We start from the raw sequence: 115,343 nt of genomic DNA, 5'->3' as shown, positions 1-115,343 counted from the left end.
GATCCACCATCGTCTGCTTTATTGTAGATTTCTAATTTTGCTTCAATTTTCTTTACATCATCTGCAGACATGAAAGATTTAACTTTATCAAATTCTTCCATAGTAGCTTTTACTTTTGGATCAAGCGTCGCTTTAGTAGTCTCTGTTGCCTTTCCAAGATCATCAAATGATTTTGTAGTTGTCGCATATGTTGTTTTGTTAACTTTATCAGTTCCGATAGATAAAGTATCAAGTTTTAATTCTTTAGTGGATACATTAGATAAGTTAATGTTAATTTGTTTACTTGTATCAGCGTTATCTAATGTCTGAATTGCGATTTCTGTATTTGAACCATCTAATAATTTTTTGTCATTAAACTCAGTGTTTGTAGAAATATAATCGATTTGCTCTTTTAATGCGTCAAATTCTTTGTTTAATGCAGCTTGGTTTTCATTAGTATTTGTACCATTTGCAGATTGGTTTGCAAGGTCACGCATACGAAGTAAGATGTTAGATACTGAGTTCATTGCTGAATCAGCTGTACGGATTAATGAAATACCGTCTTGTGTGTTGTTAGCAGCAACACCTAATCCACTTTCACGAGCACGCATACGAGTTGCGATTGCAAGACCTGCTGCATCGTCAGAAGCGTTGTTGATACGTTTACCGCTTGATAAACGGTCCATAGCGTTGCTCATTTTTGCTTGGTTTTGGCGCATGTACTCTTGAGTACGCATGCTGTTAATGTTTGTATTAATTCTCATGTTAAGAAACCCCCATTTTTTTATATTGACTTTTCTGCAAATTGAAAAACGGTAATATGCGAAAAAATCAATTTCGAGATTTATTGTAATCCTTGCTACAACGGGTGTCAACTAAAAATTCGAATTAATAAATATAAAAAAATAACAGTTTAACAATATATTCTTTTTTTTATTACATAATTATTAAAAGGATTATTGCAAACTTTAAAAAAAAACTCTAATATTAGATTATCTTTGTTTACCGAAAAGGTGATATTATGATAGTTGGAAATATAGTAAAAGAAGTGCTTGCATATAAGAAAGGGCAAATTCAGCAAAAGCTAAGTAGTCCACAAGCATTCGTTAGTAGTCGTTTTCAAGAGAAGTTACAGAGTGAGCCTGCGAAGGAGACGAAGGCTACTACGCAGCCGGCAAACATAGAAGATATGAGTCAGCCGGTACAATCTACGAAAATAGAAGCGGTTGTTAATAAGCCGGTAGAAACTATTAATAAAGTAGATGAAGCGAGTAAGCCTGAAGAAAAGGCTGAAACGAAGAAAGCAGATGAAGTGCAAGTTGCGCAAAAAGAGTTTGAACGACGTTTCCCAGAAACGAAAAATGAGGCTGCTGATACGTGGGAATTAACGAAGAAGTATAATATTCAAAAAATACGTTCTTCTAATGAAGGGAAGTATGAGGATATTATTGATCGTGTAAGTCGTACATATGGAATTCCAAAAACGTTAATTCAAAAAATGATTGAAGTAGAGTCTAATTTTAATCCGAAAACGGTGTCACACGCAGGTGCGATGGGACTTATGCAGCTTATGCCAGCGAATGTGAAGGAGATGGGTGTGAAGAATCCCTTTTCACCAGCTGAAAGTATTGAAGGTGGCGTGAAAGAGTTAAGCGGTTATTTAAAGAAAAATAACGGCGACTTAGTATTGGCACTTGCTTCTTATAATGCTGGTCCTGGCAATGTGAGAAAGTACGGAGGCGTACCGCCATTTAAAGAAACGCAAGGATATATTAAAAAAATATTAAATATCGACGTTTCAAAATAAGAAGTTTCATATAGAGAGAACATGAAATTTTCGTGAACATGATATGGGAGTTGGCTAGATTTGAAATTACAAGATGATATTCCGTTAACAATTTATTTTGAAATCGGAAATACGAAAAAGAAAATTGAAGATCTGCTTCATATTACGAAAGGTACATTGTATCGTCTTGAAAATTCAACGAAAAATACGGTGCGTCTTATGCTTGAGAATGAAGAGATTGGAACCGGAAAGATTTTGACGAAGAATGGGAAGATGTACGTTGAAATCGTTGAATTGAAAAGGTAGGGAAGGGGATTGTCATGAGTGGCGAAAAATTAAGCCAAGAGCAAATTGATGCCCTGCTGAAGGCGGTAAATGAAGGCGAGGAAATGCCAGCTTTCGCACAAGAAGCAGGAAAGCAAGAGAAATTTCAAGAGTATGATTTTAATAGACCAGAGAAGTTCGGTGTTGAGCATTTACGTAGTTTGCAAGCGATTGCTTCTACGTTTGGAAAACAGACGTCACAGACGTTATCAGCGCGCATGCGTATTCCAATTGAACTAGAGCCTTCAACAGTTGAGCAAGTTCCATTTACGAGTGAGTATGTGGAGAAAATGCCGAAAGATTATTATTTATATTGCGTGATTGATCTCGGTTTACCAGAGCTTGGAGAAATTGTTATTGAGATTGATTTAGCATTCGTTATTTATATTCATGAATGTTGGCTTGGCGGAGATAGTAAGCGTAACTTTACGATGCGCAGACCGTTAACAGCGTTTGAGTTTTTAACGCTTGATAATATATTCTTGCTTCTTTGTAAAAATTTAGAGCAATCATTTGAAAGTGTTGTTGCGATTGAACCAAAATTTGTAACGACGGAAACAGATCCGAATGCATTAAAGATTACGACAGCGAGCGATATAATTTCATTACTTAACGTAAATATGAAAACAGATTTCTGGAATACGACGGTGCGTATCGGGATTCCGTTCTTATCTGTTGAAGAAATTATGGATAAGTTAACGTCTGAAAATATTGTCGAACATTCTTCGGACAAACGTAGGAAGTATACGTCTGAAGTGGAAGTGAAAGTAAATCAAGTGTACAAACCTGTTCACGTTGCAATTGGTGAGCAGAAAATGACAATGAGTGAGATTGAACAAATTGAAGAAGGCGATATTATTCCGCTTCATACGAAAGTTTCGGATGAATTACTTGGTTATGTAGATGGAAAGCATAAATTTAATTGTTTTATTGGAAAAGATGGAACGCGTAAGGCGCTCCTATTTAAAAGTTTTGTAGAGTAGGAGGATCCATATGAAGCATGAAGTATCTCCCGTGTCATTAATGGGATTAGAAGATTTTGCAGGAAAGCGGAATGAAGCAGGTAAAGCACATATTGATACTGTTTCAGATATTTCGATTGAACTTGGTGTAAAGCTTGGAAAGTCATCTATTACACTTGGTGATGTAAAGCAGTTAAAAGTTGGCGATGTTCTTGAAGTAGAGAAAAACTTAGGACATAAAGTAGATGTGTATTTAAGTAATATGAAAGTCGGCATCGGTGAAGCAATCGTAATGGACGAGAAATTCGGTATTATCATTTCTGAAATTGAAGCTGACAAGAAACAGGCGGCGCTTATGAAAGCGCAAAGTCAAATGCAAGATAAAGAGTAGAGGAGGAGTCATATGTCGTATATGACGACCTTATTTCAAGTCGTTTTACTGTTTGGTGCGCTCGGTTATGGTACATATTATATGACAAAAAAGACGCGCAAACAGCAGTTTTTTAAGCAGGGTGAAAATGGCCATATTCAAGTAAAAGACGGCGTGTATTTAAATCATCAAACGAGTGCCTTTTTATTTGAAGTGGACGGAAAGCAAGTGTTCACTGTTATTAGTAATAACGGTGTACAGTCTGTGCAATTAACCGGAACAGGAAATCAGTTTCAACAAGCACTAGAAGACGCGGTGAAGACTGAAACGAAAAAAGTAGAGGATCCATCATGAGAATAAAGAAACAGTTATTATTATTAGCCGTTATTTTCGTATTTTCTATCGTTTTTTCAATTATTTTTGTAAATCCAGCGTATGCGGCCCCGAACGGTTTTATTAATTTCGAAAATGGAAAAGAGTTTACGAGTAATTCAAGTGTACAACTATTTGCGCTCGTTACCCTTTTATCATTATCTTCTTCTATCGTTCTATTATTTACACATTTTACTTATTTTATGATCGTTCTTGGGATTACACGTCAAGGACTTGGGGTAATGAATTTACCACCAAACCAAGTGCTTGTTGGACTTGCATTATTTTTATCACTCTTTACGATGCAGCCTGTACTCGGGCAACTGAAGAGCGATGTGTGGGATCCGATGACGAAAGAGAAAATAACAGTAAGTCAAGCTGCGGAAACGACAGCTCCTATTATGAAAGAATATATGTCAAAGCATACGTATAAGCATGATTTGAAAATGATGCTGAAAGTACGCGGAGAAGAGTTGCCGAAAGATTTGAAAGATCTTTCCTTATTTACACTCGTACCATCCTTTACGTTAACGCAAATTCAAAAAGGTTTACTAACAGGGATGTTCATTTATTTAGCGTTTGTATTTATAGATTTGATTATTAGTACACTTTTAATGTACCTCGGGATGATGATGGTACCGCCGATGATTTTAAGTTTACCGTTTAAAATACTCGTTTTCGTATATTTAGGTGGATATACAAAAATTGTCGATATTATGTTTAAGACGGTCGCCTGAAGCGCTTGATGCTATGTGATAGGAGTCATATAAATGAATACGTCACCAATTATAGATATTTTCCAAACCTTTTTTTATAAAGGGGTTATGATTTTAATGCCGATTGCCGTTGTAAGTCTGATTGTCGTTATTATTATCGCGGTTATTATGGCGATGATGCAAATTCAAGAGCAAACGCTGACGTTTTTACCGAAAATGGCGAGTATTGTGCTCGTTATTATCATTTTAGGTCCGTGGATGTTCCAAGAGTTAACGATGCTTATTTTAGATTTATTTGATAAAATCCCATCGCTATTGCGTTCGTACTAAGATAGGTGAACTGAAATGAATATGGAATTATGGGCGGCGACGTTTTTTGCGTTTTGTCGCATTACTTCATTTTTATATTTTTTACCGTTTTTCTCAGGCCGATCCATTCCAGCGATGGCAAAGGTTACATTTGGACTTGCTCTTTCAATTACAGTGGCCGATCAAGTGGATGTCTCTCACATCAAGACAGTTTGGGACGTTGCAGCTTATGCAGCAACGCAAATTGTAATTGGTTTATCACTTTCAAAAATTGTAGAGATGCTGTGGAACATTCCGAAAATGGCAGGGCATATTTTAGACTTTGATATCGGTTTATCACAAGCAAGTTTGTTTGATGTAAATGCGGGCTCACAGTCTACTTTACTATCAACCATTTTTGATATATTTTTTCTCATTATTTTTATTTCACTTGGCGGCATTAACTATTTCGTTGCCACGATTTTAAAGTCGTTTCAATATACAGAGGCGATTTCAAAATTGTTGACGACTAGTTTTTTAGATAGTCTACTCGCAACGTTATTATTTGCGATCACATCAGCGGTTGAAATTGCTCTGCCGCTTATGGGAAGTTTATTCATCATTAACTTTGTTCTTATTTTAATTGCAAAAAATGCTCCACAATTAAACGTTTTTATGAATGCATACGTAATTAAAATTACATGTGGTATTTTGTTTATTGCGATGAGTGTACCGATGCTCGGTTATGTGTTTAAAAATATGACGGATGTATTACTTGAAGAGTATACGAAACTATTTAACTTTTTCTTAACGAAGTAGGGGGACGCGCATGGCAAAGGATAATAAAACAGAAAAGGCCACCCCGCAGAAGCGTAAAAAATCGCGTGAAGAAGGGAATATTGCCCGAAGTAAAGATTTAAATAATTTATTTTCCATTCTCGTATTAGCAGTTGTCGTTTACTTTTTCGGAGATTGGCTAGGGTTTGAGATTGCGAATTCCGTAGCGGTGCTGTTTGATCAAATTGGAAAAAATACAGATTCAACCGAGTATTTTTATTTAATGGGGATTTTATTACTGAAAGTATCGGCTCCGATATTAATACTCGTATATGCTTTTCATTTATTCAATTATATGATTCAAGTCGGCTTCCTATTTTCTTCTAAAGTCATTAAACCGAAAGCGTCACGTATTAATCCGAAAAACTATTTTACGAGATTGTTTAGTCGTAAAAGTTTAGTAGATATTTTGAAATCACTGTTTTATATGGGATTAATCGGTTACGTTTCGTACGTTCTCTTTAAAAAGAATTTAGAGAAAATCGTCAGTATGATTGGATTTAACTGGACAGCGTCACTTACTGAAATTATTAGCCAAATTAAATTTATCTTTTTAGCCATTTTAATTATTTTAATCGTTCTTTCTATTATTGATTTCATTTATCAAAAATGGGAGTACGAACAAGATATTAAGATGAAAAAAGAAGAAGTGAAACAAGAGCATAAAGATAATGAAGGGGACCCGCAAGTAAAGGGGAAACGAAAAAACTTTATGCATGCGATCTTGCAAGGGACAATCGCGAAGAAGATGGATGGTGCAACGTTTATTGTGAACAACCCGACGCATATTTCAGTGGTGCTTCGGTACAATAAACAAGTTGATGCGGCGCCTATTGTCGTTGCAAAAGGGGAAGATGAGCTCGCATTATATATACGAACGCTTGCCCGTGAACATGAAATACCAATGGTGGAAAACCGTCCGCTTGCTCGTTCTTTATATTATCAAGTCGAGGAAGATGAGACAATTCCTGAAGATTTATACGTAGCTGTAATTGAAGTTATGCGCTATTTAATTCAGACGAATGAACTTGAAGTATAATAGCGCGTTTGGAGGAGATCTCTTTGTTTAAGATAGATTCTGCAAGAACCTATTTTTCTATCTTTTTAGCAGCGTCATTCGTTGTGGCGCTCTTAATTCCACTTCCACCATTTATACTTGATATCGTTATCGTTTTTCTGCTAAGTATGTCAGTACTTATTTATATGCGAGCGACAAGTATTAACGAGTGGGATGAATTAAAGTCATTTCCGACGATGTTGTTATTAATCGGGATTTTCCGCGTATCGATTAACGTTTCGACGACGCGAGCGATTTTAACAGACGGAAATGCCGGTCATGTTATTGAAGAGTTTGGCCAGTTCGTAATTGGCGGGAACTTATTAATTGGTATCGTTATTTTTATAGTTTTAATCATATTCCAGTTTATCGTTGCAAACGGTGCGTCTCGTACAGCTGAAGTAGCAGCTCGTTTTACACTTGATTCTTTACCAGGGAAACAAATGTCTATCGATGCTGATTTAAACCAGCGTATTATTTCAGAAAAAGATGCACAAGCAAAACGAAAAAAATTAAATATGGAAACAGAGTTTTACGGGGCGATGGATGGTGCCGGAAAGTTCATTAAAGGGGACGTTATTTTCGGGATTGTCATTTTATTCGTAAACATTATTTTCGGTTTAATTGTCGGAATGATGCAGCAAGGAATGAGCTTTGCAGATGCAGCTCTTCATTATACACAGTTGACTGTCGGTGACGGAATCGTAAACCAAATCGGTTCGTTAATGCTTGCAATTTCAACAGGTATTATCGTAACGCGTGTATTTGACGGCTCACCTGATACGGTAACAGAAGGTATCTTTAAAGAGTTATTAGCGCATGAAGTCGTTGTATATGCACTTGGTGGTTTATTTATCGCAATGGGTATTTTTACTCCGCTACCGTTTCTACCATTCGCACTCGTTGGTGGAACGATTATTTTCTTAGGCATTCGTAATAAAAATCGAATAAAGAAAGAAAAAGAAGACGAGCTTCAAAAAGAATTAGAAATGATTCAAGGCGAAGATGAGCAACTGCAACAAGTGGAAGATTCATTCGGAGTATTTACGGATAAATATCCGATTATTGTAGAACTCGGTTTAGATTTAGCAGCACTTGTAAAGCAGAAAATTAACGGGGAAACAGCTCGTGATAAAGTTGTTCTTATGAGGAAGTCGATTATTACTGACCTCGGTATTAATGTTCCTGGAATTAACTTTAAAGATAACACGAGCTTTAGACCACGCGGACGTTACATTATTCGAATTAAAGGTGCGAAGGCAGCTGAGGGTGTTTTAAAATCAGGTTATTTATTAGCATTGAAAACACCGAACGTAATGGCTGATTTAGATGCAGAGCCAGCGAAAGATCCGATTTTCGGTGAAGATGGGTATTGGATTTTAGAGCATATGGTGCAAGATGCACAAATGAAAGGCTATCAAGTGTTAGAGCCACTTAGCATATTAATTACACATTTAGATGTTGTCGTTAGACGTAATCTTCATGAATTAATTCAGCGTCAACATGTAAAAGACTTAATTAACTCGCTTGAAAATGATAATGGCGTTCTATTAGAAGAGATTAAGAAGAAAGAAATTGATTTATCACTCGTTCAAAATGTTATTAAACAACTTCTAAAAGAAGGTATTTCTATTCGTGATTTACCAACAATTATTGAAGGTATTATTGACGGAAAAGAAGTGTATCAAAATCACGTTGACGGTGTGACATCATTTGTTCGTGAATGTATTTCAAAAGTTATTTGTGAAAATGCGAAAAATCCGGACGGAAAAATATATGCAGCGCTCTTCTCTGATTCAATTGAGTTAGATGCGGATGTTGTGAATAATTCATATCAAGGTTACTTATTAAACTGGGATTTAGATTTAGAAACACGTGTCGTTGAGCAAGTGCAACGCGTCTTTAAGCAAGCACGTTTAATGGGAAGAGAACCAGTGTTATTAACACGTAGAAAAGATTTTAGATTTGCGATTGTAAGACTGCTAGAACGTTATCAAGTGGAAGCACAAGTACTTTGTATTAGCGAATTAGCACCAGAAATTGTTGTGGATCAAATTGCCTATATTGAATAGTAGGGGGTGAAGTAATGGAAAGTACAGAAAAGAAAGAAGCGTTAATGCGAATAAAAGCAGCTTCGAAAAATGAATTGTATCGAAAGTTATTTGACCAATATGGTACAGATTATTATTACGTTGTCGATGAAAGTGTAAAACGAAATATACCGTTTTTCTGGAAAAAGGATTATGAAATGTTAGTTGCTTTTCCAGAAGAAAAACAGGAAGAAGTGAATGAAGGTACAGCTCAATTTCATGAACAGTTAATGGATGTTGTGAATGATCCTTCAGAACAAATTGTGAAGGCGAATGGAATTCAATCAGTACTGCACAATTTAGAAAACGTAACGACTTCTATGTCATACGCGGCAATGCAAACAGGAAATAGTGAAGAATGGGCAAGAAAAAAAGAAAAACTATTAAAGCTGTTTGAAAAAGGAATTGTCGTGGTGAAACAGACGAAAGAAACGGAAGTACCGAAAAAGAAAAAAGTTGTGAAACAAGTCGTTCCGGTAAAGAAAGAAGAAGTAGTTCCAAAGAAAGAAAATCAAGAATCTGTACCGTTTATTATTCAAAAAGTAATTCGGATGCTAGAACAAAACGATGTAGAACAATATTTCATTTATGCATATGCTGAAAAGTTAAAAATAAAGTTTGAAAATGCAACGATGATTACGGAAGAAGAAGTTATTAGGTACATATTGGAAGATATGAAATCTCATTTCAATACGGAAAACGTCTTTGAAAAAGAAGTACAAACAATTGCATTAATCGGTCCAACTGGTGTTGGTAAAACGACGACGCTTGCGAAAATGGCATGGCAATTTCACGGTAAGAACAAAACAGTTGGTTTTATAACGACAGATCATTCACGCATAGGGACAGTGCAGCAATTGCAAGATAACGTAAAGACAATTGGATCGGAAGTAATTGCTGTGCGTGATGAAGCTGCCATGACAAGAGCGCTTACGTATTTTAAAGAAGAAGCGCGCGTCGATTATATTTTAATTGATACAGCCGGAAAAAATTATCGTACGACAGAAACAGTGGAAGAAATGATTGAAACGATGGGACAAGTAGAACCAGATTATATTTGTTTAACGTTATCAGCTTCGATGAAAAGTAAAGATATGATTGAAATCATTACAAACTTTAAAGATATTCATATAGATGGTATTGTGTTTACAAAATTTGATGAAACAGCAAGTAGTGGTGAATTGTTGAAAATTCCAGCAGTATCATCAGCTCCTATTGTATTAATGACAGACGGCCAAGACATAAGGAAAAATATACATATCGCTACAGCTGAACATTTAGCGAAACAAATGTTACAAACATCGTAGAAAAGAGGTGAAGAATAAGGCGCTTGCCTTATTCAAACGAATATGAACGGTCTTTATATAGGTTCTATGGGTATGATGAACTACATGCAGCGAATTAATGTTCATTCGAATAACGTTGCAAATGCTCAAACGACAGGATTTAAAGCAGAAAATATGACGTCTAAAGTATTTGATGTACAAGACACATATCGCCGCGGAGATGGGGCGGTAACAAATATCGGTTCGGTCGATTATGCTGTAGTACCAGCTGCAACACATGTGAATTTAGTACAAGGAAATATACAAATGACAAATAGCGCTACAGATTTCTTTTTAGATGACGGCGCAGCCGGCACAACATCATTTTTCGTTACTTCTAAAAATGATGAAACGTTTTTAACGAGAGATGGTAGTTTCACATTAAATAGTGATCGTTATTTACAAACATCTTCAGGTGCTTTCGTAATGGGAGAGAATAATGAGCGTATTCGTATTCCAGAAGGAGCAAAGGTTGCTGTACAAGCAGACGGTACATTATATGATGAAGTCACACAAAATAATATTGCTCGTTTGCAAACAAAAACAGTAGATGCAGAAACGAATGCACGTCTCGTGCAACGTGAAAACAAAAGCTTTACACTAGCAGAAGGAAACATTGCTAATTTACCGAACGGAACAGGAATAGTAAAAAATCATATGCTAGAAAATTCAAATGTAGATATGACGAAAGAGATGGCAGATCTTATGACGGATCAAAAGATGATTCAAGCATCACAGCGCGTTATGACGTCATTTGATAAAATTTATGAAAAAGAAGCGAATGAAATATTGAGATAAAGGACTTCCAAAAGTGGGAGTCTTTTTTGTTATTGCTTTTATTACAGTTACATCATAAAATGATAATGATTATCAATATCATTTTATCTATTTTCATAAGAATAGAATTTCATAATGACAGCAACATTTGTTTAACTAAGTGAATTAAAAACAAGGGGATGGTGTATATATGTCTACAAAGAATCAACTTTGCATTGGATTATGTTTAATTTCTAGAAAGAAAGAAGAATTGAATGAGTTTAATTCCGGAATTGATGAACAAGTAGAGTTGGCACTACAGGCAGAAAAGGCTAAGTTAGATTTTGTTTTTAAAGCCGATTATTTAGTGGCGCACCCAGATTTAATTGCTCGTAATAAAGGGAGTGTCATTTTAGACCCGACGTTACTGTTTACTGCTATTGCTTATGCGACAGAAAAAATTGGAGTCGTTACAACTGCTTCAACTTCGTTTTATCCACCATATATATTAGCAAGGCAATTACAATCGTTACACTGGATTAGTAACGGCCGAGTAGGGTGGAATATTGTTACATCCATTGACGGTGCTGAAAACTTTGGTGAGGAAGGGATGCCATCATCTGAGGAACGATACGCGAAAGCGGCAGAATGTACAGAGTTAGTAAGAAAACTTTGGAGGAGTCACCCTAATGAAGTATTGAAAGTAGATAATCCTGATGTTATTAGAGAGATGGTAAAGCCTATTGAGCATAATGGTGAGTACTTTAAGGTAAAAGGTCCACTTAATATTCCGCAGCATATATCAGGAGAAATGCCATTATTTCAAGCCGGTGCTTCAGAGTCTGGTCGGAATTTTGCTGCTTCTGTTGCTGATGCAATTTTTGCCGCAACGCCAGATGTAGAGTCAGGTATTGAACTTCGTCAAGATTTAAGAAGAAGAGCAGAAAAACATGGCCGAAAGCAAGATGCTATACGCGTATTACCTGGATTATATTTCTTTATAGGTGATACATATGAAGAGGCGTTAGAAATGCATAGGCAAGCTCATCAACATCTCACAAAAGAGAAGAGATATACGTTACTTGAAATGGTTCTCGGATTAGATGCGAGAGGGATTCCGCTAGAAAGTAAAATTACGGAAGAGATGCTGCCGAGTCGGGATCAAACTGTACGTAGTAAAACTCATGCCGAGTTATTACGGAACTTCATTATTAAAAATGAACCAACAGTTGAACAAATACTAGAACGACCAGAAGTTGTTGGATCGGCTCATTGGGTTGCGGTTGGTACACCACAGGACGTTGCGAAGCAAATTATGGATAGGTTTGAGGCAGGGGCGTTAGATGGATTTATTGCTATTCCAGGAGGACCTCCAAAGTCACTAAATCTATTCTTTAGTGAAGTCATCCCTTTATTTGTGAAGGCGGGTGTATTTAGGGAAGAGTATACAGGTTCTACTTTACGGGAGCATTTGGCGGGGAACATATTAAATACTTTACAGTTAAAATAATAGCATGTAGAAAAAAGCCTTATTGTAAAAGGCTTTTTTTGTTTGAAATTAAAAATTCTGAAATATAAGTTGACTGTATGAATGTTATTTTTTATATTAGTAGGTATAACTATAACTACTAAAGAGGTGAGAGTATGACAACGGCATTATATTTAGAAGATGCATACAAAACGAGTTGCGAAACAGAAGTGATAAAAGTAGAAGGGAATAAAGTATTTCTAAAAGAAACAGTTTTTTATCCAACTGGTGGAGGGCAGGAATGTGATACGGGTGTCATTGTACAAGATGGGTCTGTATTTGAAGTTGAAAAAGTAAAGAGGGAGCAGGGAGAAATAGTTCACTATATAAAAGATGAAGCTCAAGTAAAATTAGGTCCAGTTAAATTAGAGATTAATTGGGAAAGACGTCATAATTTAATGCGTCATCACTCTTTACTGCATCTTATCGGAGCTGTTGTTTATGAAAAGTATGGAGCACTATGCACCGGAAACCAAATTTATCCTGATAAAGCCCGTATCGATTTTAATGAGTTACAAGAGTTATCGAGCGTGGAAGTAGAAGAAATTGTTGAGGAAGTGAATAAACTTATTGAGCAAAATAAAGAAATTTCCACTCGCTATATGAGCCGCGAAGAAGCAGAAAATGCTGTAGGAATGATTAAAACAGCAATAAATCTCCTGCCAACTACTATCCAAGAAATCCGCATTGTTACAATTGAAAATTTAGACGAACAAGCTTGTGGAGGCACACATGTGATAAATACGAGTGAAATAGGAACACTTGTTATTGATAAAGTAAAAAGTAAAGGGAAGCAAAATCGTCGTTTTGAAGTAAGAGCGATTTAGATTGTGAGGGGTTACCGATGGATGAAATTATAAAGGAATTACAAAAGTTAGGATTTTCCCAGTATGAATGTAAAGCGTATATTGGATTGTTAAAACACTCCCCAGTAACAGGCTATGAAGTGAGTAAACAAACAGGAGTACCTCGTTCTATGATTTACGAGGTACTCGGTAAGTTAATGGATAAAGGAGCGGTGCATATTGTACCTTCTGAACCAGTTAAATATGTACCAGTACCAGCTACCGAATTAATGAATCGAATGCGAAAAGACTTTGAAAAGTCCTTTGAATTTTTAGATGAGAAACTAAATTGTTTAGAACAAGAGCGACAAATAGATGTAATTTCGCATATTCGCTCAAATGATCGTGTTTTAAAAGAAATATGCAATATAATTAATAGGGCAAAGGAAGAATTATGGATTTCTGTATGGGAAGATCAAGTGCATGAAATTGAGCCATACATTCATCAAAAGGAAGAGGAAGGCGTACATATATTTTCAATCTTATTTGGAGCTCCAGAAACAAAAATAGGAGCCACGTTTCATCATAATTATATGACGCCCCACGTTGTTGAAAAGAGAATGGGTGGTCATTTAACTGTTATTGCTCGTGATGGAGAGGAAGTATTAATTGCGAACTTCTCAAATGATAGCACTTCATGGGCTGTTACAACGTATGACCCAGCGCTAGTTCTCGTTGCTACAGAGTATGTGCGCCACGATATTATGGTTGAGGAAATCACAAAGGAATTTGGAGCTGATAAGTTAGATACGTTATGGCGTGAAAATATAGATTTAGTTCATGTCGTAACAGGAAAACGAACTTTAGAAGGAATGGAGGATGATAGAGATGAGTAAAGCTCAGGCACATGTAGCTTTGCAGAGCGATGATACATTTCAGCAAGGAGTAAAAGATTGTTTACCAACTGTATTTGGTTACTTGAGCATCGGTATAGCAGCTGGTGTAATTGCAAAAACAGCAGGTTTTTCTATCATTGAAATTGCATTTATGTCCACTTTAATTTATGCAGGTTCTGCCCAATTTATATTAGCTGGTATGTATGCAGCCGGTGCTCCTGCTTCCGCAATTATTTTTACTGTATTTTTTGTTAATTTACGCCATTTATTAATGAGTGCTGCCCTCGCGCCGTACTTTACGAAACTACCTCTATTAAAAAACGTCATTATCGGTTCGCAAATTACAGATGAAACTTTCGGCGTTGCAGTGCAGCATGCAGCGCAAAAAGGATATTTAGGTGAAAGATGGATGATTGGGCTTAACGTAACAGCGTATTTAAATTGGATACTTGCTACCATTATTGGTGGGCTATTTGGTGAGTGGATACCAAATCCACATACATACGGGATGGATTATGCATTACCAGCGATGTTTATCGGATTATTTGTTCTTCAGCTCATAAGTAGTAAACCAAAACTAGTAATTCATTTAAGTGTTGCAATTGTATCGATTATTATCGCATACGTTTCACACCTATTTATGCCAGATAGTATAGCGGTTATTATCGCAACATTACTAGCTGCGACGATTGGAGTGGTGATTGAAAAATGGAAATGAGATTAGATGTATTATTACTTTTACTAGCAGCAGGAGCTGTTACACTCGTGCCACGTATTTTACCTCTACTCGTATTTAGCAAACTACAAATTCCTGACTGGGGTTTAAAATGGTTAAATTACATACCAATTGCGATATTAGCAGCGCTTTTAGCACAAGTTTTATTTATGCATGAGACGATGCAGTGGGATTATCTTATTGCAGCAATCCCAACATTTCTTGTTGCAATATATACTCGTAGTTTATTAGGTACAGTATTAACGGGAGTGGTTGTGATTATTTTGTTACGTTTCTTTTTCTAAAAAGGATTACGCTCATATAATAGCGAAAAGTGTAATAACATGAAAAATATAGGGGTGGTGTTATGATACTTTTAACGATAGGAGCAATTTTGTTAACGTTGTTTATTTTCTTTATTATCGGCTTTATTACGTTTATGATGTTTGTTGATAAGGCGACACCTCAAATATATTATACACCTTGTGAATCAGTGACAGTGAAAGCTAAAGGTAAAGATAGAAGGAAGAAAAGTTGAAAGTTGGCTTTTCTTCCTTCTTCTATTACATCCCCGAAAGAACTAACAACAATAACCAAAATAGAAAACTAATAAAGGAAAGAAAACCAATACATATCGAGAACACACGATTATTTCTCCATTCGTGCCAAAAAGCGATAAATCCTAAAATACAAAGGAAAAACCAAATGGGCAGGAATATGAACTCGCTAACTTTCTCGGGGAGTAACGAATAAAAAGTTGTTACATATAAAATCCAATTTGTAAAAAATAAAATGCAAATGATAATAGATTGTAAGTAGGAGCGGTTGAAAAATAGTCCTTTTTTTACGGTTTTAAAAATGATAGTTAGCGCTGAGATAAAGGCAATGAGTATGAAAACAAGTAAGAGTAATGTCAGCGTCATTCGAGTCTCCTTTATAAGATTGTTTTTATCACGCATGGGCAGTAAGACCCACACCTTAAAACTCAACGTAAGAAAAGAGATTAGGTGGGGGATGCCCCCCACTGATTGAAGTTTCACTTTACAAGAAATGAATCTATTAAATTGTATGCTTGTTTTGTAGAGTGCCTGTTATATTTTTCAGTGTACGGATTTAGAAATCCATGTTCACCGTGTAGTTGTTTTATTTCTAATAAAGGATTATTTTGTTGCTGCAATGTTTGAATTAAAGAGGATACTGAAAAACTAGCTTCTTTTTCAGGAAATATAAGTAGTGTAGCGCATGTAGGCTTTATGTGAACATAGTCGCGTATACGAGAACCGTAACATCCGATAATAAAATCTATTTTCGGATTGTTACTACATAGCCATGAGATGGTAGCTCCAACACTAAAGCCGATAAGTCCAATATGTGTATAACTACTAGAAAGATGAGAAATGAATTCTTCAATTTGCTTTTTTCCATAATCAAATCCAATATGATTTACAAAATGTTCATATGCTTTTTCTTCATCACGATAATGAAATGCATGTTGCGATTGTAGAAGGTTAGGACAGAATACGTCTATATGAGATGAAGTAAAGTGGTTGGTAACGTGATGCATATGGTCGTTCACACCATATATTTCATGAACAATAACGAGAGCTACTTTTTTCTTCATAGTTATATTGTGCCTCTTTGAAACTTAAATTCTTTCTCAACAAGGCAGATACGCAGGTGGAAGTTTTCATACCATTGCTCACGACCTCTTTTTTTCGCTTCTTTATGTAAGGCGTTCTTTTTCCAATTTTCAATCGCATCAAGTGATTCCCAATAAGAAATTGTTATTCCGAGTCCAGAATTACCTCGTGCACTTTCTACACTTAAAAATCCAGGTTGTTGCTTTGCAAGTTCCTCCATTTTTCCGGCAACGGTATTATAGTCTGTTGTATCATTTGATAAATTAGAAGTGAATATAACTGCATAATAAGGCTTGTTTTTTTCTAAATTAGATGCCATTATTTTTCCTCCTTAATGTATAGTACGAATAATTAATCCATAGTTTGTATTTTAGCAGGTCATAAAAAGAAAAGAAGTAGAAAATTCTTATTTTTTCAGCTCATGTAAAATAAAAGATTGAAGAAATTTATAATAAGTAATCTGAAATAAGAAAAATGCCACTTCAAAAGAGAAGTGGCATTTCTTATATTTCCTCTAAGCTATTAACTGGAACAGTTAATTCGCGTCCTGGGTTTTTTACTTCATATATGCGGGCGGTTTCATTGCTTTCATCGACGTGTTGAATCATAACAGGCATGCCTTGAAAACTGACATTGGCTTGTTCCGCTGACACAGAAAGCTCTATTGCACGTTGTATATTCATTTATATTCCTCCCATCATTATTATCTTTGCTAAAAAAGAGGAATAATATACCATTTAGAGACATTCTTAAAGTTTTTGTATTATTTGTAATGTTTCTTTAATAAATGAAGAAAAGATGGAATCAGGATAACCATCTATCGTTTGAACTGCTTCTTTTGCTTCTTTCAGAGCAGCTGGTTTATCTTGAAGTTCTATATGACACAGGGCACGATATGAGCCAGCTGTTAATAACCATGACTGATCAAGTGGATGACTCATATAATCTGGAATATTAGCACGTTTTAATGTTTCCAAAGCTTCCTCGTAACGTTTTAAACCATACAGAGATTTTCCTTTTTCAAGATAATACAATCCATCTTCTTGAAAAATCGGTACATCTTTTAGTTTTTCTCGGAATTGTTCTAAATGTTCTAATGCAATTGTATATTCATTTGTAACGGTATTGTAGTAATAAGCTTTTAATATATCTATATTTGCAGCGGATAAAGTATCTTCTGTAAAAATGGCAAATTGCTCCGATTTTTTTATGTAATATAAATATCGTTCTTTATCGGTTGTAATGATTTTTTGATAAGATAAAATACGGTAAAATTCATCTGTTTTATAATACACTTGATGTTTTTTTGAAAATGCAAGTGCATCTAAAATGATTTTTTCACATTTTTCATAATTACCATATGCGAGTAAAATAATTGCTTCTTTTAAATATAATTGTATATGTGTAATAAGATCCATTTCTAAATTCTTCGTTTTATATTCATCGCGAATTTTGGTAATCAACTGTAAACATTCTTTATATTTTTTCCGTTTGTAGAGCATATAGTAAAACAGTAATTTCGTTTCGGTACTTTCACGATACAAAGTATATTTTTCAAATATAGAAACAGCTGTTTCAACGTAATATTCAATATTATAATCGTTCATAATGGCCGCTCCAGTTATGAATTGTTTATATAAACGTGCTGTGTTTAAAGTAAGGGATAGTTCTTTTTGAACGATAGGTAGTAAAGTCTTGTATACTTCATCGCATTTATTTGATTTTATTAATGGCTCCATTTTTTGAATGAGTTCCACAATTTCTTCTTCATCTTCTTCTAATAAAAAGCTAGTTTCACATTCAAGTTTTTCCGCAATATATTGTAATGTTTTCATAGAAGGTGTAGCTTTTCCATTTTCAATTTGACTAAGCATACTTTTTGTCAGTTCCGAACCTGCCAGTGCTGTTTGCGTAAGCTTTTTATCTTTTCGTAATGCTTTAATTTTTTCACCGAGAGTTGCCATATTATTGCTCCTTTATATTTAAAAAGTTTAATTGTATTTAACTTTTTGTTGTGAAAATTGGAAAGTTGATTATATAATAAGTTTAACACAATTTAACTTTTAAGGGGAGAGAGTCAAAAATGGGAGATATAAGTATAGGACAACATGATTCAAGAATGAAGATTGCAACTAGAAATATCATTTTAATGATGATTGGAAAAATGACGTCTTTATTAGGCGCAGGTATTTATACGTTCGCAATGGGGTTATATGTATTAAAGACTACTGGTTCAGGGATGGGGTTTGCAATTACGCTCGTTTGCGGATCACTTCCAAGGATGATCTGTGGCCCAATTGCTGGTGCTGTAGCAGACCGTGTGAATCGAAAATGGCTTGTCATTGGTACTGATTTATTAAGTAGTTTAACGATGCTTAGTATGTTTATTCTTGCTACTATATTTGGGCCATCACTTCTTTTTATTTATATTTCAGCAGCATTATTATCAATTTGTGCAAGTTTTTATTCTGTTGCATTAACTTCGTCTATTCCGAGTTTAGTAGATGAAGGACGTATTCAAAAAGCGAGTGCTTTAAATCAAACGGCAGCTTCTTTATCAAATATTTTAGGACCGATTATTGGCGGAGTTGTATATGGTTTCTTTTCAATTAAATCGTTTTTCCTATTAAATAGCATTACGTTCTTTTTAGCGGTTATTTTGCAATTATTTATCGTATTTGATTTATATAAAAAAGAAGTGGCTGAAAGTACAGAGCATTTCTTGACGAGTATAAAAGAAGGTTTTTTATATGTAAAAAGACAACGTGAAATATATGGTTTAATGAAAATAGCATTGTGGGTAAACTTTTTTGCGTGTGGTCTAACAGTTGCACTTCCGTACATTATCGTCCATACATTACATTTATCTTCAAGGCAACTCGGTACTGTAGAGGGAATGTTAGCAGTCGGGATGCTAATGGGAGCGATTGCTTTATCAGTGCGTAAAGAAGTGAATAATCCATTTCGTTCTATTTATACTGGACTGTTTTTGTTTGCAGGTTTAAGTTTATGTACAGTCTTTCCGTTGTTAGTTGTCATTCCAAAAGTAGCAAGTTTTATTTACTATATTGCTTTTATGATGTTAACTGGTATAGCAATTATGATTGTAAACATTCCAATGCAAGTACATATGCAAAAAACGACAGATCCCAGCTACCTAGGGCGTGTGTTTGGCCTACTTGAAACAATTGCGACTGCAATCGCACCGCTTGGTATGATTGTATATGGACTACTATTAGATATGTTGCCAACTAGCATTGTTATGATGACAATAGGTGGAGGGTTATTGTTAGTTGTATTAGTTGGAGTAAAGCAACATATGGCGAAAAAACAAGTAGATGTGTCCGCTTAAAAATAAGAAAATAATAAAAATTTGACTTATCATTATAAAAATGACTAAATTAGTATTTTAGTTTTTGAAACTCTTTTTCATGTATGTTAAAGTAAAGTGAGCTTGCAAAGAAAAGGAGACAACAGCATGAAAAAATTAAGTTTTGTTATGCTTTTTCTATTAGTCGTAATGGCTGGATGTAGCAATTATGACACATATATTGAAACAGGTATGCAATCATTGAAAGATGAAAAGTATAGTGATGCAACAATGTGGTTCGAAAAAGCAGAAAAAGAGAAAGCAGGAAATGAAGCGAAATCATATAAAGAAGTTGCTGAGAGAATGGATCACGGAGCAACAGCATTAAAAGACGGTAAGTATTTAGAAGCGAAAGACATTGCAAATGAAGTGTTACAAAAGAAAAAAGATGATGAACTTGAAAAAGCTGTAACATCAAATGCAGAGAATATGCTTCAAAAAGCAAAAGATGTGGAAGAGAAAGTAAATGAAAGAGTGGCAAAGCGTAGAAAGGTAGAAGAAGAAGGAATCGATAAAATTATTAAAGCTGTCGATAGTATAGATGAAGTGAAAGAAAAAGAGAAGAAAGTATCAGAAGCATTAGATAAGGCTGAAGAGGCGCAAGCAAAAATTGAGGCAAAGAAAAATAAATAGATTTATAGTTTGAAAGGCTGTCGTGCATAATGACAGCCTTTTAATTTTTTGTTGCAAATGAAGTGATGCTCTGTAGTAAAAAAGAAATGATTTTAGAATTCCATCTGTCCTCATGATGAATCGTATAAATGTTACGCTGAAATTCAAATTCAGGGATTGGTATATAGCATAGCTCATTTCGTTGTATTTCTTGCTCGATAGCAAGTTTAGAAATAAAGGCAATTCCATTACCATATTTTAAAATTTGTTTCATCGTTTCTAATGAGTCTAATTCAATTTCAGATTGGAATGTAATGTTGTGCGCCAACGTCCATTGTGTAAGTAAATCTCTCGTTGTAGATGGATTACGATGCAATAGTATGCGTTCCTTTTCGATATTTTGTAACGATACATTGTCTTTCTTTGAAAAATAATGTTCTTTGGAAAAGGCAAGAACAAGTGTATCGGGCATTATATTCGTTTGTTTTAAAAGTGGTTCATCAAATGGAGCAGCGGAAATTATCCCAAGATCGATTTCGTGATTTTGTAGCATCATTCGAATTTCAGGGGCTGTTTTCACTAGTAGCGTTATTTTTATATTGGGAAATTCACATTGAAATTGATGAACGACTTCTGGCAAAAGATAAGTCGCTGGTACATAACTAGCGCCGATTGTTATAGCACCTTTATGAAAATCTTTAAACTCTTGCGTGACACGTCTAGCTTCTTTCATAAGTGCATCTATTTTACAAGCATAATGGTGCAAAGCCTCACCAGCCTCTGTTAAGAAATACCTTCCAGAACGTAATTCGAATAGAGATACACCGAGTTCTTCTTCTAAGCTTTTTATATGAAATGTAATAGTTGGTTGTTTAACGCCAAGTTTTTCTGCAACGATTGTAAGCTTTTTGTATTTCTTAATAAGTACTATAATTTCTAATTTTAAGAGATTCATTATGAATTGCCGCCTTTTTTATTTTAACTATAGAAAAAATCTATAGAAATAAATAGTTTATTAGAAGTTTTTTAATTTAATCTTTACAGTACATTAACATTCAGTATAAATCTTCCATATAGAATGAAAGCAGGTTAAGAATGAGGGGAGAGAGGTGAAGCAATGGATATTACAATTAGTGGATTAGAAAAGACATTTGGAAAAATACAGGCGTTAAAGCCGTTGCAGATTGTAATGAAACAAGGGGAATTCACTACACTTTTAGGACCTTCGGGATGTGGGAAAACGACTTTACTTAGAATGATAGCAGGGCTTGAAGAACCGGATAAGGGAGAAATATATTTTGGAGACCAGTGCATGTATTCTGCTGCAAAAAAGATAAAGACATCTCCTCATGAACGGAATATCGGTATGGTATTTCAAGATTTTGCTTTATGGCCGCACATGACTGTTTTTGAAAATGTTGCATTTGGTTTAAGAGCTACAAAGCAAACGAATCAATTGCGAGAAAAAGTAGAAGATGCGATAAAGCGAGTTCGCCTGCAAGGTATGGAGAAAAGGTATCCACACGAACTTTCTGGTGGACAGCAACAACGTGTCGCATTCGCTAGAGCAATTGTAACAAAACCTCATTTTATTTTGTTTGATGAACCGCTAAGTGCACTCGATGCAATTTTGCGAGAAGAAATGAGAATAGAGCTTATGGATATCGTTCATTCCATTGATTTAACTGCACTGTATGTCACTCACGACCAAACAGAAGCAATGTCAATGTCAGACCAAATTATTGTCATGAAACAAGGAGAAGTATTACAAAAAGGAACACCGGAAGATATTTATGTGAAACCGTCTCATGAATTTGTTGCCAAATTTGTTGGTAAGGCGAATTGGCTTGTAGAGGGTAAAAAAATGGTTCGTCCAGAGCATGTGAGCTGGACGAAAAATGAAGTGTGCGAAATGTATACAGGTGAAATTAAGCACGTTACATATGTAGGAGAACGGTATGAAATAAAAGTAAACATGGGGGCACTCGGAATATGGACAGCTTATCACAATAGTAAATTAAGCATCGGTAAACCAGTATCGTTATATGTGCCAAAAAAATGTATTCATCATATAGGGGGAGAATCATATGAAGAAATTCAGTTCGCTTAAGTCTTTATTTGTATGTACTTTATTATTTTCGGCTGTAGTAACAGGGTGTAGTTCAAAGACAGGCAATGCAGATGCAAAAAGTAAAAATACGACTGAAAAGAAAATTGTTGTATATAGTGCAGGGCCAAAAGGGTTAGCAGAAAAAATTCAAAAAGACTTTGAAAAGAAAACTGGTATAAAGGTGGAAATGTTTCAAGGGACAACTGGTAAAATTTTAGCGAGAATGGAAGCTGAAAAGAAAAATCCAGTCGTTGATGTAGTCGTACTTGCATCATTACCAGCGATGGAAGGATTAAAGAAAGAGGGTCAAACGTTAGCTTATAAAGAAGCGAAACAAGCTGATAAGCTGCGTTCTGAATGGTCAGATGATAAAGGACATTATTTCGGGTATAGTGCTTCAGCATTAGGGATTGTGTACAATACAAAAAATGTGAAGACAGCGCCTGAAGATTGGAGCGATATAACGAAAGGGGAATGGAAAGGAAAAGTGAATCTTCCAGATCCAGCACTTTCAGGTTCAGCTTTAGACTTTGTAACTGGATATGTGAAAAAGAATGGAAAAGATGGATGGAATTTATTTGAACAACTTAAGAAAAATGAAGTTACAGTAGCAGGAGCAAATCAGGAAGCGTTAGACCCAGTTGTAACAGGTGCGAAAGATATGGTAATTGCGGGTGTTGATTATATGACGTACAGCGCAAAAGCAAAGGGTGAACCTGTTGATATCGTATATCCAAAAAGCGGAACAGTTATTAGTCCACGCGCAGCGGGGATTATGAAGGATAGTAAAAATGTAGAAGGCGCAAAAGAGTTTATTGATTATTTATTATCCGATGATGTACAAAAACAAGTTTCTAAAGCGTATTTATTGCCTGGTAGAACAGATATAAAAGCTGAAAATAGACCAAATGTAGAAGAGATTCCAGTATTAAATATTGATTGGAAAACAGTTGAGAAAGAGCAAGATGAAATAGGAAAACAATTTAAGAAAGTATTTCAATAAGATGGTGATTCCATGGTAAATCGATTCGTATCAGTAAGACAAGTTGGAATGACGGTAGCGTTATTGCTTGTGGCGATGTTAATCGTCATACCCCTTTTTCTTATTTTATTTTCTAGTATATATGAAAATAGCAGTTGGAACTTTTTAAAGCCTTTTGAAGTGATGCAGAGTGGTGGATTAGCTGGGATTTTTCTGAATTCGCTGCTTCTAGGTGTACTCGTTGTAATAGGAGCTACAATATTTGCATTTCCATTGGCGTTTATTATGAGCAAAACAGATGTAGGAAAGTATAGTAAGTTAGATATTGTTTTTATGATTCCATTTATGACACCGCCGTATATTGGATCAATGGGCTGGATTTTGTTCATGCAACCTAACGGCTATTTTGAACAATTTTTTCCGATGCTAAAGACAGTTTCATCATCGTTTTTTAGTTTAGGAGGTATGGTCTTAATTATGAGTCTGCATTTATTCCCATTCCTTTATTTCATGCTGAAAAACACGTTACTTCAGATTGGGAGTAGTAAAGAAGAAGCTGCAGCAGTTCATGGCGGAAGTTTTTTCTATCGTTTAAGAAAAATAATATTGCCGTTATTAGTATCAAGTTATGTAATGGGTGCTTTACTCATTTTCGTAAAGACGATTGCTGAATTTGGAACACCGGCTACATTCGGACGTAGAATAGGATTCCACGTGTTAACATCAGAAATCCATAAATTTATTTCGAGTTGGCCAATTGATTTTAGTAGTGCAACAGCATTATCTTCTTTATTACTTAGTGCTTGTATGCTTATTTGGTATATGCAAAATGTATTGAATCGAAAGTATTCATATGCAATGGTTAGTGGAAAAGGTGTGAAATCTAAAAGATATACTTTGTCTATATTTACGCGCGTTGTAGCATGGATGTATGTAATTGGTTTATTAATAGTATCAATTGGAATTCCATACTTTTCTATACTTATTGCTTCTTTGTCAAAATTAAGAGGCGGCGGTTTACATGTAAATAACTTTACAACAAGCCATTATGAGGCATTGTTTACAATAGGATCTCCGGGATTAGAGGCTTTATGGAATAGTTTTCTTTTTTCACTCGTAACAGCGATTATCGCGGTAATGATTGGAGTCTTTTTGGCACTTATGATTCGAAAGGGGAAAAAAACCTCTGAAAAATGGCTTGATATGTGCGGTATGTTACCGAATATGGTACCAGGAATCGTTATGGTTGTAGGTCTTATTCTATTTTGGAATTCACCATATATGCCTATGTCAATTTACAATACACCAATCATGGTTATCGTAACGTATGTTGTTCTGTTTTTACCTTACACGGTGCAATATGTAAAATCATCACTCGGACAAATTGATGATTCTCTCATGCAGGCAGGAAGTGTTTTTTCTGGAAATTATATTTATATTTTTAGAAAAATAATAATGCCTCTTATTATCCCAGGCATTCTTGCTGGATGGGCGATGACATTTACAATTTCGATAAGAGAGTTAGTAGCATCGCTTCTCGTATTACCTCCATCAGTAGAAACGTCAGCAACGTTTATTTTTGCTCAATTTGAACAGGGTGAAGTATCTATAGGCATGGCGATGGCCGTTGTTTCTGTTGGACTTACAACAATGTGCTTATTACTGCTGCAACATATGGAGCAAAAACGAAAAGGGGTAGCATGATGAGAGTAGAAGTATGGGGAGGAGCTGGAGAGTACGGTCGCTCCTGCTATTTTGTAAAAAATAAAGAGACGAAAATAGTATTTGATTGTGGTATTAATCGATCTTATGAGGATAGTTATCCAAAAATAGAGAGAGAAGCTGTTCCATTTCTAGATGCGGTATTTTTATCACATATTCATGAAGATCATACGATGGGTTTACCTTTATTAGCGAAGTATGGCTATAAGAAAAAAATTTGGACGACTCGTTATACGAAGGAGCAACTGCCGTTATATTATGAAAAATGGAGAAACTATAATGTGATGCAAGGGTGGGATTTACCTTATAGCGACCAACACATAAAAGATTTAAATTATGTATGTATTGATGAGATTAGCAATCCAAATGAATGGGTACAAATTACTCCTACATTGCGGTTTCAATGGGGATATAGTGGGCATGTATTGGGAGCTGTTTGGTTTTTAGTTGATATGTATAATACATACGTATTTTATTCAGGCGACTATTCAGCAGAGTCTAATATACTACGAGCTAATTTACCTGAGAAATTGGGCCACAATATAAAAGTCGCAATTGTGGATGCCGCTTATCACACAGATGATGTTTCGCAAAATGAACGTGTAAACGAACTATGTGCAGAAATTGAACGAGTTATGCAAAATAAAGGAATAGCATTATTACCGCTGCCACAACTTGGTAGGGCGCAAGATATAGTATTGTATTTATATGAACGATATAAAGAATTTCCTCTTATAGTAGATAAAGAAATCTTGGCTGGATTTGAAGAGATGTTCGCATATAAAGATTGGATAAAAAATAATAAAGAACTTAAATGGGTTATGAAGAGTCTAAAAAGAAACATAATAGTGATGGATAATGACATTAGTCTGCAAAATAGTTACGGAATAGTTGTAATGAGTGATGCGAATATGCAAACGAGACGAGCACAGTTATACTATGAACAGCTTCGGAATGAAAAGCGGAATGCCGTTATTTTTACTGGGCACATTGCGAAAGGGAGTTTTGCAGAAAGAGTTATGAAAGAACCTGTAAGGAGTACATGTAGGGTGAAGCGAGTTCCGTATAAAGTTCACCAAAGTATAAGAGACGTTAAAGAGATGTTAAATACATTATTACCAGAACATACGGTGCTAGTACACGCTTTGAAAGAGGATACAGATCGATTACAACAAAAGCTAAGTACAGCAGGATATGAAAATGTATATTCACTTGCAATGGAACGTATAGAAGTCATTTAAAATACAAAGGGGATAGGTATATGAAAAAAGTATTTGTATTCGTAAGCATTTTCTTTTGTTGTTTCCTTTATAACGTTAAGGAAGGGTCTACTGCTAGTCCAATGAAACCTAGTTTTGAAGTGAAGTTATTATTAAAGCCAGAACAAGTATTAGGTTATAACAAAGAGATGAAGCAAGAGGTGCTAGAACATTTCCAGGCTGGTACAAAATATGAAAGAATACAAGTGCAATTTTTAGATACTGCGAATAAAAGTTTAAGTGATGAAGGTTGGTTTGCTAGAATTCGAAAGAAAGAATTTAGTAAAGATTTTGAACTAACATATAAAAAAAGATATCCTATTCAAAATGGTGTAATTCAAGATGCACTAGAAGTAGCTAAAAAAGAAGGATTCGATAGTAATACGGATAGTTATGAGGCGGAAATAGATTGGGGATTTGAGAAGAAAACATTAAGCATTTCAAATAAGAAAAGTTACAGTGCTAAAGGATATGGGATACTTGATTTACCAAATGAACAAGCTGCTCAAAACATGTTAATAGAAAAATTACCAGGGAAAATGAACAAATGGTTGTATACAAATTGGGGAGAAGAGATGTTAAAGAATTCCCGTATTTACGGTCCTGTATTAATGAAACGATATACAGGAGAGTTTGAAAACATAAAAGCAAATATTGAAATTTGGCCATTAAGTAATACCGGAAAATTAGAAGATGACTTCGTAATAGAAGTGTCATTTAAAACAAATGAAGAAAGTATTGCGACAAAACAAAGGGAATTATTAATGGGGAGTTTAGAGAAAAAAGACTGGTTGTTACCGAAAGATAGTTTAAAGACAGAGCTTATTTTTCAGTAAATGAGAAAAAAGGAATCCATATTTCGTGGATTCCTTTTTATATATGAGTATTAAGCTAAATCATGTACAGAGATAATAAAGTTGTTTAATTTACAATAAAGTCATTTAAAAAATAATATAGTTGTTTAAAAATCCTTCTTCTACTAACGAGGCAGGTTAGTGGAAGAAATAGCAAGTGGGTTTAACTAGGAGAAGTGTCGATGACATTAAAGAAGACACCGAGGTGTCTTCTGTTTTTTAAATTAAAAATATCGATAAATTAGGATTTATTTACTTAACATTATACTTATTTTCGGAACGAGGCATCTAATCGGTGAGTATATACAAACCAAGTAATGCTTGCTGTTAATAATGTTGACGAAATTAAAGCTGTAAGAACACTATATGTTTGCCAAATAAGTATCGTTGACCAATCGAGGGCAAAAAACATTATACACTGGGCAATCGTAGCGATTAGGAAAATAATTGTTACGATTGTTCTCTTTTTTGTCATTGGCTGCTGCTCATTCGTTTTCCTTTTTCTTAATCCTAAGAAAAATAACAGAACGGCTAATAGGCAAAGAATAATTGTGGTAGACGACAAAATGATGTCCAAAAGCTGTGTGCCGCTTATCTCATATGACTGAGTTAGATTGCCGTTTAATATATTTTTAACTTTTAGTACCAGGTTTATATTGGTATTTGCGCCGTTGCTCAGTAAGCAGATGGCTGTTCTTTCATTTGGCAGTATGGCTACTTTGGTACTAAAATTTGGATTACCCCCAGTGTGTTCTATAAACGTTTGTTCGGCGTTTACCGACCAACCTGCCGCATAATACATATCATTGACAGCCGAAACAGACATATCACCCCTATGTGATTTTTCGATAGCCCTGTGAAATATTTCGGGTATGTCCTGCACAATACCCATCTGTATGCCCATCCAACGCGCCATATCTTTTGTATTAGAAATGATATAGCCGGCAGGTTTATTCCCAGCATAATCCGGAGCGTTAAATGGAGTTGTTATAAAAAAGGAAGAACGGTAGCCCTGTGCTAACTGTCCAGTGGCTTGAGCATCTTCTTTATAAACATACGTCTGGTGAAGACCTAAGGGTATAAATACCTGCTCCTTCATAAAGTCTTCATAGCTTTGTCGTGATACAATCTCAATAACCAAACCCAATACGTCATAATTAACGGTTCCATAGTTATATTGTTCACCGGGAGAGAACGCCAATTCTGCATCTACCAGCGTTTCCACGGTCTTTTGCAACATATCAGGCGTATTACCTTGTGGAATATTTTGAAGATGTCTAATATTTGTTAGGCCGCTGGTATGGTGAAGAAAGTTATTTAGTGTAAGGTTTTGCATATCAACAGGTTTACCTTGATACTTTAACGTAAACCAAGGTAAATATTTTTGGATAGGGTCAGTCATTGATAGCAGCCCTTGCTCTTCCAATAGCAAAATCCCCATACCAGTAAAAGCTTTACTCACCGAGGCCAACTCATAGAGTGTATTTTCACTTGCAGACAGTCCCTTTTCAAGATCTGCATACCCAGAAGAAAAGTAGAACACTTCACCATCAGCAAGTATTGAGAGTGACATTCCAGGCACACCTGACGTACGACAGGCATCATCTAGCAATGCTTGTATTGCCACAGATTTCGAATCTGACAACGCATAACTTTGTGTTGCGAATCCTGAGAATAATATAAATATCGTTAATACAAAAACAATAGTCTTGTTCATACACTCTCCTTTCTGAAGAATTATAAGGGTATAAATAACTTATTTTTATAACTATAAACTAAATTCTGATTTATATTTCTATTTATCTATATAATATCAAATAATTGTGAAGAGTTACACTTAAACTAACGGGGGCGTTAGTTTAATAAGAAGTAAACAACTTTATTATTCATTTTTTAAGCATTACATAAGCAGATGGATATAATTTGAAACAACTTTAAAGAGCCTTGCTGCATATAGAATGTAGTAAGGCTCTTATCTTTTTTAGTCAAAATTCAATAACTTTATTATCACTATACAAATCAGCTGATACGAACATATCACTGTTTTGAAGATTTTTAGAGCGTAAACTATAAGCAACTACCTTCTTTTTATATTGTTTTACAACATCAACATGCTCTTCATGACTGTAAATATAAAATGTGAAATCTTTTTTACCACGTTTTGCATTGATAATTAAAGGAGTGCCTTCATTATGGGGTGGTGCATAATAGCGATCTAAAAATAAACCTTCGTTAAAATCATGAATAATTTTTGATTTCTTTTCGCCTTCTACGTTATTTCCGTGAATTGTAATAGTCACATTCTCTTCGTCAAGTTGTGGATGTGTTTCGTACTTGCTAATAATGGATTCAATAACAGTGTTAGGAAGGCTAGAAACGATAATTTTAAATGCTCCAAATACAACTAACATCACAATAAACCAAGTCGTCATAGTATATCATCCCCTTTATTCTATTTAATAATATAACTCATATGGTAATAGTACATATGGTGAAGTTTTGTATAATTTGTGAAAAATATGCCATTTTTACGAACGAAATGTTAGAAAAATCAATTTTGTTACAAAAAGTTGAAATTGAAGTATTTTAAAAGAAAAAGGTTTATAATAAAAATATAACTAATAACCACATTACTAATTATAAGGAAGTGTAACTATGAGTACTGTAGCAATCGTATATGGTATTATTCTTTCCACAATTATTGTTTTGTTTTTCGTTGGGGTCTCACGTTATATTCATAAATGGAAAGAAGGCGTTGCGAAATTAAATCACATTGAAGAAGAACTTAGTGATTTAATGTTACATCATGGTAAGTAAAATTTTTCAACTAAACAATGTGAAGAATATCACAAAACATGCTCTCATCATGAAAGCATGTTTTTTTGTTGTTTAAGAAAAGAAGTGTTTTTTGTATAAATAATCTAATTATTACTTAAAAAGGGAAATTTATTTAGTATAATATATAATATGTTTATTTTAGGGGGAGTATCATGAGGGGATTAAAAGTTGTTGGAATTATAGCTGGAATTACTATAGTAGGCTGTATAGCTTTCTTTTCAGTGAAGGAATATGTCAATTCCAAAGAAGACTCTAATTATGTGCTAAATTACATAAAAGAACATAAGGATGATAAAACAACTTCTTTAATTGTTAAAAGAAATGGTGAAACATTGACATCAATAAATGAAAAAGAAAAACTACCGCTAGCAAGTATGTCGAAAATCGTTATAGCAATTGAATATGCTAAGCAAGTAGCTGAAGGGAAAATAAGAAAAGACGAGCAAATTTCATTGAAAGAATTAGAAAAATACTATGTGAAAAATACTGATGGTGGTGCACACCCTGCATGGCTAGATGATGTAAAAGTTAAAGAGTTAGTGAAGGGTGGTCAAACTTCTTTAGAAGAAGTAGTGAAAGGAATGATCCATTATAGTTCGAATGCGAATACATCATATTTATTGGACAAGCTTGGAGCAGCGCGGATAAATGAAAGTTTGAAAGAGTTAGGCTTAAATAGTCACGATGAATTTTATCCAACGTATACAGGGGCATTATATATGAGGGGCTATGTTGAAAAAGAACTGCATATTCCTCAAAATAAAGCATTGGACAAGCTACGTAATATGTCTAATGATGAATATGTTAAGCATGTATGGCAAATACATGAATGGATGAAAGACGAGAAAGAATGGACAAAACGCGAGATATCGTTAAAAGCCGATATGGACTTTCAACGTATTTGGTCAGATCGGTTTATAGGTGCAAATGCGAAGGATTACATGAGTTTACTGGAAAAGATAAATAGCAGAAATTATTTTACACCACAAATGCAAGGTGAGATTGAGAATATATTTAAAGGAACCGTAGGAGAGGGTATGTTCGAATTTGCTGGACAGAAAGGTGGTTCTACGGCATTTGTATTAACAAATAGTTTCTATGGTACTGATAAAAAAGGGAATAAGATTGAGATTGTCTTTATGATGAACAATTTGAGTGAAAAAGCATTTGAAAAACTTCTAAGTAATATGGATTACTTTATTCGAGATATTGCCATAAGTGAGGAATTCAGAAATAAATTATAATGAAATAATTTTATTATGTAAACAAAAGAGCGCTTATGCAAAGTGCTCTTTTTTAATACAGGATTTTCCAATCTTGTTATTGAATATAAATTGAAAATAAGAAAGAAGGTTGAAAAATGACAACAATCTATTTCGTTCGCCATGCCCATTCTACCTATACAAAAGAAGAACGGGAGCGACCTTTATCTGAAAAAGGGTACTTAGATGCAGAGAATGTAACACGCTTATTAAAAGATAAACATATTGATGTTGTGATTTCTAGCCCGTATAAAAGAGCAATCCAAACTGTACAAGGAATTGCGAATACATATAAATTATTAATACAAACAGAAGAAGATTTGCGTGAAAGATTATTGAGCACAGAACCGGTATCAAATTTTAATGATGCTATGCAGAATGTGTGGGAAGATTGGAGTTTTGCATACGAAGGCGGAGAATCGAATGATGTCGCACAAAGGCGCGCTGTAATATGTATGCAAAATATATTAAAACAATATGAAGGTAAGAATATTGTAATAGGTACGCATGGAAATATTATGGTATTACTCATGAATTATTTTAATTCGAAATATGATTTAGAGTTTTGGAAAACACTTCATATGCCTGATGTGTATCAATTAAATTTTGATAAAAATCGTTTCATTTCTGCTGAAAGAATAGAGAAAACAGGTCATCGGTTAAATATTTTGTAAAAGTTTATCAAAAAAAGAGGAAAGAGAGAAGTTATTGTAGAAGTATGACTTTGTAACATAAAAAATATATGTTAAAGGAGGCTGTTTACATGTTTGAGAAAGAGAAAGAAGGGCTTATTGAAGTTCAAAACGTATATGAAATTGCACCAGAAGATGGAACAATTATTGGTATGGCAACGGAAGAAGAAATGGAAATTGCTGCTGAACTAGAGTTACAGTACTATGCCCATTCTCGTTTGTTAGAAGCAAATATTCAGTTAGACGGTTCCTCCTACAAAGAGTTACTTCAGGAGTTCCAGGAGTACGAAAGAAAATCAATGAGCTTTTGGCGAGCGATACATAAACGTTTAGCTGTGCCATGGGCGTGGGTACTACGTATTGATGTTGCGAATGGCCCTATATATGTAAGTAATGGAAGTTCATATTACGAAGAAATCGATGATGAAGAAGATTATGAATAGATAAGTAAGGAAGCAGCTTTAGTTGCTTCCTTTTTTTATTTGTAAGAAATGAATCGCCTCAATAATAATATCTGGTCGATCATTTTCTATACCGTGACTAGCATGTTCGGCAAGAATATATTGGTTGTTAGTTGAGAGGTGTAATTGTTCGTGAATTAGTTCTTGCCACATTGCTTCAAGTTGTGTTGCTTCCTCTTTTGGCATGCCGCCATTAGTCAATTGAGTAATAGAATATTGAGGATCTCTACCGATAACGATTAATGATATTTCTAATGTTTTACATAGCTCTTTTAGTGAGAGAGCACAGTTTTTCCACTCCGATAGTTCAGAAGCTGTCGCTTTATATAATGAAGGCGAGGTAGAGAATTCAATTTGCTGTTTTGATTGATCGGTGAGAATAGGTTTTAGTTCATTATAAAGTGTGTCTACATCCATTTTGGAATATATATTATATTTTTGAAACCAAACATCATCAGAATCAGTTTGATCAGAAATTGGTAAATGAAGTTCATCTAAACGGTGTAAGTTCATCGAAGTAGAATCAACTAAAATAAGTGCTTGCAGCTTATCTTCATGTAACATCGCAAAATGTTGTGCACATAATCCTCCATAGGAATGACCGATTAGAATAAATGGTTCTTGAATAGCTAGTTTGTTTAGTAACATATGTAGCTCTTTTGTAACTTGCCTTATTGTACGCGGCTGATTGCCTAAATCACTTTTTCCGTAACCTGGGCGATGGTATGAAACAACTGTAAAATGCTCTGAAAGCTTTTCTATAATAGGAAACCAATCATAAAATGAGCAAGTCATTCCAGTTTGAATGACTACAGTTTGTTTACCATCTCCTTTTATATGTACTTCTATATTTTGCCTCATTATTTCTACAAATTTATGAATGTTAATTCCTCCTAAGCTTGAAATAATTTTTGACAAGCAAAAACGATACACCAAACACCTATACCAAGTAGGACAGATGTACTAAGTGTAAATGAATTTTTTAAACCAATATAGACAATAAATAATAGTAGTGCTGATGCGGGGAATCCATATAATACCCCTAAAGCAAATTGACTCAATTCTTGTTTATTTCCGCCTTCGAATGAAATCCAAAATAAACTAAGTAAACTCACGAGAGGAAGGGCAGCAATAAAGCCACCTATCGTACTGTAATGTTTAGCGACTTCAGTGATAATGCCGATAATAAGTGCCGAAACGATTACTTTAACGAGGAAATGCATATTTTGCCTCCTTCGCTAATAACGAAAATGCTTTTTCAATTAATTGTTGTTCTTCTTTTGATAACTGTAATTCTAATATTTTTATCTTTTCTTTATCTAGTAAAGTATGTTTTTCTAATACTTCAATTCCTTCAATTGTTAATGTAAGATTTACAACTCTTTCATCTTTTTTATTTCGCTCTTTAATGATGAAGCCCTTTTGAATAAGGCGCTTTATGTGTTCAGACGCTGTGTTATGAGAAAGACTAAGCTCAGTAGCGACTTTTCCAATTGTTATACCTTTCTCACGAGAAACGATTTGTAAAATACGAATTGCTTGGTGGGAAAGGTTGTCCTCGTATTCGTATCGTAAGTGATAATAAATGCTCTCCCAATGTTGATTAATGTTGTTCATAATAATAAATCCCCTTTTTTATATCGTATAGTAAGATATATTCGTTGTTTTAGAAATAAAATCCTTTTATTTGGATAAAAAATGTTGAAAAAGTTTATTTTTATTGAAATATAAGGTAATCTATGTGTAAAGGTATACATTTAGCAAGAGAGAGGATGATAGCTGTGAATACATTCAAATGGATTAGTCATGAACAGATGTATGTAGATGAAATACATGTTGAAAAATGTGGTCCTCTTTCAGTCGGCGTATATGGGGGAAATCAAGAGAGTGATGCATATGAACGAGGAGATGCGGTGCTGGCTTGGTGGGATCCTGAATTACAATTTGAATTTGTTATGATTTTTGATACACATCACAAAACAAAAAATATAGATTATATAATAGAAGCGATTTCGGAAAGAAAAGAAAAACTAAAAGAGTTATTCTCATATCCAATACATTTAGCTTTCCATCATACACATATGTACCTATTAGCGTTATTTACAGATGAGTTATTTATTAAAAAGTGTGATCAAGATGATGAGGAACTCGCTTGCTTAATTTGTTTACGAAAAGGCGAATTTTTATATTGGTTATCAGTTGGTGATTGTTTCGCGTATTTATTCCATTCTGAGAAAACGAAAAATGGAAAAGGACGATTAAATAAACGGAAAAATTACGAATATATTGGCAGGAAAAATATTTTTGCAGCAAATACACCTTGCTTTACGTCAGGTGTAAGAGGATTAGAAAAAGGAATGAATCACATTGTAATGGCAACGGACGGTATTTTAGAGTGTGACAAACGAAGGTTTGATGATGATCAATCTTTAGTAGAAATATTACACGACGGAAATAGCTTGCAGATTGAGCCCGTATTAACAAATGTACTGCAGTGGAAAGGTAGAGACTGTGCCACGATTATTGGATGGTCTATTGATACTGATAATAAACAATGTACTAATTAATATAAAAGGAGTTCAAGGTTTTTATCCTTGAACTCCTTTTTGTTAAGCAATATGGATGTGATATGTTTTCAACCATTCATTTACTTGTAGCATATACTCCATGGCACTTCTTGCCTCAAAATTGTTAATCTCTTTATTACTTTGATCAGCAATTGAAAGTAAGATGGAATGGTTAATAAGTGAGAAAATAGGATTGTTTTTATTGTTACACATATCAAGTGTTAAATTACGGATTGTTTGTAAGTAGAGTGGATCTTGTGAAGTTGGATAAGCGCTTTTTCTTCTATTGCGTACATCGTCAGGTAAAGCTGGTTGTAGTGCTCTACGTAAAATGCCTTTTTCAATATTATCAATACTTTTTATGTTGAAAGGAACATTCCATAAATATTCAACTAATCTATAATCACAAAACGGTACACGAACTTCAAATCCAACAGCCATACTCATGCGATCTTTACGGTCAAGTAAGAAAGGAAGGAATCGTGTTAAAAATAAATAAAACATTTGACGTTGTTTCGCGGATTTTTTACTTTCGCCTTCAAGAGTAGGTACTTCAAGTATCGCCTCTTGGAATCGTGTATCAATATAGTCTTCTAGATTACATTGGTTACTTACTTCATTTAGTAGAAGAGGAGATGTATTTTTCCAATTTTTTAGCCAAGGAAACTTATCTACATATAGTAGTTCTTCTTGATGAAACCAAGGATATCCACCGAATACTTCATCAGCCGATTCGCCGGATAAAGCTACGGTCGCATCTTTTTTCATTTCGCAAAATAGTAAATATAGTGAAGTTTCCATTTCACCAGCACTCGGTAAATCTTTTGCATGAAGGGGAACGAATAATTGATTTGCTAATTCTTCAGCATTCACAATAATATCATGATGCGCTGTCCCGACATATTCAGAAACGCGTTTTACCCAAGGTGCGTCTAAACCAGTGCGAGCAAATGTCAGTTCGAAATCTTTTGCGCTATTTACAAAGTCAACAGAATACGTATGAAGTGTTTTATTTTCAGCAGCAAATTCTTTACCCGCAAGTGCAGTAATACCGCTAGAGTCTAATCCGCCTGATAACATACAAACGAGAGGAACATCGGCAATTAATTGTCTTTTTACTGTATCTTGTAAAATAGATAAAATATGCGAAGATGTATCTTCTATAGAGTCTGTATGGAACTTACTTTCTAAATTCCAATACTTCGTAACTCCTTTTTTATGACGTGTAAATGTTATAGAATGTCCAGCACGTACTTCTTGAATATGTTTAAAGACGCCACATCCTGGAGTGCGAAATAAGCCTAATCCAAATATTTCATTTATTCCATCCGCATCAATTTCAGCAGGGACAGATGGATGCGCTAATAATGCTTTAATTTCAGAGCCGAAAATAATACTGCCATTTCTTTCTGTAAAAAAGAGTGGTTTTACACCTAAATGATCTCGTGCTAAAAACAATTGTTGCTTCTGATCATCCCATAAGGCAAAAGCGAAAATTCCGTTTAAATGTCGTACGCAGTCTTCTTTCCATTCTAAATAAGCATGTAGTAATACTTCTGTATCTGAATGGGTTTCAAATGCATGCCCACATTTTTGAAGCTGCTCTCTAAGTTCACGGAAATTATAAATTTCTCCATTATAAGTAAGAGCATACGTATAATCACCAGCACGAAATGTTTTTGGCTGCGTTCCTCCTTTAGGATCTATTACGATTAATCGGCGGTGTGCAAAAGCTGCGCGAGGTGAAAACCAAAATCCTTCAGCATCCGGACCACGATGCTGAATACTATTTGCCATCTTTTTTAAAATAACATGTTGATTTGAAAGGTCTTCTTTCCAATCTACCCAACCTGTAATTCCACACATACATATCTCATCTCCTAATTTAAAATAGTAGATTAACGAAATAAAATGTACACCAAGTTAAAGAATGACTATATAAATAGTGTACTACATGAACCAAATTGTAGACTTGAGAAAATTTTCTTTGAACGCATAGTTATGTGAGACAATGGCTAAGGAAAAGTATTCCATTACATACAAAAAATAAAAAAGATGAGAGAAAAAATTTTCTCAGACGTTATATAGGGTGTAAAAGCTTTTACAAAACAATAAGGGGAATCGCTACATGAAATCAAATGAGAAAAATTTTATAAAAAGATTACAACGGCAAAAAGAAGACGCGTTAGAATTTGTTGTCGATACATACTTACCACTCATAAAGGGAATCACGCATAAAGTTCTACTTCCCATTCAAAATGATGGACTCATAGAGGAATGTATAAACGATATATTTCTTTCCATTTGGAATAACGCAAATAAATTTCATGGAGAGCCGAGCGATTTTAAAAAGTGGATTGCAGCGATTGCGAAGTTTAAAGCAATTGATTATTACCGGAAATCGACTAAAACAGTAGAAATCATTTCAGATGAGTTTCATATCAGTACAGAAAAATCAGCAGAAGACGAATTAATCGTTATGGAAGATAGGGAAGAATTATTGAAGCTCATTAATCAATTAGAACCGCTAGATCAAAAGGTGTTCATTATGAAATATTTACTTGGTATGAAGACAGAGGAAATAGGTGACAAGTTAGGATTAACTCGGGCAGCAATTGATAATCGAGTGTACCGGGGGAAAAAGAAACTACAACAAAATGCTACGAATATTAGTTTTGGAGGTAGTGCAATATGAAAGACATTTATGAACTATTAAATGATATTGATATAGACGAAAAAGAACTAGAAGAAATTGAGGCTTCTGAAATTGAAAAAGAAAAAGTAAAACGAAATGTAAAACAATCGATACGTACGAAGAAAAAGATGAAAAGTTGGAAAAAAGGTGTCGCTGCTGCATCTATTTTAGTAGGATTATCAGTTGCAACACTCGGTATCGGATTTCCTACATATGCTGGGGGATTGCCAATTGTAGGTGACATATTCCGATTTTTAGATAATGGTAGAACAGGGTTATATGAAAATTATAAAGAATTTTCGACTGAGTTGAATATGACGAGAGAGAGTAATGGAGTTAAGGTTACAATTAATGATGTAATTTCTGATGGCAGAACATTATCTATAACGTATTCACTGGAAAGTGAGCAGGACTTAGGGGAGGATCCTATCATATTAGGTGGATTGGATATAATGGACGCTCATGGTAGTTCAGGCAGTGGTAAAATGACTAAAGTTACTGAAAAAAAGTATGTAGGTATGGTAACAACGACGCATCATGATAGCAATAAAAAGGACAAAGTAAACTTTAGATGGAATATAGAGAGAATAGAGATGCCAGATAGGAAAAAATCAATACAAGGTAATTGGAATTTCGCCTTAACTGTAAAATCAGTGGATAGTAAAGAGAGAACAATTGGTGGGAGTTCGGAAAAAGAAGGTATAAAAGCAAATATGGAAAAGGTCGCAATATCGCCAGTTTCATTTATTCTTTATTACAATCAAGAGGTTTCTAAGGGCACGAGGAAAGAATGGGATAGTGTAGATGTTGAATTGACGGTTAAGGATGATTTAGGGAATATTTATTCGGGTGAAGGAAATGGGGGAAGTGGCAACGATCCTTACAATATCCATTGGAGTGCCACCTTCCAAAAACTAAACGAAAATGCAACAAAGCTTATCGTTACACCTCGCGTGCACTTGCGAGTACATACACCTGAAAATCATGGTGGAGTAGAGTATGTGAATGGGAAAGAGAAGAAAATAGAAGTGCCGAAAAAAGAAGCGAAGAGTAAAGATATTGTGTTAGATGATATTGTCATTGATTTAAAGAAATAAAAGAGAGACTGCCTAAAACCATTTAGGCAGTCTTTTTTTCGTTAAGAACTAGTAACGAGCAATGCATGCGGATGCTGCGTTTTATATTCATCTTTCCACGGAATATTTAGTTGTTCCCACGATTCGCCGCTATCATTGGATTGAAAGACGCCATTGTTATTTAACGTGTAAAACGTATGTGGTTCAGCCTTGTTTGTCGCAAACATCGAAATGACTGTACCGATTGCAGATGGTAGTCCTTGTTGTACTTGCTGGAACGGAGTATCTTTCGTTTTTCGATAAATATAAGATTCATAAGGGATACGGTGATGAGCCAGATCAGCACTTGGCGCGGCAGAAACTAGAATCGTATTACAATCAGCTGGATCAATTGCCATGCTGTATAAATAATGATGTTCAAGTCCTTCACTACATGAGATCCAGCTGTTTCCATTGTTATAACTTTCAAGATAAGCACGATCAGGTCCGCCCATAAATCCGTCACCACATGATGCATAAAGACGATTTGGTGCTTCAGGGTGCATAAGTAATTGATGAGCATCGATAGGAGCACCGAATTTTTTATCAATCCATGTATGCCCTTTATCATTACTTTGAATAACAGCACCAGCTTCGATTGAAACGTGTATTGTATTAGGGTTGTTTGGATCAACTGTAATCCAGCGTACGTGATGGGTAAAAGGTCTAGGCGGGAAAGCCCACGTATAAGAAGATAATAATGATTTCATATTTTTAAGTTCAGTCCACGTTTCACCACCATTTTCAGAGCGAAATAAAGCGCTCGGTTCTGTGCCGACATAAACGACCCCATATCCGTTCACTTGTTCATTTGAGCTTATTGTTATGGAAGTGATAGAGGAGTGTAAAATACCATCTTCTTTAGGGAAATCAAAGTAACGATAAGAATCTCCAATTGGTCTCCATGAATCCCCGCTATCGTCACTTAACCATAGACCTCGTCCAAATGTTCCGCAATATACACGGTTTGGGTGGAACGGATCAACAGCGATACAGGTAGGTTGCATATTTTGTAAGTGGTAAGTCGTTTCATAGTTATCATATTGTTCTTTCACTACAACAAGTTCACGTTCCATACAGAGAAATAAACGTTTCATTTAAGTAACCTCCTTAAAATTCTTTCATTAGTAAACAATATGAAAATAAAAAAGAAGTAGTCTTGTTTTATTTGAGAAAAAGGGATTGTCTAAAAAATAGCGAAGTGTGTATACAGAGGAAGCGGGCGTTTACAATCAGTCGATTCGGGATAAAGATGGGGAGTTTGTTTCATACTAACATACAGATATTGTACTTAAAGGAGTATAAGTATGGGACATTCGCATGATCATGGTCATTCAAAAAATAAAAAGGCGTTACTAATTGCCTTCCTACTAACAACAAGTTTTATGATTGCAGAAGTTATTGGTGGATTTGTAACAAATAGCTTAGCACTACTATCTGACGCGGGGCATATGCTAAGTGATGCAGTATCTTTAGCTTTAAGTTTACTTGCGTTTAAGCTCGGAGAAAAAACAGCAACAACTGTGAAAACATATGGATATAAGCGAGTCGAAATGTTAGCAGCATTATGTAACGGTGTCGTTCTTATTGTCATTTCGGTATACATTTTTATTGAAGCAATCCGTCGTTTTAAAGAACCAGTTGAGATTGCTAGTAATGGGATGCTCATTATTGCAGTCCTTGGTCTGCTTATTAATATTTTATCAGCTTGGATATTAATGAGAGGCGGAGATGTGAAAGGTAATTTGAATTTAAGAAGTGCTTTCTTACACGTACTAGGCGATCTATTGGGTTCCGTCGGAGCGATTATTGCTGCGTTACTTATTAAATTTTTCGGATGGACTGCTGCAGATGCGATTGCTAGTATTCTTGTGTCTATTTTAGTCATTATTAGTGGATGGCGTGTAACACGTGATACGGTTCATATATTAATGGAAGGTGCACCACAGCACATAAATGTTGAAGAGGTAAAAAGTACGTTATTAAATATTCCGATTGTCAAAGAAGTTCATGATTTGCACATATGGTCTGTTACATCAGATTTTCAAGTATTAACATGTCATCTTATTATTAAAGGGAATGAAACGCAAAGTGTATTAAAAGAGGCTACGTATGTATTAAAGGAGAAATTTCATGTAGAACATGTCACCATTCAAGTAGAAATAGATGGTGAATTTCATCATGATGAGACAACTTGCAAAGTATGAAAGAAAAAGGATAAGAAAAAGTGTCATAACATTTTTCGCACGGCATACATATATATAATGTGGCCACAAATACTTTGCAAGGTAAATATTTCATGAAATTACTTTACTTATAAAGAGTCATCTTTTATAATCAAAAGTGGTAATTGATAAAGATTATCATTTTCAATGATCGTAGAAAGGAGTTTTTTAAAAGATGAGTAGTCAACTCCGTTTTGCTGTTGAAAATCGTAAGAGGCATTTAATTGATGAGTTAATTGGAGCAGGTGTGTTTAAGATTCGCGACCGACAATTATACGAGCTGTCTTTAGAGGAATTGGAAAAAGAGTACGAAGATATGGAAGGTTATGCAAATATTCAGGCGTAGCTATATAGATTAGTAAAAGGAGAGCTGGTTACGATTTTGTGTAACCAGCTCTCTTTTTATTTCGTAGAAATTATTTTTTGTATTTCTTTCATGGGACGGAGCCAGTTTTGAGTCATTATTTGTTCCATTTGTTTTTCGTCCTGCTTCTGCAATGCTTGAATGATAGAGTGATGTTCTTCAATAGATTGACTTGCTGGAACAAAGTTTTGGAAAAACAAATATTCAAGACGTAAAACGTGAAGTTGCATATTTTCTAGAAAGGGTTCAATATATTGATTTTTAGCAATAGAAGAAATTGTATTGTGGAATTGTATATCTAATTCTAAAGCTTGTTTTGCGTTTTTTTTCTCTATAGAGTGCTGAAAATGATCATTTATTTCAGAAAGTAGTTGAATATCAGCGTCTGTAATGTTTTGAAGAGCTTGCTTTCCTATAATAGAGTGAAGACCAGCCATCGTTTCATAAATGATAGATACGTCGTCTAACTTAATAGGAGCAATTTTTGTTTTTTGCCCTGGTACCATCTCCACTAATCCAGAAAGCTCTAATATTTGAAGTGCTTCCCTTACAGGTGTTCTGCTTACTCCTAGTGCCTCAGCCAATTCCCCATCATTAATTTTTTCATTGGGCTTCAGTACACCTTCAATAATCCAATTCTGTAGTTGATTTAAAACGAGTGATTTTGCTGAAATTCTTCCTGGTTTTTTATAATTTTGAGGGACAGGCATAGTGAATTCAATCCTTTCATTGTATATTTTCCTTTTTCGCATGAACAAGCTTTAATTTTTGTTTCCCTTCATCCGGCTTTTGGCTTAAGATGAGCACCATTACAATGACACAAAAAGCGCCTAATAACTGAAAAGATTGAAATGGCACGTGCAATATAAGTACAGAAGAAATAATAGCTGCGAGTGGTTCTGTGCAACCAAATAATGTTGTTTCTTTCGGAGTCAGGTATCGTATGCTGTCTAAGTATAAATAAAAGGCAATAAGTGTCCCGAAAATGACGACAAATGTGATGAGCGGTAGGGTACTTAGTTTTGCATATTTCATAGTTGATAATAAAATGAATTCGTTTGTAGAAATAAAGTGTACAATCGTTACACCAATACCCCCAATAATCATGCCCCATCCAACGATAACGGAGGAAGACCATTTTTCTAACAATTCCTTTGAATATAAACTATAAAAAGCGAGAGATAATCCAGATAAAACACCCCAAATAATAGCTGGTGTAGAAACAGCCAAGTTATGAACAGACCCGTTTGTTAGTAAGAGAAAAGTGCCTACTAATGAAAGGGTAATTGAAATGAAATCAATTTTTGATGGACGAACGTTCCATTTGAAAAGTAAGTATACAGTGATGAATATAGGAGCTAAATATTGTAATAATGTTGCCACGGCAGCATTTCCTTCTTTAATTGAAGCGAAATACGTATACTGTACAGCAAGCATACCGAATAGACCAAACAAAATCATTTTAATAGCATCAGAATTTTGTTTCCAAATGCCAAATATCTCTTTTTTTCTCGTTCCGAATGAGGAAATAATGAGCAAAATAATTCCAGATATAAGTAAACGGATCGTAACTAACCATTCGGTTGAAACATTGTCATATTGAAAAAGTTGTTGTGCAGCTGTACCAGACAAGCCCCATAAACAAGCACCGATTATGACCATTATAATTCCTTTCAATCGATTTGAATCCATATGATCTAAAATTCTCCTTTCTAAAAATATAAATTGAATACAATATGCAATATATCACAGAATGACTCGTTAATAAACTGAAATTTCTAATTTGCTTTTTTATGTATAGTAAAATATTGTAGAGGAGGGGGAGTATATGTTAGCTGGATTTTTAGTTTGTTTATTTGTTGGGTTACTTATCATTTTATTAGTGTATCAAATACATGTGAAAAAGAGGTTGTTTTTGTTAGCAGGATATCAAGAAGAAACGTTTGTTGGAGATAAAAATAAATTAGCGAAGCTTTCAGGAGCATTTTCTTATATAGTCGGAGTTGCTACTATAATATTACCGCTTAGCTTAGAAAAAATAGGTGATGTAGTTGGTATCATATATGCTATATTAATTGTTTTAGGTACAGTTGTATTTATAATTAAAGCAAACCTATTAAATAAGAGTGCTATAAAATAAAAAGGCTTCATTCTACTGAAGCCTTTTATTAATTATTATGAAGTATAAGTAAAAGCCGGAATAGGATCAATAAATGTATTCCACTTTTGTCCCATTTCCTTTTCTGTTAATAGACAATCATCTAATGATTGTTCAATCACAGAACGATTCATATCAATACCGATAAATACGAGCTCAGTTATTCGATCTCCATATCGCTCGTCCCAGTTTTTTAATACTTCTGGTTCTTCTGCAATCATTTGATTTCTTTCAGTTTCAGGTAATGCGGCTATCCATTCACCGGCTCCTTGAATTGTAATAGAGGAACCTGCTTGAGATAGAAGCCCTATCATATTATTACGAGATGCGAGCCAGAAGAATCCTTTCGCTCTTACAACATCTAAAGGCCATTTTTCTAGCCAATTCATAAGGCGCTCGGGATGGAAAGGATATTTGCGACGGTAAACAAAGGAATTGATACTGTATTCTTCCGTTTCCGGTGTATGATGTTCACTATTTAATTCTTGTATCCAGCCGGCCGATTGACTAGCTTCTTCATAATTAAATAGATTTGTGTTTAAAATTTCTTGTAATGGTACTTTGCTAAACGAAGCTTCAAGAATTTTTGCATAAGGATTTAATTTTTTTAGTAAATGATGAAGCTCTATCACATCTTCTTTTTCTAGCAAATCTATTTTATTAAGAATAATTACGTTTGCAAACTCAATTTGATCTATTAATAAATCAATAACTTCCCGGGTATCATTCTCATCGATTGCTTGTTTTCGGTCTAATAAACTTTCTCCGTCTGCAAAATCATCCCAAAACCTATTTGCATCTACAACTGTAACCATCGTATCGAGGCGACAATTTCTCGTTAAATCAATGTTAAGAACTTCGTCTGTATAAGTAAATGTTTGAGCAACTGGAATAGGCTCACTTATACCAGAAGATTCAATAATAATATAGTCAATATCACCATTTTCAACAAGACGATTCACTTCTATCATTAAATCTTCTCGTAGTGTACAACAAATACAGCCATTTTGAATTTCTACTAGTTTTTCCTCCGTACGTGAAAAACCACCCTTTTTTATAAGAGATGCATCAATGTTTACTTCGCTCATATCATTAACGATAACAGCTACTTTTAAGTTATTCTTATTCGTCAAAATGTGATGTAGTAAGGTAGTTTTTCCAGATCCTAAAAAACCACTTAATACAGTGATAGGTACTTTTTTCATGAAATGATCTCTCCTTTAAATCGTAATGATTACGTTTTATATTAAACGATAGGAAAAGAAAAATCAATAATAAATCATAATGATTACGATTTAAGAATAGAAATAGACTATAAAATTTGTGCTGTAGTATGAAGCATTTGGACAAGCACATGTTTACATATAAATAAAATGGAGGCGAGAAGCTTGGTCTTTAATAGAGTTTCAAAAGAATTAGTAGGCATAGCTCTTATCGCTATGTTTCTCTTTTTATTATTTTTTGTAGATTTTACAAGTCTAGCAAATTTGCACAAAAATATGCCACAGGAATGGTTGAATGTGAATACAGTATTTTTAAGTATCATTTTTGAAGCAATACCCTTTATTTTATTAGGGGTAATTGTTTCTTCATTTATTCAAGTGTTTGTGACGGAAGATATGATTCAAAAAGTAATGCCGAAATCTCCAATTGTTGCAATGATTCCGGCAGTATTTGTGGGAGTTCTTTTTCCAATGTGTGAATGTGTCATTATACCAATTGTAAGAAGGCTCATTCAAAAAGGGCTACCACTTCATGTAGGCATTGTTATTTTATTGAGTGCACCCATTATGAATCCAGTTGTTCTTTTATCTACTGTATATGCGTTTCCCAAAAATGATTACGTTGTATATGCACGCTTTGGGATAACAATTTTAGTTGCTCTATTCATAGGGCTAATTGTGTATTACTGCTATCGCGAAAGAAATGTTTTAAAAGACGTAGAGGTTTCAGTTCAAATAAGCAAAAAAAAGAGTTGGAAAGATGTTATGAATCACATTGTAGATGAGTTTTTTGATACTGGTAAATATTTATTGATAGGTGCTTTTTTAGCAAGTGTATTTCAGACGTTTTTTGATCGGAATATACTGGATGCAGTAGCACATAACGAAGTAATTGCCCCTTTTATTATGATGGGATTTGGTTATGTTTTATCAATTTGCTCTGCAGCCGATGCTTTTATAGCTGCATCTTTTGGACATGTTTTCTCGGTAAAGGCACTTCTCGCATTTCTTGTGTTTGGGCCTATGCTTGATATGAAAAATACGTTAATGCTATTTGCGTATTTTCAAAAGAAATTTGTATTCTTTTTGATGGGAATTGTCATTGTATCTGTGTATACCATCCTGCAAATCATAATGTTATAGGAGGTGAGAAAGAATGGAGAAAGAGGAGCAGAAGGCGTATCATCGCTATATACGTGGCATTATTTTAATTGGTTTAGCAATGCTCTTATTTAAACTACTTGTAACAGGAAATATTTATAATTTTATCGCTCCAAAAATGATCAAATTTACGTATATAGCTTTTGTAGTAATTTTAATTTTTGGTATTGTACAAGTTTGGGGAGATGGAAGAGAAAAACAGCATGATTGTAATTGTTGTAAACATCATACAACATCAAAATCAGGGATAAAAAGTTTCTTTGTATATGTTTTATTTGTTGTTCCGATAGTTAGTGCTTTTCTCTTTGGAAGTGTAACAATTGATGGAAGTTTAGCAGGAAAAAGGGGTATGAATCAAAGTGTACAGGCGAGAAGTCTGGAAAGAAACGAAAAAGAGGGGAAACAGGTTAAGTTTGATGAGCGAGAAGTATTAGTTGATTCAGAAGAAACATCAAATTTAGCAACGACTTATAAAACGGAAGAGCAAGTAGTAAAAAGTATGTTAGGACAGCGTAAACTACAAGTAAAGGATAAGGATTATGTTCAAACAATGAATGTAATTGGTCAAAATGTTAATTGGTTTAAAGGGAAAGAAATTACATTTTTAGGGTTTATATATAAGGATAAAGATGTGACGGGTAATAAAGCAGTAGTGGCTCGATATGGCATAACTTGTTGTATTGCGGATGCATCAGTCTGGGGGATGATTGTTACCGGGAAAAATATTGAAAAAATTCCAGAAGAAACATGGGTGAAAATAACAGGATTATTAGATGAAACGACATATAAAGGAACAGTCTTTCCACTTGTAAAAGTAAACAAAATCGAGAAAATTAATAAGCCAACTGACCCATATGTATATGATGCTTTACCTCAATAGAAAAGAATAAATTCTTCATATTTTCATGAAATAGAATCATAATCAAGGCGATAAAAAAATAAAGATAAGAGTAATTTGGTTTGTTAAAAATATGTGCAGAAGGAGTTATGCGATGAACTGGGTTACTCATAAACCATCATTTGAATTTGAAACATTTAGTCCTATTATTCGGTCACAATCTGCGTGGAGTGGACATTTAGATTTTGCATATGACTTAGTACGATTTGAAAAACCAGAAACTTTAGTTGAGTTAGGTACACATTTAGGAGCTTCCTTTTTTAGTTTTTGTCAGGGAGTAAAAGATGGAGGGTTATCGACTAAATGCTTTGCAGTAGATACTTGGGCTGGAGATGGGCATACAGGTCCATATGGAGAAGGGGTTTTTCAAATAGTAGAAAAAGTAGTGAGCGATAACTACCTTAATATAGGAAATTTAATTCGATCTACTTTTGATGATGCTGTAGACCGGTTTCAAGATGAAACGGTAAATCTTTTGCATATTGATGGCTATCATACGTATGAAGCTGTTTCTCACGATTATAATACATGGCTACCGAAAGTCGCGAAAAACGGTATTGTATTATTTCATGATATTGAAGTTAGAAGTAGTGATTTCGGCGTATATAAGTTTTGGGATGAGGTAAAAGCGAAGTACCCTCATTTTCAATTTGCGCATTCATATGGACTGGGAGTGTTATTTCCGAAGGGTTGTAGTGATAAGTTTGAGGAAATACTTAAAAATAAAGAAGAAATACAAAATATGTATAAATAAAGGTAGGGCATGCATCATTTTAATGATGTGTGCCCTATTTTTGTGTGGGAAATTATGGTGTGAATTAAAAATTGAAGATAGTTGTAAAAAGTTTTGTTGCAGCAAATATTAAAAAAGTTAGTATGGGATTTTTCTTTGTAAATAAAGTGAAGCTTTAATACGTTCATATCAATTCGGAATTTTACAGTAGTTAATTTCTTACCTAAGTGCTTTGCACTTACTGAATTTTAAGGCGGAGGTCTTATTGGCTGAAAATATCGGGATAAATAAAAATACAACATTTTTTATATTTTTCATTGCGAAAAACGTAATCTACTTTTACAATAGAAAGGGTTGTGAATATATTATACTGGAAAAATAAATCGAAATAATATGAAAATTTTGTTTTGTCTTCGCTAATTGTATATTACATACATGTAAGACGACATACGTCATGTTATCGACTTGTAAGGAGAGAAAAAAATGAAAAGTGTAAGATTACCATCGATGCTAGAAATCATAGTTCTTTTATTACTATTTCTTGCTGTTGTCTTTTCCTTCCAAACGATTTTTGATCTCCCAATTCAATTAGCGCTATTTATTTCATGGTTTTTAGTAATTGCGCTTGGATTAAGATTAGGATTTCGTTATCAAGAATTGCAAGATGCAATTACGAAAGGGATTTCTAACGGATTAGAAGCAATACTGATTTTAGTTGCAGTAGGTGCTTTAATTGGAACATGGATTGCTGGTGGGGTAGTACCAACATTAATCTATTATGGATTAGAATTTATTCACCCTAGCATATTCCTATTAGCAACATTAATTATTTGTTCTATAACTTCTATCGCAACAGGAACGTCTTGGGGAACAGTGGGAACAGCAGGTATTGCTATGATGGCGATTGGTGAAGGACTTGGTTTACCACTTCCGCTTGTTGCTGGTGCAGTTCTTTCAGGAGCTTATTTCGGCGACAAATTATCACCACTTTCTGATAGCACAGTTCTTGCAGCTTCTATGGCGAAAGTAGATGTTATTGCTCACGTTCGAGCTATGCTCGTATTAGATGTTCCGGCTTATATTATTACTAGTATTATGTTTACTGTAGCTGGTTGGATGTATGGCGGCGATAATGTAGATTTGAATCGAGTAGAATTTTTAAAAGAAGCTTTATTAAAGCAATTTGATATTAAAATATGGATGCTTGTTCCGGCGGTCATTGTTATCGTTCTATTAGCGATGAAGAAACCGTCTATGCCAACAATTGCAATGGGAGCTTTAATTGGTGCAATTTGGGCAACTCTTTTCCAAGGGATGAACTTTGGAGAGGCGATTGGAACAGCTTATAACGGATTCTCAATTCAATCTGGTGTTGAGTTTGTTGACAAGTTATTAAACCGTGGTGGAATTAACGGCATGCTTGGCTCAGTAGCCGTTATTATTTTCGGTTTAGGATTTGGTGGATTACTTGAAAAATTAGGTGTTTTAAAAGTAATCGTATCAAAATTTGAGAAGAAATTAAATTCTGCAGGTAATGTAACATTGTCTACATTAATCGTGGCATTCTTAGCTAATATATTTGGTTGTGCGATGTATGTATCACTAATTTTAACACCAAAAATTATGGAAGATAGCTATGATAAATTAAAAATAGACCGTCGTGTATTAGCGCGTAACTCAGAAGTAGGTGGAACGTTAACTTCAGGTATGGTTCCATGGTCTGATAATGGTATTTTTATGGCTGGTATTTTAGGTGTAGCAACGTTCTCATATGTTCCGTTTATGTGGTTAAGTTTCGTATCGTTAATTTTAGCAGTTATTTATGGATATACAGGCAAATTCATCTGGTATGTAGATGATGCAGATAAAGGAAAGCAAGCATCATAAAATAAAAATCACCTTCTACAATATGTAGAAGGTGATTTTTTTATTTTTTAATAGCATTTGCTGAAGTTATTTCATTCTCATATTTAGCAATTTTTTGTTGTATCTTTTTTAAGTTTTTTTCAGTGTCTTGAATGAGCTGTAAGACATTGGTCTCCTGTTGTTTCATTAATTCTAACCTTTGAAGGATGGTAGATTCTCCTTCCATAGACCAGTCGATAAATTGTTTTATTTTTTGAATTGGCATACCCGTGTTTTTTAAACACAAAATCATCTCTAAATATTTCAGTGCTTCTTCATCAAAAACTCGATCTCCTTTTTCGTTTCTTTGCAGAAAAGGAAACAGTCCTTGTTTATCGTAATAACGTATTTGAGAAATAGTTAAGTGTTGCATTTTGGCGACTTGCCCAATTGTATAATACATATCATTCATCCTTTTATTACCAAGGTATAATGCCATCTTTGTTAAGTATTTTACCATTATAGTTTGTTTCATTTAATGCATATTTAATAATAATTTTAGCACTTTCAGTGGTTGTATGGCCACCGGGGGAATTTCCATTAAGATCCGTAGTTGTAAAACCAGGAGTTACTCCAAATACTTCTGGACCGTTAGTGGCAAATTCTTTACTAAAAGCTAATGTTAAAGCATTAATAGCTGTTTTGGAAGAATTATATCCTAGTGTATTAATTGGATGTGTTTCACCATTAGCAAACATTGTTAGTGAGGCCATGTCAGTTGTTACATTTATGATTTTACTGTTGCTTGATTTCTTTAATAATGGTAAAAAGGCTTGCATCATTTGGAAAGTTCCAAAAAAGTTAACTTCAAATCCTTGGCGTAAAGTTTCAATATTTAATTCACTAGGTAGCGTATTGAAGTCTAGCGCTATGCCTGCGTTATTAATTAATAAATGTAAGTGGTCAGTCGTTTCGTAAATTTTCTTTGTTGCTTCTTGAATGGATTGTGAATTTGAAATATCTACTTGAATATAGGAAACGTTTGAAACATTTAAAGATTCTAAGGCTTGTTGTCCAAGTTGTTCATTACGAGCACCTAAAAATACGTGATAATCTTTTTCTGCTAATTGACGAACAAGTTCATATCCAATTCCTTTATTCGCACCTGTTATAAAAGCATATTTTTTCATATTGAATTCCTCCAGTAGTGTTATAGTAGGTTACAATGGAAAGGATACAGCCTAAACTTAAGTTTAGGTCAAGAGGAATTTTTTAAAATAAATATAGAATATCTATATATAAGAGTGAGAATTCTTATCATTTAAGAGAAAGTCTGTTATTATAAGAGATGTAGGTATTATATTTTCAAGGGGATGAAAACATGGAGTACAGAATTGAAAGAGATACATTAGGAGAAATAAAAGTTCCAGCTGATAAATTATGGGCAGCACAAACACAGCGTAGTAAAGAAAACTTTCCAATTGGAACAGAGCAAATGCCGCTTGAAATTGTAAAAGCATTTGCAATTTTAAAGAAGAGTGCAGCGCTTAGCAATCAAAAATTAGGAAAGCTATCAGAAGAAAAAGCAGAAGCAATTGTAGAAGCTGCGGATGAAGTGATTGCAGGGAAATGGAATGAACATTTTCCGCTTGTCGTATGGCAAACAGGTAGTGGTACACAGTCAAACATGAATGTGAATGAAGTAATTGCAAATCGTGGGAATCAAATTTTGAAAGAGAAGGGATCTGACGTACATATTCATCCGAATGATGATGTGAACATGTCACAAAGTTCAAATGATACATTTCCAACGGCGCTTCATGTAGCTTGTGTAATCGCAGTAGAAAATCACGTATTATCAGCAATTACGAAATTAAAAGAAACTTTAGCAGAAAAAGTAACTGCATTTGAACATATTATAAAAATTGGTCGTACACATTTACAAGATGCAACGCCGTTAACTTTAGGGCAAGAAATTAGCGGATGGCACCGTATGCTTGAAAAAACAGAGCGTATGATTGCAGAGAGCAATACATATATGAAAGAGTTAGCAATTGGTGGAACTGCGGTTGGAACAGGTATTAATGCTCATCCTAAATTTGGTGAGATGGTATCAGAGGAAATTAGTCAATTTACAGGTAAACAATTTGTTTCTGCACCAAATAAGTTCCATGCATTAACGAGCCATGATGAAGTTGTATATACTCACGGTGCATTAAAAGCATTAGCTGCGGATCTAATGAAGATTGCTAACGATGTACGTTGGCTTGCAAGTGGTCCACGTAGTGGTCTTGGAGAAATTATTATTCCAGCAAATGAACCAGGGAGCTCTATTATGCCTGGTAAAGTAAATCCAACGCAAAGTGAAGCATTAACGATGGTTGTAGCGCAAGTGATGGGGAATGATGCAACAATCGGATTTGCTGCGAGCCAAGGTAACTTTGAGTTAAATGTATTTAAACCTGTTATTGCTTATAACTTCTTACAATCAGCTCACTTATTAGCGGATGCAATTGTTTCGTTTAATGACAATTGTGCAGTTGGTATTGAAGCAGATGAAGAAGTAATTAATGAAAATGTGAATCGTTCACTAATGCTTGTAACAGCGCTAAACCCACATATCGGATATGAAAATGCAGCGAAAATTGCGAAGCATGCTCATAAAGAAGGATTAACTTTAAAAGAAGCAGCGTTGCAATCTGGACTACTAACAGAAGAGCAATTTGATGAAATTGTAGATCCAAAGAAAATGATTGCTCCAAAAGAGTAATAGAAAAAGCCAAGATTCTTAGTATAGAATCTTGGCTTTTTTGATGTTCATTTTTAAGTTTCATCTACTTGCAATAATGCAAGCTTCAAAATATATTATTTGTTAGCAGGCGTATTCATTACTTTCATCTGTGGGCAGTTCTCTTTTAAGAGTGAAATGAATTTTTCTTCTTCTTGTGGTACGAAAGTGGTCACTGAGTCAAATAAATTATAATTAATTTCTAATTGTTGCCTAGTCCATTTTTTTGAACGAAGTTTTTTGCCAGAGTACTTAATATGGCGAATGTCTTTAAATGGGATTTCAGTACGAAGTATGAAACCGTGTTTTACAACAAGAGATGATTCCGTTACGTTGTAGTGAGAGAAATAGAATGAAGAAAGATTCACGATATTTAGAAGCATCATGAGAGTGAAAAAAATAGAATTTTCATTTTGGAAGAATAACGAAACGAAAAAAATAATTATAAATAATGTAATGAAAATGACGTGGAATGGATTTTTTTTCGCTTTAAACTTCAAGTTAGTCACCTCGGTATACTTGTTCTTTAACTAAATTAAATCATAACATTGTGATAAAACGTGCGAATATGCAGAATTGCATATTCGCACGTTTTATTATTCATGTAAAATTTCTTGATGGGATAAATTCAAAAGAAGTTTTGTAATAGTGGAGTGGCATGAAGTGACTTACAAGAATAGAAAGATAGCGTTAGTCATAATTAGTTGTATGATGATTATGAGTAGTTGTGCTAATAAATTTGTTGAAGATAGAAATCGAAAGCATACATTTGTACAAGCAAGTAAGGTTTTAGTAGAGACTGTAAATAGAATATATAAAAAGTAAAGGATGTTTTCTTATACGAAAACATCTTTTTTGTAGTTAAAATTGAATACTGAAGTTTTGGAATGAGTGAATACCAGTTCCATATTCACTAATCGCATATGTATTCTGTGCAATTTGTTTAACGGTAAACTAAGGGTCTTGAAGAATATTTATGTTCTATTTCACATCCTATAAAATGAATTTGTATAAACATATTCGCTTTTCGTTGTATTAAACCCTTTTGTTAGATGTTTTTATAAAAGTTTATAAAATGGGTAAACGAAACATTGAAATGTTTGTTTGCGTTGTGATAAGATGGTGAAGTGATAATAAACGTTATGCTGATTTGTTTGGTTTTAAATAAACATTTTAAAGGAGTGTTTAGTATGAGTGATATTTCAGAGAAGTTTTGGGATGCGTCAATAGAGGAATTAAAGAAAGGGTATGTGTTTGATGAAGAAAAAGAGGAGTACATTTGCTTAGCTTGTGGTGAAACATTTATTAAAGGTGTTATTTATCAAGATAATCAAATTTTGTATGAAGCAGAGAAGTTCGTCCAATTGCATATTCAAAATGAGCATACGTCTATGTTTGATTATTTGTTAAATATGGATAAGAAATTTACTGGTTTAACGGATTTACAAAAGAAAATGGTTCAGTTTTTCCATATGGGACTGAATGATAAAGAAATTGTAAAAGAAATGGATGGCGGAAGTACATCAACAATTCGTAATCATCGATTTACACTGCGAGAGAAAATGAAGCAAGCAAAAGTATTTTTAGCGCTAATGGAATTATCAGAAGAAAAATCAAAAGTACAAACGAAATTTGTGCCAATTCATAGAACAGCAACGATGGTGGATGATCGATACAATATTACGGAAGAAGAAAATGATGAAGTATTAAAAGCTCATTTTACAGAAGGATTAGATGGACCTCTCTCTAAATTTCCGAAGAAACAAAAGCGTAAATTAATTATATTGCGCCATTTAGTGAAGAAGTTTGATAGTAATAAAAAGTATACTGAAAAAGAAGTAAATACAGTGATAGAAAATGTATACCCTGATTTTGTAACATTAAGAAGATATTTAATCGAATATGGATTTTTAGATCGAACAGCCGATGGAAGTCAATATTGGGTGAAGTTATAATTATACGAAAAGAAAATGAATAGAGGCACAGTATTATAACAACTATACAAAGAGATAGAGATTGAAAATAGATGTTTAATAAAAGGAGAAATGAAATTTGAAACCACCTGCAGATAACAATAAAGAAGGTGCGGAGTCACATAAGTTGGAAAGTGAGAGTAAACCGATTTGGAAATCGATGTCGATGTTTTTAGTACCGTTATTATTAAGTAATGTACTACAATCAGTTGGACAATTATTTGGTATGGTAGTAGTAGGAAGGTGGCTTGGAGTTAATGATTTAGCGGCTATATCAGCATTCTTCCCATTATTTTTCTTGCTCGTTTCATTTGTAATTGGTATCGGTTCAGGAAGCTCTATTTTAATTGGTCAGGCGTTTGGTGCTAAAAACGAAGATCGTTTAAAAGCTATCGTTGGTACGACGTTGACGTTTACCTTTATTATTGGAGTTGTGTTGGCGATAATAGGCAGTATTTTTGCGATGGATATTATGCGTCTAATGGGAACGCCAGAAAATATTATTGAAATAAGTGTACATTATGCACGGATTTTATTTATATCGATGCCAGTATTATTTTTATATTTCGCATATACAACATTTATGAGAGGTACAGGAGATTCTAAAACGCCATTTTACTTTTTAATTGTAAGTACAGCGCTAAATATGATTTTATTACCAGTTCTTATTTTTGGATGGTTAGGAGCTCCGAAATTAGATGTGTATGGAGCGGCCTATGCATCTGTTATATCTACAGTTATTACGTTTATTGTCATGCTTGTGTATTTAAAGAAGAAAAATCACCCATTACAACTAGATGGCACGGTTAGAAAATACCTTCGAATGGATGGGGAGTTATTAAAGCTATTGCTAAGGCTCGGTATACCAGCAAGTATAAATATGATATTAGTATCATTATCTGAGATTGCCGTAATCGCATTTGTAAATCGTTACGGTTCGGATGCAACAGCTGCTTACGGCGTTGTGAATCAAGTTGCAAGTTATGTACAAATGCCAGCAGTTAGCCTTGGTATTACAGTTTCCATTTTTGCGGCACAATCGATTGGTGCGAATCAATTTGATCGATTGCAGAAAGTTGTGAAGGCTGGAATTATTATGAACTACGTCATCGGTGGTGTGTTAATATCTCTTATTTACTTATTCTCAAGAGACATCTTATCACTATTTTTAACGAGTCAAACTACAATTGAAATTGCTCATAGCTTAGTTATGATTACGTTATGGAGTTATTTAATTTTCGGTCATGCACAAATTATTAGTGCGACAATGCGAGCGAGCGGTACAGTACTTTGGCCAACTGTTATTGGAGTTGTTTCAATTTGGCTTGTAGAAGTACCCGTAGCATATTATCTTTCTTACCATACAAGTCTTGGAATAGAAGGCATTTGGATCGGGTATCCAGCAGCATTTATTGTCAGCTTAATATTACAGTATGCATATTATAAGCTTTCATGGCAAAAGAAACGAATTACACGATTAGTTAGTTAAATAGAAAAATGTCCCTAAGTTATTAGACTTAGGGACATTTTTTCGTAAGTTCAGGTTTATAAATAGCTTTTTAAAGTTATATCAAAATGTTGTCTAATGAGTGTTTTATCACTCATATAAAACTCCCACGCTTTTTCCGGTTCACCGATAATCTCAAAGGATTCTTCTGTAATATATAAAGCGCAATTATCCTCGAGTGCAATTCCTTCTATATTCCCTTGATGATTTTGTAAAAAGGAATGGAAGGCGTTCATTCTGTTTAATTGATTATAATGTGGACAAAATCTTTTATTAACAATCCCCCATCCGTTACTTTCTATATAACCAGAACCTTCATAATCTGATCGGATACTAGACGTGAACCAACACATAGCACCAGCGCTATAACCAGCAATAAGTGTTCCTTGTTGCAGAGCCAATAATAATTTTTCATCGAGTCTATGTTCTTTCCATTGCGTAAGCATGTGAATATAGTTCCCGCCACCTAGATAAATTAAATCGGCTGAATGAATCATCTCGTCTATTTCATACTTAGAAGGTGAATCTGTTGTAGTACGTAAAATTTGTACTTCGCAATGTAATTGTTTTTCAAACGTGTCTAAAAATAATTTTATATAGCTTTCATCATCATGACTAGCCGTTGGAATAAACAATATTTTTGGGTACTGTTTATTTGTTAATTCTATAAGGCGTTCATTAATAGGCAAGTGATTTGAATCTTGTAAATCACCGCCACCAATGACAGCTAATTTCATAGTAAAGCACCACCTAATCATTTTTGTTATATAAAAATTCGATAGAAGAGAGTTACATTCCTTCCGTAATGTAATCAATAATTAGAAAATATAGCTTAAGTATATCGGAATAGTAAAGAAACTACTGACTATATATACCAATGCATTAGAAACCATTCATTGATATATAATATTTCATACTAATGTTTCAAAATATGGAAAAAATATGTTTAAATAGATATAATGACGCATTCATTCATATTGAATTCATACTTATATTTTAAAAGGGTATCGGAAATAATAGCGATTTTCTAAAACAGTTTTTACTTTTAATAGGAAGTTTTATTACAATATGGTAAAATTATTTCAATATATTTATTTAATATGAAATACAAAGAAGGAGCGTGAAAAAAGTGGATTTTCGATTTGAATTTACAACGAAGCTGAAAGAATACTTAGACGATGAGAAGGATGAAAAAATAATAAAAGATGGACATAGAGATGTAATTTTTCACTATTTATATGCGTTAGAGACTGAAATTGGCGTTGTTAAAAATCCTAATTTTACTTTTTTTGCATCGGGAAGACGTTCACATATAGTGTTAGAAAACGTTGAATTTAAAACAGAAGTGAATGTGAAAAGTAATATAATCGAAATTGTAAAAATAGTGGATAATGTAGTTATTCCGTTAGATACTATCGTAGCGAAAGATCGGGAATTATTTGCCCTTGGGCGTAATGAGAAGTTTAGTGTACAAATATTAGAGCAGTACCTTTTTGATACATTTGGAGAAAAATTAGGTTTAAAATGAATGGAATAGCCTATGTATTTATAGGTAGTTAATTTTCGTATATATCATTTACGTTTGACCTTTCATTTAATTTATACTACAATTCGTAGTGTGAAAGGAGTTGTACAATGTTTACTCAAAACTATAAGTTAAATGAGCACGGGTTAAATCATTTCTTTGGACCGCTTGAAGCAAAAATTATGGAGATTGTTTGGTCTAGCGATGGTATTACGATTAAAGAAGTGCAGCAGAAATTAAGTGAAGAATCACCTGTGAATTTTAACACTGTTATGACAGTTATGAACAGGTTAGTAGAGAAATTACACTTAGAAAAACAGACTGTGAAAAGAAGTGGCATATATCGTGCTGTACAAACGAAAGAAGAATTCTTATCCAATCAAACGAAGAAAATGACACAGGAATTGATGGGGGAATTTGGAGATTTAGTTGTAAATCATATGTTAGATGAGTTAGAGCAGGCTGATCCGACTTTAATAAAAAAGTTAGAAGACAAATTGAGTCAGTTAAAAAAAGAGGATTAATGAAATGAAATGGCAAATGCGTAAAATCGTATTGTTAGCAGTAATTGTTAGTACCCTCTTTTTCAGCTTGTTACTGTATTACGTTACATATCCATTTCTGTTTCAAAATAAGATGTTCCTTCTTTCAAAATTTTGCTTGTTCCAGTTAGAAAAACATATGAAAGAATTATCGCTGATTCGTATAATAATCGCTGGATTATTATTACTTACTGTATTAATCGTGTGCAAAAGAATTTGGCGACAATTTTTCTATAGTAAAAAATTACAAAAAGTACTTATCCCTTTCATCCGAAAAGGAAAACAAATATATATATTGCCGACTACGGAAGTTGCGGCATTTACAATTGGGCTATTTCGTCCGAAAGTTGTCATGTCAGAAGGGATGCTTCAAACATTTTCAGATGAAGAAATGGATGCAATTATTTTCCATGAAGAATATCATCAAAAGAATTGGGATCCGCTAAAATTATTTTGTTTTACGCTATTAGCAGAAGGAATGATGTACATACCAATATTAAAAGGGTTGTTACAGCGATATCATACGTATCAGGAACTAGCTGCTGATAAATATGCGATGCAAAAAATGGAATCCTCACTTGAGTTAGGTAGCGCGTTATTAAAATTAATTAAAATAAAGACAATGGAAAATCGATGTGTTACAGCTTTATTTGCAAAAACAGCAATAAATTTACGAATCGAGCAAGTGTTAAATGAAAAGGTTGTTAAGCTTACTATTCCGTTACATACGAATTCGGTATATGTAACAGTAGGTTTATTCTGTATGTCGGTTGTACTTATTGTCGGAGAGTGCATATAGCCTCTTTTTTTTAGAATAAACACTACTCGTTGTAGTGTTTCAGGGGGAATAAAATGAATGCAGCAGATTTAACAATTTGGCTTGTGGCTGGGGCGGGAGTATTGTCATTTATATCACCGTGCTCTTTACCGCTATATCCATCTTATTTATCTTATATTACAGGTGTGTCTATTCAAGATTTAAAAGAAAATCGTGGGATTATGCAAAAATCAGCGATTATACATACAGTATTTTTTATGATCGGATTTTCGGTTATATTTTACGCGTTAGCTTTATCGGTAAGTTGGATTGGAATAACATTTTCATCTAACCAAAAATTGATTCAACAAATTGGTGGGATTTTTATTGTTTTAATGGGGCTATTTATGACGGGGTTGTTTCAGCCTAAGTGGCTTATGGCAGAGAAAAAGGTGCAGTATAAAAGTAAATCGACTGGATTTATTCGCTCGATTTTAGTCGGTATGACATATGCAGCGGGTTGGACGCCATGTGTTGGACCGATATTTTCAGCTGTACTCATGCTTGGCGCGACGAATCCTGAAGGGGCACTTCTTTATATTACAGCGTATACTCTTGGGTTTGCGGTTCCATTTTTCGTGATGGCATTCTTTATTGGGAAGGTAAAATGGATTGTTACATATGCCAATGTCATGATGAAAATTGGCGGTGGAATGATGATTGTAACGGGTATTTTATTGTATACAAATCAAATGACGAAAATTACAGCATTCTTTATTCGTCTATTCGGTGGATTTACAGGTTTTTAAAAATGAGGAGGAAGAAAAGTGAAGAAACTAATTGCTATTATACTAGTAGGTGCTCTCGTTTGGGCGGGGGTTAACTTTTATAATTCAAAGAAAGAAGAAAAGGAAAGAAAAGCAAAGCAAGCAGAGTTACAGGAGAAAGAAGTATTACCACAAGTCGGTTTTAAAGCACCTAGCATCACATTAAAAGGATTAGACGGAAAGTTGCAGTCGTTAAATGATGCTAAGGGAAAACCGTATATTATTAATTTTTGGGCATCATGGTGTGGACCGTGTGAAATGGAGGCACCTGATTTAGTTCATATGTATGATAAATATAAAAAGGATGTTGAAATTTTTGCGGTGAATGCAACTGTTAGTGACCCAGTACAAGAAGCAAGCGCATTTGCTAATCGCTATGGGTTTGAGTTTCCTGTTCTATTAGATATGGACGGAGTAGCTGGACTAGATTATAAAGTATTCTCTTTACCGACGACATTTTTTGTTAATAAAGATGGAATTATAGTAGATCATGTACGAGGTGTATTACCACCAGATCAATTAGAAAAGAAATTTAAGAAATTGATTGAGAATTAAAAGGAGATTTCGTGACGATGGAGTGGATCGTGAGGTTACAACCCATATCTCTTATAATTGGAAGTCTATTTGGATTTGTGTTGATGAAACGAAAGATGAGGCATCAAAATGTATCATATGAAAAAATGATGGATGCCGTAACAAATGCTTTTCTTATCATCGTATTTGTATGGAAGTTTGCACCATCAATTTTAAATCCTGTATGGGCCTTTGGGGTGCCAGTGCAAGCAATATTAGCTGTTGGAAGTATGCAACATATTGTAGTAGGATGCGTGATTGCGAGTGTATACATTGTTTGGAAAAGTAAAAAGGAGCAATTTTCGCTTCGTATTTTACTTGATGCATTGCCTTTTGGTCTGTGTGTGAGTATTATCTTTTATTTTCTATTACATCATGAAGTAGGTGCACAAACGACACTACCATGGGGAATGAAAATATATGAATCTAAACTTTTATATCACCCTATATTCGTATACGAGATCATCCTTGCTCTTTGTATAATGGGCTTGTTATGGATGAAAAATGAAAGGCTCGGAAATGGAAAGAATATAAGTGTTTTTCTAATTATTGAGGGGTTTGCTCAAATCATTATTTCGCTTGTTAGTGAACATAATTCGGTTCTGTTTGGTCTATCAGCACAGCAAATAATGAGCTTTTGTATTATTAGTTTAGGGATTTTGCTGGTACCGAAAAAATAAAAAATAGCCATGTACGAATATTCCCGTACATGGCTATTTTTTATTACATATATTAAAAAATCGGCGGCGCAGCAAATAATGAGCTTTTGTATTATTAGTTTAGGGATTTTGCTGGTACCGAAAAAATAAAAAATAGCCATGTACGAAGTACATGGCTATTTTTTATTACATATATTAAAAAATCGGCGGAGTAACAGAAAATAAGACTATCGCGTTTTTTTCAAAATGATTCACCCATTTATGCTTTAAATAAGCAGGTATCTTTACACTGTCGCCAGTTTCTAATACGTATTCTTCCTCATTTAAATATAATGTGATTTTCCCATCTAAGACAAATGCTAATTCTTCTCCTTTATGTTCTAGCACATTTTCTGATGAAGCTGTATTAGGCGGGACGGTCATAATTGCTGTTGCTAAATTTCCAGTGAAATCAGGTGAAAGCATTTCATATGATAAATTATCAATAATCATTTTCTTTCGTTTATGGGAACGTACAATTAAATCGTCTGTATTTGTATCTTCAAGTAAAAAGCTAAATGTTGGCACATCAAGAGCTTTAGCAAGCACTTTTAATGTTTGGATAGAAGGGTTAGCGGACCCGCGCTCAATTTGACTTAACATTGATGGTGTAATATCGGCCATCTTTGCTAGTTCTTTACTAGTTAAACCTTTTTCTTTTCTTTGTTTTTCAATTTTTTTACCAATATCTATATTTTCCATAATGAAAATCTCCTTAATAATTATTAAATTATATTTAAATAAATTAAATTAAAATTAACTTAATTGGATTGTTTGTGTTAAACTATATTAAAATTAATTTAATTATAATTTATTGTATGGTGAGCTACAAGGATATAAGGAGGAAACAAAATGAAAGAAATAGGGGCATTACAAGCAGAATACCCGTTAGTGAATAAACTTATTGCAACAGAAGAAGTATTTTGGATAAATCCAAACATAGAAAAGTATGAAACAGCAATAAAAGATACACCATTGAATGAAGAGAATGTAAAAGATGCAGAAGAGAGATTAAAGCGTTTTGCACCATATATTGCGAAAGTTTTTCCTGAAACGAAAGGGACGAACGGCATAATCGAATCACCTTTAGTGAAAATACCTTCTATGAAAGAAGCTTTAGAGACAAATTACAAGCAACCTATTTTAGGAGAATTATTATTAAAATGTGATAGTCATCTTCCGATATCAGGATCAATTAAAGCTAGGGGCGGCATTTATGAAGTGTTGAAACATGCTGAACAACTAGCTTTGCAGCACGGTATGTTAATAGAAGAAGATGATTATTCCATTTTAGATAGTGATACATGTAGAGAGTTTTTCTCGAAATATTCAATTGCAGTAGGTTCTACAGGGAATTTAGGACTTAGTATAGGGATTATGAGTGCGAATCTAGGTTTTAATGTAACTGTTCATATGTCAGCAGACGCAAAAGAATGGAAAAAAGATTTATTAAGAAGTAAAGGTGTAAACGTTATTGAGTATGAAGCTGATTATAGTAAAGCAGTAGAAGAGGGGCGTCAGCAAGCAGATGCCGATCCTAGCTGTTATTTTGTAGATGATGAAAACTCCCATGATTTATTTTTAGGATACGCAGTAGCAGCATCACGATTACAAAAGCAATTAGAAGAGTTAGAGATTGTAGTAGATGAAGAGCATCCTTTATTCGTTTACCTTCCGTGCGGGGTAGGAGGCGGACCTGGCGGCGTCGCATTTGGTTTAAAGTTATTGTATAAAGACAACGTGCACTGCTTCTTTGCGGAGCCTACGCACTCTCCATGCATGTTACTCGGTTTAATGACAGGACTTCATGATAAAATTGCTGTTCAAGATATCGGGATTGATAATGTAACAGACGCGGACGGACTAGCGGTAGGAAGGCCATCTGGATTTGTCGGTAAAACGATGGAACCATTTTTGAGTGGGAATTACACAGTAAGCGATGAAGAGTTATATAGATTGTTAAAAGAACTAGCTGATACGGAGAATATTTATTTAGAGCCTTCTGCACTAGCAGGTATGATAGGGCCAGTGAAAGTATGCAAAGAAGGTGAGTATTTACAAAAGCAACAGGTAACAGAGAAGGTGAAAAAAGGTACTCATATTGTGTGGGGAACGGGTGGAAGTATGGTTCCAAAAGATGTAATGAATGAGTATTATAGGAAAGGTTTGGAATTAACGGTATAAGAAAAATGAGGCTAGTTGTAGCCTCATTTTTTCATGTACATAAAAATCTTTGTTATTTTCACAATAGTTCTTTATAGTATATATAAAGGATAACAAATATTGAATAAATACAACAAAAAAGCTTTATTTTACATAATAAGAGGATGTGTATACGATGTCATTACAGACTAAATATATAGCGGGTATTTCGCTTGGGGTTATGGGTGTCGGCTTTGCGGCTTCTATCCCTTTTCAAGGAACGGTAGCTGGAGAGATTATACAAGGTGGATTTGAAGCTGGATTGGTTGGTGGACTTGCGGATTGGTTCGCGGTTACAGCTTTATTCCGTCATCCGATGGGAATACCAATTCCGCATACAGCTTTGTTACCTAAAAACCGTAAACGGGTAACGAAAGGACTCATTCATACGTTAGAAAATGAATGGCTGACGAAAGAAAGTATTACGAATAAAGTAAAAGAGATGCAGTTAGCACAAATGGTACTGCAAATTGCTGAGAGAGAAATGCAGTCTGATGCTGTGAAAAAGGGGATTGTAACGATTGCAGAGAAAGCAATTGTTACAATAGATACAGAAAAGTTAGCTGTTATTATTGAAAAAGAATTAAAAACATATTTGCATACAATTAATACAAGTAACATTTTACAAGTGCTTGTTGATCAATTAGTTGTGCAAGAATATGATGAAAAGACACTTGATTACATATTGGTGAAGGTAAAAGATTGGACAGCGCAAGATGAAGCTCGTTACCAGCTCGGTAGCTTAGGTATGAAGGCGATGGAAAATATAAAAGTAGATGGATTCTTGCAGTTTACTTTGAAATCATTTATGAATATTGTAGATGAAGATAAAATTGGCGGCATTTTGCAGAAGTTTATCATTAGTAATATTAACAGCTTACAAGAGGCTGATAATAGCACAAGACAACTTATATTAGCGAAGATTCGTCAAGAAATTATCAATGTAAAAGAAAATGAAGCCTTATTACAGGAATTAGAAAATTGGAAAGAAAAGTGGATTGCGAATTGGAATGCTACTGACAAAATAAAAGAGATGCTAGAGCAAGTACAACAAAGAGCAGTTGCTTTTGTAAATAATGAAGAATTTGCTGATAAATATGTTATTCCATTTTTACAAAAACAAATGAACAAAATAAAAGAAGATGAACAAACTGTTCAAAAAATAGAGGAGTGGTTACAAAAGCAAGTTGTTACACTTGTGGAAAAGAACCATTCGAAAATCGGTAAGCTTGTACAAGAAAATCTTGATAAGTTAGATGATAAAACGTTAATCGAAATGATTGAAAATAATGTCGGTAAAGATTTACAGTGGATCCGAGTAAACGGGGCGGTTTGCGGATTTATGATTGGATTAGTGTTAGAAGGAATTAAAGCGATTATATGAGAAAAACCTTCCGCAATTGCGGAAGGTTTTTTATTTTTCGAGAACACTCATATTCAAATTATAAGCTTTCTCAATATTTAACTTGTACGTCCCATTTCCAGTTTTAATCGAATTTTTATACCAATGTTCTTGGTTGTTTAATTCTGGATGTTCTTCTGAAGAAGTATTTTCGTTTTTCGTTAAATCTTCTACTTGTTCCCAAGGTGTGCTTCCATGTGTTTCTTTTTGATTTGTTACTGCTGTTAAAGATACATCACTCTCTTGTGCAAGATGGACAGACACTCTTGAGCTTTCCTGTACAAACCAATTATTTTGTAATTGACCTGGATAAAGAGATAGTTCGTTATTTGAAGCACGGATTTCCACATTTTTATTTTGCGGAAGAACAAGCGTTGGTTTCACCTGTGGTGCTGAATTAAATAACGTATGCTGAACAGGTAATGATTTTAAAGTGATATACATCGTTTCTCCAGCCGTTTGAACTGAAAGGAAATCATCTTGTTTTAAATTGAGTTTTTCATTTGCTTTCGTCGTCATTTCATAAGTTCCCAAAAGGTGAATTTGATTTGTATTATTTCCCTCTATCGTTAGAGGCTGATGACCTGCATCTACTACGATTTTTTTGATAGATTCAGGTATATCAAATTGTCCGTCTGGAATATTACTCGTTTGCCTCGTTGTGTTAATAGAGTGACGAACTTCTTCTAGTAATCCAGTTGATAATAAACAGTAAAAAGCAATTCCGACGCTTCCTAAAACACCGATAAAGAAAATACTAAAAATATCATATTTAATAAATGATTGTTCCTTCTTAGAAAATAGAAGGTATAGTAAAACTTCAGCTCCAAGTATGATAAGTAAAACTGGCCACCATGCAGTTAGTGTATCTAATACTTGAATTCCTTTTACGACTGAAAATAGTAAAAAGCATCCTAACGATATAATAGAAAGCCCCATTGAGAATGTTCCAACACGCCAAGTCCTCATTCGCTTGTCCCACCTTTGTTTTCTTTATTTCCAAGTAACAATTTAAAGCCGCCGCCAATTAAAAGGAGTGCAACGATAGATGTCTGGAAATAGCGATAATATAGTTCACTAAGATGAATATTAAATATAGTTACAAAATAATCATTCAAAATAGGAAGGACTGTTTGATTTAATAAATAATAACCACCGAGTGTAATTAATCCGATACCGATCCATCTTTGATGATTTATAAAATAATCGATAATGGGTTCGTCTTGTACTCGTTCTTTTCCGTATTTTGCTGTTTGCTGTAACGCATCAAAAAAGCTATAGAACCAAATGATTGGTACTAAAAATAAAAACGCAGAAAGTCTTAATAAGTCGAGTAAATAAATAGATAGTAAAAAGGCTGCCATAAGCTGAAGACCACGGCGTTGTAAACCTAAATACATATGACCTGCTCCAGGGAACATCGCTAAAATAGAAGCAAATGTTTTACTTTTCTTTCCTTGCTCTCGATGTTCTTCAAACTCTTCGAAAATAGTACGATCATCTAGTTGCTCGCCACGTTCTTTTTTCTGGAGTTGCTGAACAACATCGAAGAAATTGTAAATCCATAAAACAGGTAATGTAATAAGGAAGATAAGAAAACTTTCTTGCGATGTTAAAAGTGCAACGAAAATAATCATACTTCCGATTCCTGTGCAAGCTACTAAAAACGTAAGACCACGTTGCATAAGTCCTAATTGGAAATGGCCAAGTCCAGGGATGATAGATAGGAGAATGATATAAAATCGTTCGCTCTCTTTAGAGGAATTTATCAATTCTCCAGCTTCTTGTTTTTTCGTTTGTTTTATAATGGTGATAACTAAATCTAGTAAGTTAATTACCCATAGAACAGCTAGTAAAAATAGAGAAAGAAAAGCAATATCACGTTCTCTTACTACTATGGTACAGAATACTGCAAAGGAGAATAGAAATAAAGATCCTCCGCTATATAAAATAAACCGTCCTAGCTTTTTTAAGTATAAATGTCCAAGCCCAGGAATTAGCCCTAATACAAGTGCTAAAAAGGGGTTTTTATTCATGCTTTAAACCTCCGTCCTTTTTTGATGTATCTACCGATTTGTTTACAATTTGTTGTGAGATAGAAGACTCGTTATGTTTTGAAGATTTCTCGAAATTTGATGTCGCTGTAAAAATATATTGGAATAAACCACTTACCATAAAAATAATTGTAGCTGCAGTCGCAATTATGTAGTGAATAATTGTGCGTTTTAGTGAGTTTGTTTTTATATTTTCATTAGGTTGTAGCGTTTCAAAATTAATTTGCGTCATAACTTCGTTCGTAAATGAATCATCATTTATCATTGGAAGGTTTTCATGTTGTTCATCAATACTTTCCATATAAAGTGTTAAACAATGATCACATTCGTAAAGATGTTCTTCCATAGATTCACGTTCATTGCTTTCTATAAAATCTAATGTATAATTGCGCCAATCTTCTTTTGAATAATGCATCATAGAAACTCTTCCTCCTTCCAATGTTTTTTAATCCATTTTCGTGCCCGATACAGTTTCATTTCAACTGTTTTCACTTCGATGTTTTCCTGTAAAGCAATTTCTTGATAGCTTTTTTCTTCTAAGTAATGTGCGAGAACGACGTCACGGTAATTTTCCGGAAGTTCTCTCAGTTTTTGAGCGATGAGTAATTTTTGCTCTTTCGTCAATAATAAATCCTCAATATTATGAGAGGATTTTATATTTCCCTCAGTTTCTTTACATAAGGAGAGTTCTTCGTTTTCTCTAGCTTTCTTCCTCTTATAATCAATAGCGTGATTGGTGGCAATACGCGCCATCCACGTTTTTAATCCGCGAAATTGATAATTAGGGAGAGAGGCGTGAATTTTTACGAATACTTCTTGTGTAACATCTTTCGCATCTTCTTCATGTCTTAAAATAGAAAAGATAACTTGGAAAATATAATGACGATATGTTTGCACAAGGATACGAAAAGCATGTTCGCTTCCTTGTTGTGCTTTTTCAATTAATTGTTTTTCCTCAATGGGTCTCTCCCTCCTTTTTGACGCATTCTATTATATAGACGTAAAGAATGATAAGTCACCCTACACATTTTATAAAAAAAGAATAATATATTTTTTGTAGGAGAGCTAGATGAAAAAAGGTGTGAAAAAATGGTAAAGAGAAGTATATAATGAGCAAGTGGGAAATGTTACACGTAGAAAGGATGTGAATGTTAGTAGGAGGAAGGTCCATACTAACAAACATGAAAATTACAATATTGATAGCAGATGATAACTCTTTTATTAGAGAGGGCATGAAAATTATTTTAAATACATACGAAGAGTTTGAAGTAGTAGATACAGTAAATGATGGGAAGGAAGCAGTGGAGTATTGCAAAAAGAACGACGTTGATATCGCTCTATTAGATGTTCGCATGCCAAATATGAACGGGGTAGAGGCGACGAAATTCATTTGTGAAGAGACGAAAACAAAACCGCTTATTTTAACGACGTTTGATGATGATGAATATATTTTGGATGCAGTAAAAAACGGAGCTAAAGGTTATTTATTAAAAAATAACGATCCGGAGCGGATTCGTGATGCGATAAAAGGAGTATATAACGGTCAAACTGTTATGCAAGATGTTGTCCTCGATAAAATTAAGTCTAATTTAATGGAAAGTAAAGAGGAAGAATGTAAAATTGATAAGAGTCTTTTCACAGAAAGGGAGCTTAGTATTATCGCATTAATTGCAAAAGGTTTCTCAAATAAAGAAATTTCGAAACAGCTTTTTATATCTGAGGGAACAATTGCAAATTATATTACGTCAGTTTTAGGGAAAACTGGACTTGAACATCGCACACAAATTGCGATTTATTACTTAACAGGGAAAGTAGATTAATGATATGGAATTTTGGTTAACTGTAAGTAAATTAATTGTCTTTTTATATATTGTGTTTAGTTATATTTACGCAAATGTAGCAAATTTACCGTGGGTTATATTTACTTTACTTATTTACCTCTCTGTAAACGTAATGATTTCTATATTTAAAAAAGATACGTATAAAAAAATATTAATCTGTATGTCCATTGGCGTAGTTATGTTATTTACATGGAGGATTCATCCATTTTTTATTTTGTTTTTACCTTTGAACTTATACGAAATTATATTCTATTACATAGAAAAGAATTGGCCACGCTTTGTCATTATGATGCTCCCAATTACAATTGCAGATGAAAGTATTCGAATGACTTATGGATTAATTGTTGCATTTTCTTTTCTCGTTTTAACTATTGCAGATCGATATATATCGCGTGTAGTAAAGCTTGAATCGCAAAATGATAAGATGCGAAAAGATATGCAACGACTTACGAAAAGCTTACATGAAAATAAAGAGTACATAAGACAATCAGAATACACGTTTAAGCTAGAAGAGAGAAATCGGTTATCACAAGAAATTCATGATAAAATTGGCCACTCGATGACGGGTGCATTAATTCAAATGGAAGCAGCAAAAAGGTTAATGGAAATAGATAAAGAAAAATCTGCGGAGTTATTACAAAATGCAATTCACATTTCAAAAGATGGAATTGAAAGTATTCGCATTACATTAAAAAATATGAAGCCACCAACTGAGCAAATTGGCATTCATCGTATGAAATTATTCATAGAGGAATTTGCCGGTAAGAATGATGTGAATATTCCTTTTGTATACAAAGGGAACTTAGATATGATTTCTCCCATTCAGTGGAAAATTATCGGTGAGAATGTTACAGAAGCACTAACAAATGCAATGAAATATGCTGATGCGACAGTCATTTCTATAGATATTCATGTACTTAACAAGATGGTAAAGGTACAAGTGAAGGATAACGGAAAAGGGGTAGCTCTTGTTAAAAAAGGTCTCGGTATTATGGGGATGGAGGAGCGAACGGCGTCTGTAAACGGAAAAATTATTGTAGATGGGACAAGTGGTTTTTCAGTAACGATGTTGTTGCCAATATAAAGAGAATGGTACGAGGATGAACCATCTCATATGAAAAAAGTGAATATTCTCATGTGAAAAGAATGAACTTCTGCACTGAGCAGGTTCATTCTTTTTGTTTATACTAAAAGCAGAGAAACCGAAATAGGGGTGAAAATGATGAATACATTAGAAATTAAAAATTTAACGAAAAAATTTGGTGATTTCATCGCAGTTGATAATATGTCTTTATCTATTAAAGAAGGAGAAATATTTGGCTTTTTAGGATCAAATGGTGCTGGTAAGAGTACAACGATAAATATGATTGCTGGTTTGTTAAGAAGTAATGAAGGTGAAATTAGCATACTAGGAAAAAATATAAAGAAACATAATCGATTTGCAAAGATGAATATCGGTATTGTTCCACAAGATATTGCGATTTATGAAGAGTTAACTGCCTATGAAAATGTGAAATTCTTTGCTGGATTGTACGGATTACGAGGAGCTGAATTAAAAGCTAGGGTAGAGGAAGCTCTTCAATTTGTAGGACTTAGTGATAAACAGAAAAGCTATCCGAAGAACTTTTCTGGTGGGATGAAAAGAAGATTAAATATTGCTTGTGCAATTGCACATAGACCGAAGTTAATTATTATGGATGAACCGACAGTTGGAATTGATCCGCAGTCAAGGAACTATATTCTTCAGTCTGTCCGGAAGTTAAATGAAATGGGAAGCACTATTATTTACACGAGCCACTACATGGAAGAAGTAGAAGAGATTTGTACGAAAATCGCAATTGTCGACCACGGTAAAGTGATTGCAGAAGGTACGAAAGAACAGTTAAAAGCGATTATTACAGATACGAAAGATATTTGGATTGAAGTGAAGTCAGTAGAAAATTTAGATGTAGAAAAGTTAAAAGAGATAAACGGTGTGAAAGCTGTTCAGATTGAAGAGAACGTAATCAAGGTAAACTCGGATGCAGGATTAAATAATTTAAATCAAATTATTCAGCATTTCATTAATCATGACATTGAAATTCGTTCGTTAGAGGAGCAGGCTCCAAACTTAGAAACAGTATTTCTTACGTTAACCGGAAGAAACTTACGAGATAAATAAAAGGTAAATGAAGAAAAGGTAAAGGGAGGTTCATCAATTGAACATCTTCAATATTGCAATTATGCATATTAAAAGAGATTTCAGAGACGTAAGAACTTTAGTTTTTATGTTAGCATTTCCGATTGTGCTTATGCTTGTGTTAGGAACAGCGTTAACCAACGCATTTAATAGTGATAGTCATTCGATTAAAGATATACAAGTGCTATATAAAGATGAAGCGAGTAGCACGTTTTCTCAATCATTTGAAGCATTTACGAAAGAAGTGGATAAATCAGGTATTCATTTTAAAAAAGCTTCCGAAGGTATAGATGGGAAAGAAGAAGTGAAGAAAAATAAATATGCTGCTTATGTAGAGTTAAATAAAGATGGTGCAAAATTTTACGGAAGTGACAAAAGTAGTATTGAGGGGAGTATTGTGGAAGGAATGCTTACAACATTTGTTGATAAGTACAATGTAGCGGTCGAAGTTGCAAAAGTAGATCCTACTAAGGTGAGCACAGTTATTTCAAACGAAAATCATAATGATTATATAAAAGAAACATCCTTACAAGCTACGAAAAAACCAGGTTCTATGGATTACTATGCGGTTGTAATGACAACGATGATTGCACTATATGCTGCGATGGGAGCGAGTTCTTTAATTCGAGGAGAACGAATACGTAAAACAGGAGATCGTCTCATTGCTGCACCTATAAGTAAAGCTGAAATATTCATTGGAAAAGTACTTGGTAGCCTAGTAGCAAATGCCCTGTGCATATTACTCGTCATGTTATTTAGTAAATTTGTTTTTCAAGCGAATTGGGGCGACCATCTTGGAATCATATTTCTTATTTTATTAACACAAGTCTTTCTAGCAATTAGCTTCGGTTTAGGAATCGGATATATTACGAAAACAGCTGAAGCGTCTAGGGCAATTATTATGGTTGTTGTGCAATTAGCTTCTATTTTTGGAGGTGCATATTTCGTAATAGAAGAAAATTTCGTTACGAACTTATCACCATTAACTTGGGCAAATACAGCTGTTATGAAAATTATTTATGCAAATGATGTAGGGGCAGCATTATCAGTCATTTCTTTAAACCTTGGAATTTCAGCACTCTTTTTATTAATTGCAATTATTGCATTACGTAGACGGGAGGGGCTATAGTATGAAGGATATTTTATGGCTCATACAAAAAACGTTATCTGTGCTTTTGAAAAATAAAAAAAGTTTACTCATTATAATTAGCTTGCCGATAATAGGGACGCTCATTTCCTTCTCGATATATGGAAATGCAGGGCAAGGAACGTTAAATATCGGGATTGTAAATAAAGAAAATGAGCCGATAACAAATGATACGATAAAGTTTTTAGAAGGATTAAATCATGTGAATGTGAGTAAGGTTAAGGAGTCTGAAGTAGAAGATAAACTCACTTCCAAAAAACTTGATGGAGTTATTACATTGGATTCTGGTTTTTCAAAAAGTGTTCGAGAAGGGAAACCAGAGCATATTGAAATTTCATCGATTAAAGGTGATCAAGTAACAGGATTTATAAAATCATATTTATATAATTATATTGATAATATAGCAGCTATTAGTAAAGTAGCAGGAACAGATCAAAGTACATTCGACAATATGTACGCAGGGTATCAAAAAGGTTCATTTAAAATGAAAACTGAGACGCTAGAAGATACTTCGAAAAATAAAGATATGACAAATCAAACGATGGGTTACCTTATTATGTTTATGCTGTTTTCAGCAGCTAACTTATCAGGTCATATTTTAAAAGAAAAAGAGAATAGAACGTACTTTAGACTATTATCAACGCCGATAGATGGGAAGAAGTTCATATTATCTAATGTCGGGGTAAATATGATAATACTAACAGTACAAATTTTGATTACAATCCTATTCCTGACGAATGTTTTTCATACGGATATCAATATGTCTTTCATAGTGATGATGGGCGTACTAATGCTATTTGCATTAATCGCAATTGGAATATCATTAGTCCTTGTAGCTTTTTCGAAAAACTCAGCATCGGCAAATGCGATGCAAAATATGATCATTGTACCAACATGCTTACTTGCGGGATGTTATTTCCCATATGATATTATGCCAAGTGCAGTACAAAAAGTAGCTAATTTTCTTCCGCAGCGCTGGTTGTTAGATACGATATCAAAACTACAGCAGGGAATACCATTCTCGGAGTTGTATTTAAACATTTTAATTTTATTCGCTTTCGCAATTGCATTCTTCTTAATTGCGATTTATAAGTTTGGAAGAAATAATGATGCGAGAAATTTTGTTTAATGTGAAAAGGTGTGGCTTAATGCCATACCTTTTTTGTTTGAAATTTAGAGTATCTTTTGTAGTATAGGAATGCTTTTGTAGAGCACTTCGTTATGTGAAGCATGCAAAACATATTTATTTCCATCTAGAAGAAAAACGCTATGTAGAACAGCGTTACCGTCACCATGTTTTGTAAGTAAATCACCGACGACTTTGCCGTCTGTCCATTTCAGTTTGGAATGTGAAGGGACGACTTGTAAATATTGAGTTGTTTCCTCTCCATCTCCGGCAATGAGTGTCGTTTCAATATTTCTTTTTTGTATAATAAATCTATTTGTATTTAATATATCGAGGAAAGGGTTTTTCGTTTTCATCGTACTATAAGGAAGAAATGTAATAGAAGAGTCAGATCTTATAAATAAATAATTTCCGTAATTTTTACAAGGAATAACATCTTGTAATCCTGGAAAGTAAATGTGTATCGCCTCAACTTTATTCATTTTATGTAAGATGCTTAAGTAACAAATATATTGTTCTATATAAAAATGAACGATATTTATTTTAGCAGAGGCATGAAAAGGGAGACTACCTCCAGTCCAATAACTATAATTGGGTGGAGATCCAGCGTTTGGTGTGCAGAGTATTATAAGCTGATTCACATCATTTTTATATTCATCACTTTGAACGTAAGAACGTCCAAGAAGCCCGCCCATACTATGACAAATTAGATTTAGTTTATCGCAACCTGTCATTTTTTTAGCATAGGCAATCGTTTGTAATAAATATTTTTGTGTAGAAAAAACAATACGCTGCCGCCAGTCATAAAAACAGATGAACAAGTTTTTATTTCGTTCGTAGCCCATACTTTCTAGCATCATGATGAATGGTTCGTAAACAAATGCAGAAAGTCCAAAACTCCAATTACCAGTGCCGGGAATAATAATATTGCTCATTGAACCGAAAAGACCTGGGATAAAAACAATAGGAGTTTTTCCTTTTCTCATATTCGTATCTCCTTTAACTGTTTAGTATCAATAAAAATAAGAAATACATTTCGTATGAAAACATATTTAAATGAAACACTACGAAATAGTAAGGAATATGATTGGAAGGAAACCAAAATGATTAAAAAAATATTAAGAGTTACTTCTATTATTATTGCTATTTTCGTTTTTATTTTAATTTGGATGCATATCGATGTTACCTTAGGTAGGAAAATGGAAGCTGGGGAAAACATGCCGACAGAGTATGCGCCTCATTATAGTGATTTTCAATTATATGTAGAAGGGAAATCATTATATGAGCAGCTATTTGAAGATATTAAAAAAGCGAAAAGCTCCATCTACACTTATTTCTTCATTTTGTCGGATGATAAAAGTAGTCATACTTTTTTAAACTTATTAAAAGAGAAGGCAAAAGAAGGAGTAAACGTCTATTTATCAGTTGATCGCATGAATGATTTATCATTTGAAAGAAAGATGATAAATGAATTGAGGGAAAGTGGTGTGCATTTTACATATAGTAGAAAACCTGCATTGCCATTCGGATTTTATTCACTTCACCATCGTAATCATCGCCGTATTACGACGATTGATGGGGAGATTGGCTATACAGGCGGATTTAATATAGGAGATGAGTACTTAGGGAAAGATAAGCGATTTGGATATTGGCGTGATTATCATGTACGGCTTAAAGGAGAAGGAGCAAAAGATTTAGAAGAGCAGTTTGCTTTAGATTGGAAACGAGATACGAAAGAAGAGATAAAGAGGAGTACGAATAAAGCAAGTAAAGGGAATACATTACATACTATGACTAGTTACAATGGGCATTACGTTGCTGAAAAATATATAGAGCTCATAAAACAAGCTCAACACTCCATTGTAATTGCAACGCCGTATTTTATAGCAAAAAATAAAGAATCTATGAATGCTTTAATCGCAGCACAAAAGCGTGGTGTTACAGTAAAAATACTTTGGTCATATAAACCAGATCTACCTCTTATAAAAGAAGCGGCGTATCCATACATACGTCAAGCTGTTAATAATGGGATTACTGTATATGGGTATAAAAAAGGAATGTTCCATGGTAAATTAATGCTTATTGATAATGAATTAACCGTTATTGGTACAACAAACTTTACTTCGCGTAGCTTCAACATAAATGATGAAATGAATTTTTATATTTATGGTGGTCCTATTGTAGGACAAGTTAATAAGGCATTAACAGAGGATTTTCATGATTCGAAAGAAATGACGAAAGAGTTTTTTGAAAAGTTATCTTTTTGGGAGCGTTGTAAGGAGAAAGTAGCGGGATTGGTTGAGTTCTATTTGTGATGATGGATTAGGAAAGGGTGCCTACAAAAGGCACCCTTTTTGGTGGGAAATCATTATTTTTCATGCACCAGCATCGTAACATCATCATTGATCAACGTCCCCACATGTTCGCCTAAACATATTTTCTTCATGACCCCAGGCTCATCAAAGTTAAAGACATGCGTTGGTAAATTGTAGTCTCTGGCAAGCAGTAATGCCGCTTGATCCATGACTTGTATATTTTGTCTAACGACATCATTATAGTTTAGTTTGCTGTACATTTTTGCTGATTTATTATGCTTTGGATCACTTGTAAAGACGCCATCTACCCCTTGTTTTGCGACTAATATGGCATCACTATTCATCTCGATGGCTCTTTGTACACTTGGATAATCTGTTGTCACGAACGGTTGGCCGTTTCCGCCTCCAAAGATAACGATATAGCCGTTATCTAAATGGTGGACTGCACGCAAGCGAATGTATGGTTCAGCTACTGCATTAAATGGAATGGAAGTCATAACGCGTACTTCTCTATTTGTTTTACTTGTTAAAACACCGCGAAGCATTAAGCTGTTAATGATTGTACCTAACGTACCGATATTATCAGCTTCCACGCGATCAATTCCCCACTCTTCAGCTAGATGCCCCCTAAAAATGTTACCGCCACCGATGACGATGGATACTTCGATACCTAAATCAACAATAGATAAAATTTCGTTTGCGATATGTTCTAATCGTTTGGAGTTAAAGCTATTTCCAGTTTGATCGGCAAGTGCACCGCCGCTTAATTTAATTAAGACACGTTTATATGGTCTCATAACAATTCCCCCTATATAGATCGCAATAAAAAAGGAACAAAGGCGAATGCCTTTGTTCCTTTTTAAGAAAATGAAAAAGAAAAGAAGAAGATAGGACGAATTGCTTTGTATAGTTTTTCATAACATCCACTCCTTTTCATTTTGATTTGTTTTAAGTATATATCTTTTTGATTATACGAAACAATCTGATTACTTATCAAGTTTATTTTATCGTTTTTTAACAAAATGGTGTCAATGAAAAAAAGAAGAAAAATATTTGAATTTTTTGTGACGAACTTGTAGGTTTTTGTATGATTTTGTAGGTTCGCTTATAAGATGTGTGAGTAGCTTTTATAAATTCAAATTGAAAGCGTTCGCATGAAGGGGATGAACATAAATGAAAAAATTCGGATTGGCAACACAAATTTTTGTCGCGCTTGTTTTAGGGATTGTAGTAGGGGCAGTCTTTTATGGCAATAAAACGGCGATTTCTTATATCACACCAATTGGGGATATATTTATTCACTTAATTAAGATGATTGTAGTACCAATTGTTATTTCAGCATTAATTGTTGCGGTAGCTGGTGTAGGAGATATGAAAAAGCTTGGGAAACTGGGCGGTAAGACAATTCTTTATTTCGAAATTATTACGACGATTGCTATTTTAATGGGATTACTTGCAGCGAATATATTCCAACCAGGTACTGGTGTTGATATGAGTAATTTACAGCAAAGTGATATTTCTTCTTATAAACAAACAGCAGATGCAACGGAGAAGAAAGGTTTTGCTGAGACAATTGTTCACATTGTACCGAAAAACGTATTTGAATCGATTGCACAAGGTGACCTATTACCGATTATATTCTTCTCAGTATTATTCGGCTTAGGAGTTGCGGCAATTGGGGAAAAAGGAAAGCCTGTTTTTAACTTCTTTGAAGGCGTACTCGAAGCAATGTTTTGGGTTACAAATCAAGTTATGAAATTTGCACCATTTGGTGTATTCGCATTAATTGCCGTTACAGTTGCAAAATTTGGTGTAGCAACATTACTTCCGCTAGGAAAACTAGTGCTAGCTGTATACGTAACTGTTATACTATTCGTTGTGATTGTATTAGGTATTAATGCACGAATGGTTGGAGTAAACATTTTTACATTAATAAAAATTTTAAAAGAAGAACTGATTCTTTCGTTTACGACAGCAAGTTCAGAAGCTGTTTTACCTAATATAATGAGAAAAATGGAAGAGTTCGGTTGTCCAAAGGCAGTTGCCTCTTTCGTAATTCCGACAGGTTATACATTTAACTTGACTGGATCGGCTATTTATCAAGCGTTAGCGGCATTGTTTGTTGCCCAAATGTACGGTGTGCACATGTCACTGACAGAGCAAATAACGTTATTATTCGTTCTCATGTTAACATCCAAAGGTATGGCGGGAGTTCCAGGTGCATCGTTCGTTGTTGTATTAGCAACGTTAGGTTCAATGGGGTTACCACTAGAAGGTATCGCGTTAATTGCGGGAATTGACCGCATTTTAGATATGATTCGCTCATCTGTCAATGTATTAGGAAATGCATTAGCGGCCATTGTTATGTCGAAGTGGGAAGGCGAATTCGATAATGAGAAAGCAAAACAATATGTAGAAACAGTCAAAGAAACAAAAGCAGCATAAGAAATTGTTAAGGAGTGAATAATCATGGCAACATTAACTGAAGTTAAAAATGGTGTTCGAATTGAAAAAGATTTTTTAGGTGAAAAAGAAGTACCAAACTATGCATACTACGGCGTACAAACGATGCGTGCAGTTGAAAACTTCCCGATTACAGGATACAAAATCCATGAAGGCTTAATTAGAGCGTTCGCAATTGTAAAAAAAGCAGCAGCACTTGCGAATACAGATGTAGGAAGATTGGAATTGAACAAGGGTGGCGCAATCGCAGAGGCTGCTCAAGAAATTCTTGATGGAAAATGGCATGATCATTTCATCGTAGATCCAATTCAGGGCGGAGCAGGTACTTCAATGAACATGAATGCAAATGAAGTCATTGCCAATCGTGCTCTTGAATTATTAGGAATGGAAAAGGGAGACTATCACTATATTAGTCCAAATAGTCATGTAAACATGGCGCAATCAACAAACGATGCATTCCCAACAGCGATTCATATCGCTACATTAAACGCATTAGAAGGTTTATTACAAACGATGGGTTATATGCACGATGTATTTGAATTAAAAGCAGAACAGTTCGATCATGTGATTAAAATGGGTCGTACACATTTACAAGATGCTGTGCCAATTCGTCTTGGACAAGAGTTTAAAGCATACTCTCGTGTACTTGAACGTGATATGAAACGAATTCAGCAATCACGTCAACACTTATATGAAGTGAACATGGGAGCAACTGCAGTTGGTACAGGCTTAAATGCAGATCCAGAATATATTGAAGCAGTTGTAAAACATTTAGCTGCAATCAGTGAATTACCGCTAGTTGGTGCAGAAGATTTAGTGGATGCGACACAAAATACGGATGCTTATACTGAAGTATCTGCAGCACTTAAAGTATGTATGATGAATATGTCTAAAATTGCGAATGACCTTCGCTTAATGGCATCAGGTCCACGTGTTGGTTTAGCAGAAATTATGTTACCAGCTCGTCAGCCAGGTTCATCTATTATGCCAGGGAAAGTAAACCCTGTTATGCCAGAAGTTATTAACCAAATTGCGTTCCAAGTAATTGGTAATGACCATACAATTTGCCTTGCTTCAGAAGCAGGACAATTGGAATTAAACGTTATGGAACCAGTACTTGTTTTCAACTTACTGCAATCAATTAGCATTATGAATAACGGTTTCCGTGCCTTTACAGATAATTGCTTAAAAGGAATTGAAGCGAATGAAGATCGCTTAAAAGAGTATGTTGAGAAAAGTGTAGGAATTATTACAGCCGTGAACCCTCATATCGGTTATGAAGCTGCAGCTCGCGTTGCGAAAGAAGCAATCGCGACAGGGCAATCCGTTCGAGAACTTTGTGTGAAAAATGGTGTACTGTCACAAGAAGACTTAGAGTTAATTCTAGATCCATTCGAAATGACGCACCCAGGGATTGCAGGAGCAACTCTTTTAAAGAAAAATTAAAAGAAGAGGGGGACAAGCCCCTCTTTTTTGTTTACAATATAGAAATGCTATATATGAATAGAGGTAGGGATGTTATGAGCAAGTTTACAGTAGCTTCTAATGGTGCATTAGAAACAACATTAAGAGGAGCAGAAGTATTATCAACACCACTTTTAAATAAAGGGGTAGCTTTCACACAAAATGAAAGAGAAGAGTTAGGTTTAAAAGGGTTATTACCGCCAGCGGTTTTAACGTTAGAAGAACAGGCACGCCGAGCATACGAACAATTTAGTTCTCAGCCGGATGATTTATTAAAGAATGTATACTTAACTGCGTTACATGATCGAAATGAAGTATTATTTTATCGTATATTAACAGATCATTTACGTGAAATGTTACCGATTGTATATACACCAACTGTCGGTGTAGCAATTCAAAGATATAGTCATGAATATCGTAAACCACGTGGTGTTTATTTATCGATTAACGATCCATCAGGTATTGAAGAAGCATTCACCAATATTGGTGCAACAGCTGAGAACATTGATTTAGTCGTTGTAACAGATGGAGAAGGCATATTAGGAATTGGTGACTGGGGCGTTGGTGGTATTAACATTGCAATCGGAAAGCTAGCTGTTTATACGGCCGCAGTTGGAATCGATCCTAGCCGCGTATTACCGGTAATTTTAGATGTAGGTACAAACCGTGAGGAACTATTAAACAATCCATTTTATATTGGAAATCGTCACCCTCGTATAACAGGTGAAGCTTACGATGAATTTATTGATACGTTTGTACAAGCGGTAAATAAACAATTCCCGAAAGCACTTTTACATTGGGAAGACTTTAGCTCTCGTAACGCACGAAAAATTTTAGATAAATACCGTCATGACGTTTGTACGTTTAATGATGATATTCAAGGTACAGGTGCAGTTTCACTTGCGGCAGTATTATCGGCAGTGAAAGCTTCTGGTGTACCGCTAAGTGAACACCGCGTTGTTGTATTTGGTGCTGGTACGGCTGGAATCGGTATCGCAGATCAAGTTAGAGATGCGATGGTCCGCGTAGGTGTATCTGAAGAAGAATCATATAAGCGTTTCTGGTGTATTGATCGTAACGGGTTAGTTACAGATAATATGGAAGATCTTCTTGATTTCCAAATTCCGTACGCAAGAAAAGAAGCAGAAGTAAGTGAGTGGAAAGAAAATGATGTGATCGGACTTGCTGAAGTTGTGAAACATGTAAAACCGACAATTTTAATTGGTACATCTACTGTTGCAGGTGCATTTAAAGAAGAGATTATTAAAGAAATGGCTTCTCACGTAGAAAGACCAATCATTTTACCAATGTCGAATCCGACGCCACTTGCTGAAGCAAAACCAGCAGATTTAATCGAGTGGACAGAAGGAAGAGCGTTAGTTGCAACAGGAAGTCCATTTGAACCAGTTACATATAACGGTGTAACGTATGTGATTGGACAATCAAATAATGCACTTATTTTCCCAGGGCTTGGTCTTGGAACAATTGTAGTACGAGCAAGCGTCATGACGGATGGAATGTTCGCAGCGGCTGCTGAAGCAGTTGCAAGTATGGTAGATACAAGTCAGCCAGGAGCACCTATTTTACCAGAGGTCGAAGAATTACGTAATATCTCAGAAATGGTTGCAATTGAAGTAGCGAAAGTTGCAGTTGCAGAAGGTGTTGCAAGAGTGAACTTAAGTGATAACGATATCAAGATGGCAGTGCAAGAAGTAATGTGGAAGCCAGAGTATCGCCAAATAAAAGCGGTAGAAAAGGTTAGAATATAGAAAAAAAGCCCGTTTATAACAATAAGCGGGCTTTCACTTTTACTACTGAAAAAAAGTATAGGAAGTGTCACCTTTGAATTGGAATCAATTATGGAAGAAAGATATGTCCCTTTTAATTATATTAATGGTCGTTGTTCCGATTGCTGGGGAGCTGAACTTTCATCCCTTTAATGATACATTTCGAGTTAGCTTCGGTACACCGCTATTCTTCTTTTTATTATTATTTTTAAGAAGAGCACCAGCAGGAGTTGCAGGTATTCTTGTTGGTATATCTGTAGTCTTATTCCGAGTATGTCTTGACTGGATCATGCAAGGTTCATTTCATATGACAGAATCATTTTATTTGCGTTATCCTGTGTTCTTCTATTATTTTATTTATGGCAGTTTTTTTTCGCTTTGTAGGGTAAATAAGTTCCATCAGAAACCAATCATTATTGGATGCCTTGGAATTTCAATTGAAATTGTTGCAAGTATGTCAGAACTTGCGTTTTATCACATGTTAGTACTAGGTACAACAATAACGATTTCTGAAGTGAATAAACTTATTATTATTGCTATTTTTCGTAGTTTCTTTGCACTTGGTTTTTTAAATATGATGAATTTATATGAAACGAAATTAAAAGAATCGCAAGTTCGAAAAGAAAATGAAAATATGTTAATGCATCTTTCTAATTTATATGTGGAATCTGTTCATTTGAAAAAGACGTTACAAAATGCGGAGTTAATTACACAAGAAGCATATCAACTATATCGAAATTTACAAGTAAGCGCTGATTCAAGTAGTAAAACAGCATTGAAAATAGCGGGGGAAGTGCATGAAATAAAAAAGGATAATCAAAGGATATTTGCAGGGTTATCTAAACTGTTATTAGATAAAAATGTGGCTGAATATGTAGAAGGACATGAGTTAGCAGAGATGATTGTTAGAATAAACGAGAAGTATGCTGAAATGCTAGAAAAGGATATACGTTTTTCTAAACATATAGAAGGTGAGCATGCTGCATACCACGTGTATACAGTGCTATCAATTTTTAATAACTTAGTTGCAAATGCAGTTGAAGCAATTGAAGATAAAGGTTTCGTTATTATTAAGCTATATAAAAGAAATCAGCATATATTTTTTGAAGTAATTGACGATGGGCCTGGTATTACACAAAAGTATAAGAAATTAGTATTTAAGCCAGGATTTACTTCCAAGTATGATCAAACGGGAACACCGTCAACTGGTATTGGGCTTTCTTACATAAATGAAATGGTAACAGAGCTAGGCGGAGAAGTGAAATTAGAAGACCGAGAAAATAAAAGAGGATGTAAGTTTATCGTTTGTTTACCGGAGGATAGTTTAAAGCGGGAAGGGGAATAGATTTGTTTTATTATATCGTAGACGATGATGAAGTTTTCCGTTCGATGCTTTCGCAAATTATTGAAGATGGAGATCTTGGAGAAGTAATTGGTGAGGCGGATGACGGAGCTTTTATTGAAGCGGATCAACTAAATTTTAAAAAAGTAGATATTTTATTTATTGATTTGTTGATGCCGATGAGGGACGGAATTGAAACAGTTCGTCACATTGCGTCAACTTTCACGGGGAAAATCATTATGATTTCTCAAGTGGAATCGAAGCAGCTTATAGGTGAGGCATATACACTTGGTGTAGAATATTATATTACAAAACCATTAAACAAAATCGAAGTTGTATCTGTTGTACGCAAAGTGATGGAGCGTATTAGATTGGAGCGTTCTATACATGATATTCAAAAATCATTGAATAACGTGTTTCAGTGGGAAAAACCGCAATTGCGTACTGAACCAGTGCAAGAAGGAAAAAAGATAGGGGATTTAGGACGCTTTTTACTATCAGAACTCGGTATTGCGGGAGAGAATGGAAGTAAAGATTTACTTAGTATGCTGGAATATTTATATGGTCAAGAAAAGGCACAGACATTTGAGTTTGGCTTTCCTGCGTTAAAAGAAATTTTTCATCATATTACGATAAGGAAATTAGGGGATCTAGCTTTAGGTGCGGATATTGATAAAGAGAAAAAAGCGTCTGAACAAAGAGTACGTCGAGCTATTTATCAGTCGTTAAATCATTTGGCTTCTTTAGGACTAACAGACTTTTCAAATCCAAAATTTGAAAGCTATGCTCCAAAATTTTTCGATTTCACCGTAGTTAGAAAACGGATGACAGAAATGACGAAAGATGAACTCGCATCTTCTGGTCATACGCGAATTAATACGAAGAAGTTTATTCAAGTGTTGTATTTTGAGGCGAAGAGGTTGATGGAGATAGAGTGAAGAAGATGCTTATAAATAAGCATCTTTTTTTGTTAAATCAACATTTTATATTTTCTCGTGGAGCATGTAAAATGTTAAGTAAGAGAAAATGGTTTTATATTAAGGAAGTGTCAAAGCGATGAGTTTCACATTGAATAAATCGATTATTAAAGAAGTGTGCGGAGAGACCTCATATAAAAGAGGTGAAACCTATTATAAATCAAATAAAGTGATAATAGATCATTACGATGAAAATAAAGAAATTTGTGAGGCGACAGTAAAAGGGAACGAGGATTTCCATGTTACAGTAGCAAAAGCCAAAAAGGGTGATGTTGTTGCAAAATGTAGTTGTCCTTCATTAGCGTCTTTTCAAACGTACTGTCAACATGTTGCAGCAGTATTAATACAAATAAACTATAATCAACAAACAGGTGGAATGAGCTCCACTAGTAACAGAAATGATCAATTGACAAGTGGTATGTTTCAGCTGTTTGCAGACAAACCACTGAGGCCAAAAAGTAAACAACACCGTTTTGATACACGTGAAATATTAGATGTTGAGTTTATATGTACACCAGTAGCTACGAGAAGTGGTGGTGCTCTTCTTGGAATTCAATTGAAACTTGCCAAGTTGTATTTCATAAATCATATTAGAGAATTTCTTTCTAAGGTGGAGAAAAGAGAGTCTTTTCATTGTTCAAATGAATTTACATATACACCAGATGTACATAGTTTTAAACAAGAAACGGATGCAATTATTCAGCAGCTCATTAAAATGTATCATAACGAAAAAATGTATGAGGATGCGCTAGAAGTACATGCGAAACAAGATGAAAGTATGATATTTATACCACCAGCTTCATGGAAAGATATGCTCTCTTCACTTTCTAAAGTTGAATATGTACAGCTGAAACAAAATAAACAACTGTTTCAGGGATTACAAGTTTCAAAAGGTTTGTTGCCGTTACACTTTGAATTTACGAAGGGAAATAATGGCGGATTTACACTTCATATAGATGGTCTAAATCGTGTACAAGTTATGGATATGTATAACAATGCACTTTATGGTGGGAAATTATATCACTTACACATTGAAGATTGTATGCGACTTATTGAATTACAAAAGATGATGAGTCGCTCAAATAGTAATCAGTTTTATATTCCAGAAAGTAAGATGGAACATTTCGTCGCGAAAGTTGTACCAGGCTTAATGAAGCTCGGAACGGTACACATTGATGAAGTAATATCGGATCGTGTTGAAACACCTTCGCTAAAAGCGAAATTGTATTTAGACCGCGTGAAAAATCGCTTATTAGCAGGTCTTGAATTTCACTATGGGAACGTCATGATTAATCCGCTAGAAGAGGATGGACAGCCGTCTGTTTTTAATCGTGATGAGAAAAAAGAAAAAGAGATTTTAGACATTATGAGTGAAAGTGCCTTTGCAAAAACAGAAGGCGGTTACTTTATGCATAATGAAGAAGCTGAGTATAACTTTTTATATCACGTCGTGCCAACATTAAAAGGTTTAGTTGATATTTATGCGACGACAGCAATCAAATTGCGAATTAGTAAAGGGGATGCAGTTCCTCTTATTAGAGTGAGAAGAAAAGAAAGAATTGATTGGTTGTCATTTCGTTTTGATATAAAAGGAATACCAGAAGCAGAAATTAAAGGTGTATTAGCGGCCCTTGAAGAGAAACGTAAATATTATCGATTGGCGAACGGTTCGTTTTTGTCGCTAGAGAGTAAAGAGTTTAATGAAATTAATCAGTTTATAAAAGAATCAGGTATTCGGAAAGAATTTTTACATGGAGAAGAGGTAAATGTTCCGCTTATTCGGAGTGTAAAATGGATGAACGGACTTCACGAAGGCAATGTTTTAAGTTTGGATGATTCAGTTCAAGAGTTAGTAGAAAACATTCAAAACCCGAAAAAATTAAAGTTTGCTGTGCCAAATACTTTAAATGCAGAAATGAGAAAGTATCAAGTATATGGGTTCGAATGGATGAAAACACTTGCTCATTACCGTTTTGGCGGTATTTTAGCAGATGATATGGGACTTGGAAAAACGTTGCAAAGCATTGCTTTTATAGATTCTGTTTTGACTGAGATTCGAGAAAAGAAACTGCCAATATTAGTCGTTTCACCATCATCTCTTGTTTATAATTGGTTTAGTGAATTGAAAAAATTCGCCCCGCATATTAGAGCAGTTATTGCAGATGGAAACCAAGCAGAGCGCCGGAAAATTTTGAAAGATATAACGGAATTTGATGTCGTAATCACGTCATATCCATTACTGAGAAGAGATATAAGATTATATGCAAGACCATTTCATACACTATTTCTTGATGAAGCACAGGCGTTTAAAAACCCTACAACGCAAACGGCAAGAGCTGTGAAAACAATTCAAGCTGAATACCGTTTCGGACTAACTGGTACACCTGTAGAAAATTCATTAGAAGAGCTATGGTCTATCTTCCATGTCGTCTTCCCGGAATTATTACCAGGAAGAAAAGAGTTCGGTGATTTAAGGCGTGAAGATATAGCGAAGCGAGTGAAACCATTCGTATTAAGACGATTAAAAGGGGACGTATTAAATGAGTTGCCAGAGAAAATAGAGCACTTACAATCATCGGAGTTATTACCCGATCAAAAGAGTCTCTATGCTGCTTATTTAGCGAAGTTAAGGGAAGAAACGTTAAAGCATTTAGACAAAGACACGTTACGTAAAAATAAAATTAGAATTTTAGCTGGTTTAACGAGATTGCGACAAATTTGTTGTCATCCCGCTTTATTTGTTGATGATTACAAAGGAAGTTCAGCTAAATTTGAACAACTGTTAGAGATTTTAGAGGAATGTAGAAGTACAGGGAAGAGAATATTAATTTTTTCTCAATTTACGAAGATGCTTTCCATTATTGGTCGTGAGTTAAATCGACAAGCAATTCCATACTTTTATTTAGACGGGAGTACACCAGCGCAGGATCGTGTAGAGCTGTGCGATCGGTTTAACGAAGGAGAAGGAGATCTATTTCTCATTTCTTTAAAAGCTGGTGGTACCGGACTTAATTTAACTGGTGCAGATACAGTAATATTATATGATTTATGGTGGAATCCAGCTGTTGAACAACAAGCGGCCGATAGGGCGTATCGAATGGGACAAAAAAATACAGTGCAAGTTATAAAGCTAGTAGCTCAGGGAACAATTGAGGAGAAAATGCATGAACTGCAAGAAAGTAAGAAAAATTTAATCGCTGAAGTGATTGAGCCGGGAGAAGAGAAATTGTCCTCAATCACAGAGGAAGAAATTCGAGATATTTTAATGATTTAATATAAAAAAGCTATGCCTTCAAATTTATGAGGGCATAGCTTTTTTGTTGTAATAATTATATTTTGTTTTGTACAAAGTAAAGAAATCAAATGTTATTTAAATTACTTCTTTGTACCTTTACTTTTGTATGGTTTGGCAGCTGCCTTTTTCTTTGCACTTGATTGCCAACGGTTCCATCCTTTACTTCCTGTACCTTGTCCTACACCTTTTTTCGGTTTTGCTTTCGTTTTACTCATATGATCACTCCGTTATATAAAAATCTTATTTGATAATAGTCAATGATTTAGAAAATACTCTTTATAAATGACTATGATTGCTTTAAGTAAAAATAAACTGCTTGAATGCTATAGTATAACATGAATTTGCAAGTAAACTGAAAGGAATTATAAAGAAAATGAAAATAATAAGAAATACTGCAGATTCTATATTCCGAACGATCACATTAATTGTTGTGTATACGTTAGTTTCGGTCAGTGAAACATTTTTTGGATTGACGAGGCAGAAAAAGTAAAGATGTTAAATTAACAACAATCAATAAAGCCGTAAAATAAAGAATTGAAAAACATTTTAAAACTTTTTGTTGACTTTCTTTATTTTTTGTATAGAATAATCATTAATAAAATGTTTCAGAGATGTGACAACAAAACGACTATGAAAGGACGAGTAGTAGTAGGACGTAGTTTAAGCGAGTCAGGGGTGGTGTGAGCCTGATACGAAGCCTATTATGAAGAACCTCCTGGAGTTGCTAACCGAAATCCTTTATAGGAAAGTAGACTTAGCCGGGAACTTCGCCGTTACAAGAAGAACAGTATCGAGATATTTCATCTCCGTATTGTATAAGTGAGCAACCTCTGTTGCTAATTTGGGTGGTACCGCGGAACCAAAGCCTTTCGTCCCAGTTTTTTGGGAAAGAAGGGCTTTTTTTGTTGGCTTCTTTTCACAACATCCAAACATTTTAGGAGGAAACCACCATGTATCAATCATTAATGACAGTAAGAGAGACTCAAATCGCAATTAAGGAAGTTAAAACATTCTTCGAGGACCAATTAGCAAAACGCCTTGAACTATTCCGCGTATCTGCACCATTATTCGTAACGAAAAAATCAGGATTAAACGATCACCTAAACGGTGTAGAACGCCCAATTGAATTTGATATGTTACATTCAGGAGAAGAATTAGAAATTGTTCATTCACTAGCGAAATGGAAACGATTTGCATTACATGAATACGGATACGAAGCTGGTGAAGGTTTATATACAAACATGAACGCGATCCGTCGTGATGAAGAACTTGATGCAACGCATTCCATTTACGTTGACCAATGGGATTGGGAAAAAATCGTTCAAAAAGAATGGCGTACTGTCGATTACTTACAAAAAACAGTACAAACAATTTATGGAATATTCAAAGATTTAGAAGATCATTTATTTGAAAAATATCCGTTCCTTGGAAAGTATTTACCAGAAGAGATTGTTTTCATTACTTCCCAAGAACTAGAAGATAAATATCCAGAATTAACACCGAAAGATCGTGAACATGCAATTGCAAAAGAACACGGTGCAGTCTTCATTATCGGAATTGGTGATGCACTTCGTTCAGGTGAAAAGCATGACGGACGCGCAGCTGATTATGACGATTGGAAATTAAACGGTGACATTTTATTCTGGCACCCAGTACTACAATCTTCATTTGAGTTATCATCAATGGGAATTCGTGTTGATAGTAAATCGCTTGATGAGCAGTTAACGAAAACTGGTGAAGACTTCAAACGTGAGTATGATTTCCATAAAGGTATATTAGAAGACGTACTACCATTAACAATCGGCGGTGGCATTGGACAATCAAGAATGTGCATGTACTTCTTACGTAAAGCACATATCGGTGAAGTTCAATCTTCTGTATGGCCTGACGATTTACGTGCAGCTTGTAAAAAAGAAAACATTCATCTGTTTTAATAGAAGTGAGGGAATAGCTTAAATATAGAGCTATTCCCTCTTTTTTAAATTGTGTAAACGAATGGTTTACAGAGAGTTTTACTAATGGTTTCTTTCATTTATATCTCTTTTTATGTAATAATTTGTTAAAGGAGGGGACGTTATGAGCATAGGAGAGCAACTAAAAAAACTACGAGAATCAAAGGGGTTTTCGCAAGAGGATGTTGCTAAAAAGATTGGTGTGACGAGGCAAGCAGTGTACAAATGGGAAAATGATAAAAGTTATCCTGATATTGATAATCTAATTTTACTAAGCGAAATGTACAATGTTACGCTTGATGAGTTAATAAAAGGGAAACAGAATATTAAAGAAAAAATACATATTGATGAAGAAGATGAGGATTTTGAGAAAGAGAATGATTTTGGTTTTTATATTGGGTTTGGATTGCTAATTATGAGTGCATTCATTGATTATGAAGGAATACAAGTATTTGTATTAGGAGTTGCACTATTCATGATGGTTTTTTATTCGAATGTGAAGAAAGTTATTTTGAATGAATATAGATCGTTTTTTCAAGAGAAAGAGCGAAAAGATATATGTGATAAAAAGTGAGAAGAGTTAGTTATATTTCCTAGGAAAGGGTATAACGAATATTTTCATTGTATTATAATGATTTTAGGATATCGGTAATATGAAAGCTATTTGGGTAGATCCTTGAAATCTATATGTAAAATGATAATAAAGTTATTTAATTTTAAAAGCTCAAACAAGCATAACCCCGTTCTAAAGCTAGGACGGGGTTCAAAATATAATAATAAAATCGCTTAAGAGTCTACGTTTTATTCAATGATAGTGCCTTTTTATAAAACGTCACTTGCTTATTTATTACCGAGTTCTTCCGCTAAACCGATTAAAATTCCTTCGACTCCACGAATGTAGCAGAGACGATACGAGTTCTCGTACTGAACTACTTCGCCAACGAGCTCTGCACCATGCTTAGTGAGTCTCGATACCATTTCGTCAATATCTTGAACGGTGAACATGACGCGTAGATAACCGAGGGCGTTTACAGGAGCTTTTCGGTGATCTGCTATAGTAGGAGGGGTGAGAAATCGCGAAAGTTCAATTCGGTTGTGGCCATCTGGAGTGACCATCATAGCGATCTCTACGCACTGAGAACCGAGTCCAGTTACGCGACCAGCCCATTCACCTTCGACATTGGCTCGACCTTCGAGATTCAAGCCAATCTCCTCAAAGAAAGAGATTGCGTTATCAAGAGATTCTACAACGATGCTGACATTGTCCATTCGTAATAATTTGTTTTTTGCCATAGTCTTATCTCCTTATGTATAAAAGTTCATTATTTAATCATCCTCATAATTATACTACTAAGTAGTTACAAATTCCTTTCAGTCAAAAACACCTTGTCACAGTATAGGAAAAATTGACAAGGTGTTTTTTTATATGTCATATAGCATCTTGTTAACGAACAGCTTTTATTTAATAGGAAGGAAGTAGATTAATATGATTTTTTTATAAGTGTTACTGAGCATATCAAATTAGCTCATTTGCACTAAAGGCTCAATTTTCGCCATAAATGATTGATGCAGTGCCTCAACACCTGTTACTAAATGAAGGCGGTCAATAACGACAGACACTTTAATTTCTGATGTACTTACCATTTTAATATGAATATCTTCTTCTTTTAAAGTAGTAAACATATTTGCAGCGACACCAGGGTTAGATACCATGCCAGATCCTACGATTGATACTTTTGCTAAATGATTTTCATATTCTACTGCTTCATAGTGAAGTGCCTCTTGATTTTGTTCCAATACTTCTAATGTTTCTCTTAAATCATTAGAATGGATGGAGAAGGAGAGATGAACAGTTCCTTCATTTGTAATACTTTGAATGATGATATCTACATTAATATGTGCCGCTGCTAATGTAGAGAAAACAGTTGAAAGTGAACCTTGTTCTAATCCTTTCACTGTGATGCGTGTAATATTATCTTCAAATGCAATACCTTTAACGATTGATTGTTGTTCCATGTTACATTCTCCTTTTACAATTGTTCCGTTTTCTTGTTCCATACTTGAGCGAACTTCTAAAATGACATTATGATTTTTAGCAAACTCAACAGCACGCGGGTGTAATACACCAGCACCGAGGTTTGCAAGTTCTAACATTTCGTCATAAGAAATTTCATCTAATTTATAAGCATCTTTTACAACTCGTGGATCCGTCGTATATACGCCGGTCACATCTGTGTAAATATCACATTTTTTTGCGTTTAGTGCAGCAGCTAATGCGACAGCAGTTGTATCAGAACCGCCTCGTCCAAGCGTTGTAATTTCAAAATCTTCACTGACTCCTTGGAAACCAGCTACAATAACAATCGTGCCTTTAGTAAGATAAGACTGAATTCGATCTGTATTAATTTCAGTAATCCGTGCACTACTATGTACAGATTCTGTCGTAATACCAGCTTGCCATCCTGTTAATGAAATCGCGTTATACCCTTTTGCTTGTAGTGCCATCGTTAATAATGAAATAGTTACTTGCTCTCCTGTCGATAGAAGCATATCCATTTCGCGTTTACTTGGATTTTCTGTAATTGCGTTAGCGAGTGCGACAAGTTCATCCGTGCTTTTTCCCATTGCTGAAACGACAGAGACAACGCTATGACCTCGTTCATATTCTTCAATAATTAAATTTGCTACATGTTGAATGCGCTCGACGCTTCCGACAGAAGTGCCACCAAATTTTTGAACAATTGTTTCCATTGCAAATTCCTTCTTTCGTCTATTTTTAAGAATAGATTAGGAAATATATAGATCCCAATACTCCTGTAGTTACCAGAAAGACAAACAAAAAACACCATCTCAAATAAGTGAGGATGGTGCTGTTACAGGAAAAGGGAAACAGAAAACGGAGCTAATAAAAAAACCGCCAAAAAAGGAATATCATAAAAAATGATATCTCTTTTTTGTAGATAGCTCTTCATACATACACGTCTGTACATATGACAGTTCTGTTTCTATTCGAAAACAGCCCCAATTGATAAATGCAGAGAAATTTATCAATTTCGGCAATACTTCCTTTCATCTAAGTTCATAGACATCTCTGTGTCTCCATTAGAATACTCATAAGTATTGCAACCTCTATCTCACGTTTTAGGCGAGAGTGTTTGATTTATGAAGTTGTTGGTAACATTTGTTTTATAATAATTTAAATTTTTCGGGGAATCAAGTGTTTTATATATATTTTAAAAATTCTTTCTTTTTCTGAGGAAGTTTGTGAAAAATGTAGCAAAATAAATTCATTGCATGTACATTAAACTTATAGTGCATAGGAGGTGGGAGAATGAAAAGGAAACAGCCTATTTATGTTGCGACAAAAATGAACACGACGATGGGAAAATTATGGGAATATACGCAAGAACCAGATATACATACAGAGTGGGATGCTCGCTTTACTGAAATTTCGTATTTAGAGAAAAAAGAAGGAGAACCACAGAAGTTTTTGTATAAAACAAAGATTGGATTTGGGCTTGAAATAGCTGGAGAAGGGGAATCAATAGGTGAAATAAGAAAAGAAACTGGTGAAAGAATTTCTTCTTTAAAATTTTGGACGGATAATACATTATCTCTTATTCAAATAGGACGTGGTTATTGGAAGTATACGCCGAATAAAGAATACATCCATTTTGAGACACAATATGATTATGATACAAGATTTGGTCGTATAGGAAATGTGATAGATTCCTATATTTTTCGTCCGTTATTAGGTTGGGCGACTGCTTGGAGTTTTGATGCCTTAAAATTATGGTTAGAAAAGGGGCTTCATCCTAGGTTACTAATTAGAAGAACAATGACGTATTGGCTCGTATGTTTTTTGTTTGCTTTTGTATGGATATATCAAGGGATAATGCCAAAACTACTGTTTACTCATTCAGAAGAAGTAAAGATGCTTTCTGTATTAATCGGTTCAAATGAAAATAGTGTATATATACTTAAAATAATTGGGGTGTTAGAAATAATTTTCGGTGTCGTATGGCTGTTGCCACTAACAAAACGAAAATTATTTATACTGCATATTATTGTGTTATTGGTTTTAACGATAGCGGCAGGATTTACGAATATTGCAAGCTTTACAGGTCCGTTTAATCCGATTACATTAAATATTCTTCTAATGGGGTTATCAATTGTCGGTTATATAAATAGTTTCGATTTACCAAGCGCGAAAAATTGCAAGAGGACGAGAAAGGGATAAGTGTATGGCTAATATGTATGAACGATTATTAGGGGATATCTATAAAAATCTTCATCCTGAATTGCAGAAGCGTTATGCGATTACAGAAGAAAATAGTTTTACAGGGGAAGGAAAGATGGATGAAATTTACGGTGGTTCTTTTTTCGTAAAATTCATATTAAAAATTGCATCGAGGTTTCGAATGTTTTTCTCAGAACGAGGAGAGGAAATTCCATTTACGATACAAAATACAGCTGAGCGAGATGAATATGGACAAGAATTAGTAAGGTGGAATCGTACTTTTTATTTTCATAATAAGAAAAGATATTTTAATGCAGTTATGCAATTGGATGAAAAAGAAAATGAAATTGTAGATTATTTTGGCGAACCACATTTACTCGTTTCTACACTGCATTTTCATATCGATGAGTTAGGTGCAATGCATATTTCTTCAAAGAAACAATGGTTTTATATGTTTGGAAGAAAAATTCCGTTACCAAAATTTTTGTATGGTGAGGCAAAAATTGTTGAAAGTTATGATGCAACACTACAGTGTTTTCGAATTCACGTACAAGTACGAAACCCGTTAATTGGCTCGCTTTTTTCATATAAGGGAACATTTGTGGAAAGGAAATAAACGATATGAAAAATATAATATTTGGGCTTGCTTGTTATGTTGTTTTTCTAATATATGAGTGGTCGAATGTAAATCCTGTTGAAGCAATTATATTATTATCTGTTTTATTATTTATACCAATGTCACTTTGTATTATTGATAAAAGAAAAAGAGATGGATCGTATTTATTATTTTATAAATTCGTATCGTTTTTATATCCAATCGCAGCAATTTGTGCAATGCTAGCTTTCGTCACAAATCACTATGTATTTGCGCTAGTTTGGTTTGTATATACAGGAATTGTTGCGTTATTTGGTGTAAGTAGATTGCTAGAAAGAGGATGGAAGCCGCTAGAAGAGAACGCCATAGATAGTGCGTATATTTATTTGTTTTTAGGTGGTTTTTGGTTTTTTGCTTCAGTAGCAAAACTTTCAATTATGCATTTTAGCTCTGACATTGTTTTACTCACAGCAGCGCATTTTCATTATTCGGCGTTTCTATTGCCATTATCAGCTGGTTTAACAGGGAGAAAAAGAGAAAAGAGAAGTAAAGTATATGATGCTATTATGTTTATCATCATGATTTCACCTATGACAGTTGCAATAGGAATTACATACTCGAGAATATTTGAATTTTTTGCAGTGCTCCTATATTTATGTGCGATTTATGGATATGGATTTTACGTTTGGAGAGCAAAATTTAATGCTATCAGTGCAAAGATTCTTTTAATCGTTTCGTCTAGTACACTCATGGTTACAATTATGTTCTCACTTATATACTCATACGGGAATTTGAAGCATGTAATGACGATTACAATTGCTCAAATGGTTTGGATTCACGGTGTTGTCAACGGAATTGGAGTAGCGTTACCGGCATTTGTCGGCTGGATGATCGAAAAGAGTGTTCCGAATTATAAATACTATGGGAAACCAATGAGTAAATTAAGAGGAAGTGTGGCAATTGGTGAGGCTTTTTTATATAGCGGCAATTTAGTAGGCAGTAAGGAATACAACGGTTTAGTTGATCAAATAACTGATTTTCATAGTGAGTCATTTGACGTGACGAAGGTACCTTTAAGTATTATTCGTTTTTATGAAAATACAACAGAGTATGAGTTGCAATCAAATATTAAATGGGCTCGTTGGTTCCGCCTATTTGCATTTTGTTATGAGAAAATGAGCAAGCATGTAGGACAAATACATTTAGGAATGGGCGACAAGTGGGAAACGATGCATGGCTCTATCATTGGTGTAATGGATGAGGAAGATGGAAGAGAGAATGTAAGGGCTTGGCTAAGGAAAAATGAAGCAGGTGAATCTATTTTTGTAGCTCTTTATTCAAAGCATACAGATAAGGATGAGACATATATGAATATCGCCTTGCCTTTACCTTATTCGAATATTACTGGTATTTTGAGGCTATGTAATGATAATCATGATTTAATCATTACTAGTAAGTTAAGAGAAAATGGCCAGGGAGATGAGGGGATTTATTTACATACTCGGTTTTTAACAATCTGTTTACCGTTAGCAGAGACTTTCATCATTACAGAGGGTAAGGATAAAATGTTAACAGCTCATCATAGCATGTGGCTATTTGGACTTGAATTTTTACATATTCATTATAAGATTGAAAAAATTGCACAGAAGTAAGAAAGGCTTGGATGGGTTTCCAAGCTTTTTTATGTATGGGTAATTGTCATAGAAATTTGTTTATTTAGCTCATTATCCCAAACACGTTGAATTTCAAAAGTGCCTGTTTCAAAAAATAATGGGAATCTTTCTTTAAACCAAGTTTGCATAGGTAGCTTTAGTGCTGTATCGATTGGTATCCATAAGAAAGAATAAGCCCTAAAGAAATTAGGACTTATTCTTCATTAAATACAAATGTTTGTTTCATTTTTTTACCTTCATTTACCGGATGGCCGTTATAAGAGAAATTCTTTTCTTCCCAAGTGATCACAACTTTAAAATTATGACTATTAAAGTCTAATGGGAATACCATGTAGTCAAAGCTTGTATGCCTTTTAGAAATGTTTCCATTAGATGTAGTAGGTTTAAAGGTAGCTTTAGAGGTAGGGTTGTTATCAAGTATTTCCACAGATACGTTTGATACATCATGACCGATGTTTTTTACGAGTAAACTATACGTATCAAATACACCTTGCTTTGGCTGGATTGCTTGCTTGTTTGAGTTATGAGATTTATCAATTTCGACATACCATTGTTTAGACTTTGACGCAATCGGTAGTGACTGAAATGTGTAAGCACTAGCTTGCATTGGTAGTGCTAAACATATAAGCGTAAAGAGAGTTAATATTTTTCGTTTCATTTTTTGAGAGCTCCCATTCTTTAATGGATTTACTTGTTATTATCTTCTTTTCACAAGTAAATATACCATATAATGTAAAGTGGTTATTGTGAGTAGTGAATCAATATCTTATTCACTACTCTTATAGCTGGCATAATTACGTATGTAGTAAGAAAGAATAAATTTGTTTTTTCTATACTTAGATTGCCGCCCTTTTTAAAAGGGCTATTTTTACGTTTTAATAAAAAGAATATACTAAGAGTTCCGTATAAATTATTTGTTTTAATGTAGTTAAATGTACTTGTATATGTGAAATTAGAGAGGGAAGCTGTGTAGAGATGTTTCTACACAGCTATTTAGGATATGAAAAAATTACCAAAAATATGTTAAAATAACATTGTCATACAACAAGGGGGATTTGTTTTATGGAAAATGGACATCTTGCTAAAGTAGACTTAACGAAAAAAATTGAATCAAAATCTAAGTACAATAAGAAATTAGAAAAATATCAAAGGCACTTATTAGCATTACAGCAAATTTTGAAAGAAGAAAAAATCGCGGTTATGCTTGTTATGGAAGGATGGGATGCGGCTGGTAAAGGTGGGGCAATTAAGCGGGTGACGGAACATCTTGACCCGCGTGGGTTCCAAGTAAATCCAATTGGAGCGCCTGCACCTCATGAAAAACGTTACCATTATTTGCAACGTTTCTGGCGTAAAATTCCACAGTACGGGCAAATCACCATTTTTGATCGCTCATGGTACGGTCGTGTGTTAGTTGAGCGTGTTGAAGGATTTGCTACAAAGGAAGAGTGGATGAGAGCATATGATGAGATTAATGATTTTGAAAAACTACTAACAGATGACCATTACATAATAGGGAAGTTCTTCTACCATATAAGTAAAGAGGAACAGTTAAAGAGATTTAAAGATAGAGAGAAAAATCCTTTGAAAAGATGGAAAATTACAGACGAAGATTGGCGTAATCGTGAAAAATGGGATGAATATGTTGAAGCAATGGAAGACATGTTTGAAAAAACAAGTAAGCCAAATGCGAAGTGGCATATTATTGAAAGTAACGATAAATTGTATGCTCGTGTGAAAACGTTAAAAATTATTATTTCATTCATTGAGGATTATTTCTTAGAACATGGTATAGAATTGCCTTCTTATTATTATGAAATGAAAGAGGATATCGAAGTTTTGCAAGATGTAGGTGTTAAAGAGTAAAAAAGAAAATGGTCCTGTGAATTGGTGAAACCAAATTATGGGGCTTTTTTATTTAGAAACATTTTACAATTAACAGAATAAGGTATATAATCAATAATCATATTAATATTGTTAATATGATTATTGATTATATACTATGTGGGGGTTTTACTTTGAAGGGAAGAGATGTTGTTTTAGGTTTATTAATGGAAAAGGAATTGTCTGGTTACGATATTAAAATTGTGTTTGAAGACGTATTTACTCATTTTTTTGATGGAAGTTTTGGAATGATTTATCCAACGTTACGACAATTGGAGAATGAAGGGAAAATAAAAAAAGAGGTTGTCATGCAAGAGGGAAAACCGAATAAGAAAATGTACTTTATTACAGATGAGGGGCGTGAAGAATTTTATCAATACATGCAGACACCTGTAGAGAAGGATGTTTTACGTTCGGATTTTTTAATGAGAATGTATTTTGGTAACTATAGTGATGATGTAACAATAAAAAAATGGATTAAAGATGAAATTGAAAGAAAAGAAGCGTACATTGCAGATCTTCGATTGAAATATGAAAAGTGGAGAGTAGGTATTACTTTCGTCGAAGAAATTTCACTAGATGTAGGTATTGCATCGTATAGTGCACAAGTGGAGACTTTGAAGAAAAAATTAGAAGAGTTAGAGGCGAAAGAAAACAATAAAACAGAAGAATGAAAAACGCGTTCACAATAAATAAAGGGGTATATAAAGATGGAGCAATCAAAGGGTATTAAGATTGTCTTTTTAATGTGTCTAGGTATCTTTCTTTGTATGATTGATACGACAATTATGAATATAGCTTTACCGGCAATACAATCGAGTGTAAATACTTCGTTAGAAAAGATGTCTTGGGTATTAAATGTTTATACAATGACGATTGCAGTACTTGCCATTCCGTTAGGGCGGATAGCTGATATCTTTGGAAAAGCAAAGATGTATATTCTTGGTCTGGTGATTTTTGGTGGTGGATCGGTACTTTGCGCTTTTGCTAATACAGGTGATTTTCTTATTTTTTCTCGTTTTATACAAAGTATTGGGGCAGCAATTTTATTTCCAACAAGTATGGTAATTGGTGTATCAGCTATGCCGTTAGCTAAAAGGCATGTTGCGCTTGCAATTTTAGGAGTAACACAAGGATTGTCAGCTGCTATGGGACCAGTAATAGGTGGAATTATTACGCAAAATTTAGGATGGAGATGGGTGTTCTTCGTTAATGTTCCGGTTTGTATAATAGGAATCGTGTTATGTTGCATCATGCTACAAATAAAAAATGAAGAACGTATTATCTCAAAAATAGATTGGATAGGACTACTATTAAGTAGCACAGCAATTTTTTCATTTACTCTCATATTAGTAAAAGGTAATACATGGGGATGGCAAAGTAATATTGCTTTGTCTTGTTATGCAATTAGCACTATTTCTCTTATTCTATTTGTTTTAGTAGAACGAAAGATTCATAATCCAATGGTGAATTTAAAGTTATTTCAAGATCGAATGTTTGTCGGAGCGTCAATCGTTGTTATATTGAGTAATTTATTTTTAATTGGAGTTACTGTATTGCTTCCAACTTTCTTGACGAAACTACAAGGTCGAACGGAAATTGAAGCGGCTTTTTTAGTGACACCAATTTCAGCAATGATATTTTTTGTCTCACCAGTTGCAGCAACTTTAATTGAAAAACTCGGAAAAGTAACTATTATTTTGTCAGGATTTCTTGTTATGGGGCTTTCCTACTATTGGTTGCAAATAATCAATGTTAATTCAACAAATATAGAAATTATTATTCCATGTATGATATTAGGTGTTGGATATGGTTTAGTAGTGGGGCCAATTACAGTTTTAAGTGCTTCTTCATTTGAAGGAGAACTGTTAACTGCTTCTCAAAGTGTTGTATCAATGTTACGACAAGTTGGAATTGTATTGGCGGTTGCAATATTTGTCTCTAATTTAACTCACAATTTAACTGTAAATAAAGAAAAAGTATATCGTTATGCAGAAGAAAAGGTGCGTAATATTCATGTGAATAGTGCTGAGCAAACTGAAATTTTACAAATGACTAAAGAGAAAATAGAGAATCAAAGTTTAGAGTCGAATATAAATAAGAAACAAAATGCAATGACAATGGGATTAAGTAAAGAGAAAAAGGAAGAATTGATTCGCGACAAGACGGATGAAATATTAAGAGAAGTTCCAGTAGAATATAGAGATGTAAAAAGAGAAGAAGTTATGAGGCAAGTGACAAAAGAAGTTGAAAAACAAGAGGAAAGTATAAAGAAAGAGGTACTCACATTTTCGAATGATGTGAATCATTATGCCAAGAATCAGATGGCAATGAGTTTTACAGATTTATATAAAGCAAGTGTGCCAATTATTTTAATTTGTGCTTTCGTAAGTTTGTTGTTTTGGGAAGGGAAAGCTTTGAGTAAAAAGAGAAGGGGAAGATTAGTAGAAGAAGCGTAAAGAAAAACAGGCTGCTATAGCCTGTTTTCCTTACGTTAGTATGAAAAATCTGGATTTAATTCTTTAAATTTATGACTATAATGCCTTTTATTATTAAAACCAACAAAATCAATTCCGACGCAAGATTCTAAATTTCCGTCTACAATCGTAGAATCCACGAAGCTTAAATGTTTTAATTTTTGTAGTTCTTTAATGAATTGTAGATTTCGTATGTTACCACAACTTGATAAGATGAGAGTTTCTAATTCCGTTAAATAGCGCAAATATTCGTGGTTTTTAAGCTTACTGCAATGGTCGAATTCGATGTATTTTAAAGTTGAAGCATTGTTTTCAATTTCATCAATATGCTCTAAATTTCTTAAATAATTGAGTTCTAAATGCTTTAATTTAGGTAATGACCTACATCCTTTTAATGAATTAATGTTCCCTTGTGTAATGCTTAGTTTTTCAATTTTTTGTAAAGACATTAATTCTTCAAGGTTCTTTTGTTTCGGTTTGTATTTCCGAATGTATAGTTCTTTTAAGTTAGGACAAGATTCGAAGCCTTTAATGTTTTTATTACACTGTATGTGAAGTTCCTCTAAATTTGTAAAGCTTTCTAGCTCTGTTAAGTTTAGTGGAACTTGTGGTTCTTCTAGTGATAAAGATTTTAAGTTTTTTAATTTATATAGGGCTGAATAATCAGTAATATATATACTACTAATGTGTAAGCTTTCAATTTGCGGGCAGCGTTCAAGAAAATTAATATGGTGCAAACTATACCTAAGATCATTAATGTAAACATCAGTAAAGTTGTTTGTATTAATGAAGTTTACGTATTCATCCAGTCTGTTTTCATGGATTTGTACTGTGCCATCCATAACTAAAAAGTTTTGCGGTTTCTTTTTGATAGATATTTGTAAAGGATTCATGTATTGAAATATTTCTGTCTTGTTTTCTAAAATAGTTTCAATACTTCTTTTGACAGTTGGAACATTGTCTCTTTGTTTGTAAGCTATTAAGGTTGACTTTATTTCTGACGGATCTGTTAATAAAATTTTTGGAGCCATTTCATGTAGTACATCTTCATTTGCAGGTATACAGCTAACCATTGCATCAAGTGCTATTAAACTTAAAGGGTGTCCTTTTGTTAGCCAAGATTTAATTCGTCTCCAAGTTAGTTGTGATACTGCAGCTAATCGCGCCCAATCGTTATGAAATGATACTGCATGTTCCTCTATCCAATCTAATGTTTCTGAGGATTGAAAAGAATGCAGACAAATGAAGGAAGTGGTCGGAAGCTCACTTTTTAATACTGTTTTTAGCCTTTCTATTACTAAAGGAAAGGCTTCTTCAAATGGTAAACAATAAGCTGCAGCGTGAGAAAGAGGTGCAAGTAAATCTTCATCAAATGCCTTCCACAGTTTTCTTATCCAATCTGAGGCGAATTCTCCTAGTATACATATAACAATCTCAAGTAATCTAGTTTTAATTACACCATTCATTGTGTTTGAAAAGCGATTTATAACAGCATCTAGTACTTCGTTTTGATCGTACCTATTAAGAGCTTCAATTTCTGCTTCTTGAAGAAACCATCTAGTCATGGTGTAATCAAGTAATTCCTCTAAACTAGAGCGAACTTCTTCTAAAGTGGGGACGGGTGTAAGTTTGTGCTCATTCATCTCTAATTTTGGTTGCTTCGCTTTACCATCTTCTTCATAAAAACTATCATGCAAATAATATTTATAAGGTGAGTGAATCATTACAAGGTGGTACCATTCTTTAGGATGTAAAGATAACGAAATAAGACGCTCATGACATTGGTTACATAATTTATAAGGTTGATTTGCTTGATCGGATTCTTCTATTTTATATACTGGATCATGTTTGCAAGCTTCACATAATTCTACTGTTTTTTTCATTGTTTTCTCCTTGCATATTGTGAATATTAGTATTTTTAATATAGCATGGGATAAGTCGAGTATGATTAGAAAGTTTTTTAGAATGAAAGGAAGGAATGGAAAATGCCATTGAATATGTAACGTTATACATAGTACATTAACAAGAGGGATTAATTTTAAAAGGAGGATGGGGAATTGCTAGATAAGGCAGGGGCTTTAATAGATAATCATGTGTACACAGAAGAAGAGCAACAAAAACTATACAAACGAACGTTAATAATCGTCAGCATTTCACAAATGTTTGGCGGTGCAGGACTAGCTGCTGGTATTACAGTGGGAGCACTTCTTGCGCAGCAAATGCTTGGAACAGATGCATTTGCAGGATTACCAACTGCTATGTTTACATTAGGATCGGCATTCGCAGCTTTCATAGTAGGGAAGCTTTCGCAACGATATGGACGCCGGATAGGTCTTGCAACAGGGTTTATAGTAGGCGGATTTGGAGCAATTGGTGTTGTAATGGCAGCTTTAACAAATAGTATTATTCTTTTACTTATTTCTTTACTTATATATGGTGCCGGTACAGCCACGAATCTACAAGCTCGTTATGCAGGTACAGATTTAGCAGATAAGAAGCAGAGAGCAACGGCTGTTAGTATTACGATGGTAATGACGACTTTCGGTGCAGTTGCAGGACCAAATTTAGTAGGGGTAATGGGAAGTTTTGCTCATTCAATTGGAGTTCCTAAACTTGCAGGTCCGTTCATACTATCGGCAGCAGCATTTATACTGGCGGGTCTAGTTCTTTTTGTTATGCTTCGTCCAGATCCTTTGATTATTGCTAACATAATAGAAAGATATAAACAGGAACATACATATAAAGGACAACCAATAACAGAAGAAGCGAAAGAAAATAAACGAGGTATTACAGTTGGAGCAATCGTAATGATACTTACGCAAATAGTGATGGTTGCGATTATGACGATGACGCCAGTTCATATGGGACACCACGGTCACGGTTTAAGTGCAGTAGGACTTGTGATAGGTTTTCATGTAGGTGCAATGTATCTTCCATCTCTCGTTACAGGAATGTTAATTGATAAAATTGGCCGAACTACAATGAGCATAGCTGGTGGAGTGATTTTACTTGCAGCGGGTGTCATAGCTGCGATAGCGCCAAGTGATTCTTTATTATTATTAATCGTTGCTCTGTCTTTACTTGGGCTAGGATGGAACCTCGGATTGATAAGTGGTACAGCACAAATCGTTGATTCCACAACACCGTCTACACGTGCTAAAACACAAGGGAAAATAGATGTTTTTATTGCGCTAGCTGGAGCTTCTGGTGGAGCAATGTCAGGTATGGTAGTAGCGAATTCAAGTTATGCGGCATTGTCATTGGCTGGAGGCGTGTTAGCGTTATTACTTATTCCTGTTGTGATATGGTCTCGAAAAGGGGCAAGAAATTAAATGAAAAAGAGGTTCTAGTTACTGACTAGAACCTCTTTTTATACACTTAAATTAAATTCCACTCTACAATAAGTCCTAAATGCGTAAGTCCGCCACCAAATCCGTATAGTAAAAGTGTGTCTCCGTTATTTAACCTTCCTTCTTTTATAGCTAAATTTAAAGCGAGTGGAATGGTGACTGAAGAGGTATTCCCCATATATTCCACGCTCGTTAATGTTTTTTGTATTGGAATTTGAGATTTTTCGCAAATAGATTCAATCATTCGTAAGTTAGCGCTGTGGGGTATGAACCAGTCTATATCATCTACTTGCATATTTGCGGTATGTATTAAATCTTTTATGCCTTTTGGCACTGTACGTGTTGCCCATTTATATACTTCTCTTCCATTTTGAACGATTTTTTCATTTGTTTGCAGTGGTGTGCCATTCATAGTAGTAGATAAGTTTGTTCTATATAGATGAATGCCGCCATCACCGTTTGTTCCCATGTGAGCAGCGATAAAGCTTGGGGTGTCTTCATCTCTTTCTAATAAAATAGCTCCAGCACCATCACCGAATAAAATACAGGTCGTTCTATCGCTATAATCAGTAACTTTAGATAATGTCTCTGTCGCTACGACAAGTACTTTTTCATGTGATCCAGAAGTGATTAAGCTATTACCGACGTGTAGTCCATATGTAAAACCAGCACAAGTTGCATTTAAATCAAAAGCTAGTGTATGAGGTATGTTGAAGTATTGTTGTATTTGGCAAGCAACACTAGGGAAAACGTAATCAGCAGTAGTAGTAGCGACAATGATACAGTCGACATCTTCTAAGTTTTTCTTATATGTTGTACATAAATTTTTAATTGCTTTAATGGCTAAGTTTGAGGAGTATTCTTCGTCACTAGCGATTCTTCTTTCCTTTATTCCTGTTCTTTGTACAATCCATTCATCATTCGTATGGACCATCTTTTCTAAATCGTTATTAGACAATATTTGATCTGGAACATAAGTACCAATTGCAGTAATACGAGATTTAGAATGCATAGGAACATCTCCTAACTTTTATTTTTTATAACCTGATACTAATATTAGGTTATAAAAATGTCAATAAAGATTTTTGTTGTATTAAAACGATAATACTTAACTTACTATGAAGGAATTTGGCGAGTGCTGTAAAAATAATATACGAGAAGTTTCTAAAATTGATAATTGCTTTTGTTATTTTTATTGTGAGAAAAATTCGCAAAAAATGACGATTAAAGTAAAAATATAAAGATTTTCTTTAGTGTGATATAGGTTGTTAAACCTTGTGAAAGCGAATTACTTATGCTACACTTTATGTAACTTAAAATGAACGGAGGGGCTTCCTTTGATCTTAATCAGATTACGTCTCAATACTTTGTGCCAATAATTGAATAGCGCTCAAAGGCTCTGTCTGTGTACAGAGTGAACGGGATTGGTCTGCCTATTTTAAAGGAACCCTTTATTAAGCTTATATGTGAAAAAGAGGGAGGGACGAATACGCCCTCTTTTTGTTTTGCCTTTATAAATAGAATGGGATTGTATAAGTGAACACTTACTGTGGATACGTATACAATCTTGGGACTTTTTGACTATAAAATAGGATGAAAGCATAGCTTTCTTCTATTTCTTTGGTGAACCCTTATCCGTTTACGAAAACACAGGCAGCGACCTGTGTTTTTTATTTTACGTAATCGAAATGGAGGAATAAATATATGGAAGAAGTATTACAAAGAGCAGTTTTAGTTGGAGTAAATGTAGGTAATGAAGATGATTTTGCATATTCGATGGAAGAGTTAACAAATCTTGCGGAAGCTTGTGATGTAGAGGTAATTGGGCAAGTAACGCAAAATTTACAACGAGTAAATCCATCGCATTATATCGGAAAAGGAAAGATTGAAGAAGTTGCAGCGTATGTACAAGAAATAGATGCGAATATGGTTATCTTTAATGATGAATTATCTCCTTCACAAATTCGAAATTTAGAAGAGGATTTAGATTGTAAGGTAATTGATCGTACCATTTTAATTTTAGATATTTTTGCGCAACGTGCGAAAACGAAAGAAGCACAGCTACAAGTAGAAGTAGCACACCTTCAGTATATGATGCCTCGTTTAATCGGTCTTCGTGAATCGTTAGGGAGACAGAGCGGCGGCGTTGGTACGAAAAATAAAGGTGTCGGTGAAAAGAAGTTAGAGTTAGACCGTCGTAAAATTGAAGAACAAATTTCAGTTTTGAATAAAGATTTAGAAGCGCTCGTTGCCCAGCGTCAAACGCAGCGAAAGCAGCGTAAGAAAAATGAAATACCTGTTGTAGCATTAGTAGGTTATACGAATGCAGGAAAGTCAACGACGATGAATGCAATGCTTGAAATTTATAATGGTACAGAAGAAAAACAAGTATTTGAAAAAGATATGTTATTCGCGACGTTAGAAACATCTGTACGAAATATTGATTTGCCAGATAATAAATCATTTTTATTAACAGATACAGTTGGATTTGTAAGTAAATTACCACATCATCTTGTGAAGGCGTTCCGTTCAACGTTAGAAGAAGTAGCGGAAGCAGACCTACTTATTCACGTTGTAGATTACGCAAATCCAAATTATGAACAATTAATTGATATTACAAATGAAACGTTAAAGAAAATTGGAGTAGAAAATATTCCAACGATCTATGCTTATAATAAATCAGATATGGTAGATGTTGAAATTCCGAAAGTGCAAGAAGATCGCGTTTATTTATCAGCGAAGAAACATGTTGGAATTGAAGAACTTGTAGAAATGATTCGCTCACACATCTATAAAGAATATACGAAGTGTGAAATGTTAATTCCATATGATCAAGGACAGGTAGTTTCGTATTTCAATAATCATGCACACGTTTTATCTACGAGTTACGAAAACGAAGGTACCAAATTACAAATAGAATGTAAGACGAGTGATTACGAGAAGTATAAGCATTTTGCAATTTAATGTAAGAGGCAACCCAGTATGTGATTGGGTTGTCTTTTTTTGTACTGTTTTACCGCTGAAAGTTACAAGGATGCAAGCCAATGACGGGAGTTAAGTTATATTTCTGGAAAAAGAAATGAAAGCAGTATAGAATAGAAATGTTTCAAAAGTCAGAATTTATTACACCTACTGTAATAAATATATATTTTGTACAGAAAGGGGAGATTCACATATGCAGGCAGTTTCACACAAAAAAACTGTAGAAACACCGACAATATATCGAATTTTATTTGCGATTAGCTTTGGGCATTTTTTAAATGATTCGATGCAAGCAGTTGTGCCGGCGTTGTTTCCTATTTTGGAAAAAACGATGAATTTATCCTATATGCAAGTAGGGTGGATTGCGTTTGCATTAAATATGACTTCATCGATTATGCAACCGGTGTTTGGTATGTATTCAGATAAGAAGCCGTCACCATTTTTATTACCACTCGGCATGTTTTCAAGTATGCTTGGAATGATTGGACTCGCGTTTGCACCAAACTTTATTATTGTTATTATTTCTGTTTTATTTATTGGTTTAGGTTCCGCGGTCTTTCATCCAGAAGGCGCTCGTGTTGCGTATATGGCGGCAGGTGCAAAACGAGGGTTAGCGCAAGCAATTTATCAAGTTGGGGGAAACACGGGGAATTCTCTAGCTCCTATTTTTACAGCGCTAATTTTCGTTCCACTCGGTCAAATTGGTTCATTAGGTTTTACAGCATTTGCAGCAGTAGGAATTGTATTATTAATTTTCGTATCGAATTGGTACAAAAATGAATTAGCAACCGGTGCTGTAAGAAGGAAGAAGAGGGCTGCACTTGAGGCGGAAAATGCAATTGTAAGTACACACATTAAATTCGTTATTATACTTCTTGTTTTTCTTACTTTTGTACGCTCTTGGTACGGTGCTGGTATCGGGAATTTCTATCAATTTTACTTAATAGAGCATTACGGTTTATCTATAAAAAATGCCCAGTATTTCGTATTCGCATTTATGATTGCTGGTGTGTTAGGAACTTTCTTCGGAGGACCGTTAGCAGATCGATTTGGTAAGAAAAATATCATCGTATTTTCAATGTTAGGTTCAGCGCCACTTGCACTGTTATTACCACATGTCTCACTTGTGTGGGTCGTACCGTTATTTTTATGTATCGGTTTTATTAGTTCAAGTAGTTTTAGTGTAATTGTTGTATATGCACAAGAGCTTGTACCTGGAAAAGTGGGAATGGTGTCAGGATTAATCGTAGGTCTTGCGTTTGGACTTGGAGCATTAGGTGCTGTAGTTCTTGGGAAATTAGCAGATATATATAGCCTGCAATTTATTATGCTATTATGTAGTTGTCTACCATTAATTGGACTCACTTCATGGTTACTGCCAAGTGATAAGAAAACGATAGAATAGGGGATGCGCTATGAAATTGTGTGAAAACGTTACGGAATTAATAGGAGATACACCTGTCGTCCGATTATCTAAATTTATTCCGGAAGACGCAGCAGATGTGTATGTGAAACTAGAAATGTTTAATCCATCGCGCAGTGTGAAAGACCGTGCTGCTTATAATTTACTTCACGTTGCAGAAGAAAATGGTCTCATCAAACCAGGAGATACAATTATTGAACCGACAAGCGGGAATACAGGGATTGGTTTAGCGATGAATGCAGCAGCTAAAGGGTATAAAGCGATTTTAATTATGCCAGATAATATGTCAAAAGAGCGTATTAATTTATTGAAAGCATACGGAGCAGAAGTAGTTTTAACACCAGCAGAACAAAGAATGCCAGGAGCAATTGCGAAGGCGTTAGAATTGCAAAAGCAAATACCGAATAGTTTTATTCCGCAACAATTTGAAAACCCAGCTAATCCGAATATTCACCGTTATACGACTGCGCTTGAAATTTACGAACAAATGGATGGAGAGCTGGACGCTTTTGTTGCAACGGCAGGAACAGGCGGAACGATTACAGGGACTGGTGAAACGTTAAAAGAGAAATTACCAAACTTATATATTGCAGTAGTGGAACCGAAAGGATCACCCGTTTTATCAGGTGGTGTGCCAGGTCCTCATAAACTAGTAGGAACAAGCCCAGGGTTTATCCCGAAAAACTTAAATACAGAAGTGTATAACGAAATTATTCAAATTGCAGACGAAGAGGCTTTAACGACAATGAGAAACTTAGCTAGACAAGAGGGATTATTAGTTGGGCCGTCTTCTGGAGCATCTGTTTATGCTGCAATCATGATAGCGAAACGTCTAGGCGCTGGTAAAAAAGTTTTATGTATTGCGCCTGATACAGGTGAACGTTATTTGAGCATGGGGTTATTTGAATAAAAAGGATAGAAACACCTTAATAGTGAATAGCTGCTATTAAGGTGTTTGTTTTATGGAATGAAGAGGGGGAGAAGAACAATGAAACTATTAAAACCAACCCATGAATATAGTGAGCATATTACAGCGTATAGACACGCGTTTTTACACTCAGGGGAACAACCACATGGAAGTAGTTCTTTACAAAACTTTGATTCTCTTGATGAATGGTTTGAAAAAGTGAGTAAACAAGAACTAGGAGAAAATTTACTAGCTAATCGAGTGCCATCTAGTCAGTTTTTAAGTTTTGAAAAAGAGGAACTTATAGGTTTTGTGAATATTAGACATAGATTAAATCCAGAATTATTACGGGAAAGCGGTCATATTGGATATAGTGTCCATCCAAATAAACGTCGCCACGGTTACGCTACGAAACAACTACAACTTGCATTAGCTGAAGCGCAAAAATTAGGATTGCAGAAAGTATTAATAACTTGAGATAAATCCAATATCGGTTCTGCTAAAACGATTCAAAAGGTTGGCGGTGTGTTAGAAAATGAAATAGTTTCTTCTCGTACTGGTGAAGTTATTCAGCGCTTTTGGATAGAAATATGATGTAGTAGGAATTTGAAAAGGTAATGCAAGCTGTAATATCGAAATAGATAAATGAAATATAGGGGATTACTGCAATTTTAGGGGGAAATGAAATGGGATTAAAAGAGAAAGCAATAGAGATGTCAGAGATCTATAGGCAAAATCCGAAAGTAGAAGCCATTATTTTAGCGGGTTCAGTAGCTAGAAAGCTTGAAGATGAACATTCAGATATAGAATTACATATTTTATGGTCAATACCGCCAGAAGATGAGGATCGTAGGGCCCCTATTCATCATATTGATGGGACAATATTATCGTATTATCCGTATGAGGAAGAAGAATGGTCGGAAACGTATTTAACGAAAGAGGGAATTAAATTAGAGATTAGTAACTTTTTAACAGAGACAGTAGAGAAAGTGATTTCGGATGTGGTGGATCAATATGATATAAGTTATGAAAAACAATGTATTGTATCATCCGTTCATGATGGTGTTAGTTTGTATGGAGAAGAGAAAGTGAATGAATTAAAAGATAGAGTAGTGGTATATCCAGATGAACTAGTAAAACGAATGATTTCAGAAAATCTATGGTTAAGTAATCGTTGGCACAATCGAAAGGCGCTTTTAAAACGGAAAGATTGGCTTATGCTTTATGATGTTATTTGCGAAGTACAAAGGAACGTATTCGGTGTTTTATTTGGTTTGAATAAAATGTATGTACATCATCCAGCGTTTAAATGGATGCCTAATAATGTGGAACGAATGACTATTAAACCTGAAAATTTATATGAACGTATGGCGGACACATTAATAGGAAGTCCAGAAAATAGTGTGCAGGAGTTAGAGTTGCTAATAGAAGAAGTGTTGCAACAAGTTCATACATACGCGCCAGGAGTAAATGTGGATGAGCAAGAAAAATCGATTTTTTATTTTGTGAAATAGAAAACAGTAATAAGGGGGAAGTTATGGTTTTTTTTAATAAGTTTTTTAAAAAAGTTGAAAAAGTAAATGAGCAAGAAGCCACTCTTCATGAATTAAGTGAAGAATTGTATGTTGAATCACCGGTAGAGGAAGCGACTAGTTACTGGGTATCAATGGCACAAAATATAATTGTTAATGCTGTAAAGGCGGCTGACAATGATGTGGAACGTGCCTTCGTATTATTGAATTTGAAGAAAGGTGAGGCTTCATTTGATATTTTCTATCAAATAAATGGGCAATTGTATTTCTGGGATCAGCTAGAAAATGAGACGATAAGAAATAGAATTCAGAACGAGTTGTTACCGCAAGCTCCAGAAGTTTCAAATGCAGTAAATGAGCAATTTCATGAAGCTGATCACCCTATAATTTCGTTTGCGCAATTGCAGTTTGAATGGGAAACGAAAGCCTGGTTTTCACATATAATTTGGGAAGATAACCTTGCTGCTCAATTGCCCAAAACTCAAATTCTAAATGAATGGTTTCGTGTAATTAAAGAAGAAACGAAAAATAGACCACTGGATAGTGATGCGAAATTTTCTTGGTATCCATCAAACTCTTAAAAAATTAATACAGAGAGACAGGTTATGTTTCTAGATGATTTGTATTATTGAATAAGTATCAATAATACGTAATTCTTTTTCTATTGCCTGTTAGAATTCGTTATGTACTAATCCACTTGTTTTCTAAACTAAAAACTTATATTTCGAATTTTGAAATAGATTGTAATACATAAAAATTCGAAATATAAGTTGACACTATTTTTAATGTGTGATAAAAATGATAGTAATCAATTCGGAAAATAATATTTGGGCAATGAAAGGGTATAGTAGTGAATATCTCCCTATTTCAGAGAGCTGATGGTTGGTGTGAATCAGTATATAGATTATTCATGAAGTTCGTCCTGGAGCATCTTTCATAAATCTCGCATTATGAGGAAATGAAAGACGGTAGTTTATACCGTTATCAAATAAAGTGGTGAAGATTTTTTCACAACTAGGGTGGTACCGCGATATTTATCGTCCCTACGTATTTACGTAGGGACGTTTTTTATTTAGGTCCTAACTTTGGTGTGTCTTCATAACTAGGGTGGTACCGCGATATTTTATCGTCCCTACGTTTTTGCGTAGGGGCGTTTTTATTTAGGTGGTTTCTTAGTGTTCTTCACAACTAGGGTGGTACCGCGATATTTTTGTCGTCCCTACGTATTTACGTAGGGACGTTTTTTTATTAGGGAGGAAGTGAACGTATTAGAAAAGAGTATTGATAGAACAATATAAATACCGAATTGTAACAAAGAAAAAGAGATAGAGAGGAGATTAACAAATGAATTCACAGCAATGGACATCGAAATTAGGTTTCGTATTAGCTGCAGCAGGTTCGGCAATTGGTCTTGGAGCGATTTGGAAATTCCCATATATGGCCGGCATTGGAGGAGGCGGAGCGTTCTTCCTAATTTTCATCGGTTTCACATTATTAATTGGTTTACCGCTATTATTAGCTGAATTTGTTATTGGAAGAAGTACACAAAAAGAGGCTGTCGATGCATATAGAGAGATTGCTCCTAAAACGTTATGGCCTTGGTTAGGTAAATTAGGAATTGTAACATGTTTCATATTACTTTCTTTCTACAGTGTTGTAGGAGGCTGGATTTTATTATATTTATGGAATGCAATTACAGGTAGACTATGGGAAGGAAATGGAGCATACGAAGCTACGTTTGGTGAAATCATTTCCAATCCATATTTAGCAGTTGGATCACAGCTATTATTCATCCTTATTACTATTTTCATCGTAAGTAAAGGTGTACAAAATGGTGTTGAAAAAGTAAATAAATATTTCATGCCAGCATTATTCGTTTTATTCTTTGTATTAATCGTTCGTGCACTTACATTAGATGGTGCTGGAGAAGGCGTTCGTTTCTTCTTACAACCTGATTTCTCACATGTAACATCAGAAGTTATATTATACGCAATGGGGCAATCGTTCTTCTCATTATCTGTCGGGGTAGCCGTTATGGTAACGTATAGCTCATACTTACCGAAAGAAGAAAGCTTACCACGTTCAGCATTTTCTATCGTAGCCTTAACTCTTGTTATTACATTACTTGCAGGACTTGCAATTTTCCCAGTTGTGTTCGCATTTGGAATGGAACCATCTCAAGGGCCGGGACTATTATTTATCGTGTTGCCAGCTATTTTCAGTAAAATGGCGTTCGGAAAATTATTCTTCATTGTTTTCTTATTACTATTCTTCTTCGCTACGATTACATCAGCAATTTCGATGTTAGAAATTAGTGTTGCATCGTTAACATCAAAAGGTAAAGGGAAACGTGAAAAAATGGCCTTAATCGTAGGGTTATTAATCTTCGTTGTTGGAGTACCATCAGCATTATCATTCGGTATATTAAGTGATCTGAAGATTTTCGGAAAGACAGTCTTTGATTTAGCGGACTATGCAGTAAGTAACGTTTTAATGCCACTTGGTGTATTATTAGTTTCTATCTTTGTTCCTTTAAAAATGAAGAAAGATGTATTAATGAAAGAGCTAGGTGTAAGTAAAAATAAAGGTTATAAACTATTCGTATTATGGTTATTCTTACTTCGTTATATCGCACCAATTGCGATTATTATCGTATTCTTAAATGTACTTGGCATTATATAAAAAGAAAGGTAGCGTATCATACATAGATACGCTACCTTTTTATTTTGCTCTTTTTTGCAATTCATTTACTGTTACGAACTGATAGCCCTTCTTAGATAAAGAATCTAAAATACCTTCAATCGTTTTAAAATTTTCATTAGACTCATCATACATAGAATGCAGTAAAATGATAGAACCTGGTTTTACATTTTTATTAACATATTCAATTTTATCAGCCGCAGATTTATAAAAAGTATCGGGCTCAAGATCCCATATAATCGTTTCGATATTATTTTTATTTAAATAATAGGGTAGTCCAATTAATTTTTTTCCGTTAGGGGGCCTAAAATCAATTTCGTCTGTAAATCCTGTTTGGCGGATTAATGAATTCGTTTTTTCTATTTCATCCTTAATAAAAGAAGGTGTTTTGAAAACCATTCTATTATGAGAATATGTATGGTTTCCAAGTTGGTGCCCAGATTGCGCGATAGCTTCTCCTAACGATAAATTTTGCTCTAATTCATTTCCAATTAAAAAGAAAGTAGCTTTAGCGTTGTATTTATCTAGTAGCGGTAATATTTGTTTTACATTGTTAGTAGGGCCATCATCAAAAGTTAAAGCAATCACTTTTTCATTTGTTTCTACGCGTTGTGTTAAATCTCCAAATAATTGAAAGCTTCTTGCGTTCATCAATTTGTATGTTCCGAATAATGCCGTGATAATAAAGAATAGTGTAACGATTGTAATGATAATTTTTTTCTTCATAATGTAACCTCACAATGATTTTTAATTCAGTTAAAAAGTATTATATCAAACTAAGTAATTTCGTGCTTTAAGAAGGGTGTGGATGCAAGGAGAAGGAATTTATCATATAATAAAATGCAAAAGGTATATTAGGAGGTGTTTATATGGCGATTATAATTCAATTGCCAGACACTGCAACGTCTCATGCAAAGCCAAGTATGGAAATGGCGATACTTTGCGTGAGGTAGACAAGTAATATACAATCGCCTATATGAGCTCGTATCATTTTTTATATTTGGCTTTGCACCTTATTGAAATGAACCATAAAAAATAAGGGGCGAGCAGAAATGAAATACGTAAAAGCTAATGCTGTTTTACCAGAGAGTTTAATTACTGAAATTCAAAAGTATATACAAGGTGAAACAATTTACATTCCGAAACAAGAAACGAAACATTATAAATGGGGTACACGATCTGGCGGAAGAAAACAACTAGATGAAAGAAATAAAGCAATTAAAGAAGCGTTTAAAAGTGGGATTGCTATTCATCAACTTGCAGAAGAATATTTTCTTTCTGGGGAAACGATTAAAAAGATTGTGTATTCTAAATAAGAGGAAAAGAGTCTGATTCATATATTACTTTGAATCAGACTCTTTTTGTTTTATGTGTATTGGATATATGAGGTGTGAACGGGCATGATAATAGAAAAAATGTGCCGTTTTTTTATTAAATGGTATACAGAGCACTTGAAAAGTAGAAAGGTGAACATATATGAATCATATTGGACAAATAACGATAGAGCTTTTAGTTGGTTTTTTTGTTCTATTAATTGCTACAAAAATATTAGGGAAAACACAAATATCTCAGCTAACGCCATTTGATTTTATTTCTGCAATCGTCCTAGGTGAGCTCGTTGGAAATTCAATATATGATCCTAAAATTAAAGTATGGTCTATTTTATATTCAGTATTTGTTTGGGTAATTTTAATTTATACTATAGAAGTGATAACACAAAAAGTAAGAGGAACAAGAAGGTTTTTTGAAGGGTATCCTTCAATTATTATTCGTAACGGAAAGATTGATCGTGAACAATTAAGCGTAAATCATTTGGATATAAACCAATTACAACAAATGCTTAGGCAACAAAAAGATATATTTTCAATCCGAGAAGTTGAATATATGATATTGGAACCGAACGGAAACATAAGCGTTCTGAAAAAAAGTAAATACGAATCTCCTACTATAAATGATTTAAGTTTAAAACATAAGCCTGTATACTTACCAATTTCATTAATTAGTGATGGAAAAGTAGTTAAGGATAATTTGAGGGAAGCGGGATTTGATGAAGGATGGCTTTATAAACAAATAAAGCAAAAAGGAATTACTAAATTTGAAGACGTATTATATGCGGAATGGAAAACAGATGATGGCTTCTTTTGTCAGGAAATGCAGCGGTAGAGAATAAGTGATATATGTAATATTTGTTTCTAAGTTATCTTTTACATATCAAAAAACGTAATCATTGTATACAATAAAACTAAATCAACAATTTGTATGGAGTGATAAAGATGGAAGCGTTTATTAGAAGTGATCAATATAATTTTATAAAATCACAAGCTTATATTTTAGCAAACGGGCATGCAACGGCAAATGATAGAGGTGTAATTCAAGCGTTAAAATCGCTTGCGATTGAAAAGATAATACATGTATTTGAGAATTTAACGGATGAACAGAAAGAGTTAATTGATACGGTATTAACAGTTCAAAATAGAGAAGATGCAGAATCATTTTTAATGAAAATAAATCCGTATGTAATTCCGTTTCAAGAAGTTACAGCACAAACATTAAAAAAATTATTTCCTAAAGCGAAAAAGTTAAAACTTCCTGATATGGAAGAAATGGATATGAAAGAAATATCTTATTTAAGCTGGATTGATAAGGGGTCAAGCAGGAAATTTATTATAGCGAAAAATGATAAAAATAAATTTGTTGGTCTGCAAGGAACGTTCCAAAGTTTAAATAAAAAAAGCATTTGTTCGTTATGTCATGGACATGAAGAAGTAGGAATGTTTTTAGTTGAAATTAAAGGCGATGTACCAGGAACTTTCGTTAAAAAGGGAAACTACATTTGCAAAGATGGTGTAGCTTGCAATCAGAATATGAAATCGCTAGATAAATTGAACGATTTTATTGAACGCTTGAAGAAATAACGAGAAAACCTCTAGTATTTAAACTGGAGGTTTTTATTTTTTGAAGAAGTAAAATAAGCTTTCTTTGTAAATGTAGATTTATAATGAAATTTGATAAAAATATCTATTATGATACAGTTGCTTATATGCAAGGAGGTAAAACATGGATTACCTTTTATCGAAAGAAAAAGTGAAGCGATGGCCCAAAGATATGATAGCGGCGGGGCGTTGTCATACAGTTGGCCTGAAATCGGATGGCACGGTAGTAGCGGTGGGCCGGAATAAAGAAGGGGAATGTAATGTAAGTGGCTGGCGAGATATTGAAGCAGTCGCAGTGGGCAATGTTCATATGGGAACGAACACGGGTAATGCTCATAC

General features: G+C 34.4%; 118 protein-coding genes, 2 pseudogenes, 1 riboswitch and 2 other annotated features (1 of these 123 cut by a window edge). Of the genes and pseudogenes, 84 read left to right on the top strand and 36 right to left on the bottom strand.

Annotated elements, in window-relative coordinates:
- A protein-coding gene (locus tag DN400_RS06720; RefSeq protein ID WP_016513058.1) for a flagellin N-terminal helical domain-containing protein crosses the window boundary here: on the bottom strand, positions 1–743 show its 5' portion. It extends 352 nt beyond the left edge of the window; 743 of the gene's 1,095 nt are visible here — the first part of the coding sequence; its start codon is at positions 741–743; its stop codon lies beyond the left edge, outside the window.
- Positions 744–1,000: 257 nt separating this feature from the next.
- On the opposite strand from DN400_RS06720, the gene DN400_RS06715 reads away from it, so the two are divergent.
- From DN400_RS06715 to DN400_RS06630, 18 genes are all read left to right on the top strand, one after another.
- Complete coding sequence (locus DN400_RS06715) at positions 1,001–1,786, top strand: lytic transglycosylase domain-containing protein (protein WP_098447242.1); 786 nt, start codon at positions 1,001–1,003, stop codon at positions 1,784–1,786.
- Positions 1,787–1,846: 60 nt separating this feature from the next.
- Positions 1,847–2,071: a flagellar motor switch protein FliN gene (locus DN400_RS06710; protein WP_000775712.1), complete on the top strand. Its 225-nt coding sequence runs from the start codon at positions 1,847–1,849 to the stop codon at positions 2,069–2,071.
- Positions 2,072–2,085: 14 nt separating this feature from the next.
- The gene (gene fliM / locus DN400_RS06705; RefSeq protein ID WP_000012361.1) at positions 2,086–3,072 is read left to right on the top strand and encodes a flagellar motor switch protein FliM; all 987 of its coding nucleotides are present in this window, start codon (positions 2,086–2,088) and stop codon (positions 3,070–3,072) included.
- A 10-nt stretch (positions 3,073–3,082) separates the two neighbouring features.
- Positions 3,083–3,442 carry a flagellar motor switch protein FliN gene (gene fliN / locus DN400_RS06700; RefSeq protein WP_000680010.1) on the top strand — a complete coding sequence of 120 codons (360 nt, stop codon included), beginning with the start codon at positions 3,083–3,085 and terminating at the stop codon, positions 3,440–3,442.
- Positions 3,443–3,454: 12 nt separating this feature from the next.
- Positions 3,455–3,775, top strand: a complete 321-nt coding sequence (locus DN400_RS06695; protein WP_147801584.1) for a flagellar motor switch protein FliN — start codon at positions 3,455–3,457, stop codon at positions 3,773–3,775.
- The gene (locus DN400_RS06690) at positions 3,772–4,530 is read left to right on the top strand and encodes a flagellar type III secretion system pore protein FliP (protein ID WP_065228575.1); all 759 of its coding nucleotides are present in this window, start codon (positions 3,772–3,774) and stop codon (positions 4,528–4,530) included. The genes DN400_RS06695 and DN400_RS06690 overlap by 4 nt, the downstream gene beginning before the upstream one ends.
- A 33-nt stretch (positions 4,531–4,563) precedes the next feature.
- On the top strand, positions 4,564–4,839 hold the full coding sequence (locus DN400_RS06685) for a flagellar biosynthetic protein FliQ (protein ID WP_001098080.1): 276 nt from the start codon (positions 4,564–4,566) through the stop codon (positions 4,837–4,839).
- 15 nt (positions 4,840–4,854) lie between these two features.
- Complete coding sequence (locus DN400_RS06680; protein ID WP_001055695.1) at positions 4,855–5,616, top strand: flagellar biosynthetic protein FliR; 762 nt, start codon at positions 4,855–4,857, stop codon at positions 5,614–5,616.
- Positions 5,617–5,626: 10 nt separating this feature from the next.
- The gene (gene flhB / locus DN400_RS06675; RefSeq protein WP_065228577.1) at positions 5,627–6,673 is read left to right on the top strand and encodes a flagellar type III secretion system protein FlhB; all 1,047 of its coding nucleotides are present in this window, start codon (positions 5,627–5,629) and stop codon (positions 6,671–6,673) included.
- Positions 6,674–6,696: 23 nt separating this feature from the next.
- Entirely contained in the window at positions 6,697–8,763 is a 2,067-nt protein-coding gene (gene flhA, locus DN400_RS06670; RefSeq protein WP_065228578.1) for a flagellar biosynthesis protein FlhA, read from the top strand.
- Between the two features lie 14 nt (positions 8,764–8,777).
- Positions 8,778–10,088, top strand: coding sequence for a flagellar biosynthesis GTPase FlhF (flhF, locus tag DN400_RS06665; RefSeq protein ID WP_071730842.1), 1,311 nt, complete (start codon positions 8,778–8,780; stop codon positions 10,086–10,088).
- A gap of 42 nt (positions 10,089–10,130) precedes the next feature.
- Complete coding sequence (locus tag DN400_RS06660) at positions 10,131–10,904, top strand: flagellar basal-body rod protein FlgG (protein ID WP_001013934.1); 774 nt, start codon at positions 10,131–10,133, stop codon at positions 10,902–10,904.
- Between the two features lie 169 nt (positions 10,905–11,073).
- Positions 11,074–12,372, top strand: a complete 1,299-nt coding sequence (locus DN400_RS06655; protein ID WP_097821558.1) for an NtaA/DmoA family FMN-dependent monooxygenase — start codon at positions 11,074–11,076, stop codon at positions 12,370–12,372.
- A 134-nt stretch (positions 12,373–12,506) separates the two neighbouring features.
- Positions 12,507–13,217, top strand: a complete 711-nt coding sequence (locus tag DN400_RS06650) for an alanyl-tRNA editing protein (RefSeq protein ID WP_147801583.1) — start codon at positions 12,507–12,509, stop codon at positions 13,215–13,217.
- A 17-nt stretch (positions 13,218–13,234) separates the two neighbouring features.
- A complete protein-coding gene (locus DN400_RS06645) occupies positions 13,235–14,071 on the top strand; it encodes a TrmB family transcriptional regulator (protein ID WP_016513054.1) in 837 nt (278 codons plus the stop codon).
- Positions 14,064–14,789 (top strand): AzlC family ABC transporter permease, encoded by a 726-nt coding sequence (locus DN400_RS06640; RefSeq protein WP_147801582.1) that lies wholly within the window; start codon positions 14,064–14,066, stop codon positions 14,787–14,789. Before DN400_RS06645 ends, DN400_RS06640 begins: the two co-directional genes overlap by 8 nt.
- A complete protein-coding gene (locus tag DN400_RS06635) occupies positions 14,780–15,091 on the top strand; it encodes an AzlD domain-containing protein (RefSeq protein ID WP_000425944.1) in 312 nt (103 codons plus the stop codon). Before DN400_RS06640 ends, DN400_RS06635 begins: the two co-directional genes overlap by 10 nt.
- 62 nt (positions 15,092–15,153) lie before the next feature.
- Positions 15,154–15,324 carry a DUF3951 domain-containing protein gene (locus DN400_RS06630; protein WP_000602229.1) on the top strand — a complete coding sequence of 57 codons (171 nt, stop codon included), beginning with the start codon at positions 15,154–15,156 and terminating at the stop codon, positions 15,322–15,324.
- Between the two features lie 25 nt (positions 15,325–15,349).
- Here the strand turns inward: DN400_RS06630 and DN400_RS06625 are convergent, their stop codons facing one another.
- From DN400_RS06625 to DN400_RS06605, 5 genes are all read right to left on the bottom strand, one after another.
- A complete protein-coding gene (locus DN400_RS06625) occupies positions 15,350–15,709 on the bottom strand; it encodes a hypothetical protein (RefSeq protein ID WP_080477852.1) in 360 nt (119 codons plus the stop codon).
- A gap of 113 nt (positions 15,710–15,822) precedes the next feature.
- On the bottom strand, positions 15,823–16,407 hold the full coding sequence (locus DN400_RS06620; RefSeq protein ID WP_065228581.1) for a dienelactone hydrolase family protein: 585 nt from the start codon (positions 16,405–16,407) through the stop codon (positions 15,823–15,825).
- A gap of 2 nt (positions 16,408–16,409) precedes the next feature.
- Positions 16,410–16,745: an antibiotic biosynthesis monooxygenase family protein gene (locus DN400_RS06615; RefSeq protein ID WP_097853432.1), complete on the bottom strand. Its 336-nt coding sequence runs from the start codon at positions 16,743–16,745 to the stop codon at positions 16,410–16,412.
- Between the two features lie 184 nt (positions 16,746–16,929).
- Positions 16,930–17,109, bottom strand: coding sequence for an H-type small acid-soluble spore protein (locus DN400_RS06610; protein ID WP_001025734.1), 180 nt, complete (start codon positions 17,107–17,109; stop codon positions 16,930–16,932).
- 66 nt (positions 17,110–17,175) lie between these two features.
- A complete protein-coding gene (locus DN400_RS06605) occupies positions 17,176–18,390 on the bottom strand; it encodes a helix-turn-helix domain-containing protein (protein ID WP_000212337.1) in 1,215 nt (404 codons plus the stop codon).
- A gap of 119 nt (positions 18,391–18,509) precedes the next feature.
- Between DN400_RS06605 and DN400_RS06600 the strand changes: the two genes are divergently transcribed.
- Complete coding sequence (locus DN400_RS06600) at positions 18,510–19,778, top strand: MFS transporter (protein ID WP_065228583.1); 1,269 nt, start codon at positions 18,510–18,512, stop codon at positions 19,776–19,778.
- A gap of 126 nt (positions 19,779–19,904) precedes the next feature.
- On the top strand, positions 19,905–20,429 hold the full coding sequence (locus tag DN400_RS06595; protein ID WP_000736425.1) for a COG3014 family protein: 525 nt from the start codon (positions 19,905–19,907) through the stop codon (positions 20,427–20,429).
- A gap of 40 nt (positions 20,430–20,469) precedes the next feature.
- Here DN400_RS06595 and DN400_RS06590 read toward each other — a convergent pair whose 3' ends face one another.
- Positions 20,470–21,363 (bottom strand): LysR family transcriptional regulator, encoded by an 894-nt coding sequence (locus DN400_RS06590; protein ID WP_001050585.1) that lies wholly within the window; start codon positions 21,361–21,363, stop codon positions 20,470–20,472.
- A gap of 162 nt (positions 21,364–21,525) precedes the next feature.
- On the opposite strand from DN400_RS06590, the gene DN400_RS06585 reads away from it, so the two are divergent.
- From DN400_RS06585 to DN400_RS06565, 5 genes are read left to right on the top strand one after another with little or no spacing between them, the layout of a single operon-like run.
- Positions 21,526–22,518 (top strand): ABC transporter ATP-binding protein, encoded by a 993-nt coding sequence (locus DN400_RS06585; protein ID WP_000355536.1) that lies wholly within the window; start codon positions 21,526–21,528, stop codon positions 22,516–22,518.
- On the top strand, positions 22,496–23,521 hold the full coding sequence (locus DN400_RS06580) for an ABC transporter substrate-binding protein (RefSeq protein WP_000714686.1): 1,026 nt from the start codon (positions 22,496–22,498) through the stop codon (positions 23,519–23,521). The genes DN400_RS06585 and DN400_RS06580 overlap by 23 nt, the downstream gene beginning before the upstream one ends.
- Positions 23,522–23,533: 12 nt before the next feature.
- Positions 23,534–25,204, top strand: coding sequence for an ABC transporter permease (locus DN400_RS06575; RefSeq protein WP_000248146.1), 1,671 nt, complete (start codon positions 23,534–23,536; stop codon positions 25,202–25,204).
- Positions 25,201–26,463, top strand: coding sequence for an MBL fold metallo-hydrolase (locus tag DN400_RS06570; RefSeq protein WP_065228584.1), 1,263 nt, complete (start codon positions 25,201–25,203; stop codon positions 26,461–26,463). Before DN400_RS06575 ends, DN400_RS06570 begins: the two co-directional genes overlap by 4 nt.
- Positions 26,464–26,483: 20 nt before the next feature.
- The gene (locus DN400_RS06565) at positions 26,484–27,317 is read left to right on the top strand and encodes a hypothetical protein (protein ID WP_065228585.1); all 834 of its coding nucleotides are present in this window, start codon (positions 26,484–26,486) and stop codon (positions 27,315–27,317) included.
- Positions 27,318–27,603: 286 nt separating this feature from the next.
- Here the strand turns inward: DN400_RS06565 and DN400_RS06560 are convergent, their stop codons facing one another.
- Positions 27,604–29,052 (bottom strand): serine hydrolase domain-containing protein, encoded by a 1,449-nt coding sequence (locus DN400_RS06560; protein ID WP_147801581.1) that lies wholly within the window; start codon positions 29,050–29,052, stop codon positions 27,604–27,606.
- Positions 29,053–29,320: 268 nt separating this feature from the next.
- Positions 29,321–29,767, bottom strand: coding sequence for a YfmQ family protein (locus DN400_RS06555; RefSeq protein WP_029441929.1), 447 nt, complete (start codon positions 29,765–29,767; stop codon positions 29,321–29,323).
- Between the two features lie 41 nt (positions 29,768–29,808).
- Between DN400_RS06555 and DN400_RS06550 the strand changes: the two genes are divergently transcribed.
- The 5 genes from DN400_RS06550 to DN400_RS06530 all read left to right on the top strand — a co-directional run bounded on the left by DN400_RS06550 (position 29,809) and on the right by DN400_RS06530 (position 32,570).
- Positions 29,809–29,925, top strand: a complete 117-nt coding sequence (locus DN400_RS06550) for a hypothetical protein (RefSeq protein WP_001987133.1) — start codon at positions 29,809–29,811, stop codon at positions 29,923–29,925.
- A 65-nt stretch (positions 29,926–29,990) separates the two neighbouring features.
- Positions 29,991–30,152 (top strand): hypothetical protein, encoded by a 162-nt coding sequence (locus tag DN400_RS06545; RefSeq protein WP_000108701.1) that lies wholly within the window; start codon positions 29,991–29,993, stop codon positions 30,150–30,152.
- A gap of 173 nt (positions 30,153–30,325) precedes the next feature.
- Positions 30,326–31,417: a serine hydrolase gene (locus tag DN400_RS06540; RefSeq protein ID WP_001214676.1), complete on the top strand. Its 1,092-nt coding sequence runs from the start codon at positions 30,326–30,328 to the stop codon at positions 31,415–31,417.
- A gap of 116 nt (positions 31,418–31,533) precedes the next feature.
- Positions 31,534–32,109 (top strand): histidine phosphatase family protein, encoded by a 576-nt coding sequence (locus DN400_RS06535; RefSeq protein WP_065228587.1) that lies wholly within the window; start codon positions 31,534–31,536, stop codon positions 32,107–32,109.
- Positions 32,110–32,198: 89 nt separating this feature from the next.
- A complete protein-coding gene (locus tag DN400_RS06530) occupies positions 32,199–32,570 on the top strand; it encodes a hypothetical protein (protein ID WP_000461779.1) in 372 nt (123 codons plus the stop codon).
- Positions 32,571–32,588: 18 nt separating this feature from the next.
- Here DN400_RS06530 and DN400_RS06525 read toward each other — a convergent pair whose 3' ends face one another.
- Genes DN400_RS06525 through DN400_RS06515 form a run of 3 tightly spaced genes read right to left on the bottom strand, consistent with a single transcriptional unit; the run spans position 32,589 to position 34,205 of the window.
- Positions 32,589–33,521 (bottom strand): alpha/beta fold hydrolase, encoded by a 933-nt coding sequence (locus DN400_RS06525; protein WP_147801580.1) that lies wholly within the window; start codon positions 33,519–33,521, stop codon positions 32,589–32,591.
- On the bottom strand, positions 33,482–33,811 hold the full coding sequence (locus DN400_RS06520) for a DUF3147 family protein (protein ID WP_000545616.1): 330 nt from the start codon (positions 33,809–33,811) through the stop codon (positions 33,482–33,484). The genes DN400_RS06525 and DN400_RS06520 overlap by 40 nt, the downstream gene beginning before the upstream one ends.
- On the bottom strand, positions 33,795–34,205 hold the full coding sequence (locus DN400_RS06515; protein WP_053564811.1) for a MarR family winged helix-turn-helix transcriptional regulator: 411 nt from the start codon (positions 34,203–34,205) through the stop codon (positions 33,795–33,797). The genes DN400_RS06520 and DN400_RS06515 overlap by 17 nt, the downstream gene beginning before the upstream one ends.
- Before the next feature lie 122 nt (positions 34,206–34,327).
- Here DN400_RS06515 and DN400_RS06510 point away from each other — a divergent pair, with 122 nt between their 5' ends.
- Positions 34,328–35,155: a PP2C family serine/threonine-protein phosphatase gene (locus tag DN400_RS06510; protein WP_071714472.1), complete on the top strand. Its 828-nt coding sequence runs from the start codon at positions 34,328–34,330 to the stop codon at positions 35,153–35,155.
- A gap of 42 nt (positions 35,156–35,197) precedes the next feature.
- Here DN400_RS06510 and asnB read toward each other — a convergent pair whose 3' ends face one another.
- Complete coding sequence (asnB, locus tag DN400_RS06505; protein ID WP_147801579.1) at positions 35,198–37,021, bottom strand: asparagine synthase (glutamine-hydrolyzing); 1,824 nt, start codon at positions 37,019–37,021, stop codon at positions 35,198–35,200.
- A gap of 262 nt (positions 37,022–37,283) precedes the next feature.
- On the opposite strand from asnB, the gene DN400_RS06500 reads away from it, so the two are divergent.
- Both DN400_RS06500 and DN400_RS06495 read left to right on the top strand, forming a co-directional pair.
- Positions 37,284–37,850, top strand: a complete 567-nt coding sequence (locus DN400_RS06500; RefSeq protein ID WP_000840007.1) for a sigma-70 family RNA polymerase sigma factor — start codon at positions 37,284–37,286, stop codon at positions 37,848–37,850.
- Positions 37,847–38,947 carry a DUF4179 domain-containing protein gene (locus DN400_RS06495; protein ID WP_071714470.1) on the top strand — a complete coding sequence of 367 codons (1,101 nt, stop codon included), beginning with the start codon at positions 37,847–37,849 and terminating at the stop codon, positions 38,945–38,947. The genes DN400_RS06500 and DN400_RS06495 overlap by 4 nt, the downstream gene beginning before the upstream one ends.
- Before the next feature lie 41 nt (positions 38,948–38,988).
- Here the strand turns inward: DN400_RS06495 and DN400_RS06490 are convergent, their stop codons facing one another.
- Complete coding sequence (locus DN400_RS06490; protein WP_000825318.1) at positions 38,989–40,062, bottom strand: WD40/YVTN/BNR-like repeat-containing protein; 1,074 nt, start codon at positions 40,060–40,062, stop codon at positions 38,989–38,991.
- 210 nt (positions 40,063–40,272) lie between these two features.
- Between DN400_RS06490 and DN400_RS06485 the strand changes: the two genes are divergently transcribed.
- Together DN400_RS06485 and fbpA are read left to right on the top strand one after the other, a co-directional pair.
- Positions 40,273–41,172: a cation diffusion facilitator family transporter gene (locus DN400_RS06485; RefSeq protein ID WP_098033419.1), complete on the top strand. Its 900-nt coding sequence runs from the start codon at positions 40,273–40,275 to the stop codon at positions 41,170–41,172.
- Between the two features lie 193 nt (positions 41,173–41,365).
- The gene (fbpA, locus tag DN400_RS06480) at positions 41,366–41,536 is read left to right on the top strand and encodes a Fur-regulated basic protein FbpA (RefSeq protein WP_044796735.1); all 171 of its coding nucleotides are present in this window, start codon (positions 41,366–41,368) and stop codon (positions 41,534–41,536) included.
- Between the two features lie 56 nt (positions 41,537–41,592).
- On the opposite strand, the gene DN400_RS06475 is transcribed toward fbpA, so the two are convergent.
- Both DN400_RS06475 and DN400_RS06470 read right to left on the bottom strand, forming a co-directional pair.
- Entirely contained in the window at positions 41,593–42,264 is a 672-nt protein-coding gene (locus tag DN400_RS06475; RefSeq protein ID WP_002023787.1) for a GntR family transcriptional regulator, read from the bottom strand.
- A gap of 16 nt (positions 42,265–42,280) precedes the next feature.
- Complete coding sequence (locus DN400_RS06470) at positions 42,281–43,246, bottom strand: DMT family transporter (RefSeq protein ID WP_098447234.1); 966 nt, start codon at positions 43,244–43,246, stop codon at positions 42,281–42,283.
- Between the two features lie 136 nt (positions 43,247–43,382).
- Between DN400_RS06470 and DN400_RS06465 the strand changes: the two genes are divergently transcribed.
- Positions 43,383–43,694: a DUF3784 domain-containing protein gene (locus DN400_RS06465; protein WP_098447233.1), complete on the top strand. Its 312-nt coding sequence runs from the start codon at positions 43,383–43,385 to the stop codon at positions 43,692–43,694.
- Between the two features lie 35 nt (positions 43,695–43,729).
- Here the strand turns inward: DN400_RS06465 and DN400_RS06460 are convergent, their stop codons facing one another.
- Positions 43,730–44,917 (bottom strand): GTP-binding protein, encoded by a 1,188-nt coding sequence (locus DN400_RS06460; RefSeq protein ID WP_065228594.1) that lies wholly within the window; start codon positions 44,915–44,917, stop codon positions 43,730–43,732.
- A 168-nt stretch (positions 44,918–45,085) separates the two neighbouring features.
- On the opposite strand from DN400_RS06460, the gene DN400_RS06450 reads away from it, so the two are divergent.
- The 4 genes from DN400_RS06450 (at position 45,086) to nhaC (ending at position 49,614) form a co-directional block, all read left to right on the top strand.
- A complete protein-coding gene (locus DN400_RS06450) occupies positions 45,086–46,078 on the top strand; it encodes a permease (protein ID WP_170954601.1) in 993 nt (330 codons plus the stop codon).
- Positions 46,079–46,091: 13 nt separating this feature from the next.
- On the top strand, positions 46,092–46,976 hold the full coding sequence (locus tag DN400_RS06445) for a TIGR03943 family putative permease subunit (RefSeq protein ID WP_000409934.1): 885 nt from the start codon (positions 46,092–46,094) through the stop codon (positions 46,974–46,976).
- A gap of 112 nt (positions 46,977–47,088) precedes the next feature.
- Positions 47,089–47,748, top strand: a complete 660-nt coding sequence (locus DN400_RS06440; RefSeq protein ID WP_001104675.1) for a class I SAM-dependent methyltransferase — start codon at positions 47,089–47,091, stop codon at positions 47,746–47,748.
- Between the two features lie 462 nt (positions 47,749–48,210).
- Positions 48,211–49,614 (top strand): Na+/H+ antiporter NhaC, encoded by a 1,404-nt coding sequence (gene nhaC / locus DN400_RS06435; protein WP_000843992.1) that lies wholly within the window; start codon positions 48,211–48,213, stop codon positions 49,612–49,614.
- Between the two features lie 40 nt (positions 49,615–49,654).
- Here nhaC and DN400_RS06430 read toward each other — a convergent pair whose 3' ends face one another.
- The gene (locus tag DN400_RS06430; protein ID WP_000291861.1) at positions 49,655–50,035 is read right to left on the bottom strand and encodes a MerR family transcriptional regulator; all 381 of its coding nucleotides are present in this window, start codon (positions 50,033–50,035) and stop codon (positions 49,655–49,657) included.
- 16 nt (positions 50,036–50,051) lie between these two features.
- Positions 50,052–50,762, bottom strand: a complete 711-nt coding sequence (locus DN400_RS06425) for an SDR family NAD(P)-dependent oxidoreductase (RefSeq protein WP_065228596.1) — start codon at positions 50,760–50,762, stop codon at positions 50,052–50,054.
- A gap of 191 nt (positions 50,763–50,953) precedes the next feature.
- On the opposite strand from DN400_RS06425, the gene fumC reads away from it, so the two are divergent.
- The gene (fumC, locus tag DN400_RS06420) at positions 50,954–52,342 is read left to right on the top strand and encodes a class II fumarate hydratase (RefSeq protein ID WP_065228597.1); all 1,389 of its coding nucleotides are present in this window, start codon (positions 50,954–50,956) and stop codon (positions 52,340–52,342) included.
- 95 nt (positions 52,343–52,437) lie between these two features.
- Here the strand turns inward: fumC and DN400_RS06415 are convergent, their stop codons facing one another.
- Entirely contained in the window at positions 52,438–52,860 is a 423-nt protein-coding gene (locus DN400_RS06415) for a PH domain-containing protein (protein WP_000669072.1), read from the bottom strand.
- A gap of 163 nt (positions 52,861–53,023) precedes the next feature.
- Between DN400_RS06415 and DN400_RS29325 the strand changes: the two genes are divergently transcribed.
- From DN400_RS29325 to DN400_RS06405, 3 genes are all read left to right on the top strand, one after another.
- Positions 53,024–53,185: a hypothetical protein gene (locus DN400_RS29325; RefSeq protein ID WP_000221432.1), complete on the top strand. Its 162-nt coding sequence runs from the start codon at positions 53,024–53,026 to the stop codon at positions 53,183–53,185.
- Between the two features lie 365 nt (positions 53,186–53,550).
- Complete coding sequence (locus DN400_RS06410; protein WP_001280271.1) at positions 53,551–54,315, top strand: DUF2087 domain-containing protein; 765 nt, start codon at positions 53,551–53,553, stop codon at positions 54,313–54,315.
- A gap of 97 nt (positions 54,316–54,412) precedes the next feature.
- Positions 54,413–55,822, top strand: a complete 1,410-nt coding sequence (locus DN400_RS06405) for an MATE family efflux transporter (protein WP_000804127.1) — start codon at positions 54,413–54,415, stop codon at positions 55,820–55,822.
- Positions 55,823–55,878: 56 nt separating this feature from the next.
- Here the strand turns inward: DN400_RS06405 and DN400_RS06400 are convergent, their stop codons facing one another.
- Positions 55,879–56,577, bottom strand: coding sequence for a peptidase E (locus DN400_RS06400; protein ID WP_000762116.1), 699 nt, complete (start codon positions 56,575–56,577; stop codon positions 55,879–55,881).
- A gap of 392 nt (positions 56,578–56,969) precedes the next feature.
- Here DN400_RS06400 and DN400_RS06395 point away from each other — a divergent pair, with 392 nt between their 5' ends.
- From DN400_RS06395 to DN400_RS06370, 6 genes are all read left to right on the top strand, one after another.
- On the top strand, positions 56,970–57,368 hold the full coding sequence (locus tag DN400_RS06395) for a DUF3942 family protein (RefSeq protein ID WP_000347529.1): 399 nt from the start codon (positions 56,970–56,972) through the stop codon (positions 57,366–57,368).
- Positions 57,369–57,475: 107 nt separating this feature from the next.
- On the top strand, positions 57,476–57,889 hold the full coding sequence (locus tag DN400_RS06390; protein ID WP_000495052.1) for a BlaI/MecI/CopY family transcriptional regulator: 414 nt from the start codon (positions 57,476–57,478) through the stop codon (positions 57,887–57,889).
- Between the two features lie 4 nt (positions 57,890–57,893).
- Positions 57,894–58,706 carry a M56 family metallopeptidase gene (locus tag DN400_RS06385; protein ID WP_065228601.1) on the top strand — a complete coding sequence of 271 codons (813 nt, stop codon included), beginning with the start codon at positions 57,894–57,896 and terminating at the stop codon, positions 58,704–58,706.
- A 53-nt stretch (positions 58,707–58,759) separates the two neighbouring features.
- Positions 58,760–59,473 (top strand): cytochrome c-type biogenesis protein CcdA, encoded by a 714-nt coding sequence (gene ccdA, locus DN400_RS06380; RefSeq protein ID WP_098255798.1) that lies wholly within the window; start codon positions 58,760–58,762, stop codon positions 59,471–59,473.
- Positions 59,474–59,491: 18 nt separating this feature from the next.
- On the top strand, positions 59,492–60,046 hold the full coding sequence (locus DN400_RS06375) for a TlpA family protein disulfide reductase (RefSeq protein WP_000733187.1): 555 nt from the start codon (positions 59,492–59,494) through the stop codon (positions 60,044–60,046).
- A gap of 17 nt (positions 60,047–60,063) precedes the next feature.
- Positions 60,064–60,744, top strand: coding sequence for a prolipoprotein diacylglyceryl transferase family protein (locus DN400_RS06370; RefSeq protein WP_098255797.1), 681 nt, complete (start codon positions 60,064–60,066; stop codon positions 60,742–60,744).
- Positions 60,745–60,918: 174 nt separating this feature from the next.
- Here the strand turns inward: DN400_RS06370 and DN400_RS06360 are convergent, their stop codons facing one another.
- A complete protein-coding gene (locus DN400_RS06360) occupies positions 60,919–61,464 on the bottom strand; it encodes a helix-turn-helix domain-containing protein (protein ID WP_000427637.1) in 546 nt (181 codons plus the stop codon).
- A 150-nt stretch (positions 61,465–61,614) separates the two neighbouring features.
- Between DN400_RS06360 and DN400_RS06355 the strand changes: the two genes are divergently transcribed.
- Both DN400_RS06355 and DN400_RS06350 read left to right on the top strand, forming a co-directional pair.
- A complete protein-coding gene (locus DN400_RS06355) occupies positions 61,615–62,946 on the top strand; it encodes a D-serine ammonia-lyase (protein WP_065228605.1) in 1,332 nt (443 codons plus the stop codon).
- Positions 62,947–63,100: 154 nt separating this feature from the next.
- Positions 63,101–64,348 carry a DUF445 domain-containing protein gene (locus DN400_RS06350; RefSeq protein WP_000058308.1) on the top strand — a complete coding sequence of 416 codons (1,248 nt, stop codon included), beginning with the start codon at positions 63,101–63,103 and terminating at the stop codon, positions 64,346–64,348.
- Between the two features lie 30 nt (positions 64,349–64,378).
- On the opposite strand, the gene exsE is transcribed toward DN400_RS06350, so the two are convergent.
- The 4 genes from exsE to DN400_RS06330 are packed head-to-tail and all read right to left on the bottom strand — an operon-like array spanning position 64,379 to position 67,317.
- Positions 64,379–65,335 (bottom strand): exosporium protein ExsE, encoded by a 957-nt coding sequence (exsE, locus tag DN400_RS06345; RefSeq protein ID WP_001261423.1) that lies wholly within the window; start codon positions 65,333–65,335, stop codon positions 64,379–64,381.
- Entirely contained in the window at positions 65,332–66,402 is a 1,071-nt protein-coding gene (locus DN400_RS06340; RefSeq protein ID WP_001039116.1) for a hypothetical protein, read from the bottom strand. Before DN400_RS06340 ends, exsE begins: the two co-directional genes overlap by 4 nt.
- Positions 66,395–66,838 (bottom strand): hypothetical protein, encoded by a 444-nt coding sequence (locus tag DN400_RS06335; protein WP_065228606.1) that lies wholly within the window; start codon positions 66,836–66,838, stop codon positions 66,395–66,397. The genes DN400_RS06340 and DN400_RS06335 overlap by 8 nt, the downstream gene beginning before the upstream one ends.
- Positions 66,835–67,317: an RNA polymerase sigma factor gene (locus DN400_RS06330; protein WP_232339738.1), complete on the bottom strand. Its 483-nt coding sequence runs from the start codon at positions 67,315–67,317 to the stop codon at positions 66,835–66,837. The genes DN400_RS06335 and DN400_RS06330 overlap by 4 nt, the downstream gene beginning before the upstream one ends.
- A gap of 284 nt (positions 67,318–67,601) precedes the next feature.
- Between DN400_RS06330 and DN400_RS06320 the strand changes: the two genes are divergently transcribed.
- The 5 genes from DN400_RS06320 (at position 67,602) to DN400_RS06300 (ending at position 72,716) form a co-directional block, all read left to right on the top strand.
- Positions 67,602–68,240 carry a response regulator transcription factor gene (locus DN400_RS06320; protein ID WP_000704780.1) on the top strand — a complete coding sequence of 213 codons (639 nt, stop codon included), beginning with the start codon at positions 67,602–67,604 and terminating at the stop codon, positions 68,238–68,240.
- 4 nt (positions 68,241–68,244) lie between these two features.
- Positions 68,245–69,345, top strand: coding sequence for a sensor histidine kinase (locus DN400_RS06315; protein ID WP_000397686.1), 1,101 nt, complete (start codon positions 68,245–68,247; stop codon positions 69,343–69,345).
- 138 nt (positions 69,346–69,483) lie between these two features.
- Positions 69,484–70,422 carry an ABC transporter ATP-binding protein gene (locus tag DN400_RS06310; protein WP_001093820.1) on the top strand — a complete coding sequence of 313 codons (939 nt, stop codon included), beginning with the start codon at positions 69,484–69,486 and terminating at the stop codon, positions 70,420–70,422.
- A gap of 37 nt (positions 70,423–70,459) precedes the next feature.
- Positions 70,460–71,569, top strand: coding sequence for an ABC transporter permease (locus tag DN400_RS06305; protein WP_065228607.1), 1,110 nt, complete (start codon positions 70,460–70,462; stop codon positions 71,567–71,569).
- 1 nt (position 71,570) lies between these two features.
- Positions 71,571–72,716, top strand: coding sequence for an ABC transporter permease (locus DN400_RS06300; protein ID WP_000651886.1), 1,146 nt, complete (start codon positions 71,571–71,573; stop codon positions 72,714–72,716).
- A 44-nt stretch (positions 72,717–72,760) separates the two neighbouring features.
- Here the strand turns inward: DN400_RS06300 and DN400_RS06295 are convergent, their stop codons facing one another.
- Positions 72,761–73,699: an esterase/lipase family protein gene (locus DN400_RS06295; protein ID WP_065228608.1), complete on the bottom strand. Its 939-nt coding sequence runs from the start codon at positions 73,697–73,699 to the stop codon at positions 72,761–72,763.
- 117 nt (positions 73,700–73,816) lie between these two features.
- Between DN400_RS06295 and cls the strand changes: the two genes are divergently transcribed.
- Complete coding sequence (gene cls, locus DN400_RS06290) at positions 73,817–75,028, top strand: cardiolipin synthase (protein ID WP_065228755.1); 1,212 nt, start codon at positions 73,817–73,819, stop codon at positions 75,026–75,028.
- 53 nt (positions 75,029–75,081) lie between these two features.
- Here the strand turns inward: cls and pyrH are convergent, their stop codons facing one another.
- Positions 75,082–75,825, bottom strand: coding sequence for a UMP kinase (gene pyrH / locus DN400_RS06285; RefSeq protein WP_001248061.1), 744 nt, complete (start codon positions 75,823–75,825; stop codon positions 75,082–75,084).
- Positions 75,826–76,201: 376 nt separating this feature from the next.
- On the opposite strand from pyrH, the gene DN400_RS06280 reads away from it, so the two are divergent.
- From DN400_RS06280 to DN400_RS06255, 6 genes are all read left to right on the top strand, one after another.
- Complete coding sequence (locus tag DN400_RS06280; RefSeq protein WP_000713291.1) at positions 76,202–77,473, top strand: cation:dicarboxylate symporter family transporter; 1,272 nt, start codon at positions 76,202–76,204, stop codon at positions 77,471–77,473.
- 24 nt (positions 77,474–77,497) lie between these two features.
- A complete protein-coding gene (gene aspA / locus DN400_RS06275) occupies positions 77,498–78,937 on the top strand; it encodes an aspartate ammonia-lyase (RefSeq protein WP_000224194.1) in 1,440 nt (479 codons plus the stop codon).
- Between the two features lie 74 nt (positions 78,938–79,011).
- A complete protein-coding gene (gene malS, locus DN400_RS06270) occupies positions 79,012–80,724 on the top strand; it encodes an oxaloacetate-decarboxylating malate dehydrogenase (RefSeq protein ID WP_065228756.1) in 1,713 nt (570 codons plus the stop codon).
- 64 nt (positions 80,725–80,788) lie between these two features.
- Positions 80,789–82,087, top strand: a complete 1,299-nt coding sequence (locus DN400_RS06265) for a sensor histidine kinase (RefSeq protein WP_080477855.1) — start codon at positions 80,789–80,791, stop codon at positions 82,085–82,087.
- A gap of 2 nt (positions 82,088–82,089) precedes the next feature.
- Positions 82,090–83,022, top strand: coding sequence for a response regulator (locus DN400_RS06260; protein WP_006918521.1), 933 nt, complete (start codon positions 82,090–82,092; stop codon positions 83,020–83,022).
- Between the two features lie 118 nt (positions 83,023–83,140).
- On the top strand, positions 83,141–86,335 hold the full coding sequence (locus tag DN400_RS06255; RefSeq protein WP_097853446.1) for a DEAD/DEAH box helicase: 3,195 nt from the start codon (positions 83,141–83,143) through the stop codon (positions 86,333–86,335).
- 101 nt (positions 86,336–86,436) lie between these two features.
- Here DN400_RS06255 and DN400_RS06250 read toward each other — a convergent pair whose 3' ends face one another.
- A complete protein-coding gene (locus DN400_RS06250; RefSeq protein ID WP_000047588.1) occupies positions 86,437–86,571 on the bottom strand; it encodes a DUF3934 domain-containing protein in 135 nt (44 codons plus the stop codon).
- A 406-nt stretch (positions 86,572–86,977) separates the two neighbouring features.
- Positions 86,978–87,236 (top strand) — a binding site (T-box leader).
- A gap of 70 nt (positions 87,237–87,306) precedes the next feature.
- On the opposite strand from DN400_RS06250, the gene asnA reads away from it, so the two are divergent.
- Both asnA and DN400_RS06240 read left to right on the top strand, forming a co-directional pair.
- Positions 87,307–88,290, top strand: coding sequence for an aspartate--ammonia ligase (gene asnA, locus DN400_RS06245; RefSeq protein WP_000284912.1), 984 nt, complete (start codon positions 87,307–87,309; stop codon positions 88,288–88,290).
- Between the two features lie 142 nt (positions 88,291–88,432).
- Positions 88,433–88,882 (top strand): helix-turn-helix domain-containing protein, encoded by a 450-nt coding sequence (locus DN400_RS06240; protein WP_023521645.1) that lies wholly within the window; start codon positions 88,433–88,435, stop codon positions 88,880–88,882.
- Between the two features lie 266 nt (positions 88,883–89,148).
- Here the strand turns inward: DN400_RS06240 and DN400_RS06235 are convergent, their stop codons facing one another.
- Entirely contained in the window at positions 89,149–89,601 is a 453-nt protein-coding gene (locus tag DN400_RS06235; protein ID WP_001107258.1) for a VOC family protein, read from the bottom strand.
- A gap of 228 nt (positions 89,602–89,829) precedes the next feature.
- Positions 89,830–91,059: an aspartate kinase gene (locus tag DN400_RS06230; RefSeq protein ID WP_016513037.1), complete on the bottom strand. Its 1,230-nt coding sequence runs from the start codon at positions 91,057–91,059 to the stop codon at positions 89,830–89,832.
- A 202-nt stretch (positions 91,060–91,261) separates the two neighbouring features.
- A riboswitch (Lysine riboswitch) is annotated at positions 91,262–91,448 on the bottom strand.
- A 191-nt stretch (positions 91,449–91,639) separates the two neighbouring features.
- On the opposite strand from DN400_RS06230, the gene DN400_RS06220 reads away from it, so the two are divergent.
- Genes DN400_RS06220 through DN400_RS06210 form a run of 3 tightly spaced genes read left to right on the top strand, consistent with a single transcriptional unit; the run spans position 91,640 to position 94,795 of the window.
- The gene (locus DN400_RS06220; RefSeq protein WP_098919696.1) at positions 91,640–92,548 is read left to right on the top strand and encodes a DoxX-like family protein; all 909 of its coding nucleotides are present in this window, start codon (positions 91,640–91,642) and stop codon (positions 92,546–92,548) included.
- A gap of 4 nt (positions 92,549–92,552) precedes the next feature.
- The gene (locus DN400_RS06215; RefSeq protein WP_065228613.1) at positions 92,553–93,164 is read left to right on the top strand and encodes a DUF4166 domain-containing protein; all 612 of its coding nucleotides are present in this window, start codon (positions 92,553–92,555) and stop codon (positions 93,162–93,164) included.
- A gap of 5 nt (positions 93,165–93,169) precedes the next feature.
- A complete protein-coding gene (locus DN400_RS06210) occupies positions 93,170–94,795 on the top strand; it encodes a YndJ family protein (protein WP_065228614.1) in 1,626 nt (541 codons plus the stop codon).
- A 29-nt stretch (positions 94,796–94,824) separates the two neighbouring features.
- On the opposite strand, the pseudogene DN400_RS06205 reads toward DN400_RS06210, so the two are convergent.
- A pseudogene (locus DN400_RS06205) lies at positions 94,825–94,980 on the bottom strand (DNA mismatch repair protein MutT); the annotation flags it as partial.
- Between the two features lie 29 nt (positions 94,981–95,009).
- Positions 95,010–95,474 (bottom strand): hypothetical protein, encoded by a 465-nt coding sequence (locus tag DN400_RS06200; RefSeq protein ID WP_065228615.1) that lies wholly within the window; start codon positions 95,472–95,474, stop codon positions 95,010–95,012.
- A 404-nt stretch (positions 95,475–95,878) separates the two neighbouring features.
- Here DN400_RS06200 and DN400_RS06195 point away from each other — a divergent pair, with 404 nt between their 5' ends.
- From DN400_RS06195 to DN400_RS06185, 3 genes are all read left to right on the top strand, one after another.
- Entirely contained in the window at positions 95,879–96,682 is an 804-nt protein-coding gene (locus tag DN400_RS06195) for a polyphosphate kinase 2 family protein (protein WP_061666795.1), read from the top strand.
- A gap of 152 nt (positions 96,683–96,834) precedes the next feature.
- Positions 96,835–97,374: a PadR family transcriptional regulator gene (locus DN400_RS06190; RefSeq protein WP_000678333.1), complete on the top strand. Its 540-nt coding sequence runs from the start codon at positions 96,835–96,837 to the stop codon at positions 97,372–97,374.
- Positions 97,375–97,410: 36 nt separating this feature from the next.
- The gene (locus DN400_RS06185; RefSeq protein ID WP_065228616.1) at positions 97,411–99,159 is read left to right on the top strand and encodes an MFS transporter; all 1,749 of its coding nucleotides are present in this window, start codon (positions 97,411–97,413) and stop codon (positions 99,157–99,159) included.
- A gap of 35 nt (positions 99,160–99,194) precedes the next feature.
- Here the strand turns inward: DN400_RS06185 and DN400_RS06180 are convergent, their stop codons facing one another.
- Positions 99,195–101,060: a leucine-rich repeat domain-containing protein gene (locus tag DN400_RS06180; RefSeq protein ID WP_065228617.1), complete on the bottom strand. Its 1,866-nt coding sequence runs from the start codon at positions 101,058–101,060 to the stop codon at positions 99,195–99,197.
- Between the two features lie 174 nt (positions 101,061–101,234).
- On the opposite strand from DN400_RS06180, the gene DN400_RS06175 reads away from it, so the two are divergent.
- Positions 101,235–102,509, top strand: a complete 1,275-nt coding sequence (locus DN400_RS06175) for an MFS transporter (RefSeq protein WP_061666792.1) — start codon at positions 101,235–101,237, stop codon at positions 102,507–102,509.
- A gap of 46 nt (positions 102,510–102,555) precedes the next feature.
- Here the strand turns inward: DN400_RS06175 and DN400_RS06170 are convergent, their stop codons facing one another.
- On the bottom strand, positions 102,556–103,539 hold the full coding sequence (locus DN400_RS06170) for a ketoacyl-ACP synthase III (protein ID WP_016513032.1): 984 nt from the start codon (positions 103,537–103,539) through the stop codon (positions 102,556–102,558).
- 692 nt (positions 103,540–104,231) lie between these two features.
- Here DN400_RS06170 and hflX point away from each other — a divergent pair.
- The 7 genes and pseudogenes from hflX to DN400_RS06135 all read left to right on the top strand — a co-directional run bounded on the left by hflX (position 104,232) and on the right by DN400_RS06135 (position 112,053).
- Positions 104,232–105,491 (top strand): GTPase HflX, encoded by a 1,260-nt coding sequence (gene hflX / locus DN400_RS06165; protein ID WP_000393283.1) that lies wholly within the window; start codon positions 104,232–104,234, stop codon positions 105,489–105,491.
- Positions 105,492–105,702: 211 nt separating this feature from the next.
- Positions 105,703–106,914, top strand: coding sequence for an MFS transporter (locus tag DN400_RS06160; RefSeq protein WP_001149399.1), 1,212 nt, complete (start codon positions 105,703–105,705; stop codon positions 106,912–106,914).
- A 10-nt stretch (positions 106,915–106,924) separates the two neighbouring features.
- Positions 106,925–107,842 carry a cysteine synthase A gene (gene cysK, locus DN400_RS06155; protein ID WP_000762271.1) on the top strand — a complete coding sequence of 306 codons (918 nt, stop codon included), beginning with the start codon at positions 106,925–106,927 and terminating at the stop codon, positions 107,840–107,842.
- Between the two features lie 78 nt (positions 107,843–107,920).
- Positions 107,921–108,433 (top strand): annotated as a pseudogene (locus tag DN400_RS06150) (GNAT family N-acetyltransferase).
- A gap of 92 nt (positions 108,434–108,525) precedes the next feature.
- The gene (locus tag DN400_RS06145; RefSeq protein WP_147801578.1) at positions 108,526–109,353 is read left to right on the top strand and encodes a DUF4037 domain-containing protein; all 828 of its coding nucleotides are present in this window, start codon (positions 108,526–108,528) and stop codon (positions 109,351–109,353) included.
- A gap of 23 nt (positions 109,354–109,376) precedes the next feature.
- On the top strand, positions 109,377–109,952 hold the full coding sequence (locus DN400_RS06140; RefSeq protein ID WP_098255524.1) for a hypothetical protein: 576 nt from the start codon (positions 109,377–109,379) through the stop codon (positions 109,950–109,952).
- A gap of 244 nt (positions 109,953–110,196) precedes the next feature.
- Positions 110,197–110,419, top strand: a binding site (T-box leader).
- 296 nt (positions 110,420–110,715) lie between these two features.
- A complete protein-coding gene (locus DN400_RS06135; RefSeq protein WP_001088187.1) occupies positions 110,716–112,053 on the top strand; it encodes a sodium-dependent transporter in 1,338 nt (445 codons plus the stop codon).
- Positions 112,054–112,092: 39 nt separating this feature from the next.
- Here the strand turns inward: DN400_RS06135 and DN400_RS06130 are convergent, their stop codons facing one another.
- Positions 112,093–112,797 (bottom strand): polysaccharide deacetylase family protein, encoded by a 705-nt coding sequence (locus DN400_RS06130; RefSeq protein WP_016513031.1) that lies wholly within the window; start codon positions 112,795–112,797, stop codon positions 112,093–112,095.
- A 326-nt stretch (positions 112,798–113,123) separates the two neighbouring features.
- Between DN400_RS06130 and DN400_RS06125 the strand changes: the two genes are divergently transcribed.
- The 4 genes from DN400_RS06125 to DN400_RS29785 all read left to right on the top strand — a co-directional run.
- Positions 113,124–113,387 carry a CD3324 family protein gene (locus DN400_RS06125; protein ID WP_000878325.1) on the top strand — a complete coding sequence of 88 codons (264 nt, stop codon included), beginning with the start codon at positions 113,124–113,126 and terminating at the stop codon, positions 113,385–113,387.
- 160 nt (positions 113,388–113,547) lie between these two features.
- Positions 113,548–114,234, top strand: coding sequence for a DUF421 domain-containing protein (locus tag DN400_RS06120; RefSeq protein ID WP_001015543.1), 687 nt, complete (start codon positions 113,548–113,550; stop codon positions 114,232–114,234).
- Between the two features lie 110 nt (positions 114,235–114,344).
- Positions 114,345–114,986, top strand: a complete 642-nt coding sequence (locus DN400_RS06115; RefSeq protein ID WP_000387074.1) for a FusB/FusC family EF-G-binding protein — start codon at positions 114,345–114,347, stop codon at positions 114,984–114,986.
- 142 nt (positions 114,987–115,128) lie between these two features.
- The coding region (locus DN400_RS29785; protein ID WP_255477882.1) for an RCC1-like domain-containing protein at positions 115,129–115,343 on the top strand (215 nt) is incomplete at its 3' end.

This window comes from Bacillus sp. AR8-1, from assembly GCF_008042345.1.
GTDB classification, from domain to species: Bacteria; Bacillota; Bacilli; order Bacillales; family Bacillaceae_G; genus Bacillus_A; species Bacillus_A cereus.
The sequence above is the reverse complement of the archived record's forward strand: the minus strand, read 5'-3'. Positions and strand labels throughout refer to the sequence as shown.

Coding starts and splice junctions, on each gene's coding strand:
- asnB (WP_147801579.1), bottom strand. CDS start 37,021: ATGTGTGGAATTACAGGTTGGGTAGATTGGAAAGAAGACCTTTCAAAT.
- DN400_RS06425 (WP_065228596.1), bottom strand. CDS start 50,762: ATGAAAAAATATGCTTTTATAACAGGTGCGAATAAAGGAATTGGATAT.
- DN400_RS06695 (WP_147801584.1), top strand. CDS start 3,455: ATGTCGTATATGACGACCTTATTTCAAGTCGTTTTACTGTTTGGTGCG.
- DN400_RS06390 (WP_000495052.1), top strand. CDS start 57,476: ATGTTTACTCAAAACTATAAGTTAAATGAGCACGGGTTAAATCATTTC.
- DN400_RS06255 (WP_097853446.1), top strand. CDS start 83,141: ATGAGTTTCACATTGAATAAATCGATTATTAAAGAAGTGTGCGGAGAG.
- DN400_RS06280 (WP_000713291.1), top strand. CDS start 76,202: ATGAAAAAATTCGGATTGGCAACACAAATTTTTGTCGCGCTTGTTTTA.
- DN400_RS06650 (WP_147801583.1), top strand. CDS start 12,507: ATGACAACGGCATTATATTTAGAAGATGCATACAAAACGAGTTGCGAA.
- DN400_RS06335 (WP_065228606.1), bottom strand. CDS start 66,838: ATGATGCATTATTCAAAAGAAGATTGGCGCAATTATACATTAGATTTT.
- ccdA (WP_098255798.1), top strand. CDS start 58,760: ATGAATGCAGCAGATTTAACAATTTGGCTTGTGGCTGGGGCGGGAGTA.
- DN400_RS06120 (WP_001015543.1), top strand. CDS start 113,548: ATGAATCATATTGGACAAATAACGATAGAGCTTTTAGTTGGTTTTTTT.
- DN400_RS06535 (WP_065228587.1), top strand. CDS start 31,534: ATGACAACAATCTATTTCGTTCGCCATGCCCATTCTACCTATACAAAA.
- DN400_RS06470 (WP_098447234.1), bottom strand. CDS start 43,246: ATGGATTCAAATCGATTGAAAGGAATTATAATGGTCATAATCGGTGCT.
- DN400_RS06360 (WP_000427637.1), bottom strand. CDS start 61,464: ATGGAAAATATAGATATTGGTAAAAAAATTGAAAAACAAAGAAAAGAA.
- DN400_RS06500 (WP_000840007.1), top strand. CDS start 37,284: ATGAAATCAAATGAGAAAAATTTTATAAAAAGATTACAACGGCAAAAA.
- DN400_RS06385 (WP_065228601.1), top strand. CDS start 57,894: ATGAAATGGCAAATGCGTAAAATCGTATTGTTAGCAGTAATTGTTAGT.
- DN400_RS06595 (WP_000736425.1), top strand. CDS start 19,905: ATGAAAAAATTAAGTTTTGTTATGCTTTTTCTATTAGTCGTAATGGCT.
- DN400_RS06570 (WP_065228584.1), top strand. CDS start 25,201: ATGATGAGAGTAGAAGTATGGGGAGGAGCTGGAGAGTACGGTCGCTCC.
- DN400_RS06495 (WP_071714470.1), top strand. CDS start 37,847: ATGAAAGACATTTATGAACTATTAAATGATATTGATATAGACGAAAAA.
- DN400_RS06160 (WP_001149399.1), top strand. CDS start 105,703: ATGCAGGCAGTTTCACACAAAAAAACTGTAGAAACACCGACAATATAT.
- cls (WP_065228755.1), top strand. CDS start 73,817: ATGATTAAAAAAATATTAAGAGTTACTTCTATTATTATTGCTATTTTC.
- DN400_RS06230 (WP_016513037.1), bottom strand. CDS start 91,059: ATGGAAACAATTGTTCAAAAATTTGGTGGCACTTCTGTCGGAAGCGTC.
- DN400_RS06250 (WP_000047588.1), bottom strand. CDS start 86,571: ATGAGTAAAACGAAAGCAAAACCGAAAAAAGGTGTAGGACAAGGTACA.
- DN400_RS06510 (WP_071714472.1), top strand. CDS start 34,328: ATGTGTAAAGGTATACATTTAGCAAGAGAGAGGATGATAGCTGTGAAT.
- DN400_RS06635 (WP_000425944.1), top strand. CDS start 14,780: ATGGAAATGAGATTAGATGTATTATTACTTTTACTAGCAGCAGGAGCT.
- DN400_RS06560 (WP_147801581.1), bottom strand. CDS start 29,052: ATGAACAAGACTATTGTTTTTGTATTAACGATATTTATATTATTCTCA.
- DN400_RS06645 (WP_016513054.1), top strand. CDS start 13,235: ATGGATGAAATTATAAAGGAATTACAAAAGTTAGGATTTTCCCAGTAT.
- DN400_RS06145 (WP_147801578.1), top strand. CDS start 108,526: ATGGGATTAAAAGAGAAAGCAATAGAGATGTCAGAGATCTATAGGCAA.
- DN400_RS06400 (WP_000762116.1), bottom strand. CDS start 56,577: ATGAAATTAGCTGTCATTGGTGGCGGTGATTTACAAGATTCAAATCAC.
- DN400_RS06200 (WP_065228615.1), bottom strand. CDS start 95,474: ATGAAACGAAAAATATTAACTCTCTTTACGCTTATATGTTTAGCACTA.
- DN400_RS06295 (WP_065228608.1), bottom strand. CDS start 73,699: ATGAGAAAAGGAAAAACTCCTATTGTTTTTATCCCAGGTCTTTTCGGT.
- DN400_RS06340 (WP_001039116.1), bottom strand. CDS start 66,402: ATGAATAAAAACCCCTTTTTAGCACTTGTATTAGGGCTAATTCCTGGG.
- DN400_RS06550 (WP_001987133.1), top strand. CDS start 29,809: ATGGTAATAGTACATATGGTGAAGTTTTGTATAATTTGTGAAAAATAT.
- DN400_RS06555 (WP_029441929.1), bottom strand. CDS start 29,767: ATGACGACTTGGTTTATTGTGATGTTAGTTGTATTTGGAGCATTTAAA.
- exsE (WP_001261423.1), bottom strand. CDS start 65,335: ATGAGGACTTGGCGTGTTGGAACATTCTCAATGGGGCTTTCTATTATA.
- aspA (WP_000224194.1), top strand. CDS start 77,498: ATGGCAACATTAACTGAAGTTAAAAATGGTGTTCGAATTGAAAAAGAT.
- nhaC (WP_000843992.1), top strand. CDS start 48,211: ATGAAAAGTGTAAGATTACCATCGATGCTAGAAATCATAGTTCTTTTA.
- DN400_RS06135 (WP_001088187.1), top strand. CDS start 110,716: ATGAATTCACAGCAATGGACATCGAAATTAGGTTTCGTATTAGCTGCA.
- DN400_RS06115 (WP_000387074.1), top strand. CDS start 114,345: ATGGAAGCGTTTATTAGAAGTGATCAATATAATTTTATAAAATCACAA.
- DN400_RS06185 (WP_065228616.1), top strand. CDS start 97,411: ATGGAGCAATCAAAGGGTATTAAGATTGTCTTTTTAATGTGTCTAGGT.
- DN400_RS06640 (WP_147801582.1), top strand. CDS start 14,064: ATGAGTAAAGCTCAGGCACATGTAGCTTTGCAGAGCGATGATACATTT.
- DN400_RS06235 (WP_001107258.1), bottom strand. CDS start 89,601: ATGGCAAAAAACAAATTATTACGAATGGACAATGTCAGCATCGTTGTA.
- DN400_RS06600 (WP_065228583.1), top strand. CDS start 18,510: ATGGGAGATATAAGTATAGGACAACATGATTCAAGAATGAAGATTGCA.
- DN400_RS06355 (WP_065228605.1), top strand. CDS start 61,615: ATGAAAGAAATAGGGGCATTACAAGCAGAATACCCGTTAGTGAATAAA.
- DN400_RS06620 (WP_065228581.1), bottom strand. CDS start 16,407: ATGAAGAAAAAAGTAGCTCTCGTTATTGTTCATGAAATATATGGTGTG.
- DN400_RS06220 (WP_098919696.1), top strand. CDS start 91,640: ATGAAAAGGAAACAGCCTATTTATGTTGCGACAAAAATGAACACGACG.
- flhF (WP_071730842.1), top strand. CDS start 8,778: ATGGAAAGTACAGAAAAGAAAGAAGCGTTAATGCGAATAAAAGCAGCT.
- DN400_RS06540 (WP_001214676.1), top strand. CDS start 30,326: ATGAGGGGATTAAAAGTTGTTGGAATTATAGCTGGAATTACTATAGTA.
- DN400_RS06195 (WP_061666795.1), top strand. CDS start 95,879: ATGGAAAATGGACATCTTGCTAAAGTAGACTTAACGAAAAAAATTGAA.
- DN400_RS06180 (WP_065228617.1), bottom strand. CDS start 101,060: ATGAAAAAAACAGTAGAATTATGTGAAGCTTGCAAACATGATCCAGTA.
- fliN (WP_000680010.1), top strand. CDS start 3,083: ATGAAGCATGAAGTATCTCCCGTGTCATTAATGGGATTAGAAGATTTT.
- DN400_RS06565 (WP_065228585.1), top strand. CDS start 26,484: ATGAAAAAAGTATTTGTATTCGTAAGCATTTTCTTTTGTTGTTTCCTT.
- DN400_RS06310 (WP_001093820.1), top strand. CDS start 69,484: ATGAATACATTAGAAATTAAAAATTTAACGAAAAAATTTGGTGATTTC.
- DN400_RS06545 (WP_000108701.1), top strand. CDS start 29,991: ATGAGTACTGTAGCAATCGTATATGGTATTATTCTTTCCACAATTATT.
- fliM (WP_000012361.1), top strand. CDS start 2,086: ATGAGTGGCGAAAAATTAAGCCAAGAGCAAATTGATGCCCTGCTGAAG.
- DN400_RS06410 (WP_001280271.1), top strand. CDS start 53,551: ATGAGTGATATTTCAGAGAAGTTTTGGGATGCGTCAATAGAGGAATTA.
- DN400_RS06680 (WP_001055695.1), top strand. CDS start 4,855: ATGAATATGGAATTATGGGCGGCGACGTTTTTTGCGTTTTGTCGCATT.
- DN400_RS06215 (WP_065228613.1), top strand. CDS start 92,553: ATGGCTAATATGTATGAACGATTATTAGGGGATATCTATAAAAATCTT.
- DN400_RS06630 (WP_000602229.1), top strand. CDS start 15,154: ATGATACTTTTAACGATAGGAGCAATTTTGTTAACGTTGTTTATTTTC.
- DN400_RS06140 (WP_098255524.1), top strand. CDS start 109,377: ATGGTTTTTTTTAATAAGTTTTTTAAAAAAGTTGAAAAAGTAAATGAG.
- hflX (WP_000393283.1), top strand. CDS start 104,232: ATGGAAGAAGTATTACAAAGAGCAGTTTTAGTTGGAGTAAATGTAGGT.
- DN400_RS06690 (WP_065228575.1), top strand. CDS start 3,772: ATGAGAATAAAGAAACAGTTATTATTATTAGCCGTTATTTTCGTATTT.
- asnA (WP_000284912.1), top strand. CDS start 87,307: ATGTATCAATCATTAATGACAGTAAGAGAGACTCAAATCGCAATTAAG.
- DN400_RS06460 (WP_065228594.1), bottom strand. CDS start 44,917: ATGAAAAAAGTACCTATCACTGTATTAAGTGGTTTTTTAGGATCTGGA.
- DN400_RS06625 (WP_080477852.1), bottom strand. CDS start 15,709: ATGACGCTGACATTACTCTTACTTGTTTTCATACTCATTGCCTTTATC.
- DN400_RS06445 (WP_000409934.1), top strand. CDS start 46,092: ATGGAGAAAGAGGAGCAGAAGGCGTATCATCGCTATATACGTGGCATT.
- DN400_RS06300 (WP_000651886.1), top strand. CDS start 71,571: ATGAAGGATATTTTATGGCTCATACAAAAAACGTTATCTGTGCTTTTG.
- DN400_RS06580 (WP_000714686.1), top strand. CDS start 22,496: ATGAAGAAATTCAGTTCGCTTAAGTCTTTATTTGTATGTACTTTATTA.
- DN400_RS06320 (WP_000704780.1), top strand. CDS start 67,602: ATGAAAATTACAATATTGATAGCAGATGATAACTCTTTTATTAGAGAG.
- DN400_RS06475 (WP_002023787.1), bottom strand. CDS start 42,264: ATGCCTGTCCCTCAAAATTATAAAAAACCAGGAAGAATTTCAGCAAAA.
- DN400_RS06465 (WP_098447233.1), top strand. CDS start 43,383: ATGTTAGCTGGATTTTTAGTTTGTTTATTTGTTGGGTTACTTATCATT.
- DN400_RS06715 (WP_098447242.1), top strand. CDS start 1,001: ATGATAGTTGGAAATATAGTAAAAGAAGTGCTTGCATATAAGAAAGGG.
- DN400_RS06130 (WP_016513031.1), bottom strand. CDS start 112,797: ATGAAGAAAAAAATTATCATTACAATCGTTACACTATTCTTTATTATC.
- DN400_RS06585 (WP_000355536.1), top strand. CDS start 21,526: ATGGATATTACAATTAGTGGATTAGAAAAGACATTTGGAAAAATACAG.
- DN400_RS06605 (WP_000212337.1), bottom strand. CDS start 18,390: ATGGCAACTCTCGGTGAAAAAATTAAAGCATTACGAAAAGATAAAAAG.
- malS (WP_065228756.1), top strand. CDS start 79,012: ATGAGCAAGTTTACAGTAGCTTCTAATGGTGCATTAGAAACAACATTA.
- DN400_RS06575 (WP_000248146.1), top strand. CDS start 23,534: ATGGTAAATCGATTCGTATCAGTAAGACAAGTTGGAATGACGGTAGCG.
- DN400_RS06370 (WP_098255797.1), top strand. CDS start 60,064: ATGGAGTGGATCGTGAGGTTACAACCCATATCTCTTATAATTGGAAGT.
- fumC (WP_065228597.1), top strand. CDS start 50,954: ATGGAGTACAGAATTGAAAGAGATACATTAGGAGAAATAAAAGTTCCA.
- DN400_RS06660 (WP_001013934.1), top strand. CDS start 10,131: ATGAACGGTCTTTATATAGGTTCTATGGGTATGATGAACTACATGCAG.
- DN400_RS06350 (WP_000058308.1), top strand. CDS start 63,101: ATGTCATTACAGACTAAATATATAGCGGGTATTTCGCTTGGGGTTATG.
- DN400_RS06125 (WP_000878325.1), top strand. CDS start 113,124: ATGAAATACGTAAAAGCTAATGCTGTTTTACCAGAGAGTTTAATTACT.
- DN400_RS06440 (WP_001104675.1), top strand. CDS start 47,089: ATGAACTGGGTTACTCATAAACCATCATTTGAATTTGAAACATTTAGT.
- DN400_RS06485 (WP_098033419.1), top strand. CDS start 40,273: ATGGGACATTCGCATGATCATGGTCATTCAAAAAATAAAAAGGCGTTA.
- DN400_RS06315 (WP_000397686.1), top strand. CDS start 68,245: ATGGAATTTTGGTTAACTGTAAGTAAATTAATTGTCTTTTTATATATT.
- DN400_RS06210 (WP_065228614.1), top strand. CDS start 93,170: ATGAAAAATATAATATTTGGGCTTGCTTGTTATGTTGTTTTTCTAATA.
- DN400_RS06615 (WP_097853432.1), bottom strand. CDS start 16,745: ATGGCATCTAATTTAGAAAAAAACAAGCCTTATTATGCAGTTATATTC.
- DN400_RS06520 (WP_000545616.1), bottom strand. CDS start 33,811: ATGCATTTCCTCGTTAAAGTAATCGTTTCGGCACTTATTATCGGCATT.
- cysK (WP_000762271.1), top strand. CDS start 106,925: ATGAAATTGTGTGAAAACGTTACGGAATTAATAGGAGATACACCTGTC.
- DN400_RS06240 (WP_023521645.1), top strand. CDS start 88,433: ATGAGCATAGGAGAGCAACTAAAAAAACTACGAGAATCAAAGGGGTTT.
- DN400_RS06530 (WP_000461779.1), top strand. CDS start 32,199: ATGTTTGAGAAAGAGAAAGAAGGGCTTATTGAAGTTCAAAACGTATAT.
- DN400_RS06170 (WP_016513032.1), bottom strand. CDS start 103,539: ATGCATTCTAAATCTCGTATTACTGCAATTGGTACTTATGTTCCAGAT.
- pyrH (WP_001248061.1), bottom strand. CDS start 75,825: ATGAGACCATATAAACGTGTCTTAATTAAATTAAGCGGCGGTGCACTT.
- flhB (WP_065228577.1), top strand. CDS start 5,627: ATGGCAAAGGATAATAAAACAGAAAAGGCCACCCCGCAGAAGCGTAAA.
- DN400_RS06515 (WP_053564811.1), bottom strand. CDS start 34,205: ATGAACAACATTAATCAACATTGGGAGAGCATTTATTATCACTTACGA.
- DN400_RS06430 (WP_000291861.1), bottom strand. CDS start 50,035: ATGTATTATACAATTGGGCAAGTCGCCAAAATGCAACACTTAACTATT.
- DN400_RS06610 (WP_001025734.1), bottom strand. CDS start 17,109: ATGAATATACAACGTGCAATAGAGCTTTCTGTGTCAGCGGAACAAGCC.
- DN400_RS06450 (WP_170954601.1), top strand. CDS start 45,086: ATGGAGGCGAGAAGCTTGGTCTTTAATAGAGTTTCAAAAGAATTAGTA.
- DN400_RS06490 (WP_000825318.1), bottom strand. CDS start 40,062: ATGAAACGTTTATTTCTCTGTATGGAACGTGAACTTGTTGTAGTGAAA.
- DN400_RS06685 (WP_001098080.1), top strand. CDS start 4,564: ATGAATACGTCACCAATTATAGATATTTTCCAAACCTTTTTTTATAAA.
- fbpA (WP_044796735.1), top strand. CDS start 41,366: ATGAGTAGTCAACTCCGTTTTGCTGTTGAAAATCGTAAGAGGCATTTA.
- DN400_RS06655 (WP_097821558.1), top strand. CDS start 11,074: ATGTCTACAAAGAATCAACTTTGCATTGGATTATGTTTAATTTCTAGA.
- DN400_RS06590 (WP_001050585.1), bottom strand. CDS start 21,363: ATGAATCTCTTAAAATTAGAAATTATAGTACTTATTAAGAAATACAAA.